This window comes from Tunturiibacter gelidiferens, from assembly GCF_051013345.1.
In the GTDB taxonomy this organism is placed as follows: domain Bacteria; phylum Acidobacteriota; class Terriglobia; order Terriglobales; family Acidobacteriaceae; genus Edaphobacter; species Edaphobacter gelidiferens_A.
Genome location: NZ_CP132939.1, coordinates 4,065,177 through 4,180,519, shown reverse-complemented (window position 1 = coordinate 4,180,519; position 115,343 = coordinate 4,065,177). Strand labels below are relative to the sequence as shown.

Sequence of the window (115,343 nt, the reverse complement as noted above, 5' to 3'; positions counted from 1 at the left end):
GCTCGGAAGGGCCATGCCAGCGACCCGAAGCGGGACGCCGCCATCCAGTTTGCGCGCAGGATCATCGAGACCCGTGGCAAGGTCAGTGACGGCGATGTGAAGGCCGTTCGCGATGCCGGCTACACGGATGCGAACGTCATCGAAATCGTCGCGCTGGTGGCGATGTACTCGCTGACGAACTTCTTCAATAACGTGTTCGACCCTGAGAAAGACTTTCCCGCCGTCGCGCCGGCGGGCTCGGTCTGAACTCTATCCGGTCGCATCGACCATCTCCGAAAGTGAGAGGCTTCATGTGACAAGAACATAACGCGAAAGCCCAGATGCACTCCCGATTCTTTGAAATACGTCTGGGCTTTCGCATATGTCAGCAAGATTGAGGCAAACACTATGCCCAGAGTTACTGGCCAAACCCTGTACAAGTGCCGGCCGAATCGAAGCCGACTCTCGATGAAGAGCCTTGGGAGCGCATCTGGGCTTTTCGTCTCGGAGGGAGAAAACCCATGAAGTTCCGACCCATTATCGCCGCCATCTGCACGGCCTTCGCCATCTCAATGGCTGGCGCCGCCTCCGCCCATGATGGCGAAGCGCAAACCGTCACGAAGAACTTCGAGGCGGCCATTCCCAATATCCCGGGCAAGTCGCTGGTTGCCCTAGAGGTCGATTACGCGCCGGGCGCGGCGTCTCCGTCCCACACCCACGCAGAATCGGCTTTCATCTACGCTTATGTGATCTCGGGCGCGATCGAGTCAAAGGTGAATGACGGTGAGACGCGCATCTATCGAGCAGGCGAGAGCTGGTCCGAAGCGCCGGGCGCGATTCATTCGATCAGCCGCAACGCGAGCAAGACCGAGCCGGCGAAGCTGCTCGCGGTCTTCGTCCTCGACACCAATGACAAGGCGCTGACCACGCCCATCAATAGGGACCGTCAACCATAACGCATGCAACTTTACGACCGCATCGCCGATCGCTTGCCTTTCATCAAGTACCGAAAGCTATTCGCATGAACGTCCTCCATATTGATTGCAGCCCGCGTCCGGAATCGCACAGCCGCTACCTTTCGGTTGCGATCGTCCAAAAGCTCCTTGAGGTTTCGCCCGCCGCGAGCATTACCCGCCGGGACCTTGGCGCTGACCCACTGCCGCACGCCACAGCCGACTACGCAACCACGCTGTCGTCTCTGGCCACGCTGGCGGCTCCGGTGAAGGGCTCGCTGGATCACGCGGAAGCGCTTATTCATGAAGTCGAGGCGGCCGATGTGATTGTCATGGGAACGCCCATGCACAACCTTACCGTCCCCTCAGTCCTCAAAGCATGGATCGACCAAGTCCTGCGCGCCGGTCGCACCTTCAAATCGACGCCTGCCGGGAAAGTCGGAATGCTGCGGGATCGTCCGGTGTTCATCGGCATTGCTTCCGGTGGCGTCTTTTCCGGCGAGCGAGCCAACCAGCCCGATTTTCTTACGCCGTATCTGTCGGTGGTGCTGGGCAGCATTGGGCTGAAAACCCTGCAATTCCTGTTCGTACAAGCCACCGCGTTTCTCGACGGGGACCAGGCCACATTAGCGAGGGGAAAGCGCTTGCGGCGATCGACCTGACGGTCATGCCAAAGTTCCCATCTCTGGCGACTGTAAAAGGAGCGTAAGACATGAAGATTGTCGTGGTCGGCGGCACTGGCTTGATCGGCTCGAAGACGGTTGCCATTCTCCGCAGCGGCGGCAACGAGGTCGTCGCGGCGTCCCCCAAAAGATGGAGTCAACACCGTCACCGGGGAAGGGCTCAAAGAAGCGATCGCCGGCGGAGCCGCTACCTTGCAGGCAAAGAAGGGCCGCCGTTTACGTCAAGATCGTCCAACCCGTAGTTGTTTTCGTGAACGACGATCTTCGGATAGTGAGGTAACGTCGTCGATCTCATTCGCCGCAAATCATATTAGTCTCGAGGTGATAATCGCGAGCGATGACGCATCCGGTTGAAATCAGCCGTGACGCCTTGAGCATCGTCATATGCGGGAATCAATACGTGTTCGGGCTTAACCAGATCCGTGCCGAGAAGTAACGCATCGGAATAACCAAGTTGATTCCGGAGATTGCGGAGAATTGTGCGTGCTTCGAATGGCTCGAAATTTCCGATACTGGAACCGATGTAAAGCGCTATTGTGATTCCGACAAATCGGTCGAGCTTGATTGGCTTGCTGACGTAATCCGAAACTATCGGTTCTACGCGAATTCCTGGCAAGTCCCGCTCCAAGCTTCTCTGAGCCCCTTCAAGGGACGCGGGAGAAATATCGATCGGGACATACGTCAGATCAGACGAAAGAGCCCGCGCTTCGGAAAGGAGGATGCTCGTCTTTTCTGCTGAACCAGCGCCGAGCTCAATGATGCGAACAGGGGCATCTGCTTGGGAGAGTGCTTGGCCCAGGATGCTTCTCACATTATCTCGAAGGATTCTTCGCTCAAGCCGAGAGACATAGTATTCCGGCAGCGCAGTGATTTCCTCAAACAATGCAGATCCAGCATCGTCGTAAAAGAGCCAAGGAGCTAGCGACTTCCGCTTGCTCATTAACCCTCTGCGAACTTCAGAGATGACAGCATCCATGGACTCGGCATCGCCGAGGATGGTGGACGTTTCGATCGATATGGATTCCATGTACGCTTAGATTTTCAATCAAGGACGATCGAAGGAACCTGAAGATTTCCACAACCTAGCAAGGCTCACATAACCCTCTTCAAGGATTCAATTTGCGCCTCTGATGTGGAATCCAAGCCGCCTCCACCCCTTAGATCGAAGAGAAGGTTACGCATTGGACGAAAAGGTCTGTTCTTTTCGGGACACACCCAAGGTTCACCTTCGTCAAAGGTCTAACTTTCAATTCCGGGTCCTTCCATTGCATATCCAATGGAGAGGACCCAAAATCAAAAGGGATCTCTTGGCAACGCCCTTTCAATCTTTTTTACTCCGCCCTTGACAGTTCGTGAATTCTCCCCTATACTTTCTGCTCTTTAATCCCCGTCTCTCATCGGATTCAAGTCACCAAAACTCCACGACGAGATTGTAGCAACGACGTTTTGCAAGGTCTAAAAGGAGGAACACCATGATGGACTTTCGCTTGGCGATGGTCTCTTTGATGTTCGTCGCACTGACCACCGCTCATTCACAAACGGAACCGCAGAGCAAAAGTACGTTCAACGGATTTGATCTTGTCGATAAGGCTGGCAATATCGGCAAGCCCAAGGACTTCCGAGACAGGTATCCGACCCTTGGAAGTTACATGGTTCTCGATCCAAAAGGAAATCAGATGCACATCACGTACTCTTCGCCTGGCGCAGCTGAATACTATCGCAAGAACGGCAAGTTCGCTGACGGCACAGTTTTGGTGAAGGAGGTCTTCGGAACTGAACATGCCCAGATGACAACCGGAGATGCAAATTGGGCTTCGGGAACAAAAGTGTGGTTCGTCATGGTGAAGGACGAAAAAGGGCACTTCCCCGGTAACCCTCTTTGGGGCAATGGTTGGGGCTGGGCTCTTTATAAATCTGATGCGCCAGACAAGCAAGTGGCCACCGACTTCAAGAAGGACTGCTTAGGTTGCCACATCCCCGCTAAAGGCACGGACTGGATCTACGTCCAAGGATATCCAGTTCTAGGCGCAAAGTAACAGGGCTTCTCGCTCCGCATGATGTTGAGCGTAAACCGAAAGGAAAACGATAATGAAGAAATACCTGATCGTACTCGCTGTGAGTGTTTTGATCGCCGGATATGCCGCCTTTGTTCGTGGAAAGGTATTTGCTCAACAAGCGCCAAAACAATCAAGCGCGGAGTTTACTTCCGACGGCAAGCTCAAACTGCCCGTCGGATTTCGCAAATGGGTCTTCGTTGGTGCTCCCCTGACGCCGAATGCGCTTAATGGCGGAGCGGCCAATTTTCCGGAATTCCATCATGTATACGTTGAGGCAAAGAATCTTGATGCTTATATGAAGACAGGCACATTTCCCGAAGGCACGGTATTTGTGAAAGAACTGACACGCGTACTCAATCCGACCTTCCCTGACGGTTCGCGAACTGAGCCCTCCGGAAGAGGCTTCTTCAACGGCGAACTCAATGGTATCGACGAAACGGTAAAGGACAGCAAGCGCTTTGCCAAAACTAACGGCTGGGGATTTTTCACATTCGGACATCATCCCATGCCTTATGCGGAGACGGCCGCAGAATCTCCAGTCTCTGAGTGTGCATGGTGCCACATTGCTAATGTCGCCAAGACCGACATGACCTGGGTCCAGTTTTACCCAATACTTCGCGACAAAGTGAAGTGAAACACTGCAGTGTGCGGAACGCCCGTGGGTTGATCGGACGGGAAGACCTCAATTCTGCGAAAGCAAGGATAAAGGGTGGATAAGTCATGACCGCTATGGCGAAGTTAGCAATCGCAGCACTATTGATCACGACCATTGCCGCGGATCCACAGCCAGACAAAAAGGGTGGGGCGGCATTTACGAAAGATGGGGATTTAGTTCTGCCGACCGGCTATCGGTCCTGGGTCTTTATAGGAGGGCCAATCACGCCCAATGGCCTCAATGACGGCAATGCACAGTTCCCCGAGTTCCACAGTGTCTACGTCCAAAAGGAGAACTTTCAGTATTACCAGAAGAACGGTAAATTCCCCGACGGAACCGTAATGGCGAAGGAGCTATCACTAGTGCTACCCGGTGGCCATGCGGACGGATCCTTGGACTCGGCATCAGGGCGAGGTTATTTCCCGAGTTCGCTAAGCGGTCTTGATGTGATGGTGAAAGACGCTAAACGCTTTGGCAAGACAAACGACTGGGGGTTCTTCACATTCGGTCATCATGCCCAACCGTACGAACCTGTGGCCAAAGAGCGTTCGAGCAAAGAATGCGCCTCTTGTCATATTGCGTTTGTTTCCAAAACGGATATGGTCTGGGTCCAGTATTACCCACTACTTAAGGCGAACATCGAGTGAGTTCTTCAGCGAAGGTTTAAATGAAAGATAGATTTCGCGGTTCAGCCATAGATAGAGGCGAACAGTAGACATGTTGTGTGTCTTACATATCACCGATAAGCGGTGGCGCCGGAGCGCAACACAAGAATAGGATTGGCGGACGCCTGGCGTTTCCCGAGTGAGGGTGGTGCCCCGCTCAAGCTCGGCTGGGCCCTCTGACGCGCGGTGCTTGAGCATCGTCGATGCTCAAGCACCACTCGCGAAGCTATGGAAAGTATACGGCGTGGGCGTTGGGCAATCCCCGACTCCTTACGGACGAACGCGGATGATCGTCTTTCCCTTGATCCGCTCGGTCCGGTTGAAAGCGGCGACGGCATCGTCAAGGGCAGCCACATTGCCGATGTTTGTCCGCAGCCGACCACGCCGCAGCCGGTGGACGAGCTCATTCAATTGAGCGTGATCGGGTACGACTACGAAGTCGATAGTAAGGCCGCCAGCCGGCCGCGCCTCGGTCGGGCCTGTGACAGTCACCAGAGTTCCTCCGGCGCGAATCAAGCCCGCAGACCGCTTCACGATGTCGCCGCCGATAACATCGAACACCAGATCGACTTCGCCGACGTCTTCCAGGGCGTCGTTATCGAGGTCGACGAACTCCTGTGCGCCGAAGTCGAGAGCCGTCTGACGGCCGCCGGCGCGCCCGGTGCCGATGACGTACGCGCCGGCATCACGTGCGAGCTGGCTCGCCATCGAACCGACTACGCCTGCCGCACCGTGCACGAGGACGCTCTGCCCCGCCTGAAGGCGGCCGTGCTCGAACAGCCCCTGCCACGCGGTCAGGCCCGGCATCACGAGGGCCGCGCCCACCGTGAAGTCAACGTCGCCCGGCAGCGGCGTAAGGTAGCGTGCCTCGACGGCCACATACTCAGCCAGCGTGCCGTCGCGATACCAGTCCGTGAGGCCGAACACCCGCTGTCCAATCGACAGCCCCGTCGTGCCATATCCGAGAGCGGTGACCACTCCGGCCAGTTCGTGTCCGGGGATTGAAGGCGTCCGGTCACGGCCGACGCGATCGGTCCAGGTCGAGGGCCACGTCAGCTCATCCCCGGTGAATCCCGACGCATGAATCTGAACAACGACGTCGTTTATCGCCGCCTGCGGCTCGGGCCGCTTCACCAGCTTCACCCCGGCCGTTCCCGCAGCCTGATCCGTCACAACGATTGCTTTCATGATAATTTTCTCCTCGTTTATCTGTCTCTTTAGTGAAAATGTTGCAGGAATGGAAAGCCCGTTCGATCTCGAATGCGACGGGCCATGCGTAGTTGCTGAAGGCGAAGGTGGAACGGTACCCTGTCAGTTATCGACATGACCTTACTCCCCGAACTTCCCGGAGGACGGCGGTTTGACCAGGGACACGTCATCGACAATCTTTTTTACGAAAAACTTGCTTCTGTCGCAGCGTCGGAGCTCATCGTGATGGCTCCGTTAAGTCCGGTCGGAAAGAAGCCACCCCGTTTGGCATTTGCCTGCATGCCGAAGGCGAGGTGCAGGACCTGGCCAGCCGTCCGGGTTGCGACAAGGCCATTTTTTAAGTGAATAGAGAGGTACTGTGTGTCCTTTCCGCTAGGGGAGGAATCAGGTCAGCGCCATCAACCGGCGATGACGGAATCTTCAAACGCGCGACCTGAGTATGAATGCTGCCCGCATGTTCGGCTTCCGCTGCAAGAAGACGTGCAGCCGTAGTAATAATTTCTGGGGTTCTAAGCATACCGGCAGCCCCAGCATATGCCGTCACTCCGATGTCCTCCAGAATGCGCGCGACGGTAAGAAAGTCAGTCTGGTTGCCGAAGCCAATACCAAGAGCATTCAGATTGATATTGGGTTTCGCAACAGCCGCTGAGCCGAGGGCGTCTCGCAACAATACAACATGTGCTCGTTCATCTGATCCAATCTCAGCGGCAATATCACGGCTGAAAATCTCGTTATTGTCGAATTTAACCTGAGAACCACCGGCTGTTGTGCCACCAGTCGCAGGATTATCGCCCGTTGCCTTGCCATCGATGCTGATGCCAAAGCTCGTGATTGATTTGCCCGTGACGGCATAGGTGTAGAACTCCGCTTCGAGGTATTCAAGATTCAGTGCGAAATTGAGTATGTCGGTTTCCGTGATGGGCTCCGACTTTCCGGCTGGCGATCCGCGCTCGCGGTGTCGATCTTCTTCATAAAACGTTCGCGATTTGACGAAGCAGATGCTACGTCGTTAAACATATTCTTAGGCATGGAATTCTCCAATATCTATTCGTTGTGGACCGTCGATGATCTGCCTCGGGGAACGGTCAGCCAAGTGATGCACAGAGGCGAGGAGTAGCGGTTAAAGCTAAACATTTCCGTAGAGTGCAAGCGTCCTCTAATTCCTTTATGCGCTCCGAACGGGAAGAGCTTAAGGGCAAGTATCGACTGCAGACCATATAGTCGTCATCTCAAAATATGCAGGATCACGCCTGTTGTTTTCTTCAGGCAGAGTTGATTGATGGTCTACTTGGGAAATTGAGTTTGCAGTCGTAAATCCGTGAATCCTGATGGGAAAGGACACACTAGGTAGAACAACCTTCGATATCGCGTAACATCTTTTCTGAATAATGATGCCCGACACAATATGTCCTTACTGCGCGGAAATATTCGCGTTGCTCGCATTCAAGTAAACAACTTGGAGGAACAATACTAAAGGTGAAGAGTCGCCTCAAATGGATGGCAGCTTCAGTCAGTCTCGTCATTTCAACGAATCGCCACAACCAAACCGTAACGCAGGAATGCATGTCCGATCGGATCGATCCGAGCTACGCGGGCTGCCCAGATATTCGTCGTCTCAGTAGATGGATTATTCATGAAAACCCACCAACTGGGAATTCGTGGCTTCGCGATGCGCAAATCATTCTGATGTCGTGGCGCATCGTAACCTGTCTCACGCACGCTCACAGCGGTGCGCCTAACCACTTCAAAGTGTCGAGCAAGACGAAGCTATTCTCCCAGAGGGAATCTTCTGGAATGCACCTGTGGTTTCCACAGGTTTAAAAGCCCTGTCCGCTTTGCATCACTCAGTGAAACTGCGAGGAAGTAATGGATGGTGGTGCGAGGCAGGGCGCGCTTTGCTCCCTACTTTAGCGAAAGGCACCTCACAATCCAGGGTGGAACGGAGGGCTGTTACCCTCGTGCAGCCAAAAGCGCCTGCAATCCGTGCCAACCCCAATACACTCTATGATGCGTGATAAAACCATCCTTGATCTCCATCACTTCCAAGATATCGGCTTGATCTCCATCCGGTGTTTCTCTTGGGTATTCCCAAACAAGCTGATGAACGTCAGAGAAATATGTGCCGGTACGATACCATTGGTTTGTACTTCTACTGATCTTGCTATAAACCGTCTAAAAAAAGGCTCGAATCTAGCTCTCCCCTTCACAATGCCCTTACTCTGCCCTAACGTCAAAATTGCAGTCGGGGACTCGAACACCGCGTCCGTCGCATAAAGCCCAGCCAAAACATCCAGATCCCCGCTTACTGTTGCTCGGTGCCAATCGTCGAAGATACGTTTGATCGCTGCATCTGTACTTATATTTGCCCTCCTTGGAGTTTCGAAGATCGAGACCGCAGTGTTTAGGAACACATACCCGCTAAAGATTTCACTTGGTAAGTCCATCGGCAGGAAACGTGCTCGATCGAGGAGTTCAGCACACTAGTCGTCGTGGTTCCAACCGCCATTGTCAATGCCTTCCGTGGAGGCATCCTGACTGTCATTGACGAGGGTGTCAATCGAATCGTTTTCCGATTCGATCATTTCTTCGCGAGCGTCCGCATCGCTGTAAGCGTCGCTACGAAATTCTTCCTCTTCGACCAGTTCACCTTCAGAACGTTCGCCGTCATTGCTTACCTGTCCGTAACCCGCTTCGCGGGCTATGATCGCTTCGATTCCCCTATCCATTAGCTTCACCTCTTACTTTCAGCTTCGATTGGTCAGTCTTTATCGCATATTAGCAACTACTGAAGCTTCAGAACCCGGTACAAAGATGATTCATCCAGATGGCTCGTCACACTATCGTCCCAAAATATTGCAAGTAAACGTCGTTTCAGCGGTGCCGCGAAAATCTTAGTTTAGAGATACGGCCATCACTGCCACCTGTAGGAACCTATACGCCTCGCTCTCCAAGACGGGCGCTGGTCTATGGATGGCAGAAAGCTGGAATCATCCGATTCTCAAACCAGGAAGAAACACTTTTCCCACTGACTGAGGGTTCCTGATCTTGGGCTATACATATGATCGTGGAAACTGTGACAGGTGACGCTATTCGTTTCTATAGGTTCAGTGCTGCGCAAATCTATAGAGTGAGTTCGGTAGCTGTGTTTACTTATGCGGTCGGCTCCACTTGGACGAAAACCGGCTAATCGGACAATTTGGATGCACTTGGCCCGTAGCCGCCCTCTCGATGAGTGCATTGGTTCGTCACCGATTGCTATTTCAAAATGATCCACTGCTCAACGTCTACCTAAGTTTCCCTGACGAGGCCATAAATCGCGGCAATGTTGGGGTGATTCAGGGAAGCCAGCGTGCGCGCTTCGCGTCGGAGGCGAGATAGCCGTTCCGCGTCGCGCGCGAACTCATGAGGCAGTGTCTTGATGGCGACATCGCGGCCGAGCTTGCGATCATGCGCCCGATATACCTCGCCCATGCCGCCGGCGCCTAACGCAGACATGATCCGATAAGGTCCGAATTGCTGGCCAAGCAGGGACCCCGCGGCCGTCAGTGTGACACGCATGTTCTCAATTGCAGGTCTTTCCAGGAAACTCCCGGCTTGTTTTTCCTTCGCCAGCAGTAGATCGACCTGTCGTCGCAGGTCGATGTCTCCGTTGCAAGTCCCGTCGAGAAATGTTTGCCGCGCATCCGGCGGCCGCTCCAGCGCCGCGTGAAAGAGTTCCTCGACTTTTCGCCAAAGTTCCTGTTCCATGGCCGAGTCCTGTCGAGCGGACGATATATGACAATCTCAATCAGTGTGCCAACCGGGCATGCTGCATTGCTATGGAGTATGTCAATCGCAAAGAGCACGCGCCAGATCCGGATGGTCCTCGCCGCCAATGCCCATCCCCCATCATTGGTCGGAATTATAGGCTCAAACCCCAATTGGCCGAGAGCTGACAACGAACAACAATTCTTGGCCGGGGCCAATGCACCAATGACCACCAACATTGCCCACGAACAGCTCTGGGAGTGCATACGACAAACAGGACTTGTCGGAAGCGAGTCGCCTAGCTCCCAGATGACGGGCAAACCGCACCTTACTGCCTGTTGCTCCGACCGGAGTCACCATGCCGCCTCGGACAGCTGCACTGCTGAGAGGCGGGACCGGAAGGCAGGCATCATTATCGAGTAAATTGTGGTTCTCAAAAGGCCTCTCAGGTTTCCCGGACGACTTTCCTGGGCTCTTTGTCGTTTCGAAGCGCAACGAACTTCGTGTGACGAAGATGGTTTGCGTCTGTCCATTCCAAAAAGTCTATGCGGGCTACGGCCTCTGGTCTAAGCCACACGCATTCCTCCATCTTCTCCGCCGTTAGCCCCTGTCCCCATCGCCCCGCGGCGATCTCGGGAAGATTCACGAAGGGACAGCGTGAAGTCTGCAGGTGTTTGATTCTCTCGAACACCTCCCGCCTGGTTGCAGGGACGAAGCCTGCTCGAACGCGGGAGGCGTATGGCCCATAGTCCCGATCGCTTCCCCGGCTGATACACGCTATCGGCGCGCTTCGCTGTCATAACCTATTATTCAACTATCTAGCGCGGTGGAAAGCTGCGGAGCAGGGAAGGGGCTAAATGGACCCTTTGCGAGACGCGCAAGAACCAAGTTCAATGAGCAAACCGGGAACTAGAGACCCGGAATTACACTCCTCGAAGCGCCCTTGCAGCCCTTTCCTCTACCCGGCAGGGTCCATTCGCCGTCAATCAGCAAACCCTTTCCAACTTCAAATCGTTTGCCGTTGGCTGCTTGGTAAGCGGCATCCTGCTTTCGGTCGGCGTCCGTACCGGGTGCTTGCCGGTTCCATTCCCGAGCGTCTTGCATATCGGCGCGCCAGCGACGCCGGCAGGGCATTGACTGAAACTTCTTTCCCTTCGCTCAATCACCGCACGGATAAGCTTGCTCCTTGAAGGGTTATAGGCCGGCATCGGTCCGGCATCCAGGATTTTGGGGCAGGGAATTGACGTTTGCAGTGGGCTCTACTCATTTACGCCTGTGCGTCGCTCAAGTTCGAATGGTTTCACTTCGCCCCGAGGGAGTAAGGCCATTTTATCCAACTCACTTCTGAGCTCCCGGTATCCCTCATACAGCTTCAGCAATTTGCCCATACCGCCCAGCTCCCCAACTGTACGAATCATAGCCAGGTGTGAGAAACGAAGGACCTCAACCTGACGCTCGAGTTCTGCGATCCACGAATCTTTCTGCGCGAGTTGACCTGCGAATTGATCGCGGGAGCGCTTCGGCATTCGCTCCTGCCACTTTCGATACCGGTTCTGCTGCATCTGAAAGCGGCTCAATAAATCTGAGCGAGCAGAGCTTCGGGTGATCGAAGATGCATGTTTCAGCGACGGGCGATTCCTGGCCACAGCCCGTGCCATAATCGTCTCATTGGAATCAAGCATCTCTTGAAGAATCGTGTTTTATCGAGTTTCTTTGGATGATCTTTATAGTTTTACTTGGCTTTACGGAAGCGGCACTGACTCTGCCCTGGAGCAACGGCCCGGTCGAAGGGCATGTGCACCGGCTCAAGCTGATCAAACGGCAGATGTACGGACGTGCCAGCTTCGATCTGTTATGCCTCCGTATTCTCCATCAGGCTTGATCAGCCGGTGCTCCGAACGCGACGCAGGGGCGCTCCCCGCTTCACCAAATGTGCGTCAGAGCCCAAATATTTAGCAAAACGACAGTCTGGATGAGCGCTGTCAGGGTTGCGGCGGTCAATCTCCAAAGGGGCGGGAACGGCTTGCCAAGTCGAAGGAAGCCCTGCGGCCGCACACGAATAGTGGCATAATGACAGCGCGATCAAACGTTCCTCGCCGCGAGGCTGCAAATAGCTGTCCTGATCTGGTCGGGTACGCGAACGAGCCCTGCGGATACGCGAGCCGAAAGCCTATCGGGCTACACAATGGAACCAACGAGTATCAAGCCGAAACTCGAGGCGGTCTTAGGTGCCACCCGGCGGCTCGTCGCAGTTTCAGACCTAGCACAGTACCTTGGAACCAGCTTAGACGAGATGGAGGACGGATTGCGCGCGTTCGAGGACGATTTGCGGAAACCGGATCGCGGCCTTCGGCTCGAGCGAAATCGCGGCACGGTGGGCATTAATGTTAAGCCCAAGTACGAACCGCTGGTCGCCCGGTTGTTCCCGCTGCGTGCGCCGAACCTCACCGCTGATTCAATTGAAACGCTGGCCGTCATCACTCTCATGCAGCCGATCACCACGAAGACAATCGCGATGATTCGCCATGTGTCGGACGCTTGGGTCACGGTGCAAAATATGGCTCGTCGCGGGCTGATCGCGTACAGCTACATCAATGGAGCGCGTCACTGGCACGTGACGCAGGCGTTTTTGGACCGATTCGACCTTGTCAGCTCGGCAGAGCTTCGCGACGAGGCAGTTTTTCAGGATACATTCCCGACGGTTCCGCTCAAAATATGGCATCTCAAGACAGAGTCGGTACTCGAACTGGAGACTAAGCCGCCAGTCGAGCCGACGGCTAACAAGGAATTCGAACTCGTTCCAAAGTTGCGACCCTTATCCAAGGAGTCACTCGAGGTCCTTGCAATCATAGTATATCGACAGCCTGTCAGCTTAGCTGACATCAACACTCTAAGAAAAGTTTCGAGTAATGGACCTCTTCAGACACTTCGTAGGCGCGGACTAGTTGTCTCCAACAAGACGGGAAAGAACGGCGAGATGTTATGGTCGGCGGCTCCAGCTGTTTGGGAAATGTTTCACCCCTCCTCGCGACTTGGAGGACACAGATGAGGCATAATTACCTGAAATTTGGAGACGGTATTACCTGAATGGACGTTAGCCACTAGAAGCAACATCGGAAAAACTACCAGAACGTCCGATAACACATATTATGTATAGAGAAGATGTAGCAACCCAATAGAAATGTCACGGTCCTCCTCTTTTGAAATGTCATGTTCAAAGGATGGATCTGATTAGGATGAGCCAGCGTGATTTAACGCGTATTGCGGTTTTGAGTGAAGTACTTGCGGGCCAACGGACAGTCGTTGCGGCAGCCTCGGTTTTAGACATCAGCGTTCGCCAGGCATTCCGGCTGCTGGCTCGATACCAGGAGCTGGGTGGCTCCGGCCTCGCCCACAAGGCCAGAGGCCGGGACTCGAACAGGAAGATCAACTCAGGTATTCGGGCGTACGCCGTTGAGCTTGTCAGGTCCCACTACAGCGACTTCGGCCCCACGCTTGCGGCGGAGGCTCTTGCGGAGCGGCATGGCATTCGTCTGGGCACGGAGACCCTGCGGCGCTGGATGATGGCTGAAGGCTTATGGCTTTCTCGGAAGCAACGCAAGCGATTTCATCAGCCTCGTCTTCGCCGCGAGCGCGTCGGAGAGCTGGTCCAGATCGACGGCAGCAATCACCGCTGGTTTGAGCATCGAGGGGAGCCGTGCACGCTTCTGGTCTTCATCGACGATGCGACGAGCCGCTTGATGCAGTTGAAGTTCGTTTTGAGCGAGAGCACCGATTCCTACTTCTATGCGCTCCGTGGATACCTTGAAGCGCATGGTGCTCCTGTGGCGTTCTACTCCGACAAGCACACGGTCTTCCGACAAAATCGTGAGGCCAAGGGAGGCCAAGGCATGACGCAGTTCGGTCGTGCCTTAGCCGAGCTAAACATCGAGATCATCTGTGCGAACTCCAGCCAGGCCAAGGGGCGCGTGGAGCGCGTGAATCGAACGCTGCAGGACCGCTTGGTGAAGGAATTACGCCTAGCCAACATCAGCGACATAGAAGCAGGCAACGACTTCCTGCAGGACTTCATGCAACGCTTCAACGAACGCTTCGCTGTTCTCCCGGCAAATGCCGGCGACCTTCATCGCCCCATCCCTGACACAACAAGGCGACTGGAAGACATTCTCTGTCATCAGGAGAAACGACATGTCGGGGCGCAGCTCACGTTCCACTACGACAGGAAGCAGGTCATCCTTGAGAAGACCGAAGTCGCAAAGGGGCTCGCCGGGGAGTATGTCGACGTCTTCGATTTCGCGGACAGACCTCTTGAAGTCCGGTGGAATGGGTACATCCTTCCCTACCGCATTTTCAGCAAGGATCAGCGCGTCAGCCACACTGCGATCGTCGAGAATAAGCGCCTGGGGCATACGTTGGCGCTCATCAAGGCGCAACAAGATACGCACTTCGAAGCCAAGGTGAAGACCAATAGCGAGAAGGGGCAGTATCAAAAACGCGGGCGGCAGATATACGGGCCGGATTATGTTCCGAAGGTTCCGGCCAAAGCGGCTGCGTTGGCTGAGGCAACTGGTTCATTGGCGATCCTGATTCCGGCACCGGCGTATCGCTGGCAAGAGATAAGGAGTGAAGCTTCATCTGTCACGAATGCGTACGGGCTTTCGGACACACATGACGAACGGCGAAGTTATCGCGCGGGAAATCGGGGCGGTGGAAATGTTTAGAATGACATTTCTAAAGAGCAGTCTTCCCTGACATTTCTAAACGGGTGGAACAGAAGACAGCAACCGCGGCCGCCTCAACCAGCCGCCGTCCGTTCAAGTAAAAGATTGTCATTCTGAGAAGTAAACCATCGCCTACAGCTCAAAGCGGCTGGTCTGCAGAGGCCTCAGCTCTAAAAGCATCTTTAGATTCTCTCGGTACCCATCCGCGACCATACTTCCCTGCACGCTGGAATCAGTACCGATTGAGGATGACACCTTGCCTTCCTGTTGTATCCGGCCACTCACGCCCGTCACGCAGTAGCTGATCGCCTCTTGGTACGTCTAGTCCGATGGAAATACATATGTCCTCGAGGCGCCTCCGTAGCGGTTCTCTGAATCAGCGTCGCCGCTGAGTTCAGCCTATGCAACACGACGCGCTCTCAATGACCTAACTTCGTTACACTGGCTTCTCACTGGCACAAAACATCGGGCAATCCAGTTTGTTGTCCCCTCGGAGCGGCATCGGCTCCATGTGGCCGATAGGGTGCGCTCGCTAGAGACAGGTTACTGGATCGTCCTTCATTTCCTACTTGGATTGTCCCGCCTTTTCTGGATTTGTGTCGAGGAGTTTACCGCGGAGCGGCACGATTTTCGTCATCCAAGCAGGATGGTCCTGGGCGAGCAGGCTTGCGTAATCGAGCGAATCCCTATCGCCTTGCGCGATCAAAGCATCCACGTATTGCTGCAGACTTACCGTGCTCCACGGCGAAATAGGACGCACATCGCTCTCGGTGAAATACCAGCGCCCGAATGCATCCCATGGGCTGTCGGATTTCGACTGCAATAGCTGCTCTCGCAGTTGCTTAATCCTGCCAAGATCGGGAAGACGTGAACGATCATAGCGGACCTGTGTGGAGGCAAATTCTGCCAGATCAGCAACCCACGCTGGCGGAGCCTGATGCGGAGGCACATCGAAGATTTGAACAGAACCATCTTTCGACGCAACCAGTAGCGACGACCCGCCCGGACTGAAAACAACAGTTGTCATATTGTCTTTGGCTTTCAGTGGCAGACTCAGAGGCTGCCCGGTATTTGCATCCCAGATGCGAGCGGTATGGTCATGCGAGGCAGTCGCCACCAGATTCCCGTCTGGATTGAATGCTGCACCGACCACCGCATCGGCATGCTGAAGCGGCGGAGTGATCGCAGACCCCGTCTTCGCATCCCAAACTCGTGCCGTGTGGTCCCAGGAAGCAGTCACAACACGGGATGCATCGCGGTTGAAGGCAGCGGACAGTACCCAGTACCCATGCTGCAATACAGGCCCCAACGGCTGGCCCGTCTGCGCATTCCATAGCCTCGCGGTGTAATCTGCAGAAGCTGTCAGGATCGTGTTGCCGTCAGGGCTAAAGACCGCAGTAAAAACATTGTTCTGGTGCCTTAAAGGATTCATCAGGCGAGAGCCTGTTTTGGGGTCCAGTATGTCGGCTATGCCATCAGCCGTACCTGCAATAAGGCGAGAGCCGTCAGGGCTGAATTGGACGGAGAAAACACTATCGTGGTAGCGGACAGGCGGAGAGATTGGCAGGCCTGTATTCGCATCCCACACTCTGGCCCTGCCGTCAGATGCGCCTGTTGCAACCATCTTTCCGTCGGGACTAAAGGTCACGTACCTGACATCGTCAATAGAAGGCATGGGCACGCCGATGGGGTGACCTGTCTGTACATCCCAAACCCTTGCCGTGTGATCCTCAGATCCGGTTACGACGCGTTTGCCATCCGGGCTGAACACAGCCATCAAAACATCATCCTCATGCTTTAGAAGAACGAGTTGCTTCCCTGTGCGGGCGTCCCATATGCGTGCCGTGTGGTCTGCGGATGCGGTGACGATCTTCGTTCCATCGGGGCTGTAAGCGGCAAAGAGAACTGCGTCAGAATGACCGCGTAACAGCAATCGACTGTTGGTGCGCTGCTCCGTGAGCAGTTCGAATACAAGGCCTGCAGCAGGATTTCCCTGCGGTTGCAGGCGCAGGCTCTCCGCAAGAAGCCCAAGGGCTTCAGGCTTGCTTCCCTCTTCCGCAGTTTTGGAGGCCAACAGAAAATCGACATATGCCTGGCTGTAGCTCCTGCTCCGGACGCTTTGACTATCATCATTCGCTGTTGCCTGATAGCTAGCGGGCTTTAACTCCTCAGCATGCGATACATTCACAGTCGCCATCGCACCAATGTAAGTGAGTACCCACAATATCTGCTTCTTCACAATCGTCTTCCTTCTGCGTTTGACCTCGCAGCTTTGCAGCTTCTGTCCGAAGTTGCAAATAGTCCAGCGACCGGAAAGCTTCCTCGACTTCCCGGACGCCGGATACAGGCTATTCTCTGACATGTTGAGATCAAGCCAGACAATGACCTAAAGTGAGCATTGTCAGTTCACAGGCGTACCCCAGACCTGGAAGTCAAACAACGAATAACCATAAGCTGTGGTGCGGGTAGTTCCGTACATACGAACGTACCGGCCCGTGGCGGTCAAGCCGCTGTAAGTTTTGATACCGCCGCCGGGGTTATTGACAACATCCTGGACCGTGGTCCAGTTGGTGTTGTCGCTGCTGACCTGCAACTGGTAGTTTTGACCGGCCGCATTCTCCCAGTTCAGAACAATCTTGTGAATGTTGGCCACCGAACCGAGATCGACTTCAAGCCACTGCGGATCGACACCCTGCTGACTCTCCCACCGAGTCGTGGGATCGCTGTCAAACGCGAGCGCTGCCGTATTGCCTCCGTTGACCGACGAGGCCGTCGCCGTTTGGTTGAGTGCCAGGTTGCTGTCCGCCTGCCCATTGGCGTTGATGGTAAGCGCCAACGTAGCTGATCCTGATCCGCTGGCGTTGGACGCACTGATGGTTACGCTGCTGGTACCCGCCGTGGTCGGCGTGCCGGTGATGGCACCAGCCGCGGTGTCGATGCTCAGCCCTGCCGGAAGCCCCGTCGCACCGAAGCTCGTCGGGTTCTGGCTGGCGGTGATCTGGTAGCTGAAGGCAGCTCCCACCGTTCCGCTTGCACTCGTCGGGCTGGTGATCGCGGGCAGGTTAGATGCGCCGCCGCTCACAGGTGAACCCCAGACCTGAAAGTCAAACAGCGAATAACCGTAAGCTGTGGTGCGGGTGGTTCCGTACATACGAACGTACCGGCCCGTGGCGGTCAATCCGTCGTAAGTTTTGACACCGCCGCCGGGGTTATTGACAACATTCTGGACCGTGGTCCAGTTGGTGTTGTCGCTGCTGACCTGCAATTGATAGTTTTGACCAGCCGCATTCTCCCAGTTCAGAACAATCTTGTGAATGTTGGCCACCGAACCGAGATCGACTGCAAGCCACTGCGGATCGACACCCTGCTGACTCTCCCACCGGGTCGTGGAATCGTTGTCAAACGCGAGCGCTGCCGTATTGCCTCCGTTGACCGACGAGGCCGTCGCCGTTTGATTGAGCGCCAGATTGGTGTCCGCCTGAGGTGTACCCCAGACCTGGAAGTCAAACAGCGAATAACCGTAAGCTGTGGTGCGGGTAGTTCCGTACATACGAACGTATCGGCCCGTGGCGTTCAATCCGTTGTAAGTTTTGATACCGCCGCCGGGGTTATTGACTACATTCTGGACCGTGGTCCAGTTGGTGTTGTCGTTGCTGACCTGCAATTGATAGTTTTGACCAGCCGCATTCTCCCAGTTCAGAACAATCTTGTGAATATTGACCACCGAACCGAGATCGACTGCAAGCCACTGCGGATCGACACCCTGCTGACTCTCCCACCGGGTGGTGGAATCGTTGTCAAACGCGAGGGCTGCCGTATTGCCTCCGTTGACCGACGAAGCTGTCGCCGGTTGATTGAGTGCCAGGTTGGTGTCCGTCTGCCCATTGGGGTTGATGGTAAGCGCCAACGTAGCTGACCCGGATCCGCTGGCGTTGGACGCACTGATGGTTACGCTGCTGGTACCCACCGTTGTCGGCGTGCCGGTGATGGCACCAGACGTGGTGTCGATGCTCAACCCTGCGGGAAGCCCTGTCGCGCCGAAGCTCGTCGGGTTCTGGCTGGCGGTGATCGTGTAGCTAAAGGCAACTCCAACCGTACCGCTTGCACTCGTTGGGCTGGTAATCGCGGGCGCCTGCCCATTGGCGCTGATGGTAAGTGCCAACGTAGCTGACCCTGATCCGCTGGCGTTGGACGCACTGATGGTTACGCTGCTGGTACCCGCCGTGGTCGGCGTGCCGGTGATGGCACCAGTCGTGGTGTCGATGCTCAACCCTGCCGGAAGCCCCGTCGCGCCGAAGCTCGTCGGGTTCTGGCTGGCGGTGATCTGGTAGCTGAAGGCACCTTCCACCGTTCCGCTTGCACTCGTCGGGCTGGTGATCGCGGGCAGGTTAGCTCCGCCGCCGCTGCCCGGTACACCCCAGACCTGGAACTCAAACAACGAATAGCCGTAAGCGGTGGTGCGGGTGGTTCCGTACATACGAACGTACCGGCCCGTGGCGTTCAATCCGCTGTAAGTCAGGATGCCGCCGCCGGGGTTATTGACAACGTTCTTGACCGTGGTCCAGTTGGTGTTGTCGTTGCTTACCTGCAATTGATAGTTTTGACCAGCCGCATTCTCCCAATTCAGCACAATCTTGTGAATGTTGGCCACCGAACCGAGATCGACTGCAAGCCACTGCGGATCGCTTTGCTGGCTCTCCCACCGCGTGGTGGAATTGTTGTCAAACGCGAGGGCTGCCGTATTGCCTCCGTTGGCGGACGAGGCCGTCGCCGTTTGGAAGAGTGCGAGGTTGCTATCCGTCTGCGTTCCTAGACTGGTGCCAAGCGCAGCATTGATCAGCGAGACATCTACACTGTTCACCACGCCATCGCTGTTGATGTCATACAACGCGCTCGCCTGATTCACGGTCGCGGTGAAGCTGTTCTGGACAAGAGTGAGGTCATGGTTATCGACAACATGATCGCCATTGGCGTCACCCCACAAGATATTGACAGGAATATCAGCAGAGCCATTGCCCGGTATGATTCCCGCAAGGTGGAGATTAAGCGCCTGGTCATTGGTAACTCCGGACAAAGCTACGGTAAGAGTTCTGCCGGTACTGTCTGGCGTGACCGAGGTGACGCTGCCCACCGCATTGCCGCCGCCCTGTAAGCCGAGCGAGGCACTGACGCCGGAGACCGGAGCCGCGAAGGTGACCACGATGGTGTAATGGCCCTGCGTAGCTCCCTCCCGCGGCTCGATGACACTCGTAGCCGAAGGGAACAAGGTGACGCCGAAGGTCCCCGCACTTCCCTGTTGCAGGTTTGAGACGGCGTTCACGACCGGAGGAGCAATCGTATCCATAACCTGCCCTGGCGCGAGAGCGACGTTATAGACGCGGACTTCATCGATCGTACCGGGGAGACCTTCCACAACGCCAGCAACATTCTGCTGAGTCATCCAGAGATCACCCGCGCCGTCGGCGGCCTGGGCTGTCCCGCTAGCGGCCAGAACCCCATTCACATAGAGGCTGCGCGTTCCCGCTGAACCATTCTGTACCAGCGCGACATGGGTCCATACGCCCTGGGCTGCGGCTGTACCTACGATATCGCCCTGCGGACCACGACCCACCCACGCACCAGCTGCATTGATCCAGATGCCGTAGAGATTACCTTGGTCGGCTGACTTGGCAATAATTGTTTGCTCTTTTCCACTGAGGGCAAGAGGCTCGACCCAAGCGGTGAGAGAGAAGCTCTGGTTGGCGGTAAACTGCAGATCCGGAGCATTGGACACCTCCAGCCGCGAAGCTATTTCGCCGGTGCCGTGGAAGTTATACCCAAGGTTGATAAAACCCTGCGCCACAGTTGCTTCGCCGTTTACCGTCGCCCCGTGTCCATGACCCGTGACATCGGCTGGATTGGGGGCGCCATCGTCGAAGTTCCAGTAGGCGACCAAGCCGTTCTGCGCATATACCGGGAACGTGGTTGTGGTTGCCACATTGCTGGCACTCGAGGACCCGACTGAATTGAAAGCCACCACCTGGTAGAAATACTGCGTACCAGAGGACAAGCCGGAATCTGTGAACGTGGTGATATTGGAAGTTACACTTCCAACCTGATTGAACGGACCTGCGGCGGAAGGGGCCCGCTTAATCGCGAAACCAGCTTCATTATCTGAATTGTCCGTCCAGGTTATTAGCGCATTCGTGGCGGAGGTCGCCGAAGCAACCGCACCGGTGGCTGGCGCAGGCGATCCAACCGGGGCCGGTAGCAGACCTGAGACGAAAAGATAAAATGTGTTGCTAGCCGGATCAGCGCAAGTGTAGTAAACCTTCCCACCACTGACCATCGGCAAGCTAAACTTCCGAGCGCTGCACCCTACGTTGTTTACAGACGAGTTTTGCCGATAGATCGGCTGACCGGAAACATTGCGCGCATCATATGCATCAAGGTTATTGCCATTAACAACCCAGACAACACCATTCGTACCGCCATTCGAGGAGATAAAGGCTCCGGAACCATGCCCTGCATACGTACTATCCGACTTGATCGGTGGGTCGGAGATGTAACCATTGGTCAGCGGGTCAAATCCCACGGCGCGTTGCTCCAGAGGACCCCTTCCGCGGTGTAATAGATATAGCCGTTGAAATAAGCAGGCGTGACAAAGAGTCTCCTGCCTTCCGCGATCTCCTGGATGGAATTGTCAGGCGTGTGGAGACCGCCAAGATTGTCACGGTCCACCACATAGAGGACACCGCCCTTACCGCCACCGACCGCAATGTGCGAGTGAGGACCAGTTGCCTGGTCGGGCAGCAGAAGCAGTCCGGAAGAACCTAAATCGAGATCGTTACCATTTAGATCGGACCAGTTGTCAGGAGTAAACCAATTAAGAGGATTCGAAAACGAAACGTTGAACGACCCTGTTGTGGGCAGTTTAAGGATCGATTCGCCCCAGTCCGTGCCAGTTGTAAATTGCGAAGCGGCTTGATCAAAAGCACCATTTGCCACAGCAACGAACATATTCCCCTGGCTGTCAATGGCAGGCCCCGCCCCGCTCCCCCAGAAGCCACCGAAAGGGATTTGTCCCGACGCTCCATTGGGGCTACTGATAAAGGTTTTGACCAGTTGAAGGGTATTGGCGTCGTACCCCAGGATCTCTCCGTGATAGGGAGTAGTATCGCCATGTGAGCCATAAGAGAGGTAAACGACGCCGTTGAAGAGAATCATAGCCGCGCGCAAATGCTCATGCAGGGGGCAAAACGGTATCACCCCATTTGCGGGGACGCAGTTCGAACCAGCAGGATGACCATTGGGATTCTCCTCGTCCGGGGCACTTCCAGCAAACGTGGGATTAATCAGCACCGGACCATTCAACTTCTCTGCACCTGTCTTCAGATCAAGGGCGTGCAGGTATTGCTGATACGTTCCGTCTGCGGTCTTCTTCACCTTCGAGACAACGTAGAGGGTCTGGCCTGCCGTGTCAATGACTGGCGTCGTGGTGATGCCTAACTCTACCTCAATATCGCCCGAACCTACCTCGCCCTGCGGCACTGGTGTTGTTCCCGAAGGCAGCAAAGAGACATGCCACAGCGGGCTGGCATTGCTGTCCGCATCAAATGCGAAGACGCTGTCGTGCTCCGTCGCAACATAGACGACATTATGACTGCTACCATCGGCAAACCTTCCCAGCGTTCCCGAGGTTACATATAAAGGTTGACCATAGCTTTGCCCATCGAGCGGTTGGGTGAATAACGGACCAAAATTCCCGATCGAGCCAACATTGGCCGGGGTAAGCGCCGTCTCGTTAAGGTTTGCTCCCGTGTGCTGCAGGTCGCCTTGCCAGGTGGTGATATTGACCTGGCCCATAGCAATGCCAGCCGAGAGAACAGAAGAATAAAGAATGCAGGCTAGTTGAATTACCGATCTATTTCGCACGCAGATGTCTCCAGACCCCAAAGAAATGGGGGACTCTCCCGTTGATATCTCTGCGTGGGTTTCCTGAGCTGAGAGTAGCGAGGACCTACTCACGACACAATTACATGTTCATGTAGTCCTTCACCACGTCATGTAGTCCCTCACCACGCGACAGAGATGGAACAAATATCGCGTGGATGCATCGAGTATTGATATCGAAGAATGCAAGCATGGAGAGCAGTCCGCCAGCACAACCTGGCAGGTCTCAAAGAGCGACAGTGTCTCACTGGAGAGAGCGGCGAGCGCCGGAAAGTAACCATGGTCAGACTTCCTGACAAACCACCGAAAAGAACGGATTCGTCGAGGTACGACACGGACCCGGCAGTCGAGTAGATCGATGCAGGAGTGGGCCCATCAAGAGCAAATCCCAAGGTATGGTCGAGATCGGCACTAGTGAGCACTACACCGCAGTTGCGCGTATTCCGAAGGCCTGTCCTGAATGCGGGTGCAGCTTCGGATTGCGGAGCAGCTGGTCCCGCAGATCGGGTGAGGCGTTCGCCACGTACCAGGAACAGCCATCGCCGGAGACCGCCAGTTGCGATTGCGATCGTGGAGTTACGAGAGGAGAGCAGGAACGCGAGCCCACACAGTCAGTGCAGGCACAATTCCATTTGCGGAAGGCCACCGCTTGCGGCGGCCCCAGCACATGTAACCACATTGACGGTTAGATTTCCGCGGGAGCGTAGGAGTTGATCTCGCAATTCAGCGAGATTTCTTCATAGTTAGGTGATTGCCACTGTTTCATAGGATTCCTCTAGCCTTCATTTTAGTGTGCAAGCTGACGGAGGCAGTCTGCCTCTCCAGATGGATGAACAATACGTCACTTGGCACCCTTGATCTATTACATGTTTATTTCATGCATGACGTTGAGCTGATGGCAGAGATTTGCGGTTAGGAGCCGTTGAAGACAACCAAAGTAAACAGCGATGCTGACCGCGAAATTCCCAGGGGTATTTTCGTCGGCGATAAACAAAATCTGAGCGGATGCAAACACTGCTACAAGACCTAGAGAACAATTCAAGCTAAGGGGCGAATCTGCCTCGCATAGACACCCTCAAGCAAGAGCTCGAACCTCATTAGCCAAAAGACCTTTGTTACGATGAACCGAGGTCAATCGCCCACCGGCGCTATGCGAATCGTTCAGACGGTCTTCGGTGTCTTTCATCACTTTGAACTCGCCCGCCAGCTTCACCGCCGCGGCCATCTCCAACGCATCTACTCCACCTGGCCATGGGCACGTCTGAAACGCGAAGGCCTTCCCCGCGAAGTTGTGGAGACGTTCCCGTGGGTCCACACCTCCGAAATCCTCATGCAACGCTTTGGCATTCACCATCCATGGCTCATGGATCAAATAAGTTATGCGAATGCGCTCTCCTTCGATGAGTGGACTCTCCGCAGAACCCGCCGCGCCGCGACACCAGACGCTGTCATCGCCATCTCCGGCTCCAGCCTTAAGACCGGCCGAGAGATACAGTCCCGGGCGGCCGCCTTATCTGTGACCGCGGCTCTTCCCACCAGCGCTATCAGGAGACCATCGTCTCCGAGGAGTACCAGCGCTGGAACGTAGACCGCCCAGTCACCGACATTCGCGACATTCTCCGCGAAGAAAAGATCTACGTGATCTCCGACGCCATCACCGTCCCCTCCAGTTTCGCCGCACGCTCCTTCGTCGAAATGGGCATCCCAGCCAGCAAGATCCATGTCATCCCCTATGGCGTTCGCCTGGAAAAATTCACACGCACCGGAGAGCCACCCGCCGACCGGTTCGAAGTCCTCTTCGCCGGCTCCGTCACCCTGCGCAAGGGCGTTCCCTACCTGCTCGAGGCCTTCGCCCAGCTACGCCACCCCGCAAAACGCCTACGCCTCGCCGGCCCCATCCATCCCGACATAAAGACCGTTCTCGACCGCCTCCCACAACAACAAGTCGAGTTCCTCGGACCACTCCCCCAGGAGCAACTCGCCCACCTCATGAGCACCAGCCACGTCATGGTCCTTCCCAGCATCGAAGAGGGTCTGGCGCTCGTCCAGGGTCAGGCTCTCGCCTGTGGCTGCCCAGTTCTCTGCTCAACCAACACCGGTGGCGAAGACCTATTCACCAACGGCGTCGAAGGCTTTGTAGTCCCCGTCCGCGATGCAGCTGCCCTCACCGAGCGCATGCAACAACTCGCCGACGATCCCGCCCTCCAGGCGCAGATGAGCGAAGCCGCTCTTCGTCGAGTCCAGCTTCTCGGAGGCTGGGACGACTACGGCGACCGCTGGGAGTCTCTTCTAAAGCGCCTGATAGCAAAAGAGGCACCGAGCGAAGCGCCTCGTCAAACTCCGCCCCCGACAAAGTGAACCACCTCGAGCCGGTCCCCTCCGCGCAAAGCTGTCTGGGACCAACTCGAGCGAGGAGCGATCTCGCCATTGTGTTCAATCGCCACCCGGTCACCCTTCAATCCAAGCTCCACGACAAGTTGTTCAAGGTTGGCAGCTTCCTCAAGTGCGTCAAAGCTGCGGGACTGGCCGTTCAAAATCACCGTAAGTGCCATACCCATCCAGCCTAGCAGCTTCGCAGTCTAAGCCAACAATCGCACCACCCGTTCTACCAACCAGTTCCAGGTCCGGCGAGTCAGAGTTGCAGGTCGGGCAAGGTCTTCAAATACACTCCGGCTCAGCCCCATCAGAATGTGAATCGCCTCATCGTCAGATTTGTTGTCGAACGCCTGGATCGAATAACGCCGCGAGTTCGCAAGGTACTCGGCTGCATGTCCCAATGTCAGAAGCGTGCGTCCGTGGTGCGTCTGGCTGATCCGATGAATCGTCAGGTCTGCGTTTTTCGGCTGGGGGTTCCCCGGCGAAAGAGTTGGAACGCTCGAGGCGTTCCGGTTTACGAGTTCGGGTCGATAGACCCCGGGAAAAGCTACTGTGGACATGGACCTGAATCCTCCGTCCTAATCCCTATCGGCGAACCCCACCGCGGCATTATCCGGAATGTTCCGACGACGACAACTCAACCTATGAACCCTCACCGCTATCGAACCAGTCCAGGAACAACGCCGCAATCACCCAATCGATGTAGTTTCTGTACATAACTGTCTTTGTTCGCTCCCATCGTCCCCGCGAAACCGTACCGCAACCCTCGGTTCCCGATTCAGCACAATGGAATCTCGACGCAACGAAGCATCCACCCCACTACCCGAAGTCTGCTATTCATCCCGAAGCGGCCAAAGCGGATTCACTGGCCCCAGCCCCTTGCCTCTCGGCTCAGCCGTCCGAATCGCCTCCGCCACATACCTTTTTGCCATCATCGCCGCGCCCAGCGGAGCATCCCCCAGCACCACCCTGCTCAGCAACGCGCTCGAAAACGCACACCCCGTCCCATGCGTCGACCGGCTCACAATCTGCTCCCCCGCCAGCCAGTCCATCTCTCCGTCCGCTTGCAGCAGCAGGTCGTCCGGCGGCATCAGATGCCCGCCCGTCGCCACCACATGCAATCCGGTCCCCTGCGCCTGCAGATCCCGCGCCGCCTCCGGCAGATCCCCCCGCTGCATCACAATCCGCCCCGCCAGAATCCCCAGCTCCTCCAGATTCGGCGTCACCCAATCCACCAGCGGCAGCAACCTCTCCCGCAGCACCCCCACCCCCTCCGCATCGAGCAGTTCCCTTCCCGAACTCGATCGCATCACCGGATCGAGCACCACCGGAACCCGCCACCCGTGCCCGCGCAGACCCTCAAGAAACTCCGCCACCGCAACCACATTTCCCGCCGTACCCAGCATCCCAATCTTGATCCCCGCCGCCGGCAGGTCGCTCTCCAGGCAATCAAGCGTTGCCCTCACCATCTCCGCCGGCACTGGCAGACTATCCCGCACTCCCTGCGTCGACTGCACGGTCAAACTCGTAACGCACGAAGTCCCAAATAACCCATGCGCCGCAAACACCATCAGGTCGGCGGTCACACCAGCACCCGACGAGGGGTCAAATCCAGCAATCGTCAAAACTGTCTGCATCATTCGCGTCCCTCCAGCATAAAGGAAGCGCGGCCTTACAACGCGCCGCCGATCTGGTAGTCAAGTGACGAAAGGGCGTCTATCAAAGACCTATCCGGATCAAACCAGATTCCGTGTAGCCGGTTTTGCGGCAAGGTGGAGCGAACGCATTCGTAAACACTGGCCGACTTTCCGGTACTAATCGTGGACCTCAAAGAAGGTGAAGTAAAGCTGAGGCGAAGGTTCGGCTTTTGAATCAGCGTGGCCGTTGCTACGGTTTTTCGTCTCGAGATCGAAGGTAGACAGGTACTCGTGAGTAGCGTAAAGTGGCCGAATTCCGCAGGCAGAACACCTACGCAGGAATTAACTCGCCGGTGGACGCTTTCGAGGGGGTAGACATGCCCACCCAAACTACTGAGCCTCCCGGAACCGTTACCCCTCGATTGTTGCCCGCCCTGATAGCGCTGTCGCTCGCCTGTGCTTTCGGAATTTTCGCATTCGCTGCGGCAATGGGTTTTACGGGATCCAAACTGGTTGCTGTTATTGTGGCTGTGGGCATTGCGGCATTCGTCGCCTGGTACTTCTGGCGGCGCCCGATTGTTCCGCTGGATGAAGGAGCGAACTCCCGCGCCTTGAAGGTCATATCCGGGCTGGCAACTCTCGCGGCGCTCTGCCAGTTGGTCCGTCTGTGCGTGTTCATCGTTAACCCTGCGGAGGTCGGCTGCGCCGTTAGTCCTTCGCGCGGGCTTGGACTCCAGGCCAAACACTCCTGCCTGTCCGCTTATTACGTGGCTGCCAGATCCGTGGCAACTGTGCCCAATGTATATGCCTGGGAACTGTATTCCTTCCCGGACGTGAATCCAACCGCTCCGCGGAAGCCGCGCCCCATTGGATCGTTCGACATCGACGCCTACGAGTATCCGCCACCGTTCCTTCTGCTTCCGCGCACGCTGGCAATTCTGACGCCGGAGTTTCTTCGCTTCCGTATGGTCTGGTTTGCCTTGAATGGCGCGGTGCTGGTCATTGGGCTGCTTGTTGTTGCCCGGATGCTCGGGCCGGTGGCAGGCACACGCGCGTTGCTGTTCTCGCCCCTCGTGTTGGCCTCCGACATAACGATCGGAACCTTGCAGGTTGGCAACTTGCAGGCGATCGTGTCCTCACTTGCCATGATTGCGATGATGCTGCTCGCGCAGCGTCGTTATGCGGCTGGTGGCGCACTGCTGGCATACGCGACGGTGAGTAAGTTATTCCCAGGTCTGCTGCTGGTTTACCTGCTGGTACAGCGCAAGTGGCGCGCTCTTGCTTGGACGGTCGGACTGTGCATTGCCCTGGTAGCGATCTCACTGGTGGACACGGGATGGGCTCCCTATAAGGCCTTTCTCGATCATCTGCCCAGGCTACTGGGAGGCGAAGCCTTCCCGGCGTTTCGCCGCCCCTGGGCCGTTGCGCATAACTTCTCCGTCCCCGGGATGGCTTTAAAACTGCGCCTGTTTGGTGTCGCCGGCGCGTCGTTCGGCGCAATGAAAATCGTAGGCTGGATTTACTCGCTGATTCTCTTGGCCGTTACAGTCTTTGTCGCGAGGCGAACGTTGACCCGCGAACGGGAACCACTGGCATGGCTGGCGATCCTGATTTTGGCGTCTCTGCGCAGCCCGTTCCTCCCGCTGTATGCAGTCATTCCCGTGCTGTGGTTACTCACCCTGCTGGCGGCCACGGTTCCACCCACGTTCAAGACGTTGTTCGGTGTATTTCTGGCCTGGGTGATGCTCAATATTGTGCCATCGACGTCCAGGGATCCGAGACTTGTCTCGGCGATTATCCTGCTGCCTCAGATGGTCATCGTGATCCTCATCGTGCTTGCGTTGCGGAGGCGAGGGCACTCATCGGGTCAGGTGCCTGCGTCGCTCGGCTTCGCGACGCCATCCCCGGAGTGACAGGGCCTCCCCGCGGGACGGGCCGATCAGTACCGAAAAACCCGTAGGGTTTACTGATTTCCAGTGGGTGACTTTCCACCTGGACTAAAAGTCGGCTTTCCGGGACAAGTAACCCTCGGCGATCAGTTGTTAAGAACAGGATTTCTGACAAGATCAATTCGTAATTAATGCGAAAACTGCCTTCGGTTCTGCGGTTTATGGGCTTCGCCAAGGAAGAGTGCAGATATGTCGGCATAGCGGAGGCGAGGCGATACACGGTCTCCGGCAACCGCTCCTTCGGGATCACGGATAACTCAGAAGTAGCACCCGGATTCAATCAGACAAAAAAGCGCTCCGGCGTCGAAGCCCGGAGCGCTCCTTCAGCAAACTCCCTTACCGCATCCCGCCCGCGGCCTGCAGCAGCGAGCCCGTCACCCAACGTGCATCGTCTGAAGCCAGGAACGCAACCACGGTAGCAACATCCTCAGGCTGTCCGATACGGCCAAGCGGAGTGCCCTGCAGCATCTGCTTTTCGAAGTCGCTTCCTTCGACCCCAGCCGACTTGAAGCCTTCCGTTACAACAGGCCCGGGATTCACCGCGTTGACGCGAATCTTCTTCGGCCCCAGCTCCTTCGCAAACACGCGCGTAATCGCATCCACGGCGCCCTTCGTGCTGCTGTACACCGCCGACATCGGAGGCGTCTGCTCACTCGCAACCGATCCAATGTTGATGATGCTGCCGCCCTCCGCCGGAAACAGCGCCACGCCAGCCTTCGTAGCGAGCAGCAATCCCTTCACATTGATCCCCAGCATCCGGTCGATCGCATCCTCCGTAATTCCCTCCAGCGGAGCGAACTCATACACCCCCGCGTTATTCACGAGAATATCGACCCTGCCATAAGCCTTCTTTGTCTCAGTAAAGAGCGTCTCAATCTCCGAGGCCTTTGCAACGCTGCCCCCTACGGCAATCGCCTTCCCGCCCGCCTTCACAATCTCTGCAACCACTTTGTCGGCGCCCTCTTTGCTCGAAGAATAATTCACCACCACCGACGCACCCTGCGCCGCCAGCTCCTTCGCAATACCGGCGCCAATACCCTTCGACGCCCCGGTCACGACCGCTACCTTACCTGCAAGCTTTCCCATCTCAATCTCCTTGGTTCGATATCTATCGAACAATGCAGCTATCGAATAGATGCGGAGATCCCCCAACCCGATTCGTCATTTACCGAAACTAAATGCTGGCAAGGCGCCTGAGGTAAGCATCGAGCACCCGCCGGCACAGAGAAAGATTAGCGCCTCGGCCCACCCGTTTTATCTCAATCAGCCCCGCCTCGCTCAACTCCTTCATATGGTGTGACACCGTAGCGGGACTGATAGACTCATGCTCCTGCAGCGCGCTGCACTCCATCCCTTCGCAGGCCCCTACTTGCTGAAGAATGGCAAACCGGCGCGGATCACTCAGCGCACGGGCGATCGCCTGAAACTGATCATCCGACAGCGTCATCTCCTTGCTCGGGTCCTTCTTCTTCATACTTAAACCAGATGTCCCTTTCGCTGATTCGATGCAACGCCGAACCGGCACAGCAGTGACGGAGACCCCAATATCACTATTCGCCGAAATGAAACCTTTAGTCCATCAGCCTGCATGTCCTCGTAACGGAAGGCGTAGCAGCGGCTGCCTATACCCACAGCCGCCACGAAACCCTTAGACCGAAAGATTCAAAACGCGATTGAGCCTCTGCACAAACGCCGCAGGGTCCTGAAGCGCCACGCCTTCCATCAGAAGAGCCTGATCAAACAGCAGCCACGCCGCATCCTGAGCAACCGAATCATCCGATCGCGCGAGCAGCTTCTTCACAATCTCATGATCAGGATTAATCTCCAGCGTAGGCTTCAGCGCAGGAATATCTTTCTGCCCCATCGCACGCATCATCTGCTGCATCTTCAGCGACGGCTCCTCTTCATCCGACACAATGCACGAAGGACTATCCGCCAGCCGCACTGAAGCTCGCACATCTTTCACGCGATCACCAAGCGTCTTCTTCAGCATCTCGATCAGAGGCTTCAGTCCCTCGGCCTTATCCGGTTCCTCTTCGCTCTTCAGATCTTCGCTCGTAGAAGATTTATTCACCGCCTTCAGATCGATCTCGCCATACTTCTCTACACCCGAGAAGATCACCTCATCGAAGTCATCATCAAGAATCAGAACCTCAACGTCCTTCTTCTTGTAGATCTCCAGCAGCGGAGAGGTCCGAAGCAGCGACTCCGCACCACCCGTGATGTAGTAGATGCTCTTCTGATCTTCCTTCATCCGCGACTTCACATCCGCAAGACTCGTCAGCCCATCCACCTTGGTCGATTTGAATCGCACCAGCTCCAGCAGCGTCTCGCGATTCGCATAATCCCCGTACAGCCCCTCCTTCAGAGGACGGTTGTACTCCGCGATAAACTTCAAATACTCCTCAGGCTTGTTCTCCGCAATGTTCTTCAGCTCAGAGAGGATCTTCTTCACGCTGGCCGTACGAATGCTCGTCAGCACGCGATTCTGCTGCAGAATCTCGCGGCTCACATTCAGCGGAAGATCTTCGCTGTCGATAATCCCTCGCACAAAGCGCAGATACTGCGGCAGAAGCTCCTTCGCGTCATCCATAATGAAGACCCGCTTCACATAGAGCTTCACCCCAACCTTGTACTCAGCGTTATACAAATCCAGCGGAGCCTTCGCAGGAATATAAAACAGCGTCGTGTACTCCAGGCTTCCCTCTGCCTTCGTGTGAAACCAGAACAAAGGATCGTCCCAGCCACCCGACACCGACTTGTAAAGCTCCTTGTAGTCCTCATCCGTCAGCTCACTCTTCGGACGTCGCCACAGCGCGCTGGCAGCATTCACCTGCGCGGTCGTGCGAACTTTATCCGACTTCTTCTCCGCCTCATTCCACTCACTCTTGTCGTAGGTCAGAAAGATCGGAAACGCAATGTGGTTCGAGTACTTCTTGACGATCTCCTGCAGCCGCCAGCTATTCGCGTACTGCTTCCCTTCTTCATTGAAGTGAATCACCAGCGTAGTTCCGGCAACGGCTCGCTCCGCCGGTTCAATATCGAACCCGGTCTTGCCGTCGCTCACCCACCGCCACGCCTGTTCTTCCCCAGCCTTGCGCGACACCACTTCGACACGATCCGCAACCATGAACACGCTATAGAACCCAACACCGAACCGCCCAATCAGGTTCGAATCTTTCTTCGCATCTCCAGACAGCTGCGAAAGAAAGTTCTTCGTACCCGACCGCGCAATCGTCCCCAGATTCGAAGTCAGTTCCTCCTCGTTCATCCCGATCCCGGTATCGCTGATCGTGAGAGTCTTCTTCTCCTCATCCAACTCCAAATCGATACGAGGATCGAACGGCAACGACTTGTAAGCCTCATCGGTCAGCGTCAGATGCCGAAGTTTATCCAGCGCGTCCGACGAGTTCGAGACCAGTTCGCGAAGAAAGATCTCAGGGTGAGAGTAAAGCGAGTGGATGATCAGTTGCAGCAGTTGACTAACTTCAGTTTGAAATTCACGTTTCGACATAGACCTCTATTATCGCCAAAATCAAAGCCAAAAACGAGAGCGGGCAGTCTAGTCACAGAAACCTCTTACACGACGCAGGAATTCAATCAGAACCCGAAGATATCCAGCCTCCCGGCGATCCCTGAAGTCGTCTTCTCCACACTGCCGCCACTCATCCGCAATTCTCGGCACCAGTACCTTCGTCTCATAGACTGTGCCTGACTTTCAGGGCATTAATAATCCTGTCCAGGATCTCCATGCGTCTGGTGTGGTTGACGAACATCTGTTGGGCAAAGCAGAATGATGATGCCACCACCCAAGACATCAACGCACCTCGTAGAGGCGTTCACGATGATCGAATTATCTGATTTTCGGAATACCAGGATACCCCTCAATCACGGAGGGGGCAGGATGCCCGCACTGGGGTTTGGCACGCTGATTCCCGATCCAGCTGTGACCATCAGCGCTACCAGAGACGCACTCGAAGCCGGATTTCGCCACTTCGATTGTGCGGAGCGATACCGCAACGAGCGTGAAGTCGGTCAGGCGCTACAGCAGGGTCTTGCCGCTGGAAGCATCGCGCGTGAGGACATCTTCGTCACAACAAAATTGTGGAACTCCAATCATCGGCCCGAGCGCGTGAAACCGGCCTTCGATGCAAGTCTGGATAGACTCAGGCTCGACTACCTGGATCTCTACCTCATTCATACTCCGTTTGCATTCCAACCGGGGGACGAGCAGGACCCGCGCGATCAAAACGGCAAAGTCCTCTATGATCGCGACGTGACTCTGCTCGACACCTGGAGAGCGATGGAGAGTCTCGTAGACCAGGGCAAATGCCGTGCCATCGGTCTGTCGGACATTGGCTTGAACCAGCTGCGGCCTCTCTACGAATCTGCAACAATCAAACCATCTGCAGTACAAGTCGAGTCGCATCCCTACCTCCCCGAAACAGACCTACTCGAGTTCTGCAAAGAGAGAGACATTGTTCTTTTGGCCTTCGCCCCATTGGGTCACGGAATGAGGCCAGGGCTGCTTGAAGATCCAGTCATCTCGGCAATCGCTGCGCAAGTCGGAAAGACCCCGGCACAGGTGCTGTTAGCCTGGGCAGTGCAGCGTGGCACGGCTCTGCTTACAACCCCTAAGAGTGCGGACCGGGCGAGAGAGAACTTCAATATCTCCCCCTTCCCGAAGACGCGTTTAACGAAATCAGTAGCATTCAGACCAGGCAGAGACTCAATGACGTGGTGAATACCGGCAGCCCAGGTTTCATTCCACGAGGTGCCTCAACATGAAAACGGAACAGGACCCACTCCTCGCACAAGAGGAACAAATACGGGAAGCACTGAATGCGCACTGGCACGCGTCTGCAACTGGAGACGCAAACGCGGAACACGATATCTACGATGACGACGCCATCTGCGATTACCCCCAGTCAGGCGAGCGAATCCTCGGGCGAAGCAATCTGCAGGCCTTGCGGAGTCATCATCCCGGCAAGCCATCGGGCTTCAACGTCAAGCGAATTCTCGGAAATGGCAATCTCTGGATCACGGAATACACGATCACCTACCAGGGGCGACCAGCATACACCGTGAGCATTATGGAGTTCTGCAACGGTAAGGTCGTGCACGAGACACAGTATTTCGCGGATCCCTTCGAAGCGCCAGCCTGGCGGACCCAATGGGTTCAGCGGACCACGTGACCAGCCATTGCGCAGATCTGATCGAATTAATTAAGGTCTACGAAAACGCTGGTCCTGACGACAGAGCCGCACTTCGCAAAGATTCAGCCGGGTGCCGGGTGCCCATATCTCGATTCTGAGATGTGGGCCTTCGCGCGCCCAGCGCGAATCGTCTTCGCCAATCAAACCCGTGCACCAACCAGCACCGCACAAACCATCCGCCCACAACTTACTCCACCCATCCAACGGCACAAAAGTTAAACTAACCTCATGCCCGAGCCCAAAGATCGACTCGCCGTAGCACTCGACTACCCTGAAGCCCATCAAGCTATGAAATTCGTCGACTCCCTCGGCCAAACCTGCCGATGGTTCAAAGTCGGGATGGAACTCTACTACGCAGCCGGCAACGACATCATCCGCCAGCTACGAGACCGGGGCTTCGACGTCTTCCTCGATCTAAAACTCCACGACATTCCCAACACCGTAGCCGGTGCCGTCCGCTCTGCTACGCAAGCCGGAGCGAGTCTCCTGACCATCCACGCCAGCGGAGGCTCCGCCATGATGACCGCCGCTGCCGAAGCCGCCCGCGCCCCCGGCTCCCCCGCCTCCTCGCCGTCACCGTCCTCACCAGCATGGACGCGGCTCAACTAGCAGGCACGGGCGTCAGCGCCTCCCCCGCCGACCAGGTCCTTCGCCTCGCAAAGCTGGCCACCCAATCCGGCATAGACGGCTTCGTCTGCTCCGCCGAAGAGGTCGCCGCCGTCCGAGCAGCCACCGGCCCCGACACCCTCCTCGTCATCCCAGGAATCCGCCCCGCCGGCACCGCCATCGGCGATCAGAAGCGCATCGCCACTCCCGCCCAGGCCATCGCCGGCGGTGCCTCCATGCTGGTCGTAGGCCGCCCCATCACCCAGGCCCCAGACCCCGCCGGCGCTGCCCAGGACATCCTCGACGAGATAGCCAGGGCCGAAGCCAGCCAGAAAAAATAGTTGAAAAATTTGGCGTGTTTTTTGGCAGCCAAAAAGATCGATGCTAAGACACCACATTCACCACGCAAAACACCACAACGTCACCACCAAAACACCACGTGAAAAATCCGTTTTTCTGGAAAATCCCCAGCAAAAACGCCCCTCCACCACACCGCAAAAAACGTACCTGAACGTAGAAAATTAGATCTTCGATTCGATCCGAGCATCCCCAAAAGCAAGCGCCGAATCGCTCAACCGCAGAGCCAACGACTTCGCCGACCCACCCCCGCGCTGAAACTCGCCCAGAGGCATCTCGGTCACATCGAAACCACGCTCCATCAACCGTTTAGCCAGATCCGTCTCCACTGCCCCCATCAAAATATTCCGCCCGACATTGATCACATTGCATCCAAACTGCGTAGCCTCTAACTCGCTGACAACAATCCTCTTATCCGCCCCATACCCAGCATCGATCTTCTCCACAGAAGCCGCATCGAACGCCTCCGGAAAGTAAAGCAGATACCCACCGCTAAGTGGCGCAAAGCAAAGATCCAAATGATAAAACCGCGGATCCACCAGATGCAGCGAAGTCACCCGCGTATGCCAGGCATCTGCCACATGCTTATGACTATACCGGCAGGTCCGAACCCCATGCGCAGCCCACAGATGCCCGCCATTGGCATCGAATAGCGCATCGCCCTCGCCTTCAAACGAAGTCTCCCGCGGCGTCTCCCACAGCAGAAAACCCGCGTCCTGCAACCACTTTCGCAGATGCCCCTCCTCCGTCTGCCGCTGCGGATGAGCGAAGCTCGACACCGCCGCCACCCCATGCTGCACCACCGCCGCATGGGCCACAAACACCATATCCGGCGATCCTTCCCGTGCATGCAGCAAGCGAACATCCGCCACCCGCTGCAGCTGCCGGTAGAGGTTCTTCCACTGCATAAACGCAGTATCCCGCGACGGCTGGTGCAGATTCCCCGCCATCCATGGGTTGATGACGTAATTCACGTCATAAAACTCTGGTGGGCACATCAGAAATGTTGGGCGATTGAAGTGCGGGAGAGGCGCAAATGCAGAGGAGGTCAGTGCAGAGCTGCTGGTCATCATAAAACGGGGTTCCTACTTTCCAGCGTCGAGTCTGCCCGTCCCAAGCAACGATCGTCAAGTCCTTGCCGATAAATTATCTGTACAACTTTGGTGCATAGCCCGCAACAAAACTTACCTTACGGGAAGACATTAAAATATAGCCCAGACACGACAAAGAGCCCACGTGGGGCTCCTTATCCTGTGATATCGAGTTGAATCGCTCGCTTAAAGTTTTTCGAAGAAATCGCACGCTGAGCAGGAGATATACACTCCGCCAGGAGTGCCGCGCTCGCGGTCCTTCACGCGCTTCACAATGCGAGTTGGTTTGGAGCACTTCGGGCAATCCGTGCTCTTGTTAGTATCCATGACCTTCTTACGGTCGCCGGTCTTGGCAATCTTCGCCATAATGCTTGCTCTCCCTAGTACGAACGTTACGAATATCTCGGCCCACGCATTGGATGGCTCGATCAGCTACCACCCTCGCAGGCAAGCAGAATCTCATCATCCGGTGCTTCTCGTAAAGATTGTCCGGGACGAACCGCGGCGGGAATCGGAGGAGAAGAACTGCGATTGAAGCTCTCCTATAAGTCTACACGACCAGGACCTAACGTGGCTGCTGAGCCAATGCAAGGTTGTTCGAAGGCGGCTGCGCGGGGGATGCAGGTGCAGACGTCCCCCTTTGTTATCATCGGGAAATTGAACTTTATTGTCGGAGCGGCCCGCAGACACTGCCTCTCCAGGCTTCAGCAGCGTTGGCGGTCCATTCGTCTTCTGCGTTCCGTCAGCGGCTTTGTCTCCCATCGCAACCTCGCGCATCGGCTCCGTGGAGTTGTACCCGCCCATCTCATCCTTGTCATGAATCTCTATCGGCTTACCCAGAGCCGCAATCTCCACGACAGTCACACGGTCCCCTACAAACCGCACAAACCGAATGGTCTGTGGAACATGCCCATAGATCCACTCTTCATAACGGCCGCCGCTGGCGTCCCCGCTCGGCTGGTCACGCATCTTGTTTTCAGGTGCGCCCAGCGCAGCCAGTACCATTCGATGGTTCATTCCAACCAGAACTTCATGCGCAGCAATTGCTTCCTTCAACACCGGCGGTAACGTGTCCGCGTAAGCCTGTTCGGAGGTCTTCACTCCAAAATCGATCACCGGCTCCAGCAGCGCCTTTACCTCTGGGGCGGAGATCTCCGGGACATGCCCCTCGAAGATCAGCGTAATCCGCGAGCCGCTGGCCCTCTCCGCGTTCGTCTGAGCAACCGGCGCATCATTGATCTGAATATGACTTAGAAAGCGATGCTTCACATACGGACCGCCATTGAGGTCCAACACAATCCGATCCGGCTTGATCTCCATCGACGTAATGATGACTCGATCCCCAAGCGCCGCAGCCTCACCCTTCTGATAGATCAACTTCCTGTACTCCGCCCCGCCGGGACTAATCGGCCCATTTGCTCGGAGCGTCACACTCGCGCTCACCGGCAACGAACGATGTGCAAAGCCTTGCTCAGCCTCAAGATTTCGGACCAGCTCTCGACGCCCCCGCTCTGTCATTGGAGTATCTGGAAGAGAGACATGCGTAGGGGAAAAATCCGTTGAGATGTCAGCGGTTGCGGTGCCTTCCCCAACCACAAAGACCTGACAACGAGCCGTTGCTAGCGAAAGCGCCAGCGCGCCCAGGAGGAGGGTCGATCTGTATTGAAAAAGTGCCATGGAAGCACCTCAGATACACAACAGCTTGCGCTTTCTCTTCACCTTTGACAAGAGCCTCTTCACGAATTTTGATCAGACCACATGGAATTAGTCTCGAGTTTCGAGATCAGAACAAAGGCGACTCAGTCGGACGCGAATCAGAGCTTTGGTTCCTCGCCAACCGATCGAGTTTGAGGTGTTACCGGAAGAATCTGGACTAGAGAAGACGCAGGCGCCGGTTTCGCTTCCTGTTCCATCGCTAGATGCGCTGGCGGTGGCTGAACTTCAATGGCATAGCCACCCGCAACGATCGGCTTATGGGTGTAATCCCATGCGTAGTCACGAGTAATACGAATCAAAACCCCGACACCGATTAGCAAGACAACAGCCGTGAAGGCGGCCCCCTCGGGTCCGTAGTTCCCTCCAGTCAACCAGAGGGTCCAAAGGCCCGCGTCTGCACCACGCTGGCGAAGTCACTGATGCCGCTGATGGGAAGGCCGAACAGAACCCCAATGCTGGCATTCCAGGCAAAGTGAAGTCCCCAGGATAGCCACAGCCCATGCGTTCTCAACCACGCCACCGAAAACAGCAGACCGGCCAGCATCGTCACCAAGACGCCCATCCATGTTGCCCCCGGATTCATTGCGTGTCCGAGCCCGAATAAAAGTGACATTCCGATGGTCGCCGCTACCGGCCCCGTCGCTTCAATCAGACGCCGGAAAGGATAGCCGCGAAACGCGACCTCCTCCGCCAGCGCCGCGATCCCCAAAGTCAGAAGATTCAAAAGCAACAGCCAGATCGCCCGCGGCTGCATCCATAGCTGGACGTCCAACTTTCCGGTCAACGTCATCGGAAGAACGGCCAGCACCACGCAACCCCAGCCAACAGCCGCCCCAAGGGTCCATTCCCGCCGCGATGTCGGCCGCTTTGGGAGGCCCAAAACTTCCCGAAGGGTGGAGTGCCGATGCGCAATCGCCTGGAGGATCGAAAACCCCACAGCCAGCAAGAAAAGAAGAAATAGAGCGGCGAGCAAGGGTCTCTCCGCATCAAGACCAAATCGCTCTGAAAGACCACGCGCCGAGCGTCCTGCCAGGACATCCGACGCCACGAACCAGGTCGCAGATGTTACGAAGAGCGCCAGTTGCAAGGTGCGCTCAGATCGGCCTGTGTGTGTCGAATTGAAGGCTTGCAACGCTGGCTACTCCAGAAACGGTCGCACCGTTAAGCGGTGGTATAAAACTGCGCAATATTACGAAACTTGGTGTAGCGCTGCTCCAGCAGCGACTCGAGCGACAATGCGCGAAGATCCGCAAGATTGTTCCGCAGTCTTTCGTCAACGAGCACCATGGCCTCTTCCGGGTTGTTTTGCGTCCCTCCCCACGGCTCAGGCAACACCTCATCGACACAACCAAGTAATTTGACGTCCACGGCTGTGTACTTCAAAGCCGCTGCAGCTTGCTGCTTCTTGCTCGCGTCCTTCCACATGATCGACGCGCAAGCTTCAGGAGAGATCACTGAGTAAATTGCATTCTCAAGCATCAGCACGCGATCAGCAACGGCCAACGCCAAAGCCCCGCCAGAACCGCCCTCCCCAGTGATGGTCGCAATTGTGGGAACCCTCAATCTGGACATCTCCCGCAGGTTTCGCGCAATCGCCTCGGCCTGGCCACGTTCTTCGGCTCCAATTCCGGGATATGCGCCGGCAAGGTCCATAAACGTAAACACAGGACGGCCAAACTTCTCAGCAATCTTCATCGCCCGGAGAGCCTTGCGGTACCCTTCGGGATCGGGACTGCCAAACTTCCGCGCCACCCGCTCCTTCAGCGTGCGCCCCTTCAGGTTCCCGATCACCATCACCGGTTCGCCGTGAAAGACCGCCATCCCGCAACTCATCGCGGCATCGTCGCCAAAGGCGCGGTCGCCGTGAATCTCGCTGAAGTCGGTGAACAATGCTGCAATGAAATCCATCGGGTAGGGACGCTGGGGGTGCCGCGCCAACTCCGTTTTAATCCATGCCTCGGGAGTCGGTGCGGATACTGCTTGGGAATGGGTTGTTCTTCCGGTCTCGTGTTCTGCCATTGTCTAGGTATGCTTCGTTAAATTTCTATAACGATTGTATGGCATCGACGGTTAGTCAATGATGCGAACCCCTCCGCGGCCGACTAACTCCTCTACCTGATCGATGAAAAGCCGATCTGCAGCGACCAGGCAGTTGTGAGGCTCCAGCACCGCACAAAACTCACCCGGCTCTTCGAGATCGAGCAGCAGCTTTCCCTTCCCGGGAGCGCCGACCAGGATGGCATGCAGCTTCTCAAGCAACGCCGCGTCCGGATTATGCAGGGGCACCTTGATCCGCAGCGAATCCGGCAGCTTGATCTTCACGTCCTCCAGCGCCTGAATGCTCGAGATCGCAAGCTTCGGCGCCGAATCCTCTTCCCCTCGCAGCACTCCCCTAACGACCACGGGCACATCAATCTTCAGCTTCTCCGCAAGCTTTTCGTACGACTGGGGAAACGCGATCAACTCGATCTTGCCCACCGTGTCCTCGAGCGAAGCCTGCGCATACATCTCGCCCGAGCGCTTGGACTTCGCGACCTTCAAGCCCGTGATTACGCCCGCGATAGAGATCTCATTCTGAGGCTCTTCGTTTCTTCCGCGTCGGAACACCTGCGGCTCAGGCTTCATCTCGCACGCAGTCACCGTATCGACGACCTTCATGTTTCGGAGTTTCTCCCGGTACTTATCCATCGGGTGCCCGGACACAAAGAACCCCAACACTTCTTTTTCGTTCTGCAGCCGAGTGTGTTCGTCCCACTCAGCCACGCTGGGCAATGCCTCCTCCCCATTGTTCGAAGAAGGGGAATGAATATCTGCGTCGAAGATCCCAAACAGTCCGTGCTGACCCGCCGCTTCGTCGCGTTGAGACTTCTGCGCTCGCTCCATCGCTTTATCGAGAGCACCGCACAGCGCCGCCCTGCCACCAAAGGCATCCATCGCGCCCGCTTTGATCAACGACTCCAACACACGTTTATTGAGCAGTCGCAGATCGACCTTCTCGCAGAACTCCCAAAGGCTGGAGAACCCCTTCTTCCCCGCAGCCTGCAACGCCGTCCGGGCCGTAATGATCGACTCAATCGCATTATGCCCAACATTCTTGATCGCAGCTAATCCAAATCCGATCGCTCCGTTAATCGGCGTAAAGTTCGCATCAGAAACCTGCACATTCGGCGGCACTACCGAGATGTTCATCTCGCGGCACTCTGAGATGTACTTCACGACGTTCTCCGGCTTAGACGTTTCGCTCGTCAGCAGCGCTGCCATAAACTCAACCGGATAATGTGTCTTCAGCCACGCGGTGTGGTACGCCAACAGCGCATATGCAGCCGAGTGCGATTTATTGAAACCATACCCGGCAAACTGCGCCATCAAGTCGAAGATCTTCCCCGCCGTATCCTTCGGATGCTTGTTCGCCGCCGCACCGCTCATGAAACGATCGCGCTGCTTCGCCATCTCCGCAGGATCCTTCTTACCCATCGCGCGACGCAGCAGGTCCGAATCGCCCAGCGAATAACCCGCCAGCACGTTCGAGATCTGCATCACCTGTTCCTGATACACGATGACTCCCAGCGTCTCGCGCAGAATCATCTCAAGCTCAGGCAGCTCATAGCTCACCGCGCGCCGCCCCCACTTGCGCTCGATGAAGTCGTCGATCATCCCGCCCTGAATCGGCCCCGGACGGTACAGCGCGTTCAACGCGGTCAGGTCCTCAACGGTGTTCGGCTTATAACGCCGCAAGACATCGCGCATCCCTCCCGACTCAAACTGAAACACCCCCGAGGTCAACGCACGGTGGTAGACCTGTTCGTAGGTCGTTACATCGTCGAGCGGAATCGTCGACATATCTACATCTGCCCCCGTCGTCGACTTAATGAGCTTCAACGCGTCATCAATAACCGTCAGCGTCGTCAGTCCGAGAAAGTCCATCTTGAGAAGCCCCATCTTCTCGACGGCCTTCATGTCATACGCTGTGACGATATCGTCGTTCTTTGCGCGCGTCACCGGAACCAGCTCTGTCAACGGCTTCGGCGCAATCACAACGCCTGCTGCGTGTACTCCCGCACCACGAACCAGTCCCTCCAGCCGCAGTGCCGCATCGATCAGCTCTTTGATCTTCGGATCGCCCTCATACGCCCCCGCCAGAGTCGGCGAATCCTTCAAGGCCTGATCGATTGTGATCCCAATCGTCGGCGGAATCATCTTCGCAATCCGGTCGACCTCGCCATACGGCATATCCAGCGCCCGGCCTACATCCTTGATCGCAGCCTTGGCCGCCATCGTATTGAACGTAATAATCTGCGCGACCTGATCCCGGCCATACTTGCGATTGACATACTCAATCACCTCGCCGCGCCGGTTCATACAGAAGTCGATATCGATATCGGGCATCGACACGCGTTCCGGATTCAGAAAGCGCTCGAATAGTAGCTCATTCTGCAGCGGATCGATGTCAGTAATTTGCATTACGTAAGCCACCAGTGACCCCGCAGCAGATCCACGTCCCGGTCCCACTGGAATTTTTGCTCGCGCGCGTATTTGATAAAGTCCCAAACAATCATGAAATAGCCAGGAAACTTCATCTGTTTGATGATGTTCAGCTCGCGATCCAGACGTTCATGATATTCAGGAATCGTTTTTTCAGTAGCCCTCGCGAACGCAGATGGGCAACCGCGGTCTCGAGTCGCATCTCCAGGCCCTGGCGGCATACCTGCTCAAAGTAGGTGTCGAGCGTCTCCCCTCCGGAACGACGAAGTCCGGAAACGGATTGTCAACCTTCATCATCTTCACATTGCAGCGCTCGATAAACTGCATCGTCCGCGTGCACACTTCGGGATTCTGCGAGAACGTCCGCAGCATCTCCTCCGCGCTCTTGATGTAAAACTCCTGCGTATCGAACTTGAATCGTTTTGGGTCGTTCATGCTACCCGCCGTCTGCACGCACAACAAAATCTCGTGAGCCCGCGAATCATCAGCGGCTACATAGTGACTGTCATTGGTCGCGATCAGGGGGATACCAAGCTCACGCTCCATCTTGAACAATGCATCGCAGACCCCCTTATCCGGTGCAAGGCCGTGGTCCTGAATCTCGAGAAAGTAGTTCCCCTTGCCAAACAGATCCTGGTAGAAACCAGCGGTACGCTTGGCTTCGTCGTACTTATCCTCCATCAGGAACTGATTCACCTCACCCGCCAGACAGCCCGAGAATCCAATCAAGCCCTCCGAGTGTTTTGCGAGAAAATCCTTCGACACGCGAGGCTTTCGATAGAACCCATGCAACGCCGCCTCGCTCGTCAGTCGAACCAGATTGCGATAGCCTTCCTGGTTTTCAGCCAGCACCAGCAGGTGGTTATACTTATCTCCTTCAGGTGCGGCGCGATGATCATCATTCTTACAGATATAAAGCTCGCAACCGAGAATCGGCTTGATTCCCTTCTTCTGCATTGCGTCGAAGAAGTGCACCGCGCCATAGATATTTCCGTGGTCGGTCATTGCAGCCGCAGTCTGGCCAATCTTGCTCAGGTGCCCGGCAAGCTTATCGACGTCGCACGCGCCATCAAGAAGGGAGTAGTCAGTATGAAGATGAAGGTGGGTAAACTCTGCTGCCATCCCTCTAGTTTAGAACCCACCACCCCGTAGGAAAACGCGGTCCCAAATAGCCGCATCAGAGTTCATAACCAAATGGCTGGCATTCTCTTCCTCGACGCGATTGGCCGCCGGTTTCGTCGCCGAAACCGAGACAAGAAGCTACGCCTCGCCAGTCAATGGCAGCACACGCAAGCCGAGATCAACCACTGGAAGGTCCTGAACGCCGACCAAGACGTGGCCTCTCCTGGAGTCCCCTACCAGATCGAAGCTGGCTTCCACTTCAAGATCAACGGTGAATATTACGGCGGCTATCTTCGAAGCGTTGCTCTCACCCACCACGAGGCAGAGTCAAAGGCCACCGGCAACCCCTTGGTAAACATCCGCTATAACCCTGCCAATCCAGACGAGACAGCCGTATTCGCCGAAGACAACCAAGATAATCTACCCTTCCCCATCGTCTCCGGCTGACCCCCTCACGAGACACCGGTCAGGCTGGTTTCGGCAGGAACCGCGAAGCCGGAAAACCGAAGACTTGCAGTCTTAAGCAATACTCCGCCTCGACGCAAAAATGCATCACCCTCTGCAGCAGACTATACTCAGCGGGCCACGGTGCCGCATGTGTCCGCCAAGCAAAGGAATAGTGCGAAAGGATCAGCGCAGCACGAGGAATATGGCTTGGCGAACTGATGACTTCCGCGCTGGTCCAATGATGCGCGTCCATAATTTGGTTGCTGTAGTAAATATTCTGAATTGTGTTCTGTGCCTGGTCTTCCACCGTAATGTCGTTGCTCGGGACGCCATGCGCAACCGCTAAAGTCTTCATCAAGTCAGCTTCGACGAAGCGATTATGTGCCGCGCCACCGGTGAAGATCAGATGAGTCGCGGCACCAGACTCGTATTCGCGAACTGCTTCTAGAGTGCGCTCCCTCTGTTCTGGCGAGGGTGTTCCGTCCGGCAAGGCAGGATTTCCCAGAACAATAAGAGCGTCAAAATGCCTTAGCTCGGTGTTGGAGTTTGGAATATTCCTATACACGAACGCGGCGCCGACAATTACGACCAAGACCACTGCCAGCAAGACGATCAGAATCCTTCTTAGTGACTGCATTTAGGCTTAGGCTAACCGTTCTGAACAAGACTGGTGGCAAGTTCGACGTAATGATCGACGGCATCCAGCAGCTCTTGTTTCGCAATCCTCTCCTGTGGCGTATGCGCCACGTGAATCGACCCGGGCCCCAACAGGAAAGGCTCGCCCCAGGCCGTGAGCTTCGGTATATCCGTCGTAAACTTCGCAATCATCGTCGGCAGCTTTCCAACCTTCCGCATCCTGACAAACGGCAGATCGAGACTGAACTCAACATCGGCCCGATTGCCGACGGCAGCAACGATCGATCTCCTCACTTCATCCGACGGCCCCACCAGACGAACCAGAATGTGCGCCTCTGCCTTATCCGCGATTACATTTGGAGCACGCCCCCATCGATCAATCCGATGTTCAACGTGGAAGGGCCAATCTCCGGCTCGATCGGCAACGGCATCGCCAGAACATCATGCAGCGCTTCTATCAACTTATCAATAGCCGACTCACCCAGTTCAGGGTAAGCAGAGTGCGCCATGCGGCCCTTCGCCCTGAGTTCGACCCGCAACGCGCCCTTCGATGCCAACGCCAGCCGATTGTCGGTCGGCTCTCCGTTGATCAGAAACCGCGACCCCTTTGGACACAGGTTAGCCTCCGCCGCCCCCGCCGAATCTCGTTCCTCGCCCACTACAAACAACAGGCCAACCTTCACACCCCCATCGCGAAGCCGTTCCGCCGCCGCGACCTGCGCCGCAATAATCCCCTTCGCGTCGCAGGTTCCCCGTCCAAATAAAAACTCATCGTCCTCCGTGCAGCCAAAGAAGGGAGGGACAGTATCCAGGTGGGTCGAAAGCACCACATCCGGAGTGACCCCAGGCATTGCGGCGTAAACATTAAAACGCTCCCCGCTCCCCGCTCCCGGCGTGCTGGCGCGGTCCGGTTGCTCGACCGCCGTTCGCTCCACCTCGTAACGTTGTGCTTCAAGATATTCGTAGAGAAAAGCACCGGCAAGACCCTCGTGATACGTAGTGGAATCAATATTTACAAGCTGTTTCGTCAATTCAATAGGGTCAATCGCCATGCCCTCCAGCATACGGTATCCCCCATAAAAAACAGATAACGAACAACCCGATAAACTGAAGAAGATGACGCAAACCACTACCTCCCGGATACGTTCAATCGATGATCTTCGCGGCCCCGCCGGTCGCCTCGAGGCCCTTCTCAACGCCGGTCGCGACGACGCCCCTTACGCCGCGCTCGTCTGCCATCCGCACCCTTCGGGCGGTGGAACCATGCACAACAAAGTGGTCTATCACGCTATGAAGGCCTTCTCTTCCTTCGGTATTCCGGTCCTTCGCTTCAACTTCCGCGGCGTAGGCCTAAGCGAAGGCGCTCACGATAACGGGCTTGGAGAACAGGACGACGTTCTCGCAGCACTAGACTGGATCCACCACAATCTCGAACGACCAATCATCTTCGCCGGCTTCTCCTTCGGCTCCAACGTCGGTCTGCGCGCCTGCTGCGGAGATCCCAGGGTGAGGGTCTCATCGGCCTCGGCGTTCCAGTCCATGCGGAAGGTCGCGACTACACTTACAGGTTTCTGCCTAAGTGCACCCAGCCTAAGCTCTTCATTAGCGGCGACCACGACCAGTACGGACCACGCAACACTCTGGAAGGTGTCTTTGAAAAAGCGCTCGAACCCAAGCGCCTGGTCTGGATCGCAGACGCGGACCACTTCTTTCAAGGAACCACCGAGTCACCCAATCCGAAGCTCGATCTGATGCAAGGTGAGATTCGTCTCTGGTTGCAAAGCGTATTCAGCTTGAGCTAGCGAGCTAAGCCGCGCCTTGTTTGATCACGTGGCCCGCAAATGCGGCAGACTCAGGATGACGGCTCACAGCGATGCGCGCTTCGGAGGGCAGCGGCTTTAGCAGCCAGTCTCGCATCGCCTTGTTGCAGATCTCCGGCATCTCCTCAAACGGGATGTGGCCCACGCCCGGAAGCACCATCAGACTCGATTGAGGAAGAATCCGCTGCAACTCTCGCGCGGAATTCAATCCAACCGCTCTGTCGCGATCTCCCCATATCAGCAGCATAGGCTTCGTCACCAACCGCTCAAGGACAGATCGCAGCAGCCCCATGTCTACGAACCAACGCTGCACAATCTGCAGCACGTGATCCATCGTTCCTGGAATATGCAGTCCCTCGATATACCCCTCAAGAGCGCCGGCCGACACCCGGGAGGGATCCCCATACATGCGACTGAGCGCGGTCGCCTTCAACATCCTCGGCAAGGAAGGAATCTGCCGAGCGACCCAGATCCCAAATCTTGTCTGATAGAACCGGATCAACTGGTGTCCAAGATCGCAGAACGGATTCGCCGGTGCGAACAGGATCAGCCTGCGCACTCGATCCGAGTGCCGTGCGGCAAACATCATGGCCACTGCTCCACCGTGCGAATGGGCGGCAATATCGGCCTCATCCAAACTAAGGGCGTCCATATATGCCGCTAGCCGGTCTGCCGTAGCCTCAAGCCCCGCATCCAGTCCGGGGACCCGCTCCGACTCCCCCATATTGAACAGATCGATCGCATATACTTCGGAATTTTGCGCAAGAAAGCTGATGTTTCGCCGCCAGTTTTTGGCCGATCCCACAAGGCCATGCAACAGCAGCAGCGGCCGTCCCGAACCCGCCCGTTGGTAATGGACTTTCACCCCGTCCACTACAACAAACCCCTCAGCAATCTCGTTGAAATCTCTTCGTGTCACTGTCCAGCGGCCTCGTTCACTAGAAAATTCATCCTAGCGCAATCTCACAATATTACAGGAGTATTAATTCTCTCTCGGAGGTTTTTGCCGTCATGAATCCGTTTCCCCTTCCTCGTGTTCGTTTTGGAAATTCAGCGGTCAATCACCTAGACGAGTAGGATGTGAACAATTTCACTATCGGCAGCGTAAGCTCTCAAATAACTTCGACTATTACGGAATAGGTTATGATTTTTTGTAGGCTCTGAGACGACAAATGCCTTCCTCGTGGTGCATAGAGGCCTAAATCGTTTGGTCCTTGATGTGCTGATGATGTTCCAGATTGTCGAATTTTCATGAATAACGCCTCCCAAACTCGCATTCTGGCAATAGTGCTCGCCGTGGCGACCGTCGCCGCCTGCGTTCTTGCGGCCATGAATTTCGATCGGGAGAGCGGATTCGACGTCCCAACCGATGGCATTTGGTGGGTCGAAGCGGACACCGGCCTTCGGGCCGAGCGTGTTCCAGCAATCTCCCCAGGTCACCGGGCCGGAATACGCACCGGCGACATCCTCGTCAGCGTTGACGACCAGCCGACCCCCGCGTCGCCTCTCTAACCCGGGAGATGTTTCGCAGCGGCATCTGGGCCCACGCCACCTACTCCATCCTCCGCCCAGTCCCCCAGTCCATTGATCTGCATGGCGCAACTAAGCTAGACATCCAGGTCATCCTCGAACCCAAAGACCGCACCATCAATCAGGGACTCCGCTTCATCGCGCTGGTGTATCTCTGCATCGGCATCTATGTTCTGTTCCGGCGCTGGACCGCTCCAAAGTCTGTCCACTTTTACGTCTTCTGTCTTGCCTCGTTTGTCCTCTATAGCTTCCGATCGACCGGCGAGCCGGGCACCTTCGACTGGTTTATTTACTGGGGCAACATGGCAGCGCAGGCGCTTCAGCCGGCGCTCTTTCTGCACTTCGCGGTCAGCTTCTCCGACAACTTCGCCTCCGACCAGCGCAACCGTTTGCGTCGTCGCATCGGCTGTGTATTGCTCTATCTTCCAGGAATCTTCCTCATAGGTCTCCAGTACACGGCAATACGCTTCTGGTCTGCGACCGAGGTCCTTCTCCACCGGCTCGATCAAATCGCCCTCGGTTATCTGGCCCTCTACTATGTAATCGCCGCCATCGTCTTCCGTCTCCGTTATCGTTGGGCCGAGTCCGCTCTTGAGCGTCAGCAACTCAAATGGCTCACCCGCGGTACGCTCATCGCGGTCACGCCGTTCACCCTCCTCTACGTAATTCCCTACCTGGCCGACTGGTCGGTCAACAGCCAGATCGCCAAGCTCGCCGGTCTCTCTCTCGTTGTCCTTCCTCTCACCTTCAGCTGGGCGATTGTGCGCTATCGGCTCATGGACGTCGATCTCATCTTCAAACGCGGCGTCACCTACACTCTGGCCACCGCCTCCCTCGTCGGCGTCTACTTCGGCGTCATCGCGCTCACCGGCGAGATCGTCCACACCCGGCTCTCCAGCCTCGGCGTCTGGGGCCTTCTCGCCGCCATCATCATCGCCGGAATCGTCTTCGATCCGCTCAAGCGCATGATTCAGGCTCGAGTCGACCGCGTCTTCGATCAAAAGCGCTTCGACTACCGTGAAACCCTCGTCGAGTTCGGCCGCGGCATTAACGCCCAAACCGACCTCCGCGCCCTTCTTGACTCCATTGTGGAGCGCCTTCCCCAGACCCTCCTCGTCACTCGCGTCGCCGTGTTTCTAGCCTCGGAGAGCGAAGGCAGCTTCACCCCGCGACACTTCGATCTGGCCGCCTCCCACGGTCTCACCAACCTCCACTCCGCCGAACTCCGCAGCCTCGATGTCCGCTTCCTGGACTTCGACCGTCCCGGCGCCAACAACCACATCTTCCTCGAAAACCCCCAGCAGGTCTTGCGACTCCCGGAAGCCCAGCGTCAGAGCGCCGGACGCCTCGATCTCAACTACTACCTCCCTTGCCGCGTCGCTAATCGCGAAGGTGGCGGAACCCGGACCGTTGCGGTCATCGGTCTCGGCCGCACCGACGATGGCGACTTCCTCTCCAGCGAAGACATGGAGTTGCTCGAATCCCTCGCAGGCTACATCGGTATCGCCATTCAAAATGCCCAACTCTACCGTCGCCTAGAACAAAAGATCACCGAGTTCGAAAGTCTCAAGGAGTTCCACGAGAACATCGTCGAGTCCATCAACATCGGCGTATTCGCAGTCGACCTCGACGACCGTATCGAAAGCTGGAACACCCAGATGGAGGGCATGTACTCGAAGTCGCGCACTGAGGTCTTGCGCCAACCGATCTCTGCCGTCCTCCCACCGGACTTCGTAGCCCGCTTCAACAGTGTGCGCGAAGAGCACGGCACCCACACGCTCTACAAGTTCCGCCTGGTACTCCCGGACGGAAAGGTCCGCATCGCCAACATCGCCATCGCCCCTTTGGTCACCCGCAACTTCGTCGCCGTAGGCCGCATCATTCTTGTGGACGACATCACCGACCGCATCCAACTCGAGGCGCAACTCACCCAGGCCGAAAAACTGTCCTCCATCGGCCTGCTCGCCGCCGGTGTCGCCCACGAGGTCAACACTCCTCTCGCAGTCATCTCCAGCTACACCCAGATGCTCACCAAGCACATGCGCGACGACGAACGCCTCGCGCCTGTTCTCGAGAAGATCACTCAGCAAACCTTCCGCGCCTCCGAGATCGTAAACGGACTGCTCAACTTCTCCCGTACAAGTGGAGCTGAGTTCACTCCACTCAACCTCAACGAGCTTCTCCGCGACACCGTCATCTTGCTCGAGCATCAGTTCAAAACCGCCCAGATCCGCGTCGAAACAAACTTCGACCCACATCTTGCTCGCATTCACGGCAACCAGGGCAAGCTCCAACAGGTCATTCTGAACCTCATGTTGAACGCAAAGGATGCGATGTTCGGAACCGCCAATGCAACCCTCAAGATCGCAACCTTCAACGGTGCCGGCCGCGTCATCGTCCGTATTCAGGACTCCGGCAACGGCATCGAAAAAGAACATCTTCACCGCATCTACGATCCCTTCTTCACCACCAAGACCAAGCCCCAGGAAGGCGAACACAAGGGGACCGGCCTCGGCCTCGCCGTCAGCTACGGCATCATGCAGGAGCATGCCGGCAAGATCCATGTTGAGAGCGAAATCGGCGTCGGCACTGCCTTCCAGTTGGAGTTCCCTCCTCTGGCACTCGCCCCGCGGCTATAGCTGATGGACCGAAGAGCGAGTCCATAATCGTTGAGAGGAAGGCGATGCATGTCTGAAACCACTGAACTCGCCGCTGAAACCCTCCATCTCCAACGCACCGCCCGAGTCGTCGGCGACCCCCGCATCCTCATCATCGATGACGAAGCAGCCATCCGTGAATCGCTCGATACCCTGCTAACCCTCGAAGGCTTTACAGTCAGTATCGCAAGCGATGGCCCGTCCGGCCTCGAACTTCTATCGCGCAATGAGTACGACCTGCTCCTCCTCGACCTGGCCCTGCCGGGCGAGAGCGGTTTGGATCTCCTCCCTCGCATCGTTGAGATGCAGCCGAACCTTCCCGTCATCATGATCACGGCCTACGGAACGGTCGGCAACGTGGTCGACGCCATCCGCGCCGGCGCGGAAAACTTCGTCCAAAAGCCTTGGGACAATGAGAAGCTGCTCGCAGATATCCGCGCCGCGGTTGCCCGCCATCGTGCCGAAGAAGAGGTCGTTCAACTCAAGCGCACCCTCAAGCAGCGCTACAACTTCGAAAACATCGTCGGTAAGAGCGAACCGATGCTGCGCCTCTTCGACCTCATCGCACAAGTCGCCCCCAGCCGCTCAACTGTTCTCATCCAGGGCGAAAGCGGCACCGGCAAAGAACTCATCGCGAAGGCCATTCACGCCAACTCCCCTCGTAGGGATCGTCCCTTCGTGCCCGTAAACACCGGCGCCGTACCATCTGAGCTGCTCGAATCCACTCTTTTCGGACACGTCAAAGGCGCCTTCACCTCCGCAGTCACAGCGAAAAAAGGTCTCTTCGAAGTCGCCAACGGTGGCACCCTCTTCCTTGACGAGATCGGCACCATGGGCATGGACATGCAGGCCAAGATCCTCCGCGTCCTTCAAGACCGCCGCTTCATGCACCTCGGCGGTGTGCAGGAGATTCAGGTTGACGTTCGAATCATCGCCGCCACCAACGTCAACCTTCAGGACGCCGTCCGCGCAGGACGCTTCCGCGAGGACCTCTTCTACCGACTCAATGTCATCAGTCTTGAACTCCCGCCGCTCCGCTCCCGCCGCGAAGATATCCCTCTGCTCGCTGCGCACTTCCTCAAGTTCTACGCAGAAGAGAATGGCACTGAGACCCGCTCTCTCTCCCGAGGCCATGCGAATCATCATGGACTACGAGTGGCCGGGCAACGTTCGCGAACTGGAGAACGCCATGGAACGTGGCGTCGTCCTCTCCACCTCACGCAGCATCAATCCCGACCTGCTGCCAACTCAACTCACCGGCAGCACTTACTCGGCCAGCCTGCTCGACCACCAGCCCAACGCCAGCCTCTTCGATCTGATGGAGGAGATCGAGCGTCGCATCATCTCCGACCGCCTCGAGCGCTGCCACTGGAACCAGACCGAAGCTGCCGAATACTTCAAGATTCCGCTCTCCACTCTCAATCAGAAGATCAAGCGTCTCAGCGTAGAGGTCAAGAAGCGCACCCGCGACTAGCTTCCAGGCTGAATCACAATCTTCATCGAGTCCGCCTGCGGATGCGACGCCAGATCGATCGCCGCCACCGCATTCTCCAGCGAAAACCGGTGTGAGATCAGGTTGGTCAGGTCGAACCCGTTACGATAGCCGTCGAACACCAACCGCGTCACCTCATCCTGTATCGCCACCGACGCACTATAAGACCCCATCAACGTCTTCTCGTCCATGCACACAGCCGCAGGATCGAACGGCGCCTCTCCATGCTGCGTCGAAGCAAACAGCATCACTCGTCCACCCGGCCGAATCGCCTCCATGGCAACCTTGATGAGTGCATCGCTGCCAACGGCCAACAGAGCCACATCCGCTCCACGCCCTTGGGTAGCCGCCTTCGCCGTCGCAACCACTTCACCGCGAGCGTCAATGGGTCGATCCAGTCCAAACTTCGCAGCAACCGCATGGCGCTCTTTATAGAGATCACTGGTCAACACACTCGCACCCGTCCGTCGTGCCAGCGCAGCCAGCAGAATCCCAATCGGTCCCTGCCCAATCACCAGCACCGTTTCATCAGCCTTCAAATCGAGCAACTGAATCGCCTTATAGCAAGTATTCACTGGCTCCAGAAACGCCGCCTGCTCAAACGGGATATCGTCCGGAATCTTCACCAACCCACGCCGCACAATCCAATCCATGACGCGAATGTACTCGGCAAAGCCACCCCCGAAGGAGCAAAACCCGCAGTACACCCGACCTTCTTGTAGACCTCACACTGCGCGAACGTCTGTTTCCGGCAGTAGTAGCACTCGCCACATGGAATATGGTGATAAGCCATCACCCGATCGCCAACAACAAACCCCTCCACCCCGGCACCCACTCGAACAATCGTCCCCGCCATCTCATGCCCAAAGACGCGCGGCGCATCATGCGAACCACTGTGGATCTTCTTTAAATCCGTCCCACAGATCCCACAGGTGTGGATCTTTACCAATACCTCACCGTCGCCAATCTCCGGCACCGCGATCGTCTCAACCCGAACATCATCTACACCGCGATAGACAGCAGCGCGCATCGTCTCAGGAATAATTTGTGACATCAACCGATCCTTACCTATCTCTGCTTCTCAGTGTAATCGCCGCTCAAGCCGCGCACCGAAGGGCTCTCGTCCAACCATCCATAGAGCGCCTCTGCCAGATTCTTAGCGGCGGCAGAACTATGTCTTCCCAGCTTCATCAAACCCGACCACGAGCCGGGCCTCACCGCAACATGCGCGAGGAACGGCAACATCTTCAACCGCCCATCTTCTGCAACAAACGGATTAAAGTCTGGCAACCGCGCATCCGCATCGTCAGAAACGGCCTTGAAACAATAGAACGGAATGCCCCGCGCCAGCGCAATTCGCGCAATGGTCGCCGCCTCCATATCCACGAGCTTTGCTCCGTAGCTCGCAGCTAACCGCTTCTTCTCTCGTTCATCAGCTACTCGCGTCGTAGTTGCCAGCACCGGCCATGATGGTTGAAACTCCGCCGCCCGAAACCGTTCTCCCGTCTTCGTATCGACGACCAAAGAAACACCCATGACCGACTCCGCCTTGATCGCTCCATCCAACGCTCCGGCCCATCCCACCGAGCAAACCGCGTCAACCGCAGCAACCTTCTCAGCCTCAGTAAAGGCCACAGCAGCCCTCACTTCGCCCATGCCCGCACAAGCGGCAATCCAACACCCATGCGCGTGACGATACTCCCACACCGAACATCCTTTACCCGACCCTCTCCGCTTCCAACTCCCTTCACCTCGACCACGAACCAACGGCTTCAGTTCCCCTTCGAGCGCAGCAATAATCGCGATATTTCCCTTCATGCCTCCTGCCCATCCAGTGGCGGCGCGTAGCCGTGGGCAACGAACCACTCGATCGCTGCTCTCAACGCGTTATAAACAGGCAGCACCTGAAATCCCAGCTCCCGCTCCGCCTTCGCCGAGGAAGCAAACATCATCTTCTTCCCCATTCGAACGGCCTCGACGGTGGCGCGCGGCTCCTTCCCCTCAACCTGCCGGTAAAGTTTTCATCGAAGAAAGCAAACGCCATCGCCACGGCATGCGGCACCTTCATCGTCGGAGAAGGCAGCCCAGTAATAGCCGACATACGATCCAGAATCTGCTTCAACGTAAGGTTCTCTCCGCCCAGAATGTATCGCTCTCCTGGAGTCCCACGCTCAAGCGCAACGACATGCATGCGCGCCACCTCGGCCACATCCACCAGGTTCAATCCAGTATCCACATACGCAGGAAAATTCCTGTTCAGAAAATCCACGATGATCCTCCCCGTAGGAGTCGGCTTCCAATCGCCCGGACCGATCGGCGTCGTAGGATTCAGGATCATCACATGCTGTCCAGCCTTCGCCGCTTTGATGGCCTCGAGCTCCCCAAGAAACTTAGACCGCTTGTAATGGCCGATCATCTCAGACAACGAGACCGGCGACTCCTCGTCTACGATCGTCCCATCTTTCTTGAACCCCATCGTCGCCACGCTCGAGGTATAGACCACACGCTGCACTCCAGCCTCGCGAGCGAGCTTTAGCAGCTCCCGTGTGCCAGTCACATTGGCCGCATACATCTGGTCCGGGTCACGCACCCACAGACGATAATCCGCTGCAACATGAACCATAGCATCGCAACCTGCCAAAGCGGAGCGCAACTTCTCCGGCTCACGTAGATCCCCGGTGACCATCTCCGCATCAATGTCGGTAAGTGAGGCCAACCGGCTCGTCTGCCGAGTCAGCAATCGAAGGCGAGCTCCCTCCGCCGCATAACTCCTCGCCACATGGCCTCCTACGAAGCCCGTCGCTCCCGTAATAAATACGCGCACTCTCGCTCTTTCCAGCCAAACTGGCAGACAATTCAGAAGCTATCCGGCAAACTCTACGCCCGACCGCGGTCTTAGTCCAGCTTCTCCGGCTCAATCTGGATGTTCTGCTCGCCGGCCGCCTTCTTCTCCCAGTACTTCTTCACCCACGCTTCAAAGGTCTTGCCCGCCGCGGTATCGCGGCCGCTGAACGCAAGCCCAGCAATCTCAGAGTAAGCGATGCTCACCTTCGCCTTTGCGTCGTTCGATGGAATTACACGAACAAACGAGCCCTCCAGAGAAGTTCCGCGCTGCCGATCGAAGAGATACCCAACTACCTGCGAGCCATCCTTCTTCGTGATCGTGATATCGCCGCGATAGTCGAATGCCTTCTCCAGCGCCTCACGAATTTCAGCTTCACTCGCCAGTGCAGGAATCCAGCCCTCGAGTTGTTCCCTCTCGCGCCCTGCTGCTACTTCGATCTCATCCGGATTCTCATGCGCCAACTGCGCCAGCTTTGCGGACTCCTGTGTCTCGGTCGCCATCGTTAGTCTCCTGAGACCTCTTGAAGTTCAGAGGCATTCTTGATCACAGGTGCACCGATCTGCACCAAAGGTCCGTGGCTCGCCGGCTTCCACTCATTCAACAGCTTCATCGCGCCTTCGTCTTCATACTTGCTAAAGAAGATAGCCTTCGCAGTCTGCAGCAAACCCTTCAGCGAACCGAAGGTATAGTTCACGCCGCTGGCTTCATAACCGGAGTGCACCATGCAGTTCGCGCACTGCGGATTCCCGCTCTCGGTCCCGTAGTTCGACCACTGCACCGTCTCCATCAACTCCTTGAAGCTGTCCGCATATCCATCCTGCAGCAGATAGCAAGGCTTCTGCCAGCCAAAGATGCTGAACGTCGGCATCCCCCACGGCGTGCAGGTCAGATCCTTCTTGCCCATCAAAAATTCCATGAAGATGGGCGAAGCATTGAAGCGCCACGTCTTTTTGCGGTTCGAGAGGATCGAGCGAAACAACTTCTTCGATCGCGCGCGTCCCAGAAAGTGCTTCTGGTCGGGAGCCTTGTCGTAGGTATATCCCGGCGAGACCATCATGCTCTCCACACCAGCCACCATCAACTCATCGAAGTGCGCGCGAACACTGTTGGGGTCGGCCCCATCAAACAAAGTAGTATTTGTCGTTACGCGGAAGCCGGCCTCAACCGCAACCCGTACCCCTTCCATCGCGATGTCGTATCCGCCCTCGCGGCAGACCGAGAAGTCGTGATGCTCCCGCTGACCATCCACGTGAACCGAGAACGAAAGATACTTGCTCGGTTTGAACAGGTGCAGTTTTTCCTTCAGCAGCAGAGCATTGGTGCACATATAAACGTACTTCTTCCGCGCCACCAGGCCAGCCACAATCTCCGGCATCTGGGGATGCAATAGCGGCTCACCACCGGGAATCGCCACCATCGGCGTACCGCACTCCTCCACCGCCTTGAAGCAATCCTCAGGCGAGAGCTCTGCCTTCAGGATGTGCGCGGGATACTGAATCTTTCCACAGCCGGCACACGCCAGATTGCAGCGAAACAACGGCTCCAGCATCAGCACGAGCGGATACTTCTTCCGGCCCATCAGCTTCTGCTTCAAAACATAAGTTGCAACCGTCCAGGCTTGCGAGACTGGCACTGCCATCGATCTCTCCTCCAGATAAATTCCAGATAAATTCTTGCCACGCGGCTTAGTGAGTTAGTGAGCCGTACCGCTCTTCATCGCACGTTCGTAGGTCGTCAACGCCAGCAGCGGGAAGTACTGTTTGTAAAGGTGGTACCCGAGATAGAACACACGCGGAAAACCAGTACCCGTGTAGTAGCTCTCGCCATTGCGTCCGGGAACAAGTTCATCCCAGCTTCCATCTTCGTGCTGGAGATCCACCAGCCAGCGAATACCCTTCGCAACGGAATCAGAGCGCGTATCCCCCGCAGCGAGCAATCCCAGCACAGCCCACGCCGTCTGCGAGGGCGTACTTGGTCCAATGCCACGCTGATTTGGATCGTCGTAAGTACCGCACGTCTCGCCCCAGCCGCCGTCCGCGTTCTGTACCATGCGAATCCACTCCGCCGCCTGTTGCACCGCGGGCTCGTGATTCCAGAAGCCCATCGCCTCAAGTCCGCGCAGCACCAGGAACGTCCCGTAGAGATAGTTGACGCCCCAGCGTCCGAACCAACTCCCGTCGGGCTCCTGCTCTTTCAGGATGAACTGAATCGCCTTCTCCACACGGGGATCGCTTCTCGTAACGCCATACAGCGCCAGCATCTCCAGCATACGGCCGGTAATGTCGACTGTCGGCGGATCGAGCATCGCATTATGGTCCGCAAACGGGATGTACTGGAAGATCATCTTGGTGTTATCCCGATCAAAACTCGCCCAGCCACCGTTCTTACACTGCATCGCCCAAATCCAGTTCAGAGCGCGCTGACACGCGTCGTACTGATATCGCTCCCGAGGATTTTCAACGCAATTCAGCGCAAGCAAAACCTGCCCCGTATCATCCACATCGGGATAAAACTCATTGTTGAACTCGAAGTACCATCCGCCAGGCTCAACATTTTTGACCTTCTCCGCCCAGTCGCCCTTCTGGCGCACTTCCTTCGACAGAATCCAATCCGCTGCCTTCAGCATGCGAGGATCGTCTCTGCGAACGCCTGCTTCCCCAAGGGCATACATCGCCTGGGCCGTATCCCAAACCGGCGGAAAACAGGGCTGCATGCGAAACGTAGGTGTCGCATAATCGGCCGTCCCATCAGGGCAATCGATACCAAGCTTTTCAAACTCATCGAGCGCACGAATCAACTGAGGATCGTCTACCGAGCGGCCCAGGCACCGGAGAGCCACAATCGAATTCAACATGGCCGGATAGATCGCGCCCAACCCGTCTGACTTCTCGAAGCGCTCCAACATCCACGCTTCTGCCTTTTTCAAAGCGACTTTACGCAACGGTCGAATGTGTACCCGCTCTGCCAAATGCATCACGCGGTCGAGGGCAAGAAAGACGTTGCGCCAGCCAAATGGCTTCTTCTTATCCCAGCGCAAATGCATGTTGGCATTCTCGCGACCGCCAACAAAAAGCTCCTCGATCCCCTGCTCCGGAGCGAGCTTCTTGAACGGCTTCTTCGCATAGATGATCGACAGCGGCACAAGAATACCGCGCGACCACGAAGAGATCTCGTAGATATTGAAGTAGCACCAGTTTGGAAAGAGAACGATCTCCGGCGGGATAGCCGGTACTGCGTCATAGTCGTACTGACCCAGCGCGCACAGATAGATCTTCGTAAACGTGTTGCACTCGACAACCCCGCCATTCGCGAGCACCCACTCGCGAGCCTTCGCCAGCACCGGATGATCCTTCGACCATCCCATCAGCTTCAGAGCAAGATAGGCCTTGACCCCGTAACTGATGTTTGACGGCCCTCCCGGAAACAATCCCCAGCCTCCGTCGTCATTCTGATGACGAAGAATCTCATTGATCGCACGTTCCATCCGGCCCGGTTCGCCGGTGCCCAGCAGCGTATGCATGAAGATGTAGTCTGACTCCAGCATGCTGTCTGCTTCGAGCTCACCGCACCAGTACCCATCGGGATGTTGCTGCGCGAACAGCCAATCTTTGGCGCGCGCGACACCTTCCGTAATGCGCTCCAGGCCAACATCCATCCGACCAAAGCGGGGCTGGGCCGGTTGATCGACGCCCTTCGGATTACTTGCAGATATACCCATGAAAAACAAACTCTCTGTCTACGAATCTCGTTACCGGTACGAAACTCGTTACCGGTTTACTGGTGGAGCAGATGCAATCGCCTGAACGATCTCCGGCGGCAAGCCAAAGCGCACGTTCTCAGGCATCACTTCGACCTCATCGACCGAGCCATAACCCATCGTCTGCAGATACTCGACAACATCCTTCACCAGAACCTCTGGAGCCGAAGCACCAGCCGTCACGGCAACGGTGTCAACACCATCAAGCCACTCCGGACGAATAGCATCTGCCGTGTCGATCAGATACGAATTCGTATCCAGATTCTTCGAAACCTCGACCAGGCGGTTGGAGTTGGAGCTATTGGTTGAACCGACAACCAGCACCAGGTCCGCTCCATGAGCGACATTTTTCACTGCAACCTGCCGGTTCTCCGTCGCGTAGCAGATGTCCTGCGAGTGCGGCCCAACGATGTTCGGGAACTTATCCTTGAGCGCCTGAATCATATCCCGAGCCTCATCAAGCGACAGAGTCGTCTGCGTCAGATACGCCACGCGATTCGGATCCGGAACAACCAGATCCGCGACCTCCTGCACTGTCGAGACAACCTGAGTCACATCCGGAGCCTCGCCCTGCGTGCCCTCAATCTCATCATGGTCACGATGGCCGATCAGCACCAGCGAGTACCCCTGCTTGGCAAATTTAATCGCCTCAACGTGAACCTTCGTCACCAACGGGCAGGTTGCATCCACCACCTTCAAACCGCGTTCCTTCGCTCGGTCGCGAACCGCTGGCGAAACTCCATGAGCCGAGTAAATGACCCGAGCGCCCTCGGGAACCTCATCCAGCTCATTCACAAAGATCGCCCCCTTCTTCGCCAGGTCCGTCACAACATAGCTGTTATGCACTATCTCTTTGCGAACATAGATCGGAGCGCCAAAGGTTTCCAGCGCAATCTGCACAATATCGATCGCACGCACGACGCCGGCACAAAAGCCGCGAGGCTTGAGGAGGAGAACCCGCTTAGTTTTCGTTTTATCGCCGCTACCGCTTACAGCAACAGGATCAAGGGTGGTTGTAGTCACGTTCCTAGTATACCGCGTTCGACCCTATCTACGCACAGAATTGAACCATTTTAGGTGCAACGTAACACGTCGAAAAAGCAACGAAAGTCGCACAAATAATGGACCATTTCGAAGCCTCCCGACATCGTCCTGGCACCCTCCTGCGCGTCCGAGACTCAGAGCTTCTGACCAGCACAAGCCGGGTGACCGCAATCGCACTGCAGCTTCGTTTCGCCCTTCGCTGTTTCACAGTACCTTCGCTGTTTCACAGTACTGAGAACAGTACTTTTGACCGTCAGGTGGGGTACAAAGACAGCCCTTCATAGCGCATTTCTTGGAATCATCCGACATCTCATCCCCCTCGATAGCATCTCCTCACTCGGATGCCTGCGCCGTCCAGCGAGATGTGCGGCAACCATCATCGACTGCTTTCTAACAGGTGTTCAGCGTGCTTGAGACTGGTTTCCGTCAGCTTCGCCCCACTCAACATGCGCGCAATCTCCTGCGTCCGCTCCGCATCCTCCATGCGACGAACCTCGGTCTGCGTGCGGCCGCGCTTCTCCGTCTTTTCGATCAGGAAGTGCTGATCCCCAAACGCCGCAATCTGCGGCAGATGGGTAATACACAGCACCTGCTGGCCTTTAGACAAGGTCTTCAGCTTCCGCCCAACCGCCTCCGCGGCTCGTCCGCCGATGCCAATATCGATCTCATCAAAAACCAGCGTCCGTGGAAGAATTGACCTCTTCTTCTTCCCCGCACCTCCTGACGCCGCCTCCTCTACGGTCACCTTCAGCGCAAGCATCACCCGCGACATCTCACCGCCCGAAGCGATCTCATGCAACGGTTTCATCGGCTCTCCGGCGTTAGTCGCAATCAGACACTCCACCTGATCCCACCCATGTGCAGTCCAGCTCTCCGAGGTCTTCTCCGCCGTAACCCGAACGTGAAACCGCGTGCTCATTGCCAGATCATTGATCTGCGCCTCGGCCAGTTTTTCCAGACGCTTCGCAGACTCTACCCGACTCGCCGTAAGCTTCATCGCGACAACTTTATAAGCCTCCGCATCCCGCTCCTGCTTCGCCTTCAGTTCAAGCAGTAACGCGTCACGATTTTCAACCTCAGCCAGCTGCCGCGACGCCTCCGCACCAAAATCGATAACATATTTCAAGCTCTGCCCATACTTCCGTTTCAACCGATCGAGCGCAGCCAGCCGATCTTCAATCTCTTCCAAACGCCCCGGCGCTGCGTGGACATTGTCCGCAAAATCCCGCACCTCGGCATCGACATCTTCAACAATCGCCTTCGCAGCAGCTAACTGTTGCGCAGGCTCCTTAAACCGTGCATCGTACCGAGCCAGTTCCTCCACGTGCTTCAGCGCAGCGCCTAGCGCACTCTCCGCCGAACTCTCCGATTCATAGAGCAGCTCATGCGCGCTCATCGCCGCCGTATAAAGCTTCTCTGCATTCCCCAACACACGCTTCTCAGCCTCAAGCTGCGTATCTTCATCGTCCGCGGTCAACCCGGCCTGATCGATCTCCTTGCTTTGAAACCGCCAAAGATCCGCCATCCTCAGACGGTCCTGCTCCGCAGTCTGCAACTCGTCCAATCTATCCGTAGTCGCACGCCACGCAGCAAACGCCTCGGCCACCCCATCGACACTCACGGCACCAAAGCGATCCAGCAGGGTGCGTTGCTGCGCCTGATCAAACGAGCCCATCGTCTCCCCCTGCGAGTGAACCAGCGCAAGCTCAGGCGCAAGCTGCCGCAACACGCCAACCGTCGCCGGCTGATTATTCACAAACACCCGCCCCTTGCCGCTAACCAATATCTCCCGTCGCAGCAAAAGATGATCCGACTCACTGTCGATCCCATTCGCCTCGAGAATCGCAGCCGCCCCCTGTGTCAGCTCGAAGACGCAACTTACCACTGCCTTCTCTTCCCCATGACGAACGAAGTCCGCCGATGCCTTCCCGCCTAGTAGCAACGCCAAAGCATCGATTAAAATAGACTTCCCCGCGCCCGTCTCGCCAGTAAGCAGATTAAGGCCCAGTCCGAACGTGGCGACCGCACGGTCGATCACAGCATAGTTTTCCGCGCGCAACTCCAGCAGCATAAGGCCCTCAGGCAAACACGTATCGCGAGAATAGCAAACCTCACCCCCACCCATCATTTCCATCCAACCAGACGAAGGCCCCGCATCACAAAAGATGCCTCAACCCAATTGCCAGCCTCATTTGCCGCAATCACGATTTACACTAGGTTCTGGTACACAACAACTATGGTCTGGACCCTCGCTTTAGCTCTGTATTTTCTCCAGGAAGACCCCTCCGCCGCCGTCCCCCCGCGGCCTCCAACACCAGCGCCCTGCTGGAGATGGTCCATAACAGCGGCCCTGTCGCCTTCGCTGTGCTGGTCATCCTGCTTCTCGCCAGCATCTTCTCCTGGGCCATCATGTTTTCCAAGTGGTCCAGCTTCAGCAGGGCCCATACCCAGAGCCAGCGCTTCGTCCGGGCCTTTCGCAAATCGACTCGCCTCAGCGAAATCGCCGCCGTAGCCGACCAGTTCAAGCCCAGCCCACTCGTCGCCGTCTTCACGGAGATTCACGACGAGTACCAGCGCCAGAACGGCGGACGCGGCCTCCCCGCAATCCCGTCGCACTCGAACGCGCCGCCCAAACTGCCTCAAGCGAAGCTCTCACCGCGATGGAAAGCCGCATGACCTGGCTGGCCACCATCGCAGCCATCGCCCCTTCATCGGCCTCTTCGGCACCGTTATGGGTATCATCGACGCCTTCCACGGCCTTGGCACCGCAGGCGCAGCAACCCTCCGCGCCGTCGCCCCCGGCATCTCAGAGGCCCTCATCACCACCGCCGCAGGCCTCGTCGTCGCCATTCCCGCCGTCGTCGGCTACAACCAGCTCACCGCCCGTCTACGCGAGTTCGGGGCGCGCATGGACGACTTCGGCCGCGAGCTTCTCAACGCCATCGAAAACGCTGCCATGATCAGTCCGCCCAGCCAGCCGCCGCAGCCGCAGCCCGAAGAGATCCGCAGGAGGACCTTCTAGCGATGGCCTTCTCAGCCAAGGGACGCACCCAGACCGCGCTCGCCGAGATCAACATCACTCCGCTGGTCGACGTCGTTCTTGTGCTTCTGCTCATCTTCATGCTCACAGCTCCGGTTCTCCAGTCCGGTGTCGAGGTCGCGATTCCCAAGACACGCTCTGTCAACCAACTCACCGAAGAGCGCATGGTCGTCACCATCGACCGCGAGCAGAACGTCTTCCTGCAGGACAAACCCGTCAACGTCAACCAACTCCCCACGCTGCTGAGATCCACAGGCAAAGCCGACCCCTCCAAGCGCATCATCTACCTGCGAGCCGATGAGCGCGTGCCCTTCGGCGCATTCGCTTCGGTTATGGATGCGGTCAAGCAGGCCGGCATCACCAACATCAGCATCGTCACTCAGCCAATCCAGAAGTGAGGAGGGTGACATAAATACATCTCTCACAATCGGTCGCGATAGCGATAGCAATTCCGATAAGCTCGGCGCAAACTTCGTCGGCTCGATCGTGCTGCACGGCCTCATCGCCGCCGCCATCCTGGGCTGGGCCTTCATCTTCCACACGCGAGGCCATGATTGGGGCGAGAACGCCTCCAACGCAGGAGCCATTCAGGCCACCATGGTCTCCTCGCTCCCCTTCCGCCCACGCAGCGTACCCTGGACACCGGCGTCCTCACATCGGAAGCGCCAAGCCCCGCGCCCGTCATCACCAAGGAGAGAACCGAACCGCCACCTACACCTAACGAAGTAGCGATCCCTGAAAAGATCACCAAACCAATCAAAGAGGCTGAAAAGCCCACGCCAGCGCCACCAAAACACATCCAGCCCGTCACCCCGCCGCCAACCAAAGCAGTCACCGGCGAAACCGCAGGCGTCCGCATTGCGCAATCGACGCTTGAGGTAAAGAACGGGACCGCCAGCGTCTCCGTCGAAGACCGTACGTTCGGCCAGCGCTTCGCCTACTACGTCAACATCGTCAACAGCAAGGTTGCGCAGAACTGGTACACCGCCGAAGCGGATCCGCGAACCTCCATCGGCAAAAGCACCACCATCATCTTCGATATCAATCGCGAAGGGGTTCCCTCCAACCCCCGCGTCGAGTCTCCCAGCGGCTCACCTTCGCTTGATCTCTCCGCCATGCGCGCCGTACAGCGTGTCGACGGCTTTGGTCCACTCCCACAAGGCGATCACATCACCGTCGAATACACCTTCCATCTTCACCCTCAATAAAAACTTTGTTTCCAGGAGTGTTTTCTTTGATTCTCTTGGCAACTTCGCACGGACACCCCGTCTTGTCGGTTTTGCGTCTAACATAGAACAGAATGCTCAGACTAAAACGTACGCCGCTCTGTCGGCACGCTTACCTTTGTCGTCTTGGAGTTCTTCTCCTTCTTCTCGTTGCCGCCTCCGCCCTCCAGGCGCAGGAAGGCTTCAAGACTGAAACCTCCAGCGGTGTCTCCAACATCCGCATCGCAGTCGCCGACTTCAAACCCGACTCCGCAGATACGCAGACCGCCGCCTTCAAACACACCTTCGACGCGACCCTCTACGCGGACCTCTCGAACGCGGGGATCTTCGACATCGTCTCAAAGAGTCTTCTGCCCCAATCCACTCCAGGCGCGCCCGCAGAGATCAAAATTCAGCAGTGGGCCGATGCACCTACGTCCGCGGCCATGGTGGCCTTCGGCAGCTTCAGCGTTCAGGGCAACAGAATCACCTGCAACGGCTTCCTCTTCGATGCCAAAAATCTCCAATACCCGCAGGTACTCGCCAAGCAGTACAGCGAGGAAGCCAGCGACGACTCGGCCCGCCAGATCGCCCATCGCTTCGCGGACGAGATCATCTTCCGTCTCAGCGGAGGGAGCCAGGGCATCGCCGAATCGAAGATCTACTACGTCAAGCTCACAGGCGCCGACAAAGAGATCTGGCAGATGGACTACGACGGAGCCAACCAGCACCCTCTCACACACCTCGGCACAGTCTCGCTCTCGCCTCGCATCTCGCCCGACAACTCCCGCCTCGCCTTCTCCTCACTCGGACGCGATGGCTTCCAAATCCGCATGTTCTCTCTCGTCCTCAACCGCATGGTGAACTTCACCGCCACCGGCGGGACCAACCTCTCGCCGGCATGGTCGCCCAACGGCAAGGACATCGCCTACTCCTCCTCCCGCAGCGGCGACCCCGAGATCTGGATCTCCGACACCAACGGAGGCTCCTCGCGCCGCGTCACCAGCTTCCGCGGACCCGACGTCTCCCCCGTCTTCAACCCCCGCACCGGATCGCAGATCGCCTGGATCAGCGGACGCACCAATCTCCCGCAGCTTTACGTAATGGACGTCGACGGCTCCAACATCCAGCGCATGACCGATGGCGGGTACGCCACCTCACCCTCATGGTCTCCCAACGGACAGTTCCTCACCTTCGCATGGGATCGCAAGTACGGCCCCGGCGCACCCGGTGGACAGGATATCTACGTCATGGAGATCGCCACCAAACGCTGGATCCAACTCACCCACGACGGCGGACGTTGCGACTTCCCGTCCTGGTCCCCCGATGGCCGCCACATCGTCTATGCCAACTCACCCGACGGCAGAGCCACCCACATGAAGATCATGACTATGCTGGCCGACGGCACGCAAAAGCATGAACTCACCGGCGCCGGCGCAGACATGCCCAACTGGAGTTGGAAATAGAAATTTCTTATCGTCTCTGCGGAAGCGCTTCGCAGGCAACTTGATCTTTGCACCATTACCGTTGGCAGGAGATATCAAATGAACGCGATGCAAACAGGAATTCGCAAGACCTTGGTGATTGCAGCAACCCTCATTTCCATCGGCGCCGTCACCGGCTGCCACAAGAAAGCCAGCGGCATCGACCCCAACGCGCTCGGTCCTGCGCCTGCTCCTCCGGCTGCCAGCCCCACCGCAACCATCACCGCGGACCCGCTCTCCATTGACGTCGGCCAATCCGTCGTCCTCAACTGGCGCACACAGAACGCAACCTCTGTCACCATCGACGGCATCGGCGACGTCAGCACCAACGGTACCCAGACCGTTGCCCCGGCCAGCTCCACCAACTTTCATCTCACCGCGAAAGGTGACGGCGGCACCACCGAAGCCAGCGTCCGCGTAACCGTCCGTGTACCTGTCGCACCCACCGCGCCTCCGGCAGACACGGACATGGGCACCGAAGCCGCCTTCCACCAGAACGTTCAGGACGTCTTCTTCGACTACGACAGCTACGATCTTCGTCCCGACGCAACCACAGCCGCCTCTAAAGCAGCAGCTTACCTCACCGCTCACCCCGCCATCCGCGTGGTCATCGGCGGTTATTGCGATGATCGCGGTTCGGCAGAGTACAACCTTGCCCTCGGCGAAAATCGCGCCAACGCCGCTCGCACCGCTCTGATCTCCGCCGGCGTGCAGGCCAGTCGTCTTCGCGTCATCAGCTACGGCAAAGAGAAGCAGTTCTGCACCGAAGAGAACGAGAGCTGCTGGCAGCAAAACCGCCGCGGCCAGTTCTCCATCGACCGCTAGCCTCATCGCAACCCAATCAAAAACCACCCTTCCCCTGTCCTGAATCAAGGACAGGGGTTTCTGCTAACCTGACCCCAACTCTTTTTAGTTCCTCGCGCAGCCCACCACGCGGAGGGTCGACGGAAGACAGAAAGCCGAGTACCTCTGACATGATCAAACCATTGCAACCAGTTCACCGCAAGTTCGTCATCCCGACGATCCCATTAGCCGCCCTCCTCACGGTCGTCCTGTTCTGCTCTGCCCCAGCCTTCGCCGTCAGCAAAGACATGGTGCAGCTGCAGACCCAGATTCAGGAGCTGCAGGATGCCGTAGCCCGTCTTCAGCAGTCCAACGACGAGCGCATGGGCGTCATGAAAGATCTCATCCAACAAAGCGCCGACTCCATCAACAAGATGGGTGCAAACGTCGACACAATGCGCAAGCAGTTACAGACCCAGCAGGAGGCGCAAGGTGGAAAGGTCGACCAGGTCTCTGGCCAGATCCAATCCCTCAACGACTCCGTCGACGAGATCAAGGCCCGCATCGCAACCCTCCAAAAATTGATGCAGGATGTACAGAGCCAGCAGCAGTCTATGAGTGCCGGCATGCCGCAGCCGACCGGCTCCGCCACACTCCCGCCCTCAAATCCCGCGCCGCTAACAACAGCTCCTCCAACCACCCCAGCCCCAAGCGGGAAAAAGGCAAACCCTCGGCAAGCATCCCCCAGGCAGCTGACACCCCCGGCCCTGCCGTTCCCCCCGCCGACGAGCTCTACAAGACAGCCCTTGGCGACTACATGGCCGCCAAGTACCCCCTCGCCTCCTCAGAGTTCGGAGACGTCGTCAAGTACTACCCTGACAATCCGCTCTCAGGAAACTCCTTCTACTACCAAGCCGAGATCGACTTCCGCGACGGCCGCTACCCAGCAGCCATCAAGTCCTACGATGCCGTCCTCGAGCAGTATCCCGACAGCAACAAGGTCCCCGCCTCCCACCTGCACAAGGGCATAGCGCTCTTCAACCTCAAGGAAAACGAAGCGGGCACCCGCGAGCTTCGCGCCCTCATCCAGCGCTTCCCCAATGCGCCGGAGTCCATGCAGGCCCGCAGCAAACTCAGCGGCATGGGTATCCCCGTAACCCCCAAACACTAAGTCTCAGTTACGCATCCCCTGCATCAAAGCCTCGATCTCCGTCCGTTCTTCCCCCGTAAGCGGCAGCAAGGGCAGACGCGGCCTCCCTCCGAAGTACCCATTCAAATCACATCCAAACTTGATCCCTGCAACTCCCATCTGTCTTTCAATCCTCACCGCCACATCCTGCAACCGAATCTGCTTCTCCTCCGCCAAACCCTCATCACCATCCTTCCACGCCGCCAACACCTCGTAGCAGGCCTGCGGAGCCGCCGCCGCAAACGCTGGCATCGCTCCCACAGCGCCACTCCTCAGGCCCTCCAACATCCAATCAGACCTTCCAGACAATACTTGAAATCTCACGTTCTTCGTTCTTGTCTTCGCAATAGTCTTCGAAGACGTCGCCACCGCAGCTCCCCCGTCTGTCAATGCAGTCGCCAGAATCAAATCTTTTGCCTCAGCGCCTTCAATTCGACTCTGCATCCTCCCAGTCACCGCCGCGAACACTGCAGTCACCGTGACATCGCGCTTATAGCTCGCGGTTCCCGTCATGATCGCCTGCATCCGCGCACGATCCCCCGAACCATCCGCCATCCCGAGAACCTTCGGATGTCCCGCGAGCTCCATGACAACCTCCGCAGGCAACACAAAGCCCTCATCGGACGCAGAGCTATACAACACAACAGGCAGCGCCGACCGGTCGGCCACACCCCGAAAATAAGCCATCAGCTCCTTCGTCCGTTCTCCGACACCCCCGAAGCATCGAAGGCCGCTTCACCAGCACAGCATCGTATCCAAACTCAGCAGCCGACTCCGCCAACTCCAGCGTATGCGCCACGCTGTCACGCGACACCCCTGCAATCAGCACCTTCTCCACCGCAGCCCCCGCAACAACACTCCGCAACACATGTCGCGTCTCTTCTTCCGACAGCAAAGTCGGCTCCCCTAAATCACACAGGGCGACAAGCCCTGCGGCCGGCGTCTTCGAGTAGCGCTCCACATTGTGTTCCAGCTTATGGAGATTAAGGCGTCCGTCGGGATAGAACGGTGTAGTCAGCGGCAGTTGAAGCCCATCAAGAAGCATCTCTCTATTCTAAAAGCGAATACCCAATCCATGCGGAGCCGTGCCCCATAACCCGAAAGACGTAACCACAGGCCCTGTCGACGAAACCCCATTGCAGTAATCTAACCTTTGATATCTATGACCAACGGACGAGACATCTCGCAGGGCAAATCTCTCGGCGACCTTGGCCGCGAAGCCTCCTGGTTTCTCACCCACACCCTCATCGCCGTCCTCATGCTTGCCATCGTCATCGTGGTGCTATCGCTCAATCACCCGGACCCAGACTCGGCAACTCCCAAAGTGCTCGCCACCATTCTCGCCGCCCTGATCCCCCTGTTCGGCGGCGCGATCGTCACTCGCCTCCTGCAAAACGACATCGCGCCCTACACTTGGATCTCAGGCCTGGTCATCTTCTCCATCGTCTGTGTCTGGGTGCTCGACCTGCCCACCGGCAAAGGCCTCTGCGAGAACTGCGGAGCGGTTGAAAAGCTCTGGCGCACCTTCTTCACCTTCCGCCATGGCAGCGGGCTCATGGGCGGGGACGGCCTCCTCATCGGCACCTGGCTCTCCCTCTCCATGATCAGCTACGCCATCGGCGCAAAGATCGCCCGCGAACCCTACTGATTCAGCTGACGTTTTTAATCGACAACCGCAACCGCTTTGACCTCGCCCGCAATCCTGTTCGCGTGCAGCGTCTGCAGCGCAACCACACTCAAGGTGCCGTCCTGCAACGCAGAGATACCCTCGGCCGCCGCCCGCGCAGCTGCCAGCGTTGTAATAGTCGGAATCCTCGCCATCACCGCCGCCCGCCGAATCGCCTTCTCATCGAAGAACGTATCCTGCCCATGCGGTGTGTTCACGATCAGCTGAATCCGGTCTCCTTGATAAGGTCCACCACATTCGGACGACCCTCCTTCACCTTGTAGACGCGCTCCGGCTGCAGCCCAGCCTGTTCCAGCACAAGCGCGGTGCCATGCGTTGCTACCAGGTGAAATCCCATCTCCACAAAATCCCGCGCCAGCAACACCGCGCCTTCCTTATCGTGATCGTTGACGCTAAGAAACACCGTTCCCTGTAGCGGAAGCACCTGTCCAGCAGCAATCTGAGCTTTCGCAAATGCCTCGCCAAAATTATCCGCGACCCCCATCACCTCGCCCGTAGACTTCATCTCCGGCCCAAGCACCGTATCCACGCCCGGGAACTTGCCCCAAGGAAACACTGGCGACTTCACAAAGTAGTGCGAGCCCGTCTCCAGATCGTTGCCGCTTGCCGTCTGCTCCGGCAGCAACTCCTTCAGCTTCCGCCCCACCATAATCCGCGAAGCGATCTTTGCCAGCGGAATCCCCGTAGCCTTCGAAACATAGGGCACCGTCCGCGAAGCTCGTGGGTTCACCTCAATCACATAAACAATCCCGCGCTGAATCGCGAACTGAATATTCACCAGCCCGCGCACGCTCAACGCCATCGCCAGCTTGCGTGTGTACTCGCGAATCGCCCTCAGCACGTCATCGCTCAGATCAACCGCAGGCAGCACGCAGGAAGAGTCGCCAGAGTGAATTCCCGCCTCTTCGATGTGCTGCATAATCCCAGCAATCACCACATCGTCGCCGTCGCACAGCGCATCCACATCGCACTCGACCGCGTCTTCCAGGAAGTGGTCGATCAACACCGGCCGCTCCTGCGAGTACTCAATCGCCGTCGACATATACCGCACAACTGCCTCATCGTCGTACGCGATCACCATTGCGCGTCCACCCAGCACATACGAAGGCCGCACCAGCACCGGATACCCCACACGATTCGCCCCGGCAACAGCCTCTTGCACACTCGTAGCCATCGCGCCCTCAGGCTGCGGAATCTTCAACTCTTCAATCAGTTTTCCAAACCGTTTTCGGTCTTCCGCCAGATCAATCGACTCCGGCGAGGTCCCAATAATCGGCACGCCAGCCTTCTTCAGCGGCAGCGAAAGATTCAGCGGTGTCTGACCGCCAAACTGCACGATCATCCCGATCTCCGCACCCGACGATGCCTCGTGCTCATACACGCCCAGCACATCCTCCAGCGTCAGCGGCTCAAAGTACAGCCTGTCGCTTGTGTCATAGTCCGTCGACACCGTCTCCGGATTGCAGTTCACCATGATGGTCTCGTACCCATCCTCACGAAGCGCAAACGCAGCGTGGCAGCAGCAGTAATCGAACTCAATTCCCTGCCCAATCCGGTTCGGCCCGCTCCCCAGAATCAGAATCTTCTTCCTGTTCGTCGGCGCCGCTTCGTCTTCCTCGTCATAACAGCTGTACAGATAAGGCGTGTAGCTCTCGAACTCACCTGCGCACGTGTCCACCATCTTGTATACCGGCATCACATTCAGCTTCTTCCGCAACGCCCGCACAGCCGCAGTACCTTCAGCGCCAGTCAAGCCCCAACTCGCCGCCAGCCTCTCATCCGAGATCCCCATCCGCTTCGCCGCGCGCAACTGTTCCGCCGTCACCTCAGCCATCGGCACGCCGCCAACCGCCTTGATCTCATCCGTGATCTGCTTCATCTGGTAAAGGAACCACGGATCCATCGAGGTCATGCGTGCAACCTCGCGCACCGTCATCCCCCGCTCAAACGCGTAACGCACGTAGCTCAACCGCTCCGGATGCGGAGTCACCAAACGCTGTGTCAACCGCCGCGGCTCAATCTCATCCGCCGTCGCCTTCTTGCCCGTCTCCAGCGACCGCACCGCCTTCATCATCGCTTCCTTGAAGGTCCTGCCAATCGCCATCACCTCGCCGACCGACTTCATCTGCGGCCCCAGAACCTCATCGGCGCCAGGGAACTTCTCAAACTGCCACTTCGGAATCTTCACCACGACATAGTCAATCGTCGGCTCAAAACACGCCGGCGTCGCCTTCGTAATGTCGTTCTGAATCTCATCGAGCGTGTACCCAACCGCTAGCCGAGCCGCAATCTTCGCAATCGGAAAACCCGTAGCCTTACTCGCCAGCGCCGATGACCGCGACACCCGCGGATTCATCTCGATCACCGTCATGCGCCCGTTCAGCGGATTCACCGCGAACTGCACATTGCTCCCTCCCGTCTCCACGCCAATCTCGCGAATCACACGGATCGCCGCATCCCGCATCGACTGATACTCGCGATCGGTCAGCGTCTGCGCCGGCGCAACCGTAATCGAGTCACCCGTATGTACACCCATCGGGTCAAAGTTCTCAATCGAACAGATGATGATGACGTTATCCTTCAGGTCCCGCACCACCTCCAGCTCATACTCCTTCCAACCCAGCACGCTCTCTTCGAGCAGACACTCATGCACCGGCGAAAGATCAAGCCCACGCGAAAGAATCTCCATCAACTCCTCGCGATTGTAAGCAATTCCACCACCCGAACCACCCAGCGTAAACGAAGGTCGAATCACCACCGGAAAACCGATCTTCGCTGCAAACTCCAACCCATCGCGAAGATTATTGATCAGCGCCGACCGCGGCATATCCAGCCCGATCTTCGTCATCGCATCCTTGAACAGCAGCCGATCTTCCGCCTTCTTGATCGCTTCCAGCTTCGCGCCAATCAGCTCAATCCCTAGCTTATCCAGCACGCCCGAGTCCGCCAGATCCACCGCGAGATTCAGCGCCGTCTGTCCACCCACCGTAGGCAGCACCGCAAACTTACCCCTCGTGCACAACCCATCCGGATCAAGCATCTCCTTCTCGACGCGGAGAATCTCTTCCAAATAAGCAGCATTCAGCGGCTCAATATAGGTCCTGTCCGCAACCTCCGGATCGGTCATGATCGACGCCGGGTTCGAGTTCACCAGCACCACCTCATACCCCTCAGCCTTCAGCGCCTTACAAGCCTGCGTCCCGGAGTAATCGAACTCCGCCGACTGACCAATCACAATCGGCCCCGAGCCGATCACCAGAATCTTCGCAATGTCATTCCTGCGTGGCATTCATCTTCTCCGCTTCTTGCAACGAACCGCCACAAGGCAACGATTCGATAGTTCTGTAAATCGGTACACGACTCAACTCTGCCGCATACTCCTCGGCATCATCCGGATGGCTGATCAAATCCCGCGAATCCGGCTTGTAGTACTTCACGTGAAAACTTCCAACCGTTCCATCGGCTTCCGGGTAAAGGTTCGCTTCACCCAGCCACTGGCCCCACATCTCCACACTTCCAAGCAACGCGGTCAGCTTCCCTGCGCTGTCAAACTTGTAATCAAAGACAACTTCATGATCCGGATGAAACTGCCGCTGTCGTGCCGCTTCGAGCGCGGTTCCCGCAAAAGAGAGCTCCGCAAACACCGTTCCAGCCCTTGGATTGATCAGTGGCTGAAACCGCTGCAAGCTCCACGCGCCGTTCATCGCGTGTGTGCAGTACACAGCTTTTGTCTTTCTCTTGATTCCAAAAACAGAAGAAGAAAACAGAAGCAGCACCATGAGAAAAGTGCCACCTCGCAAAATCATCTACTTCTTCCACTCTTCCATCATCTTCCGGAAATCCTTGAAGAGATAGTGTGAGTCGTGCGGCCCCGGACTAGCCTCCGGATGATATTGCACACTGAACATCGGGTCCGTCTTATGCTTCAGACCAGCCAGCGTCTGATCATTCAGGTTCGTATGCGTCTTCTCCACCGTCTTCTCATCCAGAGACTTCGGATCGACAGCGAAGTTATGATTCTGCGCAGTAATCTCAACCTTCCCCGTCTGATGATTCATGATCGGATGATTCCCGCCATGGTGTCCAAACTTCAGCTTGTAAGTCTTCCCACCCAGCGCAAGCCCAAATATCTGATGGCCCAGACAGATTCCGAAGATCGGCGCCTTCCCCTGCAACTGCTTCACGTTCTCGACTGCATACTCCAGCGGCTCTGGATCGCCCGGCCCATTCGAGAAGAACACTCCATCCGGCTCCATCGCCAGCACATCCGCAGCCGAAGTCTTCGCCGGAACCACCGTCACGCGGCAGTTCTCCCGCGTCAGCATCCGCAAAATATTCTCTTTGATCCCGAAGTCATATGCGACCACGTGCATCTGCTTCACGTCACCCTCAACCGCGGCTGTCAGCAGCGAATCGCCTGTCTGATTCTTCGGCTCATTCGCATCCCATTCATAAGCAACCTTCGTGCTCACGACGCTCGCAAGATCCGTTCCTTCCATCTTCTTGATCGCCCGCGCCTTGGCGACCAGCGCATCGACGTCCAGATTCTCCCCCGAAGCGATCACCCCGCGCATCACGCCATTAGCCCGCAGGTGCCGCACCACAGCACGCGTATCAATCTCCGCAATCACCGGCACGCCATAGCGCTCGAGATACTCATCCGCCACCTGCGTCGAACGCCAGTTCGAGCTCATCGGCGAAAACTCCCGCGTCACCAGACCCTCGATGAACGGTTTCTTCGACTCCGCATCGCTCGGAGTAGTTCCATAGTTCCCAATATGTGGATTGGTAAGAACCACGATCTGACCCGCATAAGAAGGGTCGGTAAAGATCTCCTGATAGCCGGTCAGTGATGTATTGAAGACCACCTCGCCCGAGCATTCCGCCCGCGCGCCAAAACTCTTACCCCGAAAAACGCGCCCATCTTCTAGCGCCAGTATTGCCTGCATTGCCTCTCCTGCCTGGAGTGGATTTAATAGATTCTATCAGCATTAGCACTGCAAACGCTGATCGCAGGCAAATCCCTTCGCACGCAAAAAAGGGCTCGGCACAATCGCCGAGCCCTTTCACAATCTATTCAAACTCTAGCTATGGTGGTGATGATGATGGTGACGGTGATGATGATAGGTCGACGCGTTGGCAGGTACTACCGCACCGGCAAGAACAACGAAGGCAACTACAGCAAAAAATAACGAACGCAGCTTCATGACAGAACTCCCTCTCGATTAGCCACCCTTTCGAATGGTTTGTAGCTAAGAGGCAGCGTAACCCGTCCTCCGGTACTCAAGGGACATTTTTTTCCTCAATCGAAGCGATGTTCCGACCTTGATTCCCCAATCGGATCCGCTACTCGATATCCACCAGAACGTCCTCACCCTCCACCCGCAGCGGAAACACCTCCACCCGCTCGTGCGCCGGATACTCCGCCAGCCCCGTCTTCACGTTGAAAGCCCACGAGTGCCACGGACAAACCACCGCCTCACCCTCAATCCACCCCTGCCCCAGCGGCCCCTGCCGATGCGGACACACGTTATCCAATGCCGACAACTCCCCATTCACATTCGCCAGGCAAACCGCGATACCCTCTACCTCGGCCTCCATCACCCGTCCCACCGGCGGAGCCTCCGCCACCCCGCACAACCTCACCCACTGCGCCACGCAAAATCCTCCGCTATCTCCATCTTAGATGGTTCAGTCCCACCCAAACGACTCACCACCTCAAGCACGAATGCTAAAGTCGATACAGAAGCCCGACTCATGCCCCGCCCCACCCCGAAGCCCAGCAAGCGCACCACGCCAACCAACCCCCAGCCTGAAGTCGTAAGCCCTCTCTGGCTCGTCAAGGCCATCGCTGCAACCGTCATCGCGGCGCTCGTCTGCGGCTATCTCACCCTCTGCCTGCTCTTCTACCAGGGTCAGTGGCAGCTCGTCCTCCACCCAATCCGCACCTCGGCCGCTCCCACCTCCATCGCAGGAATCCCCTACGAGCTCATCCACTTCGGCCCCGACGAGTCCGCTACCCCCCAGCTCACCGGCTGGTGGATCCCCTCCTCACCTGGAGCCCGCTACGCCCACGCCACCATCCTCTTCCTCCCTGGCGCCGACGGCTCCCTGGCCGACTCCATCCCCACCCTCGCCAACCTCCACAACCTCGGCCTCAACGTCTTCGCCTTCGACTACCGCGGCTACGGCCAGAGCGCCGCCACCCGCCCCGGCCAGCAGAACATGTCCCACGACGTCGACTCCGCCTGGCAATACCTCACCACCTCCCGCGCCCTCCCTGCGCAGCAGATCATCCCCTACGGAACCGGCGTAGGAGCCTCCCTCGCCACCCGATTGGCTACCGACCACAACACCATCCCAGCCCTGATCCTTGACTCTCCACGCGCCGACCTCCTCGAACTAGCCCGGCGCGATTCCCGCGCCCGCCTCCTCCCAGTCCGCCTCCTCTTTCACGAAAACTTCCCCCTCGCCGCACCGCTCTCCGCCCTCAAAACTCCCAAGCTTCTCCTTACCCGCGCCGCGTCACCAGACAAAAGCTTTCGCACCGCCGCCGATCCCAAACTCACCGTAGAACTCCCCTCAGCCTCCGACGCTCTCTACCACCAGAGCGTAGCCCGCTTTCTCGACCAATACCTCCCGCCCGCCCCAACCTCACAACTCGTACCTTCCCCGGCACCCGCCCACTAAGATCCCACCTCATCCACGCGCTCTCCGCGATACCCTTTTCAAAAGGGATCATTATGACGAAATGGCTCAATAGCCTCCAGCCCACCGGCGCGCTCCTCATGCGCCTCATCCTCGGCATCTCCATGGCGGTCTACGGCTACGAGAAGGTCCTGCCGCTCAGCGCCCTGCACCACTACGGCCACTACGTCACCACCCTCGGCCTGCCCTACTGGCTCGGATACGTCTCGGCCTACACCGAGTTCATCGGCGGCATCCTCCTCATCGTGGGTCTCCTCACCCGCCTCACCGCGTTTCTGGTCGCAATCAACATGCTGGTAGCCTTCGTCACCGTCGGCATCCATCAGGGCTTCGACTTCTACAACTACATCCTTGCCCTGGCTGTCCTGGCCATCATGCTGATCTTCTACGGCGCGGGAGCCATGGCCCTCGACCGCAAGATCGGCTTCGCCTGACCCGAAACCCGCGAACGCTGAACCGTCCGAAATCAAACCCTCCCCAACCAAAGGAGTGAAGGCTCCCGATACTCTGGGAGCCTTACATTGTGGTGGGGAGTTCTTTTATTGCGGATATGGGAAGCCGGAACTGTGGGAACTGCAAGCCCGACTGTCGTGTGTTACATCCAATAAGACGCAGGATCTAAAGAAAAGTTGCCGCGCTTTTTCCACTATTTTGTATCTCGTTGATTTTTACATTCCATAAACAGAAGAGTGACACACTTGATACATCCGCAACCCGGAGCCCCATCAAGCCAGAGAGAAGTTCAAAAACTCACTCGGATTCACACGCGCTCCCGGAAACACCAGTTCAAGATTCCTCGCCCCTAAAGTCTTATAGGCCGCCTCGCCCAGCACGCGTCGGAAGTCTGTCGTCACCGTCAGATCCCTCCCCTCGTTCAACTGCTCATTCGCCAGACCAGGCCACTTGCCGTACACCTTGCCGCCCCTCACCCCGCCGCCCAGCACAAACATCACATTCGCATGCCCATGGTCGGTCCCACCCGTCCCATTCTGCCGAGCTGTCCGCCCAAACTCCGACATCGTCACCAGCGTCACATTCTCCGCATCGTCTCCCATGTCCTTCCAGAACGCCGCAATCGTGTCCGAAAACTCCTTTAGCCGATTCGCCAGCTGTCCATTCACATTCCCCTGATTCTGATGCGTATCCCATCCACCGACATCAGAGAACGCAGCCTCCACTCCCAGGTTCGCCTTCATCAGCTGCGCCACCTGCTTCATGCTGTTGCCGAACGGCGTATTCGGATACACCACCCCAGCCGCTGGCTGATACTTCCCCGGGTCCGCCGACTTCAGCATCTTCACCGCTTCGAACGTCTCCTGCCCAGTCCCATGCAGCACCGCATCCGAGCTCTCGTCATACATCGCCTGAAACGCATTGCTGATCGGCGAAGTCTGCGGTCCCTTCCCGGCCACGGAGAAATCCGCCAGATTATTCACAGCAATTGCCGGCACCTTGCCCTGCAGCGTCCGCGGCACCTGGGTTCCCAGCGCCACCGCACGAAACGCAGAAGTCTTCCCCGTCAGGATCTCTGCCTGCAGCGCACGATTCAACCACCCATCCGCCGTAGCCTTCACCCCTGGCGTTCCGCTCTCCATGTAATCCTGTGCGTCAAAGTGTGACCGCGTCGTATCGGGCGAACCTGCCGCATGAACAATCGCAAGATGACCCTGGTCATACAGCGGCTTGAACGCCGACATCGCCGGATGCAGCCCAAAAAATCCATTCAAATCCAAAACGTCCTTCTCCTGAATCGCAATCGAAGGCCGCATCGCATAGTAGTTCTTCTCCTTGTACGGAACCACCACGTTCAACCCATCCGCCGCGCCCCGCTGAAACAGCACCACCAGCTTCTTCTTATTCGCCGCCGCCGTCGTCACCTCGGCCAGAACGCTCCGCGACAGGAACGCCGGAATCGTCGAAGTCCCGATCAGCGCTAACGCTCCACCCTTCATAAACCCGCGCCGCGTGACTCCGCGCCGCGCTCGATCCCGCCCATGAAGATCACAACCCCAATCGCTCTGATCCGCCATATTCTTCATGTTCGCCATCTTAGACCCCTCTCACAAATCTCAACGCAGCCGTGAAGCTGTCCGCACCATCCACTCTTAGCCACTGCTCATTAATATCCGTCATCTCGACCGGAGTCACGAGAGTCTCACCGCGTGACGTAGCGGAAAAACCCTCCGCAAATATTCGTCATCTCGACCGGTCGCGCAGTCTCATCGCGTGACGTAGTGGAGAGACCCCCGCATTTGCCTTTGCCTTCGTCGTTGCTGCCGCCCTCCGAACTTCCATCTGCACTTACAAACGCACCTCCATCCAAGAAGTTGCCAAATCAACCAAAGCCAACTCCTTACTCAAACAACAAACACGCCGCTTCAACTCGATCAGCCTACCGCCGTTGAAACTCTGGCGACCCAAGCAACAGTCCCGCCATCCCCGCGGCCTCACGGTCGAGCGGCGACCTCACCCGTTGTTTCGCCGAAGAGATATTCAGCACCTGCGCCATCGGTTCCTGTTCATTCGCCCGTATCCCAAAACTCTTCTCCGCCAGCTGCTGTGTCGTCTGATCCTGAAACTGTGCCAGCACCGTCTCTCTCGTCCGATCGCTCACCGCCTGCCCAAGCAGCTCTGCCTCCAGCTTCCGCTCCTTCTCCGCAGCAGACTTACCCGCTGCCGAAGAACTCTGCGCCGCTCCAGGCTCTCCCAGCAACCGCGTCCAATCCGTCTGCACTCCACCGATGCGGTCATTACTCAACGACACCGCAAAGTTCAGCCTGTTCACCAAATCACCCGAGTTCACCCACGGCCCCGCCATCCAGCTATAGCCATTCGGAGTCTGCATCCCATACAGCGGCATCCCCAGCTTCTCCAGCGCTTGGAACAGCGGAATCGCCGTCGTCACCTCAGCCCCGCTCGCCCGCACCGCAGACACCACGAACTCCTCCGGTGTCTTCACCTTCGCCCGGTAAACCTCCGGCGACCAGAACTCCGGCGAGTCGAACATCGTCCGCAGCACCGTCTTGATGTCTCCCCCGCTCGCAACGAAAGCGTTCGCCATCCTGTCGACCAGCGCCGGCGGAGGCGTATCGCTCACAAACCGCACCGCCAGCTTAGTCGAAATAAACTCCGCCGTAGCCGGACTGGTCGCCAACATATGGAGCACCTCCAGCCCCTCTGCCTCGCCATTCTCCCCAATCTTCTTCCCGAGAACTGTCTTCGTCCCCGGCTCATGCCGCCGCTCTTCAAACCGGTACGCACCACTCCGCGCTGGCTGATCGATCGTCCATCCCGTCAACACCTCCGCCACCTGCGTCACATCCTGCTGCGTATACCCCCGCCCACACGCCTTGTCCAGCATGCTCACCGGACGATCCGCGCTCACCTCACACTGCACCCCCAGCGTATGCAACTCCATCAACTCCCGCGCATAGTTCTCATTCAACCCGCGATCTTTCAGCGCCTGCTTCACCTGCGGATTCTTTGCAAACTTCGCCAGCTTCCCGCCGTTCCTCGCCGCCATCGAATCCGGCCCGATACTCTGCCAGTTGTCCAGATACATCAGCATCGCCGGACTCTTCGCCGTCGCCACCAGCAGGTCTTCGAACTTCCCCAGCGCATGCGGCCGAATCACATCCCGCTCATAGGCCGGCAACAGAAACGGCTCATTCTGATTCTTCTTCAGGTACACGTTGAAGTGGTTCAGCCAGAAGTCGGTCATCACCGCCTCCAGCTGCCGCTCGCTGTAGACATCGCGCAGCATACGAGTCTCCAACAGCTCCGCTCCAATCATCCTCGGCGAACCCTGCAGCACAGCCAGCGTCTCCTCTGCATCGGCGACAGGCCGTCCCCCGCCGCCAGCAGCTCACTCCTGCTCAGGCTCTTGCGAAACCGCACCAACTCCTCCGGCGGCATCGACAGAATTCGCTGCATCCTTTGATCCGGCGGCAGGTCGATCACCCGCACTGCATCCAGCCCCGAATAAAACTGCTCTTCATGAGTAGCCATCGCCGGCGTCGCGGGATCAACACCATCTCCTGGCAGCGCCGCATTGCTCATCCTCTCCTCCGCACCCTTCGCCATCGAGCCATCACCCGCCGTGACCATCCCATCCTCGCCCCCGCCGTTCTTCGCCACAGCCGCCTGCTCCGCCTCTTTCTTGGCCTTCGCGGCCTTGTAAAACGCAATCTGATCCGCATAGATCGCATGCTCCACAGGATCACCCGGCAGCGGCTCGTTCTTCGCAATCATCTGCCGCAACACCCCAGGGCTCGGATACCGCTGCATCAGCTCCGCCTGCTCCATCCTCATCGCAGGAAACGCAGCCAGGCGCTCCTCCAGCGCCGAATCATCGATACTCTGCGGATTCAGCTGCCGCTCGAACCACGCCTTCACCCCAATCGCCCGCACCGCCGCCACATCCCCCGGCCGCGGCCCAAACGTAAACCGGTTCAGCGCATGCAGCACCCGCTGTTCGCTCTGAATCTGCTGCACCCAAGACACCACCGCCTTCTTCGTCGAGACAGCCGCCACCATCGGCTGCTCCGCCATCAACACACACAAAACACACGAGACTAAAACCCGCACTCCACCAAGAAATATCCCGGCTCTCGCGTCAGATCGCATCGCTACTCCTCACTACACCAAAAATCACGCGGCGCAGCCGACCACAGATTTGCACCTGTAGTAACAGACACTGAACCGACGGAGCAGTTGCGATAATTCACCCACCCGCCACAGCGGAGCAGCTCTTAGAACGCCGCCAACTCCGCCATCGCTCGATAAAGATCCTCCGGCTGAGGGAGAATCGCATCCTCCAGCAGCGGCTGATACGCCACAAAAGTATCCATCGCCGCCACACGCCTGACTGGAGCGTCGAGATCATGAAACAACTCATCCCCAATCCGCGCCGCGATCTCCGCGCCATACCCCCAACTCAACATATCCTCATGCGCCACAATCACGCGATTGGTCTTCTTCACGCTCTCCGCAATCGCCTCCCAGTCGTAAGGAGTCAAACTCCGCAGATCGATCAGCTCCACATCCACGCCAGTATCGCGATGCAGCTTCTGCGCCGCCTGCAGCGCCCGCGGCACCACCGCACCATACGTCAACACCGTCAGGTCCTTCCCCGGCCGCACAATCTTCGCCTTCCCAAACGGAATGCAATAATCCGGCCCCGGATAAGCCGCCCGCCCAAACGTCTCCCGATACAAACGCTTGTGCTCCAAAAACAACACCGGATCATCGCAACGAATCGCCGTCCGTAACAACCCCAGCGCATCCAGCGCATTCGACGGCATCACCACCCGCACCCCCGGTGTATGCGTAAAGATACTCTCCCCCGACTGCGAGTGATAGATCGACCCACCCGTCAGATACCCGCCAATCGGCACCCTCATCACCAGCGGGCAGTTGAAGTCTCCATTCGACCGCCACCGCATCAGCGAAAGTTCATTGCGCATCTGGTGCATCGCCGGCCAGATGTAGTCGAAGAACTGAATCTCCACCACCGGCTTCATCCCGCGCACGGCCATACCAATCGCACGGCCCGTAATATTCGCCTCGGCCAGCGGCGAGTTCCAGCACCGATCGCTGCCAAACTCCGTCTGCAGTCCCGCAGTCAGCTTGAACACACCGCCCTTGCCCTTGATCTTCCCCGCCCGCAGCGCCCCATCGCGAGTAGCATCCGCCACATCTTCGCCAAACACCACCACCCTCTCATCCCGCCGCATCTCGTCCTTCAGGCAGCAGTTAATCAAGTCCGCCATCGTCCGTTCCGTCGCATCCGCAGTCGGCTTGGGCTCGGTCGCAAACCGCGCATCAAGCGAGCTCAGATCCTCCGAATAAACATGCTTCCTAATCGAAGCCACAGTGGGCAACGTCGCCATCACCGCACGATCCGCCGCCCGCTGCACCTCTTCATCTACCTGCCGCTCAAGCTTGTTGATCCCGTCAGCATCCAGAATCCCCTCGCGCAGCAGCCACATCTGCATCCGCGAGATCGGGTCCCGCGCAGCATCCGCATCCAACTCCTCCACTGACCGGTACAGCCTCTCATCATCGCTCAGCGAGTGCGAGTAAGGCCGAATCACATGCCCATGCACCAGCGCCGGCCCCTTACCCGACCGGCAATAAGCCACCGCCTCCACCATCGCCTTGTAACTCGCAATCGGATCGGTGCCATCAATCTCCGCAAAGTGGAAGTTAGGAAAGTTCGCCACCAGCTTCGAGATATTTCCCCCGGCGTATTCACCTCCACCGGCGTCGAGATCGCATACCCATTGTCCTCGACCACATACAACACCGGCAGCTTCCCATTCGAAGCCGTATTCAGCGACTCCCAGAACTCTCCCTGACTCGTCGACCCCTCACCGATCGAAACATAAACCACCTCATCGCCATGAAACGTCACATCCTTGAACTCGCGATAGTCTCCCTCATGTTTCTTCGCCGCCTCAGGATGCTTCGTAAAAAATCTCCCCGCCTCCGCACACCCAACCGCATGCAGGCACTGCGTAGCCGTCGACGAAGACGGCGAAACAATATTCAACTTTCTGCTCGACCAGTGCGAAGGCATCTGCCGTCCGCCACTCGCCGTATCATCGGCCGCACCCACCGCCTGCAGCAGCTGCTCCTCCACCGTATTGCCCAGCGTCAAGCAAATCGCCCGATCCCGATAGTAAGGAAAAAACCAGTCATACCCGGGCTTCAGCGCCATTCCCGCCGCCACCAACAACGCTTCATGCCCAGCACACGAGACCTGAAAAAATCTTCTGCTGCCGCTTCAAAACAATCTCGCGATCATCCGTGCGCCGCGACAGGTACATCAGCCGATAAAACTCCACCAGCTGCTCCCGCGTCAGCAAGCTCTCCGCCACGCTTCCTACCGTCTTCTTACTCTCCTGCACACCGGATCCAGACTGTCTTGCCATACGCCCATCCTTTACGAGAAACCATGTTCAAAAGCCGCAGCGCAATTACGCCGCAGACAGGATTGTACCGGGAAGCAGCCATCCCTGGCTCTGCTGCTCCGCGATCGTTTCCAACCTCTCAGGCATAAGAGAAAAATTCGCAGAAAAACGGACAACCCAAAGGTCACCCGTCTCCGCTCACACGCAACTAGACAAACAAAGGCGCAAGTACCAGCGTAATCGTAGCCAGCAACTTGATCAGCACATGCAAGCTAGGCCCAGCCGTGTCCTTGAAAGGATCACCCACCGTATCTCCCACAACCGCCGCCTTGTGCGCCTCCGACTTCTTTCCTCCATACTGTCCCGTCTCGATAAACTTCTTCGCGTTATCCCAAGCCCCGCCGCCGTTGTTCATCAGCATCGCCAGCAACACACCCGAAATAGTCCCGACCATCAACAATCCAGCCACAGCCTCCGCTCCAGCGAGATTCACCGGCACTCCGCCAATCGCGGGCACAGGCAAAATCGTTCCCGGCGCATACAGCGCAGAACTGGCCTGATAGCTAGAACTCAAATGTCTGAAGATCAGACCCACCGCCACCGGCAACCCAACCGCCAGCAACCCAGGCACCACCATCTCCTTCAACGCAGCCACAGTCACGATGTTCACGCAGCGCGCGTAGTTCGGCTTCGAGGTCCCCAGCATAATCCCGGGATTCTCCTTGAACTGGTCGCGCACATCCTTCACCACCATCTGCGCCGTTCGCCCCACCGCCTTGATCGCCAGCGAGCTGAACAGGTAAGTCAACATCGCACCCAGCAGCGCGCCTACAAACACCGGCACCTGCGCCAGGTTGATATTCGTAAAGCTCCAACCCGCCGGCATGTACCCGCCAGCAAGTGCAACCTTATCAGTTACAATTGTCTTGATCTCTTCGAGGTAAGCCGAGAACAGAAGAAACGCCGCCAGTGAAGCCGATCCGATCGCATATCCCTTCGTCAGCGCCTTCGTCGTATTCCCCGCCGAGTCCAGTTTGTCCGTCCGGTCACGAATCTCATGCGGCTGATTCGACATCTCGATGATTCCGCCTGCATTATCCGTAATCGGCCCGAAAGTATCCATCGCCAGAATGTAAGCTGCGCAGCTCAACATCCCCATCGTGGCAATCGCCGTCCCATAAATACCTTTGGCGTAATCGCTGATCCCCGCCACACCGGCCAACCCCTGTACGCCAAAGTAGTAGCTCAGCAACAGCGCCGCCGAGATCACCACCACCGGCATCGCCGGCGTCTCCATCCCCACAGCCAGTCCGCTGATGATGTTCGTTGCCGGCCCCGTCACCGAAGCCTCAACGATCGACTTCACCGGCCGATAAATCGCCTCCGTGTAGTACTCCGTAATCCAGACGAACAGAAAAGCCGTCACCAGCCCAATCACGCCGCACCCCAGCAACCAAAGCGGCTGCACCTGCGGCCCATTCAACATCGTATAAACCGCACCGGCAAACCCGGCCAGCGCCAACGCCGAGGTCACATAAAATCCCTTGTTCAACGCGTGCATCGGGTCCTCATCCTCACGCGTCTTCACCACAAACACGCCGACGATGCTCGCAATCAAATTAATCGCATGCACGATCAGCGGAAACAGAATCCCCTTCACTCCAAACACCGGATAGAGCGCCGCACCGAGAATCATCGCGCCCACATTCTCAGCCGCCGTCGACTCGAACAAGTCCGCACCACGACCCGCGCAGTCGCCGACGTTATCACCCACCAGGTCCGCGATCACCGCCGGATTCCGCGGATCATCCTCAGGAATCCCCGCCTCCACCTTGCCCACCAGGTCCGCGCCCACATCCGCTGCCTTCGTATAGATACCGCCGCCGAGCTGCGCAAACAACGCCACCAGCGAAGCCCCGAACCCAAATCCTACCAGCTGATAAGGAACCGCCTGCGGATGCTCCAGACCGCCAAAGAACAGAAACAGCACCCCCACACCAAGCAGCGAAAGCGCCACCACTACCAATCCCGTCACCGCTCCGCCGCGCAACGCCATCTGCAGCGCTTTATTCAAGCTGGTCCGCGCCGCCGAAGCCGTTCGTATATTCGCCCGAATCGAGCAATACATCCCCGTAAAGCCCGCCAGCCCCGAGCACACCGCCCCCACCAGAAAACTCACCACTGTCTTCAACGCGTAGGGCGACGTCCTCGGCGAAAGCCTATACCCTACAAACACCACCACCGCCAGCACCACCGCAATCGCGCCAATCGTCTTGTACTGCCGCCGCAAAAATGCCTCGGCACCCTCGCGGATCGCATTCGAGATCGCCTGCATCTCCGGCGTCCCCGTATCCGACGCAATTACCGCCCGCGCCAGCATCAGCGCTGCAACCAACGCCAGCACACCAACCCCTAGAGCCACCCACAGATAAATCCGTCCATCGCCACCGTCGACAACCGCAGGGGTAAAGGGAACCTGCTGAACGGCCAACGCCAAAATACGTACTCCAACCATGCAAAGGTCTCCTTAGAACACAAACTTTCTCTCTGCTTCACAAAGGCGGCAATTAGAGCACGTGCAATCAAACAGGGTCAATGTATCCGCTAATCGAGCAGGATCAGTCAAATCTCACTTGATCGATAGACCAAAGTAATAGCACACAACCGTACCGGCACTAATGCAAATTCTCGCGGCGCCGATTGATACCTCAGCGCAATCACGAGGTGCCGCCGTGTCCGTCTCCAAAGAATTCGCCTCCCCGGAACCAACTCCCCAAACGGCTCGCACCCGTCTGTTCTGCCGAACTATCTCGCGTGTCGCCGCTCTCTTTCTCCCTCTCCTCCCCCTCCCCGTAGTGGCGCAAATCGACACCACCAGCGTCGCGCCCCATCGCTACCTCGTCGTCTATCGAAACGCCACCATCCCCGGCGACGCCGAAGCCCACGTCGTCTCATCCGGCGCCCGGCTCACCCAACGCAACGAACACCTCGGCATTGCTGCCGTCCAGTCTCCCGCATCGCAAGACGACGCAACCACTCTCCGTCTCCTCTCCGCCCAACCCAACGTAAGCTACGTCCTCCACGACCGAATCGTCTCCGCGCTGCGTCTCCGCCTCCGGCCCATCGCAGTCACCGCACGCATTAGCAACGGAGCGCAATCGCTCACGCCAATAACCAGCTTAGGCAGACTCCCCACCCACGGTCCCATCACGTCCGCCCCCCTCCCTCCCAACACCACCCCCTCCGCTACCGCCTCCTCCACCCCCGGCCTACGACACCTACTACACCTCCACTCCCCAGGGATGGGCCGTCCAGCAGGTAGGCGGCTACGGAAACAACGTCCCCGGCGGCCCCGCACACGGCCCCTGGGACACCACCATGGGCAAAGGCATTCGCATCGCCATCATCGACAGCGGCATCGATAAAACCCACCCCGATCTCTCCCCCAACCTGGCCCTGAACCTCACTGAAGTCGACCAGACCGCCTATCCCAGCGCCTGCGACGACGGCACCCCGCAGGACCAGCAAGGCCACGGCACCTGGACCGCCTCCCTCGCCGCCGGAGCCCTCGGCCCTGGAACCGGCAAGATCATCGGTGTAGCTCCCGCCGCGACCATCCTCAACATCAAAGTCCTCCAGCGCATGCCCGCCTCCATCACCGGAGATACCAACCCCGCCGATCAGTGCGAAGCCGGCGAGGCCAGCGGTCTTCTCAGTTGGGTCATGAAGGGCATCGAAGACGCCGTCACCAATCGCGCCGACGTCATCTCCCTCTCCGTCGGAGCCGTCGCCGACCTCACCACCGGAGACGGAGCCGGTCTCCTCGCCGCCTTCAACCAGATCACCTACGCCGCCGCCCAGGCCAATATCGTCCTCGTCGCCTCTGCCGGCAACGACGGCATCGACCTCTCGAACCCCCGCTACGTCGAACTCCCTGCTCAGTCCCGCAGCGTCCTCGCCATCGCGGCCTCCACCAACGCCGCCTGCGCACAGAACACCACTCCCGGAGCCACCTGCACCGCCGGCCCGGTCTCACTCGCCTACTACACCAACTATGGAGCCCCCTCAACGCCCTCGCCGCACCCGGCGGCAGCTATCCCGACGGCCCCGACGCCGGCGTCAGCGGCTGGATTCAGGGCGCCTGCAGCTCCGGCCTGCCCAACACCGTCGACGGCCTCCCCACAGACTCCGCCCACAGCTACGGATGCTTCAACCTGGGCCACACCGCCTACGTTCAGGCCATGGGCACAAGCGCCTCCGCCCCTTTGGCCGCCGGAGCCGCAGCTCTTGTCCGCGCCGCCCACCCGGACTGGAGCGCCGCGACCGTAGCCACCGCAATGCGCAATTCAGCCGTCACCCTCCCCGGCCTCTCCATCCCTTTGGTAAACGCAGCCGCAGCCCTCTCCCAGCCCACCCCATAGCCGTAGAATACGACCACGCATTAACACTAAACGATTCCGGATCTTGAGCTTATCCCTAGCCTTTCATCCGTTCCTTTACACTATGAGCCAGCTTCTCAATCTCATCCGCCTTCTTGATCACATCCACTGACAGAATATTCTTGTTCGTCTTATCTACCTGCTGCTTCAGATCCGTAGCCAGCGCCAACAGCTTATCCGTATCCGCCACCAGCCGCTTCTGCCGCTCGGAGCTCCGTATACTCTCCTGCTGCTCCAGCCGATGCTGGTCGATATTCGGATCCGTAATATCCGGCTCGCGCACCTGCCCGGGAAAATGCTGCCCCTGTTGAATCTGCTGCAGTTGTCCCCCACTTACCCGTCCAGACACGCCCACCAACAACACAACCCCGATCACTCCAAATCGCAGCACTCTCATGGCATCCTCCAGCCATCCCGCCCCCGCTTATTTCCAGTCTGAATTGCATCTTACAAATAGCTGACGCATTCTGTTCACACCATTCCTTCCCGAAAGCGAGACGCTGTAATCATGCTCCTTCTGGCCATGGCCCCGCAAGACGAACCCATCGTTCAGGCCATCGAACGTAACTGGCACAACGGCTTCCTGCTCTTCGTGCAGAACAAACTGCCCAAGATCCTCGTCCTCCTGTTGCTTCTCTTCATCCTCCAGCGCATTGTCTTCTTCTTCGTCAAAAAGATGCGCTCTCGCGCCGACCACCAGGCTGCAAACTTCCATCGCGCCGCCCAGCTTCGCACCTTGGCCTCCATTCTGCGCGCCACCTCCTTAGGCGTCCTCGGCTTCATCGGCTTTCTGCAACTCCTCAACATCTTCGACATCCCCTACCAGCCCATCCTCGCTTCCGCCGGAATCGTCGGCGTAGGCGTAGGCCTCGGCGCGCAGTCCATCTTCAAGGACATGCTCAACGGCATCTTCATCGTCCTCGAAGACCAGTACAACGTCGGCGAGATCGTCGTCCTCGCCGGCCTCAAAGGCACCGTCGAAGACCTCTCCCTTCGCCGCACCAGCCTGCGCGACAGCGACGGCACACTCTACATCATCCCCAACAGCCAAATCGCCACCGTCTCCAACCTCTCCCGCGACTACGCCGTCGCCGCCCTCAACGTCAGCGTCGATGCCAGCGCCAACCCCGACAAAGTCATCGCCCTGCTCACCAAGGTGGCCGGCGACATCCGCGAAGACTCCGCCTTCAAGGACATCACAGTCGCCGACCCCGTCATCCTCGGCGTCGACAAGATCGACGGCCGCGCCGTCACCTATCCCGTCCAGATCCGCGTCCGCGTCAATCAGCGCGACCGCGTCCTCCGCGAACTGCGCCGCCGCATCATCCTCGCCTTCGAAAAAGACGGCATCCCCTCGGCAACGATCCCGCCAACATGCTCATCCTCCGCCCCCCAACCCCACCGCCCCACCCGCCCCACCCGCCCCACCCGCCCAGCAGCCTCTCACGGGCAACTAGAAAACCCAACCGACCAACGGGAGGTCAGCCCCACCAAAAGTAGAAAAGTCACGAAGTGACCGCCTCGCGCGCAGCGAGCCCGTCCGGCAGGACAAGTCTCTGACACACTCACAGAGCCTTATTCATAGCCTCAATCAACTCATCCACCCCGGAAACCGGCGGCAGACATCCCTTCCCACTGCAAACCACCGCAAAACTCCCTTCACTCCCGAGCCCCGGCAGATGCGGTAACGTCTCCGCCAGCGCCGGAGGCAGCGCACCCAGTTGATCCCTCCGCAAACGGATCACGCTCTTATTCACCGCATAGCGAGCCAGCGCCACCGCCTCGAGCCTCCTCGCCGCGGCATCGTCCCCAATCACACAGATCTCCACCGCCCGCAGCACCATCCTCTGCAACGCCAGCCCATAGCTTGCCGCATACAGCCCAAAGTGCTCCACCACACCGGCAAACGTCTCCAGTGTCTCCAGAGCCTTTACCGCATAATCCTCCCGCCCATTCAGCGCTTCCAACCGCAGCAGCAAGGCCGCTCCCACGGCATTCCCCGCAGGCGTAGGAGAATCCTGCAGCGGCTTCCTGCGCGTCACCAGCGCTCCCAGCCTGGTCTCACCCTCTGCGACACTCTCGGTATCGAAAAACGCGCACCCCACCGGGTCATAGAACTTCACCAGAGCACTCTCCATAATCGCCGCGGCAGCCGTGTAGTACCGGATCTCGCCAGTCATCTCCCACGCATCGAGCGCCGCATGCCCCAGAAACACATAGTCCTCGAGCACACCAGCCACCCTCGCGCCGATCCCACCCTGCTCCCCATACGCGACGACATGAGCCAGCCCAGCCTCAACGTTCCAGGCCTCCGCCAGCACGCGGTCCAGAGACTTCAGTGCGAATGCCCGCACCTCCGGCATATCCAGCACGCGTCCCGCCTCCAGGTAGGCGGAGATCATCATCCCATTCCAACTCACATAGATCGTCTTATCCACATACGGCGTAGGTCGCCTCAACCGAGCCGCATACATCTTCTCCTTCGCAGCAGCCAGCCTCTCCTTCGCCACCTCAACGGTGATCGCATTCGCATTCGCCACTCCCTCCAGCGTTCCACGCACATGCAAGACATTCTTCGCCGGGTTGTGGTGCATGTCGCCGATCTCGCCGATGTCGTAGTAAGCACTCGCCACCGCAAGCTCTTCCGCAGTCAAAACCTCCGCAGCCTCATCGCGTGTCCACGTAAAGTAGTCGCCATCATCCTCCAGCGAAAAGTCCGCATCCTGCGAAGCATAAAAACCACCGCGCTCCCGGTCGCTCAGCCACTCATCGATCCACCGAATCATCTCTCGCGCCACCCGCGCCGCCTCAGGCTCCACAAAAGTCTGGAACGCGTGCACATAGTTCTTCAGCAGCTCGCTATTGTCATACGACATCTTCTCGAAGTGCGGTACCACCCATCGCTCATCCACCGAGTAGCGATGAAATCCCCCGCCAGATGGTCGTAGATCCCGCCCTTCGACATCTTCTGCAGCGTCACCATCGCCGCAGTCTTCGCCGACTCGCTCACATCCTCCAACCCACCAGCCGACACCCTCGACGCCACATCCAGCAGAAGATCGATCGCCCCCGAGTGAGGAAACTTCGGCTGCGACCCAAACCCACCCGACCTCGCATCGAACTGCTTCAACGCTGAAGACACCAGCTTCGCCACCAGTTCCGGCCCGGGATTCCCACTCCTCCCCATAAACGATTCGTTATGCTCAATCGCCGCCATCACGCTTCCGGCCGACTCATTCACCTCATCCCGCCGATTCTGAAACGCCTCCGCCATCGTCAACAGCACCCGCTGAAATCCTGGCCGTCCATGCTGATCCGCCGGAGGAAAATAAGTCCCCCAAAGTACGGCTTTCCCTCCGGAGTCAGAAACGCAGTCAGCGGCCAGCCACCCTGGCCACTAATCGCGGACACTGCCGCCTGGTATCGCGTATCCACATCCGGACGCTCATCCCGGTCAACCTTCACCGCAACAAAGTGATCGTTGATGATCTTCGCCGTAAGCGAATTCTCATACGACTCCCGATCCATCACATGACACCAGTGGCACCACACCGCGCCGATATCCAGCAAAATCGGCTTATCCTCCATCTTCGCCTTCTCAAACGCCGCCTCGCCCCACTCCTGCCAATCCACTGGCTGATGCATCGCAGACCGAAGATAAGCCGAAGCAGCCTTCGCCAAAGAGTTCAAATGTCCATCAGCCTGCTCGTGACTCCCCGCCACTTCCTGACCTGCTGCCTGTTCCTGACTCATAGTCTTCCAGTCTAGTGCAAACGCGTCTTCCCGATCTTCAACGCCGCGCCGACCGCACCAGTCTCTAGTTTTCTCTCACCGCAATCATTTCAACCGCCTTTGCAGTCCGGTTCGATAAAATCTCACCTTCAACAAAAATCTCGTCTTCAACAAAGTCTCGTCTTCAACAAAATCTCGTCACCCCCAAAAAGTCGTCATCTCGACCGAAGCAGTTCACGGTCTCATCGTGAACTGCGCAGTGGAGAGAACCCCCGTATTTCATCTTTGTCTCGCCGTCGCCCACCCACTCCAACACCTGTCATCTCCCCGCATTTCATCTTTGCCGTTGTTCTTACTCACAGCAAAAACCAAACAAAAAAGGCCCGAGCCGCAGCTCGAGCCCTCTGTTCAACCTGCCACTCTACTGCGGTGGAGGTGCACCCGGGTTCACATCGATCGGCTTCGGCGCCTCAGGCTCCTTCGGTGCCGTCAGCCCCGGAATCACAGGAGTCTGCATTCCCGCACCGCCTCCAACCGCCTGCGCCGCAGATTCGATATTGATGCCATACCGATCCAGAGTATTCGCCAGAAGCTGGAATAACTCCGCTCTGTCTCTCGCATACGCCGCCGTAGCGGAGATAAGGTTATTCTCCCCCGTAGCCAGGTTCCTTGCCTGCTGCAGCACATTCGCTGTCGTCGATGCACCCAGCCGGTACTTCTTCTGCTCAGCATCCAGGCTCTGCGCTGCAAAGTCTCTCGCCGCCTGCGCCGCCTGCACCTGCGCCCGGTCATTGGTCAACGCATACTGCTGGTTCGTCACCTGGATGCGAATCACCGTGTAGAGCTGCTGCAACCGCATCTGCGACTGCCGGTACTCCATCTGCGACCGCGCCTGGTCCGCCTGAGCCGTGCGGTTGCGCAGCGTAATCGTCATGTTCACCCCAACGCCCTTATCAGGAGCATTGTTGTTGAACGTATTCTGAAACACATCACTATAGGCAACCGAAGGAAACGTTCCCGGCGGATACGGTTTGCCCGTATTAAAATTGATCGCGTTCGGGTTCTGAGCACCACCCAGCGCGCTTCCACCGTAGAACGCATACGCATCCACCACCGGCAGCAAGCCGTTCTTGAATGCCTTGATCGTGATCTCGTTGTTCTTCATGTTCAACACCGCCTGTTCAATCTGCGGGTTGTTCACATAGGCCTGCTTCACCAGGTCCTCTACCTGCAAATCCTCCTCAGGCAGTCTGTCCAGAGCCACGCGGTCGGTCGGAATCACCGGTGCCTGCGACAGTTGCGGATCATTCAGTGTCCGCACAATCGCCTGCTTCATCAGCAGCTGCTGATACTCCAGGTTCGTCTTCGACGCCACCAGCGCCTGCTTGTCGCTCGCCACCGCGCTGTCGGAGTTCACCACATCCAGCGGCGCCAGCGTGCCAATCTCCAACTGCTTCCGGTTGTCCGCGGTCAGTTGCGACGACTGTGCCAGCTGACGCTCCTTCGCCTGCTCATCCTCATAAGCACTCACCAGCGCCCAGTAGACGTTCTCCACCTGGTTCACCGTGTAGAGCAGCTGCTGCCGAAACGCCGAGTCCGTAATCCGCCGATCATTCTTGGCCTGTAAAATAAATCGGCCATTCACGCCCCAGCCAAATCCCTGCAGCAGGTGCTGCGTCGCGGTCGCTCGAAAGCTCGTCGTCAACGACGGGCTGAAGTTGCTAAAAGCATTGTCCGTCGTCACACGCGAATTGTTGAACCCCACCGTCAACTGCGTCCCCGTCAAAAATCCCTGAGCGTAGTTGAAGTTGTACGTCGCAGTGTCGGTAGTCAGCACCGACAACCCGCCGCTGAACAGTGTATTCAACTGCGGCTGCGTCGAAGCCTCATACTCCAGCTGTCCCGACAGCACTGGATCCAGATTCTCCGGCAGTGGTCCTCCGCCATTGGTGCTCACAACGATTCCGCCCACACCTGTACCGCCGCCGCCGACGCCCTGTGAAGTCGCACCCGGTCCGCCGCCCGTCGTAATCGTCGTCGTAGTTCCGCCAATAGTATTCGTCAACAGACCCGTCGAAACACCGCGAAGCGATGATCCCGCCTTCGCACGCAGCAGATCCGTATCCGCGATATCCAGATTGATCCGCGAGATCGCGATATCGTAGTTATTCTGCAGCGCCAGCGTCACCGCATCCGCAAGGCTCAGATAGATCTTCCCGTCCTTCAGCAGATTGCCTACCGTCGTGTTCCCCATCTGGAAGGTCGGAACCTGGCTCGGCGTATACGGCGCAATCGGATTCCAGATATGGCTCTTTGGCTTCGTATAATCATGACTCGTCGGGCGCATAAACAACGGTTCGGTCGGCTTCGGCTGCGGAGCCTGCGGCAATCCTGGAGTCCCGGTCGTATCATTCACAACCGGCTGCGGCGCGGCTGGTGCCGTCGGACTCGACTGCGTCTGCTGCGCCAAGCTCGGCTCTGTGCACAGACTCATCAGCAGCAGTGCAATGCTCGCCGCCCCCTGCATATCCTTTAATCTCACGATTCGCTCTCCAACTCTTTCCTGAAGCCTCTCGACGCTTTACCGGCAACGCCCAACACCGGCATGGACACCTTCACCGGACTCAAAGCTCTCCCAACCCCGCACGACCACACGAGGGTCAGCCTCACAACCAGATTTTGCAATTCTTACTCAGACGCGCAGCACCTTCCCAACGACTCTTAAAGACAGCCAAAGACACACGGATGACACTAGGAAAATCCTGCTAACCCCAACATCGCCTTGTTCAAAGGCAACGTCCAGGCTGAGCACAGATACGTACTCATCGCTCGCTTCGTTCCCAACATCCTCAGTAAAAGTTCATTCCCGGATACGATGCGGTAAGTATATCAACCCCTTGCCCTTACCCAGGACTTTCCAAACCCCTCCAACGCAACCGTGATACCGTCCAAAGCAGCCCATGCCTCACTGGAAGACAATCCTCACCTACGACGGAACACCCTACAACGGCTGGCAGATCCAACCCTCTCTCCCCACCGTACAGGGCACGCTCGCCCAGGCCATTCATCGCGTCACCGGCGAAACCGTCCTCCCCCAGGGCTCAGGCCGCACCGACACCGGCGTTCATGCCCTCGCCCAGGTCGCCACCTTCTCGCTCTCGGTCCCCATCCCCGCCGCAAACCTTCATCGCGCCCTCAACCGCGCCCTCCCACCCAGCATCCGCATACTCTCCGTCTCTCCCGTCCCCGAAGACTTCCACGCCCGCCACAGCGCCCGCCGCAAAACCTACGAGTACCGCATCTTCCCCTGCGGCTCCCATTCCCATTCGCATTCCCATTCCGAAGACCGCATCTGCTCCCCCATGCTCGCCCCCTACGTCTGGGCCTGCCGCCTCCCTCTCGAACTCGCCCCGCTACAACAGGCCGCAGCACACGTCCTCGGTACCCACGACTTCACCTCCTTCGCCGCCGTCGATCCCGACCTCATCACCCGCACCACCACCAGCGACTCCATAGAATCCCCCTCAACACACTCTCATGATCTTCCAAACAGAAGCGTCATCTCGACCGAAGCTGCTCACAGCCTCATCGTGAGCAGCGCAGTGGATTGCGGGCACAGTCCTCGGTTGCAGCGGACCAATTCACCCTGCGGTATCCGTCAAGACCCCCGCATTCTGCCCGAACCGCCACCAATCCCCCATCGGTCCGCAACGCCGCCTCACCAAACAAAATAATCCCAACCGACAACACCCGAACCATCTTCCACTCCGCCTGGCATCAGCACGGAGACCTCCTCATCTACCGCATCACCGGCTCCGGCTTCCTCCATCACATGGTCCGCAACCTCGTCGGCACCTTCGTAGAAGCAGCCGCCAATCGTCTCTCCCCCGACGACATCCCCAAGATCCTCGCCGCCCGCAACCGCTCCGCCGCCGGCCCCACCGCCCCGGCCCGCGGCCTCTTCCTCGTTGAGGTCTCCTACACCGAAGCCGAGACAGAAGTCGAGGCCCAATCCTGATGCCAGCCACAGCATCCGCCCAGCGCCGCATCTCACGCCTCGCCACCCTCACCGCAGTCCACCGCGCCTTCCACTGGCTGCATCTCCACCAACCTCAACTCCGCCGGTGGCAGCTCGAGCTCGTCCGCATCCCAGCCCCACCCTTCGGCGAATCCGCCCGCTCCGCCTGGTTCCTCCACCGCTTTCAAGATCTCGGCCTTACCAACATCCACCTCGACGACGCCGGCAACGCCCTCGCCGAACTCCAACCCGATGCGGCCTCTGCGTCACCGCCTTCTTCTGCCGCTTCCATAACTAACGTCATCTCGACCGAAGCGGCGGACAGTCTCACCGTCCGCCGCGCAGTGGAAGACCCCCACATTTCGCTCAATCTGCCATTGCCTCGCCAAACAGCAGCCAGCTCACAGCCACCCCTTGCATCCTCCTCTCCGCCCATCTCGACACCGTCTTCCCCGCCGACACCCCCATCGACCCCGTCGAAACCAACGACCCCTCCCGCATCTACGCCCCCGGCATCTGCGACAACGCCGCTGGCCTCACCGCCCTCCTCGCCATCGCCGCCGCCCTCCGTTTCGCCAACATCACTCCACCCATCCCCATCCTCTTCGCCGCCAACGTAGGCGAAGAAGGAGAAGGCGACCTCCGCGGCATGCGTCATCTCTTCGAGCGCGGCCCCTACCGAACCCGCATCGCCTCTGCCCTCATCCTCGAAGGCGGAGGCACCGCCGCAGCCATCAACCGAGCCCTCGGCAGCCTCCGCTTCCGCATCACCATCACCGGCCCCGGCGGCCACTCCTGGGCCGACGCCGGAACCCCCAACCCCATCCTCCTCCTCAGCAAAGCACTCACCGAAATCGCCGCCCTCGAGCTCCCCACCGACCCCCTCACCACCCTCAACGTAGGCCACATCTCCGGCGGCACCTCCATCAACTCCATCCCCGAGTCCGCCTCCGCCCTCCTCGACCTCCGCTCCACCGACCCCACCCAACTCATCTCCACCGCCACCCGCGTCCACGAGATCTTCGACGACATCGTCACCGCGCAATCCACCACCGCCAAACCACTAAAACTCCACATCGAAACCATAGGAAACCGTCCCGCCGCCACCCTCCCCGACGACTCCCCCTCCTCCACACCCTCCGCGCCGTCGACCGCCACCTCTCCCTCCGCACCGAACTCCGCCTCGGCTCCACCGACGCCAACATCCCCCTCTCGCGCGGAATCCCCGCCCTGGCCTTGGGCAGTGGCGGCATGGGCGGTGGCATCCACACCCTCCAGGAGTGGTACGACCCCACCGACCGCGAGACCGCCCTCCGCCGCATCCTCCTCACCCTCCTCGACACCCTCCAAACCACCGCCGATTCCCATCCAGATTTTTGAGCAACTTTTCGAAGACCGCCGGGTTTTCACTCGCAGACATCGCAAAAACTTCGCTCCTCGTCTCAGAAAGCACTGAAGAGATCAGCCTTTAGGCCGATGAAGCCGACAGCACAGATACCCAAATGAAGGGTACCGATCAGCGCCAGGGAGCGGTTTCAACTCTTGGAGGTGTGTGAACCCGACACGAAGAAAATTAAGTGGCAGCACGCCAGAATTAAGCTAATATCTTCGGCAACAACTCGCTCCACATTCTGGCACGTCTCGAGATCAACCCCCGCGATCCGGCGAACCGAAGGTGTAAGGCACACGGCATTTGGTCCTTGTGTGTTGAGGAGGTCCCCCATGAAGCGCATTCTTGCCTCGTTGCTGCTACTTCTGCCCGTCTCCCTCACGGCAGGTGCGGAGCAGCTGATTCCAGCCGGTTCGGTCATGCAGTGCATGGTCTCCGACAAAATCTCTTCCAAGACCCTCCACCTCGGCGACCCCATCCTCTGCCAGCTAAGCCGCGTCGAGATGTACGGCCGCTCCGTCTTCCCCTACGGAAGCTTCCTCGTCGGCCGCTTTGAAGACTACAAAGATCCCGGACACTTCGTCGGAAAGGGCTGGATGGAGCTCAAGTTCGATCGCATCGTCGTAGGCAACGACACCGTCATCCCCATCTCCACCCGCGTCATTGCAGACTCAGGCAAAAACCGAGTGGACTCCAACGGCAGGATCCTCGGGACCGGACACGCAACCCGCGACACCATCGAGTGGCTGATCCCGGTTCTCTGGCCGATCGACCTCATCAACCTTCCCCGCCGCGGACCCTACCCCGTGCTCAAACCCGAGACCCGCCTCACCGTCAAACTACTCGACGACGTTGGCATCCCCACCAAGTCCGAGGTCCAGCATCAGCCGGAGATGATCTCCCGCTTCAACTACGCCGACCCCACCCCGGCGCCGGTCCAGCAGCAGCCCGCACCGATTGAGCGGTCGTACCCTCAACCGGTACAGCAGTCCTACGCGCCCCCACCGTCATACCCCCAACAGAACCCCTCCGTGGTTGTAGTCCAGGCCCAGGCACCCGCCCCAACCTACATCCAACAGCCCGCTCCCGTAGTCGTGCAGCCCCGGCCAGCCGTGATCTACGGCTATCCGCCTCCACCACCGCCCTACGGCTACTACCCACCCCCTACGGCTACTACCGCCCCTACTAGTCGCCTGAACCAAATCTTTGCTCCAACATCAAAGCTTCGATCGAGTCCGTTATCGATCGAAGCTTTGATGTTGTCAGAGTCTTTCTAAAGCTGCTCAGGAACAATCCACTTGAAAAGATAACTCCTGTCGCTTCTTAGTATCTATAGGACAACTCTCCAGTTCACACAGAATAGTCAGAATCCAGAAAGTGGACGGTTTATGGGCTTCTGCCTTTCTTTCACTTTTCCTATTTTGCTTCGTTGTATCTAGTGCAGAGGGGAAAGGGCTGGTCTACGTCAGTCGGGTCGTAATAGGCACAAAAGTTAGTGATGTAAGAGACATTCGTTCCAACGTCTGTGTATACGATTTGGGACAGAATAAAGAAAATTTCCCCTTATTTTTCCAGTCCGAGAAAGCCCTCTCAGATACGTCGTACGTGAGAGTGGAGCTGAAGGGCGCTCCGGGAAGAATATAAGCCAGACTTGTTTGTTGGCCTGTGACACTTGGAAACAGCGGCAGAGACTTGAAAACTGCCGCCTCATAGATGGCTTTACTAGAAGCTGGACGTTTTCCCGAATTAGTTATATTGATGGTGATCTTAGCCGTTTTCCCCTCCACAAAGTTATCAACCCTGTAGCTACTGACACCAACCCAAGGCCGCTCAGACTCAATAGAATTATCAACAGCCTGTTTAGCGTAATCAGCGGATCTCTGTGCCTGCACTGCCAATCTGTTTGTGGCGGTGGCCTGGGCTGTTGCCTGTCTGATGAGCGCGTCAGTTTTGGCGAGAGACTCAACCATTTTACCCACTTGTTCCTTAGCCTCATCAGCTTGCGCTTTAGCGGCTTTAGCTTGGGTATCAGCAGCGGTGGCCAACGCTTTAGTGTCTTCTCCTCCAGTGTGCATCTCCTCCCATTGCCTGTTGAATATGACGGCCTGCCAAATGGCAACACCTACAAGACAGATGGTGAAAAAAGCTACGGCTTTATCAGTCCATTTTGGTTGATCCTCTTTAGTCTTGTTCTGTTCTTCGTAGGAGGAATGGGAACTTGGTACAACTTCTGCCTCATAGGCACGAATAGGTTTGGTTGGGTCAGATTGATTCTGTATTTGCTCTGTCAGGCCTTTGAAAGCGTCTTGCTCTGTCATGGACTTCTTCTTTCGGACCCGATAAACCCTTCTAGGTCACCTCAGAAGGATAGACAAGAAGCAGGCAATATCGAGAATAATTTTGACTGTATAGCGGTAAGGCTGAGACCATCTGAATTATGGAATGGCTGGACGATACCAGAGAATTCTTTCGGGACATGTTTCGTCATTGGGTGGGAATTGTGAGCGGGATATTTTCTATCCTGACTGCCCTATTTCAATTAAATAGCCCATCATACTTCTCAGGTGATAAAGGACTAACACATTCAAGGGTTCTTTTCGCTCTTCTCTCCATAGCCGCATTTTTCCTAGCGTGTCGTTCGGCGTGGAATGAAAAGCGAGTAGCACTACACAAGAGTGCAGAGGAATTGGACTCTGCCATCGACACTAACCGTCCCGAAGTCACGGCGGAGTTCACGATGGGACCGACCAACCACACCTTTATGGGTGGTGGACCCCAAGTTAAGGTCATCAATCGGGGTTCTAGTGATGCGTGGAGTCTGCAAATCGAAGATGCAGTTATAGGGAATCACATAGTCTCTTTCAATTGCCCACCCATTCTGGAAAAGAATAAGCCATTTGAGGCGAACTGCTCCATCAAGGGAATGAATATCAACTTCTCCAATGGACTTGAACGCCTCCTCCACGCACAGGCACAAGAGCAGATAGGTAAGGAAGTGGCTCATGGTGAAGGAGTAGAGGTTCACCCTGACAGTTACAAGGTGTCCTTCGATCTAAACGTCAGATGGGAGGACAGCCGAGGAAACATGTTTACTTCACTTGGAAGAGTCACTTATTTGTACGCCAACAGAATCGCAAGAACAGAGTTCCCATCCGGTATTCGCAGACTGCCTAAGGAGAGTCTGCACAAGTTCTGCATCGCTTGCCTGATTGATTAATCTGATAGCTGCGAGGAGATTGCGATGAAGCAGCAGAGTCTGTCGAGTCAGGGTGTGTTTGAGAAGTACGGGCGGAAGAGTCGGCGGGAGTTGTTTCTGGACGAGATGGAGCAGGTGGTTCCATGGTCTGCGCTGGAAGCCCTGGTACGACCGCACTATGCGAAGGCGGGCAAGGGACGGCAGCCGGTAGGGTTGGCGATCATGCTGCGGACTTACTTTGTGCAGCAGTGGTTCAATCTGTCGGACCCTGGGGTGGAAGAGGCGTTGTACGAGTCTGCGGCGCTGCGGCGGTTCGTTGGCGTGGACCTTGGGATTGCGCCTGCGCCGGATGAGACGACCATCCTGCGGTTCCGTCATCTGCTGGAGAGGCACGAGCTGGGCGGGTTGATGCTGGATGCGGTGAACGTGCATCTGGATGCCAGGGGCATCCGGATCGCGACGGGCACGATTGTCGATGCGACCATCCTGCATGCGCCTTCGTCGACCCAGAACGCGAGTGGCGAGCGCGACCCGGCGATGCACCAGACCAGGAAGGGCAACCAGTGGTACTTCGGCCTGAAGGCGCATATCGGCGTGGACGCGAGGGAGGGCATCGTCCACTCTGTGGCGACGAGCGCAGCCAGCGTGGCGGACTGCCACATGTTACCGGAACTGCTGCACGGCCAAGAGCGTAAGGTGTGGGGCGACGGCGGCTATCAGGGCCAGACCGACGCCATCCAAGAGGCCGCTCCGAAGGCACAGGACATGACCTGCAAGCGGACGAAGTTCAAAAACTATGTCGACGAGTTACAGAAAAAGAAGAACCGGAGTAAGTCGAGGGTGCGGGCCAAGGTAGAACATCCGTTCCGGATCCTGAAGCGCATCTTCGGCTTCGACAAAGTGAGATACAGAGGCATCGCGAAGAACCATCACCGCCTGTGCGCGAACTTCGCGCTGGTGAACCTGTACCTGCACCGCAAACGTCTGGCAGTCCTTGGGCAGTAGTGCGCCTGGAAGCCCCGGAAAACGGGCGGATGCGCGTTCCAATTAGCCCTCCAACAGCATCAAACCAACCAAAACCCGCGCATCTTCCATGCCCACTCCCTGACCCCAGAAAGTCAGACGCCTACGCAGAGGTTCCCTAAGTCAGAAAGGGACAATCACGCCGGTAGATGAAGATGAATTTAAACGTCTGCCTTTGGCGGGCAACAAGGTGAGCTTAGCACCCAGACAGACAGCTCCCATTGCCGCGTGAAACGTCATGACGGAAGTTGGCAGAGCGGCTTATCCCCAATAAACCTGTCAAGCCCCCAACTCACAAAACCCGCGTCAGACGCGGAGATTCACGTGGCGCATGAGTTACCGTCCACCCTCTATAATGGAAGTAACCGGCAAACACACAGCCACTCCAAAGTACGAGTGTGTCCATGCCCTAAGAATTGACGCGAAGTATCTCGTATATCTGCAACAAAATAGGTATTTTGTGCGTAATCGGTTTGCTTTCTATATTTTAGCGGGATACCCCGGCTGCAAGTTCATGAATCGAAGAGACTTCCCTGCCAGATACCCGAGGGGGAGGGGGACGGTCTCCAGATTGAAATCCTGAGCACTTCACACCCCAATCGGGCGAACTCCACGATACACTCCACTCGTGAAGCCCTTCACTCTCATCGCATCTCTCCTCCTCACCACCCTGGCGCAGGCGCAGGACACCCCGCCTGACACCATCTACCTCCACGGCAACATCCTCACCGGCACCCATCTCCGCTCCAACGACCCATCCCCCACCCCCGCCAAAGTCCAGGCCCTGGCCATCGCCGAAGGAAAGATCCTCGCCACCGGCACCGACGCCACCATCCTCAAACTAAAAGGCCCAAAGACTAAAATCGTCGACCTCCACGGCGCCTTCGCGATGCCTGGCTTCAACGACGCCCACACCCACATGGCCGCCGCCGGAGCCCAGCAACTCTCCATCAACCTCAACGGAGTCAGATCCCTGGCCCAGATGCAACAGCGCATCCGCACCTACGCCGCGAAGGCCAAACCTGGCTCTTGGCTGGAAGGCGGCGGCTGGGACGACACCCTCTGGCCGGGGGCTAAACTCCCCACCCGAGAGGACATCGACCAGGTCACCGACGGCCACCCCTGCATTCTCGACCGGGTAGACGGCCACATGGCCATAGCCAACTCCGCCGCCCTCGCCGCCGCCAACATCACCGCCGACACCCCCAACCCCGCCGGCGCCAAAATCGACCGCGACGCCTCCGGCAACCCCACCGGGATCCTCCGCGAAACTGCCGCCACCAGCCTCGTCTCCAACAAAATCCCTTCACCTGGCCCCGAAGAGCGCACCAAAGCGCTCACCCTGGCCATCAACGACGCTCTCGCCCACGGCGTCACCAGCGTCCAGGACAACTCCGAATGGGAGGACTTCCTCGCCCTCGAAGAGCTGGAGGACGCGCACAAACTCCGCCTCCGCTTCGCCGAGTGGATGCCCTTCGACAAACCCCTCACCGTCCTCAAGGAGCGCCGCGCCAGCCACCCAACCGACGATCCGCTCCTCCACCTCACCATGCTCAAGGGCTTCATGGACGGCTCTCTCGGCTCCCGCACTGCCGCCATGGACGAACCCTACTCCGACGACCCCAACAACTCCGGCCTCCCACGCTACCAGCAGGACAAGCTGACCCAACTAGCCTCCGAACGCGCCGCCGCAGGCTTCCAACTCGGCTTCCACGCCATCGGCGACCGCGCCAACGATATGGCCCTCAACGCCTTCGGCGCCGCCGACCAGGTCGCCAACCTCCCCCTCCACCAACCAACCCCAACACCGACGCCCACATCGTCACCACCCCACCCCCTCCCGACCCCACCCCCGCCGCCCTCCGTTTTCGCGTAGAACACGCCCAGGTCCTGCTTCCTGATGACTTCGCCCGCTATGCCAGCGAAGGGGTTATCGCCTCTATGCAACCCTCCCATCTCCTCACCGACATGAAGTGGGCCACCGATCGCCTCGGCCCTGAGCGCGCCAAATACGCCTACGCGTGGAAGAGCTTCCTCGACCACAACGTCACCCTGGCCTTCGGCACCGACTACCCGGTGGAGTCCATCAACCCCTTCCGCGGCCTCTATGCCGCCACTACTCGCCAGAACGAATCCGCTACCCAGACCTTCCAGTCACAAGAAAAATCACCCTCAACGAAGCCATTTACGCTTACACCCAGGCCTCCGCCTTCGCCGAATTTCGCGAACACCAGAAAGGCCGTCTCGAACCCGGCTACCTCGCTGACCTCATCGTTCTCGACCGCGACATCACCACCGCAACGCCCCAACAACTCCTCCGCACAAAGGTCCTTAATACAATCGTGAACGGCGAAGCCGTCTACTCGCAGTCCCCGAAACCCATGCAGTCACCGAAACCAAAGGCCGGAGCGAGCAACTAGTTGCACCGCCGACTAAGCCCCACCACCCTGGCCCACCTCCTGCTCCTCGCGGTCGTCATGATATGGGGGCCACCTTCGTTTTAGTAAAAGACGCTCTTCAAGACGCCTCACCTCTTCTTTTCAATCTGCTCAGAATGGCTCTGGCCTTCATCGCTCTCGCTATCGTGAATCATCGTCAGCTGCGCCACATCAACCGCCAAAGCATCATATCGGGCTTCGCCGTCGGCCTCTTTCTCGCGGCCGGATACCAATTTCAAACCACCGGACTCGCCCGCACAACCGCCGCAAAATCAGCGCTGATCACTGGTCTGGTGGTCGTCTTCGTCCCCCTCTTCACCCTCATACCTGCGATTCGCCCGTCAGGAACGCAGCCTCCCCGCTGGACTACTGCCATTGGAGCGCTCTTGGCATTCTCCGGCCTTCTCCTGCTGACAACGCCCGCAGGAACGTACTGGAAGAATCTCCTCAGCAGCATCGGCCTGGGGGACCTTCTCACGCTCGCCTGTGCGATCGCCTTCGCCGCCCATCTCCTATCTTTGGCTCATACCTCCAAGAACGTCCCAACAGCCCAACTCGCCACTCTCCAGATCGGGACAGCAGCTCTTCTTATGGCCGTTACCCTGCCCTTAGGCGGAAGACCTCATCTCACTCTTACGCCTCGGCTGGTTATCACTCTCGCCATCACCAGTCTCCTGGCCACCGCCGCAGCCTTCACCATCCAAAGCTGGGCCCAGCAACATCTTCCCCCACCCACACCGCGATCCTCCTCACCCTGGAGCCCGTGTTCGCTTGTTTTACCTCTTTCCTCGTCCTGCACGAGCATCTAGGTCGCCGTTCTCTCCTTGGAGCCGTCCTGATCCTCACCGGCATCGGATTCATCGAGCTTTTCCCCTCCGAAGCTCCGATTCCCACCTACCCCACCTAAGCTTCACGAAGACTTTCGTCTTCTTTTTGCGTCTAATCACATTGTGGAACCGACCTCACCTCAGGACAAACCACAATATCGCCTAGCGACTATACTTAAATCTCATGCCGCGCACACACTCCGGCGCACAGCAACACACAACACTGAGGTCAAGACCTGCTAATGGACACACCCAAAAAGACTCCCGCCACTCTGCTCGAGCGCATCCGCACACATCGCCTGACCACGACGTTCACCCTTCTTGCCACGTTGTCGGTCGGTATACTCGCCGGTTCCATTCTTACGCGCAATGTCAGCGGCAAAGAGCAGTCCGTGGTCAACTCGACCGATGCGAAACCTCTCGTAATTCCCTCTCCGGTGACGCTCTCCAATGGCTTTTCCCAGATCGTCAAGCAAGTTGGCCCAGCCGTAGTCAATATCAATACAGAAGAGCTGCCGAAACCATCAACCAGCAGACGTGGCAGACGCGGCACGCAGAAAACACCCCAGCCAAACGACCCTAACGGGGACGACGACAGCCAGCAGTCCCCAGGGGACATGCAGGATTTCTTCAATCGCTTCTTCGGTGGGCAAGGCGGTGACGATGGTGACGGCGGCGCCGCTGGCGAACGCCGCGCACTCGGTTCCGGCTTCATCGTCGATCCCCGCGGCTACATCATCACCAACAACCACGTCGTCGACAAAGCCGACAAGATCTACGTGAAGCTCTCCACCGACCCAGACGGCGGTCCCGGGGACGAAGGCCGTCCCGCAACTGTGATCGGCGTCGACAAAGACACCGACATCGCCGTTATCAAGATCGATAGCAAGGAACCGCTCCCCACCGTCAAGCTCGGCAACTCCGACGGCGCACAGGTGGGCGACTGGGTCCTCGCCATCGGCAGTCCCTTCGCCCTTTCGAAGACGGTGACCGCAGGGATCATCTCCGCTAAAAACCGCAGCATCGACGAACCCAGCCCCAACGGCGTCTCTCAAACCCAGTTCCAGCGCTTCATCCAGACCGACGCCGCCATCAATCCAGGTAACTCCGGCGGCCCACTCGTCGACATGGCCGGTCAGGTTGTAGGCATGAACACCGCCATCTACACCCAATCCATGGGCTCCCAGGGCGTGGGATTCGCCATGCCCGCCAATATCATCGCAAACGTCTACAACATGCTCATCGGACCGGAACACAAAGTCGTTCGCGGCTCCATCGGCATCCAGTTCCAGGTGGCCCAATCCTCTGCCGTCAACCGCGTGTATGGCTTCTCGAGCGGCGTCATCGTCGGCGTCGTCACACCAAACGGTGGAGCAGCAAAGGCCGGCATTCAAGCAGGCGATGTCATTGTCTCGATCGATGGTCGCAACATCAAAGATGGCGACGACCTGGTCAACGACATCTCAGCCCGCCACGTCGGCTCGACCGTGAAGCTCGGATACCTGCGCGACGGCAAGCAGAACAGCACGAATGTCGTCATCGGAGATCGCGCCAAGACATACGCTGACATCTCCGGCCAGCCCGACGACTCCTCCACCCCGCAGGAGACCGACGCAGGAGAGGGCAAACTCGGCATTACCGTCACTGCAATTCCCACCTCCTTATCAGCCAAAGTAGGAATCAAGGGCGGTGTTATCGTCACCAACGTCCGCCCGGGCTCCTTCGCTGACGAGATCGGACTGGGCAAAGGAACGATCATCACAGCAATCAATCGCAAATCCGTAACAGATGAGGCCAGTTATCGAGCCATTGTCTCCACGCTAAAATCGAAGGATGACGTTGTTTTCGTCATACAGTCTCCTACCCAGAAAAACCTTAACTCCTATGTGGGCGGCACATTGCCGTAGAGACATCCTGAGGTCCAACCGAACCGAGGAAGGAGTGATTCTGATCAATCTCAGCATCGCTCCTTCTTCGAACGGTCGAAGGATTACACAAACCCCAACCCAAAAATGTATTCCCATTAGTCAACCTTTTTGTTGCCACACACGTTACTATCGGGGTACTCTACTCTCAACATCGACGACAGTCTCGGTATCATCGACCGATATTTATCCTAAGGTGATGTTTAACTATGCAGTTTGGCAGATCACTTCTAACCTCGACGCTGCTTTTGGCAACCGCAATGCCATGCCTGGCATTGACTCACTCGCGTCGTGGCCCCACATCACCTAAGGTATCGAATAAGCACGCAAAATCCGCGAAACCAGCAGGACAGCGAACCATTGATGACGCGCGAGCAACCCAGATTCAGACTTCGCTCATCAAGTCCGGCTATCTCTCCGGCGAGGCATCAGGCCACTGGGACTCCGAGACCCAATCGGCAATGCAGAAGTTCCAGGGAGATAACGGCTGGCAGACAAAGTTGATTCCCGACTCCCGAGCCATCATCAAGCTAGGGCTTGGCCCCGAGCAGAATTCCAAAATGAACACCGGTACTTCCGCGCTGGCCGCTCCCGCGGCATCCCCGGGCTCAAGTTTCCTGGAACGATAGAAACTTTCTCACGCAAGAAAAGAGGGCCACCCGGCCCTCTTTTCTTTTCTACAAGACCTAAAGACTTCGTTGCTATTGGACTCTGATGGTAAAGACGTGGTCTTTCACATCCTCATGCGACACCGGCAAACTACCGGCTCTCCCCACAGTGCCGCTCTCTAGCCACATCCTTAACCAGTAGTCCTGGTGAAGTCGAACCAGACGAGCAGCGACCGGCTGTTTCTGTTCTAGAATCGCGGTGATTCGTGCCGCCATCGAATCCTTATCTTCAGCTGTCTCCAGTTTTGTCTCCACTCCTTCACATGCAAGGAGCTTGCTTCGAGCAGCCCCGAACTGAGCCCCATCCACAACTCCACTCTCAACCTTCAACTCCGTCATCTGTTCCATCGCCAGCGCCGAGGATGCATCCAGATTATCCACGAAACCTAAATATAGAATTCGTGAGCCTGCCACTCTCAGCGGCAGCAGCCCGAATTTTTCAACGAATACCTTAGGCATCACCAGAGCCATCGACTCTGGAGAGAATCCCTCAGTCGTCAGCACCGGACATCCCCACTGCATGCTCAACCCGCGGGTGATCTGCTCGGCCTCCACGCCGCACTCGCTCAGAAGCCATTCGCCGATCTTCCCAGTCCCGTTCTCCCGCTGTGCCGCCAACGCCTTTTGAAGCTGGGGATGAGTAATCCATCCTTGCGCCAGCATCAGCAGACCGAGAGGAACTCTGTGCCGGTGCGGAGACAGAGCGGCTGAGGTTCCTCCATCACCCAACTCGCGACGGACTGCCGCGTGCACCATCGCTAGCACACAACGTCCGCTGCACCCCCATTGCCCCTCGAAGATCGGCCTGCGTCGATTTCTCCAGGGCATCTTCCAACCGCCTTCACACTCGAAGTTTCCGCACATCCTCCGCTGCGAGGTCTTCCCCGCTGCAGCCGGAAGACCATACCCCCCAAGTCCCGCAAGCTCATTCGACGGCCTGTACTCATCCTCCTGCCAGGCCACTCCATTTCCTACCCTCAAGGCGCTCGGCATCAGTGCGCTCACCTTCATCGCTCCCGTCTTCTTCGTTAGAAAAGGCATCGAATGCTCTCCAGTCTCAGTTGCGGCGTCGCCACTTCAGTAATGCGCAGAGCGAAGTTGCCGCTGACAACAACCACCTCGCCCCTAGCCACAATCCTGTCTCCCACTACGAGGTCCACAGGCTCGGACACATGACGGTCCAACTCCACCACGTCCCCTGGTCCCAACTCCAGGACCTCCCTCAAGGACATATCGCGCGAACCGAACTGCAACGTCGCATCCAGCTCGATGTCACTCAACAATCCCATTCCCGGCTCAACCCCAGCAACCTCACCAGAACCCATCACCTTCTCCATGTCCCAATCCTTTCCTAGTTCACACTCATCGTCTCGACCGCGCTCTGAGTCTCCAGAGCACCGTTCCCGCTATCGTTATCGATACCGCCTTCCAGCTGGGCACCGCGATGCTCACCAGTTCTTACCGGGTGCGCTCTGCCAAACTGCAAACCACCAACCCGTAACTCCGAGATAGAGTGCCTCGCCAACGGGAGACGCAAAACCATCCCCGGCTCCAGAGCCGCCAATTCACTCGCTCTAAGCCGCATCGAGGGAAACTGTAAGGCGGCGCCGAACTTTACCCCACCCACCAGCTCCCGCATCCTCGCCTGCGCTTCTTTCGACCGCCTCTTTGGACGATCCCCCTCAGAGATCAACCGCCGCAGAATCGCATTCAAGACAACTGCCGGCAGACATATATTCATAGCGCCCTGAGCCTCAGGCATGCGCGCCTCGAAGCTCACGCACAGTGTCTTTTCCCCGGAAGTCAACATCCGGGACACCGCCGGCTCCGACTCTCGCTTCTCAAAGACAAACTCCAGACCGACCGACTGCCACGCCAGGTTCAGCTCCTGCACCGTCATCTGCACCACAGACGTCAGAATTGCGTCTTCAATATCCGTTAGCTCCCGCGCCGGCCACGCACGCCCTGCCCCGCCCAGCAGAACATCTACGATCGGCGACGCCAGCGCAAGCTCCAACTCCAGCAACCCAACCGCTCCCAGTGGCTCCAGCCGAATCGAACAGATGTAATTCGGAGAAGAGAGTCGTTCCAAAAATTCACTGAAAGGAAGCTGCTCCCCCGCGACCAGCTTCATCTTGAACGGAGTCCTCAACCACGCCCCCAGGGTGTGCATCAGGTTCCTCGCAAACAGATCGTTCACCGAACTGATCGCTCGCATCTGATCGTTGCTGATCTGCCCCGCGGTGCTGAAGTCATACTGCTCCAGCGGCACCTCGGTTTCGCCACCCTCAGGTTGAGTTGAAGCATTCCCCCGGCTGCCGCGAACAGCGCATCGATATCTCCCTGCCCAAGCTGCTTTCCCATGCATTCCTTTCTTTAGTTAGAGATCTCTCACGACGACTCAATCAGAGCGTCAACGTGTTCCAGCCTTGCGCTTCGAAGCCTTGGCTTTTACAACCCCGGCAGAGTCTCCTGGTCGCAGACTCGCAAGCGACGCCCTCAGCCTCAGCACTGCCGACGAGTGGATCTGGGAGACCCTCGACTCCACGACGCCCAACGTTAGTCCAATCTCTTTCATCGTCAGCTCTTCGTAGTAGTAAAGCGTCAACACCATGCGCTCCTTCTCCGGAAGCTCGTCGATCGCGTCCGCAAGCCGCTGCTTCATCTCCCCCTTCAAGCAGCGAAACAGCGGATCGTCCTCAGGCGCACCAGGAACATAGGCGAGCTCCTCATCCCCGGAGTCCTCCGAGCGCTCCATGTGCAGGCTTCCGATCTCGAGCCCCTTCAGATCGCCCAGCAGCGCCTGGTACTCCGCCAGGGTCAGCGCCATCTCCCGTGCAATCTCCTGTTCCGACGGTGCTCGTCCGACGCGTTGCGTCACCGCACGAATCGCCTCTTCGACCGCCCTGCCCTTCCGGCGCAGCTCCCTCGGGCTCCAGTCCAGCGTCCGCAAAGAATCAAGAATCGCCCCGCGAATCCTGAACTGCGCATAGCTCTTGAACTGCACCTTCTTCTTGTGGTCAAACTTCGTGAACGCATCGATCAACCCAACGACACCGGCCGAAACCAGGTCATCCAACTCCACATGCTGAGGCAGTCGTTCATGGATGCGTCGCGCCAGATAACGCACCGTCGGCAGATGCTCCATCAAAAGCAGGTCCCGTTCCGTCGCGCTGCCATTCCCCTGTGTCGTCAGTTCCTCTCCAATGAACGGAGCGAAAGTTCCCGCCTCAGCAAGACCTGTCACCTCGTCAAATCGTGCGGCTTCCAGCGACGTCCACTGCTCGCCGGAGAGCTTTCCCTTCGGCAACTTCTGCCCCACCTGTACCGGAATCGAACTCCCTGTGTTCATACTTCCTCCATTCGTCATCTACCGCTACTGTCTTGCCGCCGTACTACACACCATCTCTACCCAACCGTGCCAATGCTTCGTACCCGAATCTCCGGCGGAATCTCTCCTGGCGCCAACACTGTCACCTTGGGCAGAAACGGCTCAAGCCAACGCCGCACGTGATAACGGGCTGGACTCGGACATAGAAGCACGGGAAGTGCCGAGGTCGAGGCGCCTCCGGTTAGGCGTTTCACAGATTCCACCAACCGCTTCAAAAAGTCCGACCGCATCCCCGCTGGACGCGCACCATCCCCCAGCAGCAACCCGGCTCCCTGGGGATCGAAGGTCTGCTGTAACTCGTTCTCCAGCTCCGGATCAAGCACCAGCACCTTCAGGCCGCCCTCGTTATCCAGCAGCGAATGCACCAGCCCTCTCCCCAACGACTGCCGCACACTCTCCACCAGGTGAACCACGTTCTTCGACTGCTGCGCCGCCTCCACCAGAATCTCGAGGATCGCTCCAAGATCGCGAATCGAAACCTGCTCGCGAAGCAGTTGCTGCAGCACTCGCTGAACCTCCCCAAGCGTCATCAGCTTCGGCACCAGCTCTTCCACCAGCTTCGGATGACTCTCATTGAGGCTGTCCAGCAGACGCTTCACCTCCTGCCGCCCCAGCAGCTCATGCGCATGCCTGCGAATCAACTCGCCAAGGTGCGTCCCAATCACAGTCGTCTGGTCCACCACCGAGTAGCCCGCAGCCAGAGCCTGCTCTTCCAACCCCGGCTGAATCCACCGCGCCTGCACGCCAAACGCCGGCTCCTTCGTCTCCACACCAGGCAGCACCCGCGCCTTAGGATCCGAATTCACAGCAAGCAACCAGTTCTGCTCCGTCTGCCACCGCGCAATCTCAATCCCGCGAAGACTCACCACATACTCCCGAGGCTTTAGCCGCAGGTTGTCCGTGATATGAATCGGCGGAACGATAAACCCAAGCTCGGTCGCCAGATGCCTCCGCAGCGCGCGGACGCGGTTGAGCATCTGTCCACCCTGCTTCTCATCCACCATCGGAATCAGCTGGAATCCGATCTCCAGCGTCAGCTCATCCATCTTCAGCAACGAAGCCAGATTCTCGCCCTTCGCCGCATCGCCCGCCTTCGCCTTATCACCCTTCGCATTCGCTCCAATCGCCTCTTCCGCTAACAGCAGAGCGGCATCCTTCGCCGCAGGCAGTCGCCGCGCAATCAAGCCAACGCCAACCGCCAGCAACACAAACGACAACTTCGGCAGTCCAGGAATCAGAGCCAGTCCAAGCAGCACGCCGCAGGCGATCCACAGCGTATTGCGCCCCTTCAAAAGCTGCGTTCCCAACTCTTCATCGAGCGAACCCGCAGAAGAAGCCCGCGTCAATACCATGCCGCCGGCGATCGAAACCAGCAGGCTGGGGATCATCGTCACCAAACCATCGCCCACTGTCAGAATCGTGTAAGTCTTCACTGCGGTAGCAAGATCCGTGCCATGCTGCAGCACCCCGATCAACAATCCAGCCACAATGTTGATCGCCGTAATCAGAATCGTCGCCAGCGAGTCACGCTGATTGAACTTCGCCGCACCATCCATCGCGCCGTAGAACTCAGCCTCCCGCGCAATCGCCTGTCTCCGCTTCCTCGCTCCCTGCTCATCGATCAGACCCGCGTTCATATCCGCATCGATCGCCATCTGCTTACCCGGCAGAGCATCGAGGGTGAACCGAGCCGTAACCTCTGCAGTTCTCACCGCACCATGGCTCACCACAAGAAACTGAATCGCAATCAACGCAAGAAACAGAACCAACCCCACAACATAGTTCCCGCCCACCACAAACTGCCCAAACGCCTCAATCACCGCGCCGGCAGCGTGTGTTCCCTCCTGTCCATGCAGCAGAATCCTCCGGCTCGAAGCCAGATTCAACGACAGCCGAAACAGTGTCAGCAGCAAAAGCAGCGTAGGAAACACGGAGAAGTCCACCGCTCTCCGCACCTGCACGGCTGTCAAAAACACAATCACCGAAGCCGTAATGGAGGCAGCCAGCAAAATATCCAGCACCACACTCGGCACTGGAATAATCATGACAAACACCATGCTGATAGCAGCGACCGGCAGCATCAACGTCTGCAGCTTCGCCATCTGAAAACCACTATTTTTCTTCATCACTGCTTCACTCACATCCCACCTCCAAAGCCACGCATTCCAACCATCCCAGTCGTTCCAACATTGCCTCTCCCATCGAGCAGCCTTCCCGCCAGCTGAGCCTTCTGCTCTCTCTCTTTCGCCTGGCGATCCTGCCGCACCCGCTCCTCAACCTTCTGCCGATACAGAAAGGCCAGAATTCCAGCCACCGCCGCATACAGATCGAATGGAATCGACTGCCCCGGCTCGACCATCTTGTACAAACTCCGCGCCAGCGGCGGATTCTCAATGATCGGAACCCCGGCCCACCGAGCCTCTTCGCGAATCTCCGCGGCCAGCAGATCGCGCCCCTTCGCCAGCACCGTCGGCGCCGACATCGTCTCGAAGCTGAACTCCAGCGCCACCGCATAGTGCGTGGGATTGGTGATCACCACACTCGCCCGCGACATATCCGCCTTTACCTTGCGCTTGCGCATCGCCCGCTGGATCTGCCGTATCTTCGCTCTGATCTGCGGATTGCCCATTGCATCGCGAACTTCTTCGCGCATCTCCTGCTTGCTCATCTTCAGCCGCTGATTCCAACTCCTCCACTCAATCGCATAGTCCAGCGCGGACCACGCCAATGTCACCCAGGCCGCATCGAGCGCCAATCCATACGCCGCAGAAAAAGTCGCCGGCAGTCGCAGCAGGCTCATCACCGGCATCGGAATCATCAACGCCTTCAACGCTCCCCAACCCAACACGACCATGACCGACGCAGGTACCAGCGACTTCACCAGCCGCGTCGCCGACCGCAAGCTAAAAGATTTCCTAAGTTCGTAACCGGATTCAGCTTCGAAAACTTGAACTCCACGGCACTCGGGTAGATTTGCACCCCACCGCTCTGCGCCACGCCCGACACCAGAGCTCCGGTAAAGCTCGCCGCCATCACCAATCCCACCGGCAGCAGCGACGGCACCAGGATGCGTCGCACCGCGACATTGAAGAGCTGTTCTCCGTTCTGCCCGTTCAAACCGCCCGCACTTGTCGTAGCAGAACGGAGGCTCTCCTGATACACCTTGCCCCAGCTAGCAACGAACCCGTTCGACATCGCCCCAAGCATGACGACGCCACCCAGCATCGCCATCGCCGACAACAACTCGCGGCTATGAACGCTGTCGCCCTTCTCCTTCGCCTTCTTCTTTCGTAGTGGCGTAGCCTGCTCTGTACCTTTATCTGCCATGAGGGTTTCCTCTCATGCAGCAACCCACTCTTTTCTCAATCGCCATCACGACTCTCATGCCCGCACCAGCATCCTTGCCGCAGCATCCAGCAGAGCCGTGAAGTGCCGCTCAATCCATCCAGGCCACACCGCAAGGCTCGCGATCAAAACCACATACGACACCATCGTCTTGATCGGGACACTAATCACAATCGAAGGCAACTGCGGCGACAGTCGTGCCACCAATGCAATCGTTACCTCCACTGCCAACGCAGCCGCCATCACAGGAGCAGCAAGTTGCACCCCCGCCAGAAAGATCCCACTCGACATCATGGCCAGAGCCACTCCAGTTTTTGCCTGCATTACTGCCTGTCCCACAGGGACCGCAGAAAAGCTCCTCACCACCGCAGCCAGCAGGCTCCGATCGAGACCCGAGCCAATGATCACGAGTACCCCAAGCCAGCTGAGCATCTGCCCCAACACCGCCGTCTCGATCATCGAATTCGGATCCAGCAGATTCACCAGCGAAAAGCTGAACTGCAACCCCAGCAACGTTCCCGCAAAGGTCAACGCCTCGTTCAGCAACATCAGGGACAGTCCAAACAACAGGCCCACGCTCAACTCGCCTAGCAGCGCCCTCCCATCAAGCACGGCACGCGCTCCCGGAACAGTCGCCACCGCGGGCGCCAGCAGAATCGTCATCGCAAACACAAACCCAACCTTGACCCGCGGCGCAATCGCTGAGGAGGAGAACACCGGAGCGAAGACCATCAGCCCACTCAGCCGCACCATCACCAGTACCGCTGACGACAGGTACTGGGGCCAATCCGCCATCAATCCACTCACTTCGCGATTCATAGCGCCTCTATCCCAGATACCTGTGAAAGTCCGTGAACAAACGAACCGTGAACCCCACCAAGCGATGCACCATCCATGGCAGCACCGCCACAGTGATGACAAAGACCACCACCAACCTCGGCACTGCCGTCAGCGTCTGCTCCTGCACGCTGGTCAGGGTCTGCAACAAACTCACCGCAAGGCTCACCAGGGCCGCGGTCACCAGCAGCGGCGCGCTCAGAAGCATCGCCTCAATCAACACCCGCCGCATAATCTCCACTGTCTGGTCTGGTCCCATCACTGCTCCAATCGCTACTTACTCGCGGTTCTAAAAACTCTTAATCAACTGATCTGCCAACAGACTCCAGCCGTCGATCATGACGAAGAGCAGAATCTTCAGCGGGGTCGAAATCACGACCGGCGGCAACTGCATCATGCCGATCGAGGTCGTAACGCTCGCAACCACGAGGTCCACCAGCAGGAACGGCAAAAACAAGATCGCGCCAATCTGAAATCCAGCCTTCAACTCGCTCAGGATGTAAGCCGGAACCACAACCTGGATCGGCAGATCCTCTCTTGTTCGGCCGCACAGCCATCCCTGCAGACGCGAACACAGCAAGATCTTTCTCCCGCGCATAGCGCAGCATGTATCGCTTCACCGGAGCCACGCCCAGGTCCAGCGCCTGTTCGCCTGTGATCGTCCCCGCACTATAAGGAGCGACCGCAGTCTGCTCGACCTCAAGCAGAACAGGCTGCATCAGAAACCACGTCATCATCAACGCCAGCCCCATCAAAATCTGGTTCGACGGAGCAGTCTGTGTCCCAAGCGCCTGCCGTAAAAAATGGAACACCACCAGCAGCCGCACCATCGGAGTCATCGACAAAAGCAGCGCCGGCAGCAAAGTCAACAACGTCAGCCCAACCACGATCGACCACGGAACGCTCTTGGTTCCAGCCAGCTCCGATGCGATCGAATCGTTCTTCTTCGCCCCCGAAACTGCACCTGCGTTCGCGGCGGCCACCGGTCCATGTGCTTTCGTGCCAGCTTTGCCGCTCTTTGAAGCAGCCTGCTCATGCCCCGCAATAGAGCTTCCTGCGGACTTCTTAACCCAGAACGACTCCGGCGCCACCACAGCAGCCACCATCATCGAGCTCTCTGCCCGCGCGTACGCCGCAGGCAAAGCCATTGCCAACCCTGCCAAGGCTAACCCCAACCAACGAAATCGCCTCATCACCGGCATGACTCGTCCAACCTATCCGCCGCGAAGTCGAGCGTAGCCTCAGCCTTCAATCGCACAATCGTCTCCACACTCTCGAAGCTGCCTCCAACCAGAAAGCTCTCCCCTTCACAGGTCACCAGCATCAGTTGCCGTCTCCCACCAAGCGGCAACGTCTCCACCAGCTGAAGCTTCTTCTGTTGAGAAACTCGTTGCCCGTGCCAACCTCGCACTAAACCGAGTACCCATCCGGCCAGCCCCTGCATCTCGGATGCCGACGCTTCGTTCAAACTTGGTCTCACACCCTGCAAAAGCCGCATCTCAACTCTCCGTCTCAACACTTGTCCTGTTTGTAACTCCGTACGATCGTCCGGACTCGAAGCCCGCCACGCATCGCTCGCTCCTACCCCAGGCGAGTCACCCGAAGTCCCATCCTTTGGTCCACGACCTCAAACTCACTCCAGCCCAATTGCACCTGACCAACCATCAGCGGCACGTCTTCCGTCTCAGGCGAGACGCTTTTAAAGACCTGTCCCACCTTCAGC

100 protein-coding genes and 13 pseudogenes (2 of these 113 cut by a window edge) are annotated in these 115,343 nt (G+C 57.7%); 48 read left to right on the top strand and 65 right to left on the bottom strand.

Annotation, left to right across the window (positions count from 1 at the left end):
• From RBB80_RS20925 to RBB80_RS20910, 4 genes are all read left to right on the top strand, one after another.
• On the top strand, positions 1-246 hold the final stretch of the coding sequence (locus RBB80_RS20925) for a carboxymuconolactone decarboxylase family protein (RefSeq protein ID WP_433964324.1). It extends 300 nt beyond the left edge of the window; the window shows 246 of its 546 coding nt (coding positions 301-546); its start codon lies off the left edge, out of view; it ends in the stop codon at positions 244-246.
• 254 nt (positions 247-500) lie between these two features.
• Entirely contained in the window at positions 501-935 is a 435-nt protein-coding gene (locus RBB80_RS20920; RefSeq protein WP_433964323.1) for a cupin domain-containing protein, read from the top strand.
• Positions 936-1,000: 65 nt separating this feature from the next.
• A complete protein-coding gene (locus RBB80_RS20915) occupies positions 1,001-1,594 on the top strand; it encodes an FMN-dependent NADH-azoreductase (RefSeq protein ID WP_433964322.1) in 594 nt (197 codons plus the stop codon).
• 50 nt (positions 1,595-1,644) lie between these two features.
• Positions 1,645-1,857, top strand: coding sequence for a hypothetical protein (locus RBB80_RS20910; RefSeq protein WP_433964321.1), 213 nt, complete (start codon positions 1,645-1,647; stop codon positions 1,855-1,857).
• Between the two features lie 68 nt (positions 1,858-1,925).
• Here the strand turns inward: RBB80_RS20910 and RBB80_RS20905 are convergent, their stop codons facing one another.
• Positions 1,926-2,642: an L-histidine N(alpha)-methyltransferase gene (locus RBB80_RS20905; RefSeq protein ID WP_433964320.1), complete on the bottom strand. Its 717-nt coding sequence runs from the start codon at positions 2,640-2,642 to the stop codon at positions 1,926-1,928.
• A gap of 445 nt (positions 2,643-3,087) precedes the next feature.
• Between RBB80_RS20905 and RBB80_RS20900 the strand changes: the two genes are divergently transcribed.
• The 3 genes from RBB80_RS20900 to RBB80_RS20890 all read left to right on the top strand — a co-directional run bounded on the left by RBB80_RS20900 (position 3,088) and on the right by RBB80_RS20890 (position 4,974).
• Complete coding sequence (locus RBB80_RS20900) at positions 3,088-3,651, top strand: cytochrome P460 family protein (RefSeq protein WP_433964319.1); 564 nt, start codon at positions 3,088-3,090, stop codon at positions 3,649-3,651.
• 52 nt (positions 3,652-3,703) lie between these two features.
• The gene (locus tag RBB80_RS20895) at positions 3,704-4,306 is read left to right on the top strand and encodes a cytochrome P460 family protein (RefSeq protein ID WP_433964318.1); all 603 of its coding nucleotides are present in this window, start codon (positions 3,704-3,706) and stop codon (positions 4,304-4,306) included.
• 86 nt (positions 4,307-4,392) lie between these two features.
• Entirely contained in the window at positions 4,393-4,974 is a 582-nt protein-coding gene (locus RBB80_RS20890; protein WP_433964317.1) for a cytochrome P460 family protein, read from the top strand.
• Positions 4,975-5,262: 288 nt separating this feature from the next.
• Here the strand turns inward: RBB80_RS20890 and RBB80_RS20885 are convergent, their stop codons facing one another.
• The 6 genes from RBB80_RS20885 to RBB80_RS20860 form a co-directional block, all read right to left on the bottom strand.
• The gene (locus RBB80_RS20885; RefSeq protein WP_433964316.1) at positions 5,263-6,180 is read right to left on the bottom strand and encodes an NADP-dependent oxidoreductase; all 918 of its coding nucleotides are present in this window, start codon (positions 6,178-6,180) and stop codon (positions 5,263-5,265) included.
• A 358-nt stretch (positions 6,181-6,538) separates the two neighbouring features.
• Positions 6,539-7,105, bottom strand: coding sequence for a ferritin-like domain-containing protein (locus RBB80_RS20880; protein WP_433969795.1), 567 nt, complete (start codon positions 7,103-7,105; stop codon positions 6,539-6,541).
• 1,576 nt (positions 7,106-8,681) lie between these two features.
• Entirely contained in the window at positions 8,682-8,927 is a 246-nt protein-coding gene (locus RBB80_RS20875) for a hypothetical protein (protein ID WP_433964315.1), read from the bottom strand.
• A 562-nt stretch (positions 8,928-9,489) separates the two neighbouring features.
• Complete coding sequence (locus RBB80_RS20870) at positions 9,490-9,948, bottom strand: protein kinase domain-containing protein (protein WP_433964314.1); 459 nt, start codon at positions 9,946-9,948, stop codon at positions 9,490-9,492.
• A 445-nt stretch (positions 9,949-10,393) separates the two neighbouring features.
• Positions 10,394-10,720, bottom strand: a complete 327-nt coding sequence (locus RBB80_RS20865) for an ATP-dependent DNA ligase (RefSeq protein WP_433969794.1) — start codon at positions 10,718-10,720, stop codon at positions 10,394-10,396.
• A gap of 487 nt (positions 10,721-11,207) precedes the next feature.
• Complete coding sequence (locus RBB80_RS20860; RefSeq protein ID WP_433964313.1) at positions 11,208-11,474, bottom strand: hypothetical protein; 267 nt, start codon at positions 11,472-11,474, stop codon at positions 11,208-11,210.
• A gap of 191 nt (positions 11,475-11,665) precedes the next feature.
• Between RBB80_RS20860 and RBB80_RS20855 the strand changes: the two genes are divergently transcribed.
• The 3 genes and pseudogenes from RBB80_RS20855 to RBB80_RS20845 all read left to right on the top strand — a co-directional run.
• Entirely contained in the window at positions 11,666-11,830 is a 165-nt protein-coding gene (locus RBB80_RS20855) for a hypothetical protein (RefSeq protein ID WP_433970079.1), read from the top strand.
• Positions 11,831-12,133: 303 nt separating this feature from the next.
• Entirely contained in the window at positions 12,134-12,997 is an 864-nt protein-coding gene (locus RBB80_RS20850; RefSeq protein WP_433964312.1) for an SMC-Scp complex subunit ScpB, read from the top strand.
• Between the two features lie 172 nt (positions 12,998-13,169).
• Positions 13,170-14,453: pseudogene (locus tag RBB80_RS20845) on the top strand (ISNCY family transposase); the annotation flags it as partial.
• Between the two features lie 781 nt (positions 14,454-15,234).
• Here the strand turns inward: RBB80_RS20845 and RBB80_RS20840 are convergent.
• The 3 genes from RBB80_RS20840 to RBB80_RS20830 form a co-directional block, all read right to left on the bottom strand.
• Positions 15,235-16,908: a WD40 repeat domain-containing protein gene (locus RBB80_RS20840; RefSeq protein WP_433964311.1), complete on the bottom strand. Its 1,674-nt coding sequence runs from the start codon at positions 16,906-16,908 to the stop codon at positions 15,235-15,237.
• A gap of 162 nt (positions 16,909-17,070) precedes the next feature.
• On the bottom strand, positions 17,071-21,243 hold the full coding sequence (locus tag RBB80_RS20835; RefSeq protein ID WP_433964310.1) for a discoidin domain-containing protein: 4,173 nt from the start codon (positions 21,241-21,243) through the stop codon (positions 17,071-17,073).
• Complete coding sequence (locus tag RBB80_RS20830; RefSeq protein ID WP_433964309.1) at positions 21,225-22,514, bottom strand: hypothetical protein; 1,290 nt, start codon at positions 22,512-22,514, stop codon at positions 21,225-21,227. Before RBB80_RS20830 ends, RBB80_RS20835 begins: the two co-directional genes overlap by 19 nt.
• Positions 22,515-23,721: 1,207 nt before the next feature.
• Between RBB80_RS20830 and RBB80_RS20825 the strand changes: the two genes are divergently transcribed.
• Both RBB80_RS20825 and RBB80_RS20820 read left to right on the top strand, forming a co-directional pair.
• Entirely contained in the window at positions 23,722-24,189 is a 468-nt protein-coding gene (locus RBB80_RS20825; RefSeq protein ID WP_433964308.1) for a hypothetical protein, read from the top strand.
• Positions 24,114-24,959: a glycosyltransferase family 4 protein gene (locus tag RBB80_RS20820; protein ID WP_433969792.1), complete on the top strand. Its 846-nt coding sequence runs from the start codon at positions 24,114-24,116 to the stop codon at positions 24,957-24,959. The genes RBB80_RS20825 and RBB80_RS20820 overlap by 76 nt, the downstream gene beginning before the upstream one ends.
• Here the strand turns inward: RBB80_RS20820 and thiS are convergent.
• The 3 genes from thiS to thiD all read right to left on the bottom strand — a co-directional run bounded on the left by thiS (position 24,935) and on the right by thiD (position 26,617).
• Complete coding sequence (thiS, locus tag RBB80_RS20815) at positions 24,935-25,159, bottom strand: sulfur carrier protein ThiS (RefSeq protein WP_433964307.1); 225 nt, start codon at positions 25,157-25,159, stop codon at positions 24,935-24,937. The two genes, RBB80_RS20820 and thiS, sit on opposite strands and share 25 nt — an antisense overlap.
• Positions 25,160-25,180: 21 nt before the next feature.
• Entirely contained in the window at positions 25,181-25,537 is a 357-nt protein-coding gene (locus tag RBB80_RS20810) for a hypothetical protein (protein ID WP_433964306.1), read from the bottom strand.
• Between the two features lie 273 nt (positions 25,538-25,810).
• Positions 25,811-26,617, bottom strand: a complete 807-nt coding sequence (thiD, locus tag RBB80_RS20805; RefSeq protein WP_433964305.1) for a bifunctional hydroxymethylpyrimidine kinase/phosphomethylpyrimidine kinase — start codon at positions 26,615-26,617, stop codon at positions 25,811-25,813.
• 302 nt (positions 26,618-26,919) lie between these two features.
• Between thiD and RBB80_RS20800 the strand changes: the two genes are divergently transcribed.
• The gene (locus RBB80_RS20800) at positions 26,920-28,527 is read left to right on the top strand and encodes a glycosyltransferase family 87 protein (protein WP_433964304.1); all 1,608 of its coding nucleotides are present in this window, start codon (positions 26,920-26,922) and stop codon (positions 28,525-28,527) included.
• 372 nt (positions 28,528-28,899) lie between these two features.
• Here the strand turns inward: RBB80_RS20800 and RBB80_RS20795 are convergent, their stop codons facing one another.
• From RBB80_RS20795 to htpG, 3 genes are all read right to left on the bottom strand, one after another.
• Complete coding sequence (locus RBB80_RS20795) at positions 28,900-29,649, bottom strand: SDR family NAD(P)-dependent oxidoreductase (RefSeq protein ID WP_433964303.1); 750 nt, start codon at positions 29,647-29,649, stop codon at positions 28,900-28,902.
• An 88-nt stretch (positions 29,650-29,737) separates the two neighbouring features.
• Positions 29,738-30,037, bottom strand: coding sequence for a winged helix-turn-helix domain-containing protein (locus tag RBB80_RS20790; RefSeq protein WP_433964302.1), 300 nt, complete (start codon positions 30,035-30,037; stop codon positions 29,738-29,740).
• A 174-nt stretch (positions 30,038-30,211) separates the two neighbouring features.
• Entirely contained in the window at positions 30,212-32,077 is a 1,866-nt protein-coding gene (htpG, locus tag RBB80_RS20785; RefSeq protein WP_433964301.1) for a molecular chaperone HtpG, read from the bottom strand.
• Between the two features lie 390 nt (positions 32,078-32,467).
• On the opposite strand from htpG, the gene RBB80_RS20780 reads away from it, so the two are divergent.
• The 4 genes from RBB80_RS20780 (at position 32,468) to RBB80_RS20765 (ending at position 34,726) form a co-directional block, all read left to right on the top strand.
• Positions 32,468-33,307: an aldo/keto reductase gene (locus RBB80_RS20780; RefSeq protein ID WP_433964300.1), complete on the top strand. Its 840-nt coding sequence runs from the start codon at positions 32,468-32,470 to the stop codon at positions 33,305-33,307.
• A gap of 40 nt (positions 33,308-33,347) precedes the next feature.
• A complete protein-coding gene (locus RBB80_RS20775) occupies positions 33,348-33,758 on the top strand; it encodes a nuclear transport factor 2 family protein (protein ID WP_433964299.1) in 411 nt (136 codons plus the stop codon).
• Between the two features lie 249 nt (positions 33,759-34,007).
• The gene (gene pyrF / locus RBB80_RS20770) at positions 34,008-34,388 is read left to right on the top strand and encodes an orotidine-5'-phosphate decarboxylase (protein ID WP_433964298.1); all 381 of its coding nucleotides are present in this window, start codon (positions 34,008-34,010) and stop codon (positions 34,386-34,388) included.
• On the top strand, positions 34,370-34,726 hold the full coding sequence (locus RBB80_RS20765) for an orotidine 5'-phosphate decarboxylase / HUMPS family protein (protein ID WP_433964297.1): 357 nt from the start codon (positions 34,370-34,372) through the stop codon (positions 34,724-34,726). The genes pyrF and RBB80_RS20765 overlap by 19 nt, the downstream gene beginning before the upstream one ends.
• Before the next feature lie 180 nt (positions 34,727-34,906).
• Here RBB80_RS20765 and RBB80_RS20760 read toward each other — a convergent pair whose 3' ends face one another.
• From RBB80_RS20760 to dnaE, 6 genes and pseudogenes are all read right to left on the bottom strand, one after another.
• Entirely contained in the window at positions 34,907-35,815 is a 909-nt protein-coding gene (locus RBB80_RS20760) for a dimethylarginine dimethylaminohydrolase family protein (RefSeq protein WP_433964296.1), read from the bottom strand.
• A 204-nt stretch (positions 35,816-36,019) separates the two neighbouring features.
• A complete protein-coding gene (locus RBB80_RS20755; protein ID WP_020713649.1) occupies positions 36,020-36,199 on the bottom strand; it encodes a hypothetical protein in 180 nt (59 codons plus the stop codon).
• Between the two features lie 96 nt (positions 36,200-36,295).
• Entirely contained in the window at positions 36,296-37,510 is a 1,215-nt protein-coding gene (locus RBB80_RS20750) for a hypothetical protein (RefSeq protein WP_433964295.1), read from the bottom strand.
• 406 nt (positions 37,511-37,916) lie between these two features.
• Positions 37,917-38,522, bottom strand: a complete 606-nt coding sequence (locus RBB80_RS20745; RefSeq protein ID WP_433964294.1) for a lysostaphin resistance A-like protein — start codon at positions 38,520-38,522, stop codon at positions 37,917-37,919.
• Between the two features lie 188 nt (positions 38,523-38,710).
• A complete protein-coding gene (locus RBB80_RS20740; RefSeq protein ID WP_433964293.1) occupies positions 38,711-39,568 on the bottom strand; it encodes an acetyl-CoA carboxylase carboxyltransferase subunit alpha in 858 nt (285 codons plus the stop codon).
• 51 nt (positions 39,569-39,619) lie between these two features.
• A pseudogene (dnaE, locus tag RBB80_RS20735) lies at positions 39,620-43,153 on the bottom strand (DNA polymerase III subunit alpha).
• A gap of 72 nt (positions 43,154-43,225) precedes the next feature.
• Here dnaE and RBB80_RS20730 point away from each other — a divergent pair.
• Entirely contained in the window at positions 43,226-43,600 is a 375-nt protein-coding gene (locus tag RBB80_RS20730) for a hypothetical protein (RefSeq protein WP_433964292.1), read from the top strand.
• A gap of 19 nt (positions 43,601-43,619) precedes the next feature.
• On the opposite strand, the gene RBB80_RS20725 is transcribed toward RBB80_RS20730, so the two are convergent.
• From RBB80_RS20725 to RBB80_RS20715, 3 genes are read right to left on the bottom strand one after another with little or no spacing between them, the layout of a single operon-like run.
• Positions 43,620-44,198, bottom strand: coding sequence for a YdcF family protein (locus RBB80_RS20725; RefSeq protein ID WP_433969790.1), 579 nt, complete (start codon positions 44,196-44,198; stop codon positions 43,620-43,622).
• 50 nt (positions 44,199-44,248) lie between these two features.
• Positions 44,249-44,548, bottom strand: a complete 300-nt coding sequence (locus RBB80_RS20720) for a hypothetical protein (protein WP_433964291.1) — start codon at positions 44,546-44,548, stop codon at positions 44,249-44,251.
• 38 nt (positions 44,549-44,586) lie between these two features.
• Positions 44,587-45,288, bottom strand: coding sequence for a M20/M25/M40 family metallo-hydrolase (locus RBB80_RS20715; RefSeq protein WP_433964290.1), 702 nt, complete (start codon positions 45,286-45,288; stop codon positions 44,587-44,589).
• 360 nt (positions 45,289-45,648) lie between these two features.
• On the opposite strand from RBB80_RS20715, the gene RBB80_RS20710 reads away from it, so the two are divergent.
• Positions 45,649-46,038 carry an alpha/beta family hydrolase gene (locus RBB80_RS20710; protein ID WP_433969789.1) on the top strand — a complete coding sequence of 130 codons (390 nt, stop codon included), beginning with the start codon at positions 45,649-45,651 and terminating at the stop codon, positions 46,036-46,038.
• Between the two features lie 4 nt (positions 46,039-46,042).
• Here RBB80_RS20710 and RBB80_RS20705 read toward each other — a convergent pair whose 3' ends face one another.
• A complete protein-coding gene (locus tag RBB80_RS20705; protein WP_433964289.1) occupies positions 46,043-46,975 on the bottom strand; it encodes an alpha/beta fold hydrolase in 933 nt (310 codons plus the stop codon).
• Between the two features lie 332 nt (positions 46,976-47,307).
• Here RBB80_RS20705 and RBB80_RS20700 point away from each other — a divergent pair, with 332 nt between their 5' ends.
• From RBB80_RS20700 to RBB80_RS20690, 3 genes and pseudogenes are all read left to right on the top strand, one after another.
• The gene (locus RBB80_RS20700) at positions 47,308-47,568 is read left to right on the top strand and encodes a PDZ domain-containing protein (RefSeq protein WP_433964288.1); all 261 of its coding nucleotides are present in this window, start codon (positions 47,308-47,310) and stop codon (positions 47,566-47,568) included.
• An 8-nt stretch (positions 47,569-47,576) separates the two neighbouring features.
• The gene (locus tag RBB80_RS20695) at positions 47,577-50,225 is read left to right on the top strand and encodes an ATP-binding protein (RefSeq protein WP_433964287.1); all 2,649 of its coding nucleotides are present in this window, start codon (positions 47,577-47,579) and stop codon (positions 50,223-50,225) included.
• Positions 50,226-50,273: 48 nt separating this feature from the next.
• Positions 50,274-51,717 (top strand): annotated as a pseudogene (locus tag RBB80_RS20690) (sigma-54-dependent transcriptional regulator).
• Here RBB80_RS20690 and RBB80_RS20685 read toward each other — a convergent pair.
• From RBB80_RS20685 to recN, 8 genes and pseudogenes are all read right to left on the bottom strand, one after another.
• Positions 51,714-52,789 (bottom strand): annotated as a pseudogene (locus RBB80_RS20685) (zinc-dependent dehydrogenase). The pseudogenes RBB80_RS20690 and RBB80_RS20685 overlap by 4 nt on opposite strands.
• A gap of 14 nt (positions 52,790-52,803) precedes the next feature.
• On the bottom strand, positions 52,804-53,553 hold the full coding sequence (locus RBB80_RS20680) for a nucleoside phosphorylase (RefSeq protein WP_433964286.1): 750 nt from the start codon (positions 53,551-53,553) through the stop codon (positions 52,804-52,806).
• Positions 53,550-54,559: pseudogene (gene hpnA, locus RBB80_RS20675) on the bottom strand (hopanoid-associated sugar epimerase). The gene RBB80_RS20680 and the pseudogene hpnA overlap by 4 nt, the downstream one beginning before the upstream one ends.
• A 71-nt stretch (positions 54,560-54,630) precedes the next feature.
• Complete coding sequence (locus RBB80_RS20670; protein ID WP_433964285.1) at positions 54,631-55,080, bottom strand: hypothetical protein; 450 nt, start codon at positions 55,078-55,080, stop codon at positions 54,631-54,633.
• A gap of 2 nt (positions 55,081-55,082) precedes the next feature.
• Positions 55,083-56,219, bottom strand: coding sequence for an adenosyl-hopene transferase HpnH (gene hpnH / locus RBB80_RS20665; RefSeq protein WP_433964284.1), 1,137 nt, complete (start codon positions 56,217-56,219; stop codon positions 55,083-55,085).
• 54 nt (positions 56,220-56,273) lie between these two features.
• Positions 56,274-58,298 carry a squalene--hopene cyclase gene (shc, locus tag RBB80_RS20660; RefSeq protein WP_433964283.1) on the bottom strand — a complete coding sequence of 675 codons (2,025 nt, stop codon included), beginning with the start codon at positions 58,296-58,298 and terminating at the stop codon, positions 56,274-56,276.
• Between the two features lie 48 nt (positions 58,299-58,346).
• Positions 58,347-59,360, bottom strand: coding sequence for a 4-hydroxy-3-methylbut-2-enyl diphosphate reductase (locus tag RBB80_RS20655; protein ID WP_433964282.1), 1,014 nt, complete (start codon positions 59,358-59,360; stop codon positions 58,347-58,349).
• Between the two features lie 397 nt (positions 59,361-59,757).
• Complete coding sequence (gene recN / locus RBB80_RS20650) at positions 59,758-61,452, bottom strand: DNA repair protein RecN (RefSeq protein ID WP_433969788.1); 1,695 nt, start codon at positions 61,450-61,452, stop codon at positions 59,758-59,760.
• A gap of 260 nt (positions 61,453-61,712) precedes the next feature.
• Between recN and RBB80_RS20645 the strand changes: the two genes are divergently transcribed.
• From RBB80_RS20645 to RBB80_RS20635, 3 genes are read left to right on the top strand one after another with little or no spacing between them, the layout of a single operon-like run.
• Positions 61,713-62,057: a hypothetical protein gene (locus RBB80_RS20645; RefSeq protein WP_433964281.1), complete on the top strand. Its 345-nt coding sequence runs from the start codon at positions 61,713-61,715 to the stop codon at positions 62,055-62,057.
• Between the two features lie 55 nt (positions 62,058-62,112).
• A complete protein-coding gene (locus RBB80_RS20640) occupies positions 62,113-62,403 on the top strand; it encodes a MotA/TolQ/ExbB proton channel family protein (RefSeq protein WP_433964280.1) in 291 nt (96 codons plus the stop codon).
• A gap of 2 nt (positions 62,404-62,405) precedes the next feature.
• Positions 62,406-62,819, top strand: a complete 414-nt coding sequence (locus RBB80_RS20635; RefSeq protein ID WP_353068832.1) for an ExbD/TolR family protein — start codon at positions 62,406-62,408, stop codon at positions 62,817-62,819.
• Here RBB80_RS20635 and RBB80_RS20630 read toward each other — a convergent pair.
• Positions 62,797-62,973, bottom strand: coding sequence for a hypothetical protein (locus RBB80_RS20630; protein WP_433964279.1), 177 nt, complete (start codon positions 62,971-62,973; stop codon positions 62,797-62,799). The genes RBB80_RS20635 and RBB80_RS20630 overlap by 23 nt on opposite strands.
• 2 nt (positions 62,974-62,975) lie before the next feature.
• Here RBB80_RS20630 and RBB80_RS20625 point away from each other — a divergent pair, with 2 nt between their 5' ends.
• The 3 genes from RBB80_RS20625 (at position 62,976) to RBB80_RS20615 (ending at position 65,935) form a co-directional block, all read left to right on the top strand.
• Positions 62,976-63,629: a TonB family protein gene (locus RBB80_RS20625; RefSeq protein ID WP_433964278.1), complete on the top strand. Its 654-nt coding sequence runs from the start codon at positions 62,976-62,978 to the stop codon at positions 63,627-63,629.
• Between the two features lie 92 nt (positions 63,630-63,721).
• Complete coding sequence (tolB, locus tag RBB80_RS20620) at positions 63,722-65,092, top strand: Tol-Pal system beta propeller repeat protein TolB (RefSeq protein WP_433964277.1); 1,371 nt, start codon at positions 63,722-63,724, stop codon at positions 65,090-65,092.
• 87 nt (positions 65,093-65,179) lie between these two features.
• Positions 65,180-65,935 (top strand): OmpA family protein, encoded by a 756-nt coding sequence (locus tag RBB80_RS20615; protein WP_433969787.1) that lies wholly within the window; start codon positions 65,180-65,182, stop codon positions 65,933-65,935.
• Positions 65,936-66,138: 203 nt separating this feature from the next.
• On the opposite strand, the gene RBB80_RS20610 is transcribed toward RBB80_RS20615, so the two are convergent.
• Positions 66,139-66,306: a hypothetical protein gene (locus RBB80_RS20610; RefSeq protein WP_433964276.1), complete on the bottom strand. Its 168-nt coding sequence runs from the start codon at positions 66,304-66,306 to the stop codon at positions 66,139-66,141.
• A gap of 404 nt (positions 66,307-66,710) precedes the next feature.
• Here RBB80_RS20610 and RBB80_RS20605 point away from each other — a divergent pair, with 404 nt between their 5' ends.
• Positions 66,711-67,064 (top strand): tetratricopeptide repeat protein, encoded by a 354-nt coding sequence (locus RBB80_RS20605; protein ID WP_433964275.1) that lies wholly within the window; start codon positions 66,711-66,713, stop codon positions 67,062-67,064.
• Between the two features lie 3 nt (positions 67,065-67,067).
• On the opposite strand, the gene RBB80_RS20600 is transcribed toward RBB80_RS20605, so the two are convergent.
• The gene (locus RBB80_RS20600) at positions 67,068-67,769 is read right to left on the bottom strand and encodes a dihydrodipicolinate synthase family protein (protein ID WP_433964274.1); all 702 of its coding nucleotides are present in this window, start codon (positions 67,767-67,769) and stop codon (positions 67,068-67,070) included.
• Positions 67,714-68,127, bottom strand: coding sequence for a dihydrodipicolinate synthase family protein (locus RBB80_RS20595; RefSeq protein WP_433964273.1), 414 nt, complete (start codon positions 68,125-68,127; stop codon positions 67,714-67,716). The genes RBB80_RS20600 and RBB80_RS20595 overlap by 56 nt, the downstream gene beginning before the upstream one ends.
• 117 nt (positions 68,128-68,244) lie before the next feature.
• Here RBB80_RS20595 and RBB80_RS20590 point away from each other — a divergent pair, with 117 nt between their 5' ends.
• Entirely contained in the window at positions 68,245-68,730 is a 486-nt protein-coding gene (locus RBB80_RS20590; protein WP_433964272.1) for a hypothetical protein, read from the top strand.
• Between the two features lie 14 nt (positions 68,731-68,744).
• On the opposite strand, the pseudogene carB reads toward RBB80_RS20590, so the two are convergent.
• The 4 genes and pseudogenes from carB to RBB80_RS20570 form a co-directional block, all read right to left on the bottom strand.
• Positions 68,745-72,058: pseudogene (gene carB, locus RBB80_RS20585) on the bottom strand (carbamoyl-phosphate synthase large subunit).
• Positions 72,042-72,491, bottom strand: a complete 450-nt coding sequence (locus RBB80_RS20580; protein WP_433964271.1) for a hypothetical protein — start codon at positions 72,489-72,491, stop codon at positions 72,042-72,044. Before RBB80_RS20580 ends, carB begins: the two are co-directional and overlap by 17 nt.
• Before the next feature lie 84 nt (positions 72,492-72,575).
• Entirely contained in the window at positions 72,576-73,718 is a 1,143-nt protein-coding gene (gene carA, locus RBB80_RS20575) for a glutamine-hydrolyzing carbamoyl-phosphate synthase small subunit (protein WP_433964270.1), read from the bottom strand.
• 397 nt (positions 73,719-74,115) lie between these two features.
• The gene (locus tag RBB80_RS20570; protein ID WP_433964269.1) at positions 74,116-74,427 is read right to left on the bottom strand and encodes a Rieske (2Fe-2S) protein; all 312 of its coding nucleotides are present in this window, start codon (positions 74,425-74,427) and stop codon (positions 74,116-74,118) included.
• Between the two features lie 99 nt (positions 74,428-74,526).
• Between RBB80_RS20570 and RBB80_RS20565 the strand changes: the two genes are divergently transcribed.
• Positions 74,527-75,459 (top strand): alpha/beta hydrolase, encoded by a 933-nt coding sequence (locus RBB80_RS20565; RefSeq protein ID WP_433964268.1) that lies wholly within the window; start codon positions 74,527-74,529, stop codon positions 75,457-75,459.
• A gap of 53 nt (positions 75,460-75,512) precedes the next feature.
• Positions 75,513-75,911: a DoxX family protein gene (locus RBB80_RS20560; RefSeq protein WP_433964267.1), complete on the top strand. Its 399-nt coding sequence runs from the start codon at positions 75,513-75,515 to the stop codon at positions 75,909-75,911.
• Positions 75,912-76,202: 291 nt separating this feature from the next.
• On the opposite strand, the gene RBB80_RS20555 is transcribed toward RBB80_RS20560, so the two are convergent.
• The 5 genes and pseudogenes from RBB80_RS20555 to RBB80_RS20535 all read right to left on the bottom strand — a co-directional run bounded on the left by RBB80_RS20555 (position 76,203) and on the right by RBB80_RS20535 (position 84,906).
• Positions 76,203-77,525 carry a DUF1501 domain-containing protein gene (locus RBB80_RS20555; protein WP_433964266.1) on the bottom strand — a complete coding sequence of 441 codons (1,323 nt, stop codon included), beginning with the start codon at positions 77,523-77,525 and terminating at the stop codon, positions 76,203-76,205.
• Positions 77,526-77,869: 344 nt separating this feature from the next.
• A complete protein-coding gene (locus RBB80_RS20550) occupies positions 77,870-79,291 on the bottom strand; it encodes a DUF1800 domain-containing protein (RefSeq protein ID WP_433964265.1) in 1,422 nt (473 codons plus the stop codon).
• The gene (locus tag RBB80_RS20545) at positions 79,267-80,103 is read right to left on the bottom strand and encodes a DUF1800 family protein (protein ID WP_433964264.1); all 837 of its coding nucleotides are present in this window, start codon (positions 80,101-80,103) and stop codon (positions 79,267-79,269) included. The genes RBB80_RS20550 and RBB80_RS20545 overlap by 25 nt, the downstream gene beginning before the upstream one ends.
• A gap of 125 nt (positions 80,104-80,228) precedes the next feature.
• Positions 80,229-82,412 (bottom strand): annotated as a pseudogene (locus RBB80_RS20540) (alpha-ketoacid dehydrogenase subunit alpha/beta).
• A gap of 187 nt (positions 82,413-82,599) precedes the next feature.
• Positions 82,600-84,906, bottom strand: coding sequence for a sodium-translocating pyrophosphatase (locus tag RBB80_RS20535; RefSeq protein WP_433964263.1), 2,307 nt, complete (start codon positions 84,904-84,906; stop codon positions 82,600-82,602).
• Positions 84,907-85,123: 217 nt separating this feature from the next.
• On the opposite strand from RBB80_RS20535, the gene RBB80_RS20530 reads away from it, so the two are divergent.
• The 3 genes and pseudogenes from RBB80_RS20530 to RBB80_RS20520 all read left to right on the top strand — a co-directional run bounded on the left by RBB80_RS20530 (position 85,124) and on the right by RBB80_RS20520 (position 86,812).
• Positions 85,124-85,816, top strand: a complete 693-nt coding sequence (locus RBB80_RS20530; RefSeq protein ID WP_433964262.1) for a hypothetical protein — start codon at positions 85,124-85,126, stop codon at positions 85,814-85,816.
• Positions 85,770-86,390 (top strand): annotated as a pseudogene (locus RBB80_RS20525) (S8 family peptidase); the annotation flags it as partial. The gene RBB80_RS20530 and the pseudogene RBB80_RS20525, both read left to right, overlap by 47 nt.
• 242 nt (positions 86,391-86,632) lie before the next feature.
• Positions 86,633-86,812, top strand: coding sequence for a S8 family serine peptidase (locus tag RBB80_RS20520; protein ID WP_433964261.1), 180 nt, complete (start codon positions 86,633-86,635; stop codon positions 86,810-86,812).
• Between the two features lie 55 nt (positions 86,813-86,867).
• Here the strand turns inward: RBB80_RS20520 and RBB80_RS20515 are convergent, their stop codons facing one another.
• Positions 86,868-87,227 carry a hypothetical protein gene (locus RBB80_RS20515; RefSeq protein ID WP_433964260.1) on the bottom strand — a complete coding sequence of 120 codons (360 nt, stop codon included), beginning with the start codon at positions 87,225-87,227 and terminating at the stop codon, positions 86,868-86,870.
• Positions 87,228-87,338: 111 nt separating this feature from the next.
• Here RBB80_RS20515 and RBB80_RS20510 point away from each other — a divergent pair, with 111 nt between their 5' ends.
• Positions 87,339-88,346, top strand: a complete 1,008-nt coding sequence (locus RBB80_RS20510) for a mechanosensitive ion channel family protein (protein WP_433964259.1) — start codon at positions 87,339-87,341, stop codon at positions 88,344-88,346.
• Positions 88,347-88,395: 49 nt separating this feature from the next.
• Here RBB80_RS20510 and RBB80_RS20505 read toward each other — a convergent pair whose 3' ends face one another.
• The 3 genes and pseudogenes from RBB80_RS20505 to RBB80_RS20495 form a co-directional block, all read right to left on the bottom strand.
• On the bottom strand, positions 88,396-89,706 hold the full coding sequence (locus tag RBB80_RS20505; RefSeq protein WP_433964258.1) for a thioredoxin domain-containing protein: 1,311 nt from the start codon (positions 89,704-89,706) through the stop codon (positions 88,396-88,398).
• Positions 89,679-90,475 (bottom strand): annotated as a pseudogene (locus RBB80_RS20500) (thioredoxin domain-containing protein). The gene RBB80_RS20505 and the pseudogene RBB80_RS20500 overlap by 28 nt, the downstream one beginning before the upstream one ends.
• 508 nt (positions 90,476-90,983) lie before the next feature.
• Positions 90,984-93,104, bottom strand: coding sequence for a TolC family protein (locus RBB80_RS20495; RefSeq protein ID WP_433964257.1), 2,121 nt, complete (start codon positions 93,102-93,104; stop codon positions 90,984-90,986).
• A gap of 418 nt (positions 93,105-93,522) precedes the next feature.
• Here RBB80_RS20495 and RBB80_RS20490 point away from each other — a divergent pair, with 418 nt between their 5' ends.
• Both RBB80_RS20490 and RBB80_RS20485 read left to right on the top strand, forming a co-directional pair.
• The gene (locus RBB80_RS20490; RefSeq protein ID WP_433964256.1) at positions 93,523-94,296 is read left to right on the top strand and encodes a hypothetical protein; all 774 of its coding nucleotides are present in this window, start codon (positions 93,523-93,525) and stop codon (positions 94,294-94,296) included.
• A complete protein-coding gene (locus RBB80_RS20485) occupies positions 94,209-94,580 on the top strand; it encodes a hypothetical protein (RefSeq protein WP_433969786.1) in 372 nt (123 codons plus the stop codon). The genes RBB80_RS20490 and RBB80_RS20485 overlap by 88 nt, the downstream gene beginning before the upstream one ends.
• 32 nt (positions 94,581-94,612) lie before the next feature.
• Here RBB80_RS20485 and RBB80_RS20480 read toward each other — a convergent pair whose 3' ends face one another.
• Positions 94,613-94,768 carry a hypothetical protein gene (locus tag RBB80_RS20480; protein WP_433964255.1) on the bottom strand — a complete coding sequence of 52 codons (156 nt, stop codon included), beginning with the start codon at positions 94,766-94,768 and terminating at the stop codon, positions 94,613-94,615.
• 188 nt (positions 94,769-94,956) lie between these two features.
• Here RBB80_RS20480 and RBB80_RS20475 point away from each other — a divergent pair, with 188 nt between their 5' ends.
• Both RBB80_RS20475 and RBB80_RS20470 read left to right on the top strand, forming a co-directional pair.
• On the top strand, positions 94,957-96,036 hold the full coding sequence (locus RBB80_RS20475; protein ID WP_433969784.1) for a M20/M25/M40 family metallo-hydrolase: 1,080 nt from the start codon (positions 94,957-94,959) through the stop codon (positions 96,034-96,036).
• Between the two features lie 266 nt (positions 96,037-96,302).
• On the top strand, positions 96,303-97,247 hold the full coding sequence (locus RBB80_RS20470; RefSeq protein ID WP_433964254.1) for a hypothetical protein: 945 nt from the start codon (positions 96,303-96,305) through the stop codon (positions 97,245-97,247).
• A 183-nt stretch (positions 97,248-97,430) separates the two neighbouring features.
• Here RBB80_RS20470 and RBB80_RS20465 read toward each other — a convergent pair whose 3' ends face one another.
• Positions 97,431-98,288 (bottom strand): hypothetical protein, encoded by an 858-nt coding sequence (locus RBB80_RS20465; RefSeq protein WP_433964253.1) that lies wholly within the window; start codon positions 98,286-98,288, stop codon positions 97,431-97,433.
• 119 nt (positions 98,289-98,407) lie between these two features.
• Between RBB80_RS20465 and RBB80_RS20460 the strand changes: the two genes are divergently transcribed.
• The 8 genes and pseudogenes from RBB80_RS20460 (at position 98,408) to RBB80_RS20425 (ending at position 106,008) form a co-directional block, all read left to right on the top strand.
• Positions 98,408-99,187, top strand: a complete 780-nt coding sequence (locus RBB80_RS20460; RefSeq protein WP_433964252.1) for a hypothetical protein — start codon at positions 98,408-98,410, stop codon at positions 99,185-99,187.
• Positions 99,188-99,211: 24 nt separating this feature from the next.
• Positions 99,212-100,171, top strand: a complete 960-nt coding sequence (locus tag RBB80_RS20455) for an IS5 family transposase (RefSeq protein ID WP_433964127.1) — start codon at positions 99,212-99,214, stop codon at positions 100,169-100,171.
• A gap of 646 nt (positions 100,172-100,817) precedes the next feature.
• Positions 100,818-102,065, top strand: a complete 1,248-nt coding sequence (locus RBB80_RS20450; RefSeq protein ID WP_433964251.1) for an amidohydrolase — start codon at positions 100,818-100,820, stop codon at positions 102,063-102,065.
• A pseudogene (locus RBB80_RS20445) lies at positions 102,008-102,265 on the top strand (amidohydrolase family protein); the annotation flags it as partial. The gene RBB80_RS20450 and the pseudogene RBB80_RS20445, both read left to right, overlap by 58 nt.
• Positions 102,211-102,609 (top strand): amidohydrolase family protein, encoded by a 399-nt coding sequence (locus RBB80_RS20440; protein ID WP_433964250.1) that lies wholly within the window; start codon positions 102,211-102,213, stop codon positions 102,607-102,609. The pseudogene RBB80_RS20445 and the gene RBB80_RS20440, both read left to right, overlap by 55 nt.
• Before the next feature lie 62 nt (positions 102,610-102,671).
• Positions 102,672-103,534 (top strand): annotated as a pseudogene (locus RBB80_RS20435) (DMT family transporter).
• A gap of 162 nt (positions 103,535-103,696) precedes the next feature.
• Positions 103,697-105,361: a trypsin-like peptidase domain-containing protein gene (locus RBB80_RS20430; protein ID WP_433964249.1), complete on the top strand. Its 1,665-nt coding sequence runs from the start codon at positions 103,697-103,699 to the stop codon at positions 105,359-105,361.
• Between the two features lie 227 nt (positions 105,362-105,588).
• Entirely contained in the window at positions 105,589-106,008 is a 420-nt protein-coding gene (locus tag RBB80_RS20425; RefSeq protein ID WP_433964248.1) for a peptidoglycan-binding domain-containing protein, read from the top strand.
• Positions 106,009-106,080: 72 nt separating this feature from the next.
• On the opposite strand, the gene RBB80_RS20420 is transcribed toward RBB80_RS20425, so the two are convergent.
• The 12 genes and pseudogenes from RBB80_RS20420 to RBB80_RS20365 form a co-directional block, all read right to left on the bottom strand.
• Positions 106,081-107,088: a hypothetical protein gene (locus tag RBB80_RS20420; RefSeq protein ID WP_433964247.1), complete on the bottom strand. Its 1,008-nt coding sequence runs from the start codon at positions 107,086-107,088 to the stop codon at positions 106,081-106,083.
• Positions 107,076-107,384, bottom strand: a complete 309-nt coding sequence (locus RBB80_RS20415) for a FliM/FliN family flagellar motor switch protein (protein WP_179583845.1) — start codon at positions 107,382-107,384, stop codon at positions 107,076-107,078. The genes RBB80_RS20420 and RBB80_RS20415 overlap by 13 nt, the downstream gene beginning before the upstream one ends.
• A gap of 14 nt (positions 107,385-107,398) precedes the next feature.
• Positions 107,399-108,415, bottom strand: a complete 1,017-nt coding sequence (locus tag RBB80_RS20410) for a flagellar motor switch protein FliM (RefSeq protein WP_433964246.1) — start codon at positions 108,413-108,415, stop codon at positions 107,399-107,401.
• Between the two features lie 45 nt (positions 108,416-108,460).
• A complete protein-coding gene (locus RBB80_RS20405; RefSeq protein ID WP_433964245.1) occupies positions 108,461-109,399 on the bottom strand; it encodes a sigma-70 family RNA polymerase sigma factor in 939 nt (312 codons plus the stop codon).
• A gap of 56 nt (positions 109,400-109,455) precedes the next feature.
• Complete coding sequence (gene flhA / locus RBB80_RS20400; protein WP_433969782.1) at positions 109,456-111,540, bottom strand: flagellar biosynthesis protein FlhA; 2,085 nt, start codon at positions 111,538-111,540, stop codon at positions 109,456-109,458.
• 35 nt (positions 111,541-111,575) lie between these two features.
• A pseudogene (locus RBB80_RS20395) lies at positions 111,576-112,765 on the bottom strand (EscU/YscU/HrcU family type III secretion system export apparatus switch protein).
• Positions 112,766-112,819: 54 nt separating this feature from the next.
• Positions 112,820-113,602 (bottom strand): flagellar biosynthetic protein FliR, encoded by a 783-nt coding sequence (locus RBB80_RS20390; RefSeq protein ID WP_433964244.1) that lies wholly within the window; start codon positions 113,600-113,602, stop codon positions 112,820-112,822.
• A gap of 7 nt (positions 113,603-113,609) precedes the next feature.
• The gene (locus RBB80_RS20385; protein ID WP_179586814.1) at positions 113,610-113,879 is read right to left on the bottom strand and encodes a flagellar biosynthetic protein FliQ; all 270 of its coding nucleotides are present in this window, start codon (positions 113,877-113,879) and stop codon (positions 113,610-113,612) included.
• A 30-nt stretch (positions 113,880-113,909) separates the two neighbouring features.
• Entirely contained in the window at positions 113,910-114,218 is a 309-nt protein-coding gene (locus tag RBB80_RS20380) for a hypothetical protein (protein WP_433969781.1), read from the bottom strand.
• Between the two features lie 16 nt (positions 114,219-114,234).
• A pseudogene (locus RBB80_RS20375) lies at positions 114,235-114,450 on the bottom strand (flagellar type III secretion system pore protein FliP); the annotation flags it as partial.
• A gap of 362 nt (positions 114,451-114,812) precedes the next feature.
• Complete coding sequence (locus RBB80_RS20370; protein ID WP_433964243.1) at positions 114,813-115,118, bottom strand: flagellar biosynthetic protein FliO; 306 nt, start codon at positions 115,116-115,118, stop codon at positions 114,813-114,815.
• Positions 115,119-115,201: 83 nt separating this feature from the next.
• Positions 115,202-115,343 carry the 3' end of a FliM/FliN family flagellar motor C-terminal domain-containing protein gene (locus tag RBB80_RS20365; RefSeq protein WP_433964242.1) on the bottom strand. Its footprint extends 197 nt past the window's final position, so the window shows 142 of its 339 coding nt (coding positions 198-339); its start codon lies beyond the right edge, outside the window; the stop codon is at positions 115,202-115,204.

Coding starts and splice junctions, on each gene's coding strand:
- RBB80_RS20545 (WP_433964264.1), bottom strand. CDS start 80,103: ATGCGATCTGACGCGAGAGCCGGGATATTTCTTGGTGGAGTGCGGGTT.
- RBB80_RS20855 (WP_433970079.1), top strand. CDS start 11,666: ATGATCTTTATAGTTTTACTTGGCTTTACGGAAGCGGCACTGACTCTG.
- htpG (WP_433964301.1), bottom strand. CDS start 32,077: ATGTCGAAACGTGAATTTCAAACTGAAGTTAGTCAACTGCTGCAACTG.
- flhA (WP_433969782.1), bottom strand. CDS start 111,540: ATGGCGAAGCTGCAGACGTTGATGCTGCCGGTCGCTGCTATCAGCATG.
- RBB80_RS20825 (WP_433964308.1), top strand. CDS start 23,722: ATGAACCGAGGTCAATCGCCCACCGGCGCTATGCGAATCGTTCAGACG.
- RBB80_RS20390 (WP_433964244.1), bottom strand. CDS start 113,602: ATGAATCGCGAAGTGAGTGGATTGATGGCGGATTGGCCCCAGTACCTG.
- RBB80_RS20505 (WP_433964258.1), bottom strand. CDS start 89,706: ATGTCGTATGACAATAGCGAGCTGCTGAAGAACTATGTGCACGCGTTC.
- shc (WP_433964283.1), bottom strand. CDS start 58,298: ATGGGTATATCTGCAAGTAATCCGAAGGGCGTCGATCAACCGGCCCAG.
- RBB80_RS20640 (WP_433964280.1), top strand. CDS start 62,113: ATGGGTATCATCGACGCCTTCCACGGCCTTGGCACCGCAGGCGCAGCA.
- carA (WP_433964270.1), bottom strand. CDS start 73,718: ATGCAGGCAATACTGGCGCTAGAAGATGGGCGCGTTTTTCGGGGTAAG.
- RBB80_RS20430 (WP_433964249.1), top strand. CDS start 103,697: ATGGACACACCCAAAAAGACTCCCGCCACTCTGCTCGAGCGCATCCGC.
- RBB80_RS20535 (WP_433964263.1), bottom strand. CDS start 84,906: ATGGTTGGAGTACGTATTTTGGCGTTGGCCGTTCAGCAGGTTCCCTTT.
- RBB80_RS20795 (WP_433964303.1), bottom strand. CDS start 29,649: ATGGGAAAGCTTGCAGGTAAGGTAGCGGTCGTGACCGGGGCGTCGAAG.
- RBB80_RS20755 (WP_020713649.1), bottom strand. CDS start 36,199: ATGGCGAAGATTGCCAAGACCGGCGACCGTAAGAAGGTCATGGATACT.
- RBB80_RS20510 (WP_433964259.1), top strand. CDS start 87,339: ATGCTCCTTCTGGCCATGGCCCCGCAAGACGAACCCATCGTTCAGGCC.
- RBB80_RS20385 (WP_179586814.1), bottom strand. CDS start 113,879: ATGGGACCAGACCAGACAGTGGAGATTATGCGGCGGGTGTTGATTGAG.
- recN (WP_433969788.1), bottom strand. CDS start 61,452: ATGCTGCTGGAGTTGCGCGCGGAAAACTATGCTGTGATCGACCGTGCG.
- RBB80_RS20470 (WP_433964254.1), top strand. CDS start 96,303: ATGAAGCGCATTCTTGCCTCGTTGCTGCTACTTCTGCCCGTCTCCCTC.
- RBB80_RS20870 (WP_433964314.1), bottom strand. CDS start 9,948: ATGGAACAGGAACTTTGGCGAAAAGTCGAGGAACTCTTTCACGCGGCG.
- RBB80_RS20680 (WP_433964286.1), bottom strand. CDS start 53,553: ATGAAGGGAAATATCGCGATTATTGCTGCGCTCGAAGGGGAACTGAAG.
- RBB80_RS20695 (WP_433964287.1), top strand. CDS start 47,577: ATGTTTCGCAGCGGCATCTGGGCCCACGCCACCTACTCCATCCTCCGC.
- RBB80_RS20900 (WP_433964319.1), top strand. CDS start 3,088: ATGATGGACTTTCGCTTGGCGATGGTCTCTTTGATGTTCGTCGCACTG.
- RBB80_RS20600 (WP_433964274.1), bottom strand. CDS start 67,769: ATGGCTTATTTTCGGGGTGTGGCCGACCGGTCGGCGCTGCCTGTTGTG.
- RBB80_RS20420 (WP_433964247.1), bottom strand. CDS start 107,088: ATGCCTTTTCTAACGAAGAAGACGGGAGCGATGAAGGTGAGCGCACTG.
- RBB80_RS20730 (WP_433964292.1), top strand. CDS start 43,226: ATGGCTGGCATTCTCTTCCTCGACGCGATTGGCCGCCGGTTTCGTCGC.
- RBB80_RS20590 (WP_433964272.1), top strand. CDS start 68,245: ATGACCAACGGACGAGACATCTCGCAGGGCAAATCTCTCGGCGACCTT.
- RBB80_RS20405 (WP_433964245.1), bottom strand. CDS start 109,399: ATGAACACAGGGAGTTCGATTCCGGTACAGGTGGGGCAGAAGTTGCCG.
- RBB80_RS20920 (WP_433964323.1), top strand. CDS start 501: ATGAAGTTCCGACCCATTATCGCCGCCATCTGCACGGCCTTCGCCATC.
- RBB80_RS20715 (WP_433964290.1), bottom strand. CDS start 45,288: ATGGCGATTGACCCTATTGAATTGACGAAACAGCTTGTAAATATTGAT.
- RBB80_RS20455 (WP_433964127.1), top strand. CDS start 99,212: ATGAAGCAGCAGAGTCTGTCGAGTCAGGGTGTGTTTGAGAAGTACGGG.
- RBB80_RS20760 (WP_433964296.1), bottom strand. CDS start 35,815: ATGATGACCAGCAGCTCTGCACTGACCTCCTCTGCATTTGCGCCTCTC.
- RBB80_RS20515 (WP_433964260.1), bottom strand. CDS start 87,227: ATGAGAGTGCTGCGATTTGGAGTGATCGGGGTTGTGTTGTTGGTGGGC.
- RBB80_RS20630 (WP_433964279.1), bottom strand. CDS start 62,973: ATGGCCTCGCGTGTGGAAGATGAAGGCCCAGCCCAGGATGGCGGCGGC.
- RBB80_RS20775 (WP_433964299.1), top strand. CDS start 33,348: ATGAAAACGGAACAGGACCCACTCCTCGCACAAGAGGAACAAATACGG.
- RBB80_RS20410 (WP_433964246.1), bottom strand. CDS start 108,415: ATGCATGGGAAAGCAGCTTGGGCAGGGAGATATCGATGCGCTGTTCGC.
- RBB80_RS20615 (WP_433969787.1), top strand. CDS start 65,180: ATGCAAACAGGAATTCGCAAGACCTTGGTGATTGCAGCAACCCTCATT.
- RBB80_RS20780 (WP_433964300.1), top strand. CDS start 32,468: ATGCCCGCACTGGGGTTTGGCACGCTGATTCCCGATCCAGCTGTGACC.
- RBB80_RS20465 (WP_433964253.1), bottom strand. CDS start 98,288: ATGACAGAGCAAGACGCTTTCAAAGGCCTGACAGAGCAAATACAGAAT.
- hpnH (WP_433964284.1), bottom strand. CDS start 56,219: ATGGCAGTGCCAGTCTCGCAAGCCTGGACGGTTGCAACTTATGTTTTG.
- RBB80_RS20750 (WP_433964295.1), bottom strand. CDS start 37,510: ATGGCACTTTTTCAATACAGATCGACCCTCCTCCTGGGCGCGCTGGCG.
- RBB80_RS20700 (WP_433964288.1), top strand. CDS start 47,308: ATGAATAACGCCTCCCAAACTCGCATTCTGGCAATAGTGCTCGCCGTG.
- RBB80_RS20850 (WP_433964312.1), top strand. CDS start 12,134: ATGGAACCAACGAGTATCAAGCCGAAACTCGAGGCGGTCTTAGGTGCC.
- RBB80_RS20810 (WP_433964306.1), bottom strand. CDS start 25,537: ATGTCCACAGTAGCTTTTCCCGGGGTCTATCGACCCGAACTCGTAAAC.
- RBB80_RS20915 (WP_433964322.1), top strand. CDS start 1,001: ATGAACGTCCTCCATATTGATTGCAGCCCGCGTCCGGAATCGCACAGC.
- RBB80_RS20490 (WP_433964256.1), top strand. CDS start 93,523: ATGCCTCACTGGAAGACAATCCTCACCTACGACGGAACACCCTACAAC.
- RBB80_RS20565 (WP_433964268.1), top strand. CDS start 74,527: ATGCCCCGCCCCACCCCGAAGCCCAGCAAGCGCACCACGCCAACCAAC.
- RBB80_RS20875 (WP_433964315.1), bottom strand. CDS start 8,927: ATGGATAGGGGAATCGAAGCGATCATAGCCCGCGAAGCGGGTTACGGA.
- thiS (WP_433964307.1), bottom strand. CDS start 25,159: ATGGGTATGGCACTTACGGTGATTTTGAACGGCCAGTCCCGCAGCTTT.
- RBB80_RS20380 (WP_433969781.1), bottom strand. CDS start 114,218: ATGCGCGGGAGAAAGATCTTGCTGTGTTCGCGTCTGCAGGGATGGCTG.
- RBB80_RS20635 (WP_353068832.1), top strand. CDS start 62,406: ATGGCCTTCTCAGCCAAGGGACGCACCCAGACCGCGCTCGCCGAGATC.
- RBB80_RS20885 (WP_433964316.1), bottom strand. CDS start 6,180: ATGAAAGCAATCGTTGTGACGGATCAGGCTGCGGGAACGGCCGGGGTG.
- RBB80_RS20370 (WP_433964243.1), bottom strand. CDS start 115,118: ATGCGGCTTTTGCAGGGTGTGAGACCAAGTTTGAACGAAGCGTCGGCA.
- pyrF (WP_433964298.1), top strand. CDS start 34,008: ATGCCCGAGCCCAAAGATCGACTCGCCGTAGCACTCGACTACCCTGAA.
- RBB80_RS20830 (WP_433964309.1), bottom strand. CDS start 22,514: ATGGGCCAGGTCAATATCACCACCTGGCAAGGCGACCTGCAGCACACG.
- RBB80_RS20645 (WP_433964281.1), top strand. CDS start 61,713: ATGGTCCATAACAGCGGCCCTGTCGCCTTCGCTGTGCTGGTCATCCTG.
- RBB80_RS20460 (WP_433964252.1), top strand. CDS start 98,408: ATGGAATGGCTGGACGATACCAGAGAATTCTTTCGGGACATGTTTCGT.
- RBB80_RS20790 (WP_433964302.1), bottom strand. CDS start 30,037: ATGAAGAAGAAGGACCCGAGCAAGGAGATGACGCTGTCGGATGATCAG.
- RBB80_RS20895 (WP_433964318.1), top strand. CDS start 3,704: ATGAAGAAATACCTGATCGTACTCGCTGTGAGTGTTTTGATCGCCGGA.
- thiD (WP_433964305.1), bottom strand. CDS start 26,617: ATGATGCAGACAGTTTTGACGATTGCTGGATTTGACCCCTCGTCGGGT.
- RBB80_RS20910 (WP_433964321.1), top strand. CDS start 1,645: ATGAAGATTGTCGTGGTCGGCGGCACTGGCTTGATCGGCTCGAAGACG.
- RBB80_RS20595 (WP_433964273.1), bottom strand. CDS start 68,127: ATGCTTCTTGATGGGCTTCAACTGCCGCTGACTACACCGTTCTATCCC.
- RBB80_RS20740 (WP_433964293.1), bottom strand. CDS start 39,568: ATGGCAGAACACGAGACCGGAAGAACAACCCATTCCCAAGCAGTATCC.
- RBB80_RS20765 (WP_433964297.1), top strand. CDS start 34,370: ATGGACGCGGCTCAACTAGCAGGCACGGGCGTCAGCGCCTCCCCCGCC.
- RBB80_RS20520 (WP_433964261.1), top strand. CDS start 86,633: ATGGGCACAAGCGCCTCCGCCCCTTTGGCCGCCGGAGCCGCAGCTCTT.
- RBB80_RS20560 (WP_433964267.1), top strand. CDS start 75,513: ATGACGAAATGGCTCAATAGCCTCCAGCCCACCGGCGCGCTCCTCATG.
- tolB (WP_433964277.1), top strand. CDS start 63,722: ATGCTCAGACTAAAACGTACGCCGCTCTGTCGGCACGCTTACCTTTGT.
- RBB80_RS20425 (WP_433964248.1), top strand. CDS start 105,589: ATGCAGTTTGGCAGATCACTTCTAACCTCGACGCTGCTTTTGGCAACC.
- RBB80_RS20905 (WP_433964320.1), bottom strand. CDS start 2,642: ATGGAATCCATATCGATCGAAACGTCCACCATCCTCGGCGATGCCGAG.
- RBB80_RS20415 (WP_179583845.1), bottom strand. CDS start 107,384: ATGGAGAAGGTGATGGGTTCTGGTGAGGTTGCTGGGGTTGAGCCGGGA.
- RBB80_RS20890 (WP_433964317.1), top strand. CDS start 4,393: ATGACCGCTATGGCGAAGTTAGCAATCGCAGCACTATTGATCACGACC.
- RBB80_RS20605 (WP_433964275.1), top strand. CDS start 66,711: ATGGCCGCCAAGTACCCCCTCGCCTCCTCAGAGTTCGGAGACGTCGTC.
- RBB80_RS20555 (WP_433964266.1), bottom strand. CDS start 77,525: ATGGCGAACATGAAGAATATGGCGGATCAGAGCGATTGGGGTTGTGAT.
- RBB80_RS20860 (WP_433964313.1), bottom strand. CDS start 11,474: ATGCCGAAGCGCTCCCGCGATCAATTCGCAGGTCAACTCGCGCAGAAA.
- RBB80_RS20670 (WP_433964285.1), bottom strand. CDS start 55,080: ATGGCGACCGAGACACAGGAGTCCGCAAAGCTGGCGCAGTTGGCGCAT.